95 protein-coding genes and 2 tRNA genes are annotated in these 115,343 nt (G+C 51.7%); 62 read left to right on the top strand and 35 right to left on the bottom strand.

Annotated elements, in window-relative coordinates:
* The first annotated feature begins 13 nt into the window (after window positions 1-13).
* Together G445_RS0105070 and dcm are read left to right on the top strand one after the other, a co-directional pair.
* Window positions 14-1,402, top strand: a complete 1,389-nt coding sequence (locus tag G445_RS0105070; RefSeq protein WP_022866470.1) for a C40 family peptidase — start codon at window positions 14-16, stop codon at window positions 1,400-1,402.
* A gap of 470 nt (window positions 1,403-1,872) precedes the next feature.
* The gene (gene dcm, locus G445_RS0105065; RefSeq protein ID WP_022866469.1) at window positions 1,873-2,829 is read left to right on the top strand and encodes a DNA cytosine methyltransferase; all 957 of its coding nucleotides are present in this window, start codon (window positions 1,873-1,875) and stop codon (window positions 2,827-2,829) included.
* A gap of 217 nt (window positions 2,830-3,046) precedes the next feature.
* Here the strand turns inward: dcm and G445_RS0105060 are convergent, their stop codons facing one another.
* Window positions 3,047-3,547, bottom strand: a complete 501-nt coding sequence (locus G445_RS0105060; RefSeq protein WP_026420961.1) for an inorganic diphosphatase — start codon at window positions 3,545-3,547, stop codon at window positions 3,047-3,049.
* 86 nt (window positions 3,548-3,633) lie between these two features.
* Between G445_RS0105060 and G445_RS0105055 the strand changes: the two genes are divergently transcribed.
* From G445_RS0105055 to lysS, 11 genes are all read left to right on the top strand, one after another.
* Window positions 3,634-4,989: a D-alanyl-D-alanine carboxypeptidase/D-alanyl-D-alanine-endopeptidase gene (locus tag G445_RS0105055; RefSeq protein ID WP_169511064.1), complete on the top strand. Its 1,356-nt coding sequence runs from the start codon at window positions 3,634-3,636 to the stop codon at window positions 4,987-4,989.
* Entirely contained in the window at window positions 4,989-6,092 is a 1,104-nt protein-coding gene (gene tilS, locus G445_RS0105050; RefSeq protein ID WP_022866466.1) for a tRNA lysidine(34) synthetase TilS, read from the top strand. The genes G445_RS0105055 and tilS overlap by 1 nt, the downstream gene beginning before the upstream one ends.
* Before the next feature lie 15 nt (window positions 6,093-6,107).
* On the top strand, window positions 6,108-6,668 hold the full coding sequence (gene hpt, locus G445_RS0105045; RefSeq protein WP_022866465.1) for a hypoxanthine phosphoribosyltransferase: 561 nt from the start codon (window positions 6,108-6,110) through the stop codon (window positions 6,666-6,668).
* A 168-nt stretch (window positions 6,669-6,836) separates the two neighbouring features.
* Entirely contained in the window at window positions 6,837-9,152 is a 2,316-nt protein-coding gene (ftsH, locus tag G445_RS09820) for an ATP-dependent zinc metalloprotease FtsH (protein WP_084676493.1), read from the top strand.
* Window positions 9,153-9,749, top strand: a complete 597-nt coding sequence (folE, locus tag G445_RS0105035; protein WP_022866463.1) for a GTP cyclohydrolase I FolE — start codon at window positions 9,153-9,155, stop codon at window positions 9,747-9,749.
* Complete coding sequence (gene folP, locus G445_RS09815; RefSeq protein WP_022866462.1) at window positions 9,746-10,795, top strand: dihydropteroate synthase; 1,050 nt, start codon at window positions 9,746-9,748, stop codon at window positions 10,793-10,795. Before folE ends, folP begins: the two co-directional genes overlap by 4 nt.
* Window positions 10,795-11,913 (top strand): 2-amino-4-hydroxy-6-hydroxymethyldihydropteridine diphosphokinase, encoded by a 1,119-nt coding sequence (gene folK / locus G445_RS10855; protein WP_022866461.1) that lies wholly within the window; start codon window positions 10,795-10,797, stop codon window positions 11,911-11,913. The genes folP and folK overlap by 1 nt, the downstream gene beginning before the upstream one ends.
* On the top strand, window positions 11,910-12,404 hold the full coding sequence (locus G445_RS10850) for a DUF3180 domain-containing protein (RefSeq protein ID WP_022866460.1): 495 nt from the start codon (window positions 11,910-11,912) through the stop codon (window positions 12,402-12,404). The genes folK and G445_RS10850 overlap by 4 nt, the downstream gene beginning before the upstream one ends.
* Before the next feature lie 174 nt (window positions 12,405-12,578).
* On the top strand, window positions 12,579-13,448 hold the full coding sequence (locus G445_RS0105015; protein WP_022866459.1) for a ketopantoate reductase family protein: 870 nt from the start codon (window positions 12,579-12,581) through the stop codon (window positions 13,446-13,448).
* A 43-nt stretch (window positions 13,449-13,491) separates the two neighbouring features.
* Window positions 13,492-14,247: a hypothetical protein gene (locus G445_RS0105010; RefSeq protein WP_022866458.1), complete on the top strand. Its 756-nt coding sequence runs from the start codon at window positions 13,492-13,494 to the stop codon at window positions 14,245-14,247.
* Between the two features lie 114 nt (window positions 14,248-14,361).
* On the top strand, window positions 14,362-15,888 hold the full coding sequence (gene lysS, locus G445_RS0105005; protein WP_022866457.1) for a lysine--tRNA ligase: 1,527 nt from the start codon (window positions 14,362-14,364) through the stop codon (window positions 15,886-15,888).
* Window positions 15,889-16,181: 293 nt separating this feature from the next.
* Here the strand turns inward: lysS and G445_RS0105000 are convergent, their stop codons facing one another.
* Both G445_RS0105000 and G445_RS09800 read right to left on the bottom strand, forming a co-directional pair.
* A complete protein-coding gene (locus G445_RS0105000) occupies window positions 16,182-17,030 on the bottom strand; it encodes an SMP-30/gluconolactonase/LRE family protein (protein WP_022866456.1) in 849 nt (282 codons plus the stop codon).
* 17 nt (window positions 17,031-17,047) lie between these two features.
* Complete coding sequence (locus G445_RS09800; protein WP_022866455.1) at window positions 17,048-18,085, bottom strand: HhH-GPD family protein; 1,038 nt, start codon at window positions 18,083-18,085, stop codon at window positions 17,048-17,050.
* 249 nt (window positions 18,086-18,334) lie between these two features.
* On the opposite strand from G445_RS09800, the gene G445_RS0104990 reads away from it, so the two are divergent.
* Complete coding sequence (locus G445_RS0104990; protein WP_146002326.1) at window positions 18,335-19,570, top strand: hypothetical protein; 1,236 nt, start codon at window positions 18,335-18,337, stop codon at window positions 19,568-19,570.
* A gap of 267 nt (window positions 19,571-19,837) precedes the next feature.
* On the opposite strand, the gene G445_RS0104985 is transcribed toward G445_RS0104990, so the two are convergent.
* The 3 genes from G445_RS0104985 to G445_RS0104975 all read right to left on the bottom strand — a co-directional run bounded on the left by G445_RS0104985 (window position 19,838) and on the right by G445_RS0104975 (window position 23,671).
* Window positions 19,838-21,346, bottom strand: coding sequence for a DNA repair protein RadA (locus tag G445_RS0104985; RefSeq protein WP_022866453.1), 1,509 nt, complete (start codon window positions 21,344-21,346; stop codon window positions 19,838-19,840).
* Between the two features lie 46 nt (window positions 21,347-21,392).
* Window positions 21,393-22,052, bottom strand: a complete 660-nt coding sequence (locus G445_RS0104980; RefSeq protein ID WP_022866452.1) for a potassium channel family protein — start codon at window positions 22,050-22,052, stop codon at window positions 21,393-21,395.
* 212 nt (window positions 22,053-22,264) lie between these two features.
* On the bottom strand, window positions 22,265-23,671 hold the full coding sequence (locus G445_RS0104975; protein WP_022866451.1) for a TrkH family potassium uptake protein: 1,407 nt from the start codon (window positions 23,669-23,671) through the stop codon (window positions 22,265-22,267).
* A gap of 164 nt (window positions 23,672-23,835) precedes the next feature.
* Here G445_RS0104975 and G445_RS0104970 point away from each other — a divergent pair, with 164 nt between their 5' ends.
* The 3 genes from G445_RS0104970 (at window position 23,836) to G445_RS0104960 (ending at window position 25,125) form a co-directional block, all read left to right on the top strand.
* Entirely contained in the window at window positions 23,836-24,048 is a 213-nt protein-coding gene (locus G445_RS0104970; RefSeq protein WP_051127010.1) for a helix-turn-helix domain-containing protein, read from the top strand.
* A 163-nt stretch (window positions 24,049-24,211) separates the two neighbouring features.
* The gene (locus G445_RS11185) at window positions 24,212-24,310 is read left to right on the top strand and encodes a 30S ribosomal protein bS22 (RefSeq protein WP_005504750.1); all 99 of its coding nucleotides are present in this window, start codon (window positions 24,212-24,214) and stop codon (window positions 24,308-24,310) included.
* A 143-nt stretch (window positions 24,311-24,453) separates the two neighbouring features.
* Window positions 24,454-25,125 (top strand): histidine phosphatase family protein, encoded by a 672-nt coding sequence (locus tag G445_RS0104960; protein ID WP_022866448.1) that lies wholly within the window; start codon window positions 24,454-24,456, stop codon window positions 25,123-25,125.
* Between the two features lie 82 nt (window positions 25,126-25,207).
* Here G445_RS0104960 and G445_RS0104955 read toward each other — a convergent pair whose 3' ends face one another.
* The 3 genes from G445_RS0104955 to G445_RS0104945 form a co-directional block, all read right to left on the bottom strand.
* Window positions 25,208-25,624: a PLD nuclease N-terminal domain-containing protein gene (locus tag G445_RS0104955; protein ID WP_022866447.1), complete on the bottom strand. Its 417-nt coding sequence runs from the start codon at window positions 25,622-25,624 to the stop codon at window positions 25,208-25,210.
* Window positions 25,625-25,675: 51 nt separating this feature from the next.
* Window positions 25,676-26,584: a 1,4-dihydroxy-2-naphthoate polyprenyltransferase gene (locus G445_RS0104950; protein ID WP_022866446.1), complete on the bottom strand. Its 909-nt coding sequence runs from the start codon at window positions 26,582-26,584 to the stop codon at window positions 25,676-25,678.
* Between the two features lie 61 nt (window positions 26,585-26,645).
* Window positions 26,646-28,460 (bottom strand): hypothetical protein, encoded by a 1,815-nt coding sequence (locus G445_RS0104945; RefSeq protein ID WP_022866445.1) that lies wholly within the window; start codon window positions 28,458-28,460, stop codon window positions 26,646-26,648.
* A 165-nt stretch (window positions 28,461-28,625) separates the two neighbouring features.
* Between G445_RS0104945 and ubiE the strand changes: the two genes are divergently transcribed.
* From ubiE to secA, 3 genes are all read left to right on the top strand, one after another.
* Window positions 28,626-29,366, top strand: a complete 741-nt coding sequence (ubiE, locus tag G445_RS0104940; protein WP_022866444.1) for a bifunctional demethylmenaquinone methyltransferase/2-methoxy-6-polyprenyl-1,4-benzoquinol methylase UbiE — start codon at window positions 28,626-28,628, stop codon at window positions 29,364-29,366.
* Window positions 29,363-30,376 carry a polyprenyl synthetase family protein gene (locus G445_RS0104935; RefSeq protein WP_022866443.1) on the top strand — a complete coding sequence of 338 codons (1,014 nt, stop codon included), beginning with the start codon at window positions 29,363-29,365 and terminating at the stop codon, window positions 30,374-30,376. Before ubiE ends, G445_RS0104935 begins: the two co-directional genes overlap by 4 nt.
* Before the next feature lie 143 nt (window positions 30,377-30,519).
* Window positions 30,520-33,354 carry a preprotein translocase subunit SecA gene (secA, locus tag G445_RS0104930; RefSeq protein WP_022866442.1) on the top strand — a complete coding sequence of 945 codons (2,835 nt, stop codon included), beginning with the start codon at window positions 30,520-30,522 and terminating at the stop codon, window positions 33,352-33,354.
* Window positions 33,355-33,726: 372 nt separating this feature from the next.
* Here secA and G445_RS11485 read toward each other — a convergent pair whose 3' ends face one another.
* On the bottom strand, window positions 33,727-34,527 hold the full coding sequence (locus tag G445_RS11485) for an Rv3235 family protein (protein WP_146002327.1): 801 nt from the start codon (window positions 34,525-34,527) through the stop codon (window positions 33,727-33,729).
* Between the two features lie 19 nt (window positions 34,528-34,546).
* The gene (locus G445_RS0104915) at window positions 34,547-35,794 is read right to left on the bottom strand and encodes a LysM peptidoglycan-binding domain-containing protein (RefSeq protein WP_022866439.1); all 1,248 of its coding nucleotides are present in this window, start codon (window positions 35,792-35,794) and stop codon (window positions 34,547-34,549) included.
* Between the two features lie 318 nt (window positions 35,795-36,112).
* Here G445_RS0104915 and G445_RS0104910 point away from each other — a divergent pair, with 318 nt between their 5' ends.
* Both G445_RS0104910 and G445_RS0104905 read left to right on the top strand, forming a co-directional pair.
* Window positions 36,113-36,907 carry a hypothetical protein gene (locus G445_RS0104910; protein WP_022866438.1) on the top strand — a complete coding sequence of 265 codons (795 nt, stop codon included), beginning with the start codon at window positions 36,113-36,115 and terminating at the stop codon, window positions 36,905-36,907.
* A gap of 50 nt (window positions 36,908-36,957) precedes the next feature.
* A complete protein-coding gene (locus G445_RS0104905; RefSeq protein WP_022866437.1) occupies window positions 36,958-37,431 on the top strand; it encodes a DUF6912 family protein in 474 nt (157 codons plus the stop codon).
* Between the two features lie 34 nt (window positions 37,432-37,465).
* On the opposite strand, the gene G445_RS0104900 is transcribed toward G445_RS0104905, so the two are convergent.
* From G445_RS0104900 to G445_RS0104880, 5 genes are all read right to left on the bottom strand, one after another.
* On the bottom strand, window positions 37,466-40,549 hold the full coding sequence (locus G445_RS0104900) for an AAA family ATPase (protein WP_022866436.1): 3,084 nt from the start codon (window positions 40,547-40,549) through the stop codon (window positions 37,466-37,468).
* Window positions 40,549-41,916 (bottom strand): exonuclease SbcCD subunit D, encoded by a 1,368-nt coding sequence (locus G445_RS10845; RefSeq protein WP_022866435.1) that lies wholly within the window; start codon window positions 41,914-41,916, stop codon window positions 40,549-40,551. Before G445_RS10845 ends, G445_RS0104900 begins: the two co-directional genes overlap by 1 nt.
* Window positions 41,917-42,100: 184 nt before the next feature.
* On the bottom strand, window positions 42,101-43,201 hold the full coding sequence (gene rsgA, locus G445_RS0104890; RefSeq protein ID WP_022866434.1) for a ribosome small subunit-dependent GTPase A: 1,101 nt from the start codon (window positions 43,199-43,201) through the stop codon (window positions 42,101-42,103).
* Window positions 43,194-44,759, bottom strand: coding sequence for a 3-phosphoshikimate 1-carboxyvinyltransferase (locus G445_RS11910; RefSeq protein ID WP_022866433.1), 1,566 nt, complete (start codon window positions 44,757-44,759; stop codon window positions 43,194-43,196). Before G445_RS11910 ends, rsgA begins: the two co-directional genes overlap by 8 nt.
* Before the next feature lie 209 nt (window positions 44,760-44,968).
* Window positions 44,969-45,445, bottom strand: coding sequence for a DoxX family membrane protein (locus G445_RS0104880; protein WP_022866432.1), 477 nt, complete (start codon window positions 45,443-45,445; stop codon window positions 44,969-44,971).
* A 437-nt stretch (window positions 45,446-45,882) separates the two neighbouring features.
* Here G445_RS0104880 and G445_RS09785 point away from each other — a divergent pair, with 437 nt between their 5' ends.
* From G445_RS09785 to G445_RS12075, 3 genes are all read left to right on the top strand, one after another.
* Window positions 45,883-46,551: a sigma-70 family RNA polymerase sigma factor gene (locus G445_RS09785; protein WP_022866431.1), complete on the top strand. Its 669-nt coding sequence runs from the start codon at window positions 45,883-45,885 to the stop codon at window positions 46,549-46,551.
* Entirely contained in the window at window positions 46,548-46,865 is a 318-nt protein-coding gene (rsrA, locus tag G445_RS0104870) for a mycothiol system anti-sigma-R factor (RefSeq protein ID WP_022866430.1), read from the top strand. Before G445_RS09785 ends, rsrA begins: the two co-directional genes overlap by 4 nt.
* A gap of 268 nt (window positions 46,866-47,133) precedes the next feature.
* Entirely contained in the window at window positions 47,134-47,208 is a 75-nt protein-coding gene (locus G445_RS12075) for a 50S ribosomal protein bL37 (RefSeq protein ID WP_371926738.1), read from the top strand.
* 97 nt (window positions 47,209-47,305) lie between these two features.
* Here the strand turns inward: G445_RS12075 and G445_RS09780 are convergent, their stop codons facing one another.
* The 4 genes from G445_RS09780 to G445_RS0104850 form a co-directional block, all read right to left on the bottom strand.
* Window positions 47,306-48,130 (bottom strand): glycerophosphodiester phosphodiesterase family protein, encoded by an 825-nt coding sequence (locus G445_RS09780; protein WP_022866429.1) that lies wholly within the window; start codon window positions 48,128-48,130, stop codon window positions 47,306-47,308.
* Between the two features lie 123 nt (window positions 48,131-48,253).
* The gene (locus G445_RS10840) at window positions 48,254-50,224 is read right to left on the bottom strand and encodes a M23 family metallopeptidase (RefSeq protein WP_022866428.1); all 1,971 of its coding nucleotides are present in this window, start codon (window positions 50,222-50,224) and stop codon (window positions 48,254-48,256) included.
* 374 nt (window positions 50,225-50,598) lie between these two features.
* The gene (locus tag G445_RS0104855) at window positions 50,599-51,636 is read right to left on the bottom strand and encodes a hemolysin family protein (protein ID WP_022866427.1); all 1,038 of its coding nucleotides are present in this window, start codon (window positions 51,634-51,636) and stop codon (window positions 50,599-50,601) included.
* Complete coding sequence (locus tag G445_RS0104850) at window positions 51,629-52,930, bottom strand: hemolysin family protein (RefSeq protein ID WP_022866426.1); 1,302 nt, start codon at window positions 52,928-52,930, stop codon at window positions 51,629-51,631. Before G445_RS0104850 ends, G445_RS0104855 begins: the two co-directional genes overlap by 8 nt.
* 149 nt (window positions 52,931-53,079) lie before the next feature.
* Between G445_RS0104850 and G445_RS0104845 the strand changes: the two genes are divergently transcribed.
* Window positions 53,080-53,676, top strand: a complete 597-nt coding sequence (locus tag G445_RS0104845) for a GDSL-type esterase/lipase family protein (protein WP_022866425.1) — start codon at window positions 53,080-53,082, stop codon at window positions 53,674-53,676.
* A gap of 304 nt (window positions 53,677-53,980) precedes the next feature.
* On the opposite strand, the gene G445_RS0104840 is transcribed toward G445_RS0104845, so the two are convergent.
* Together G445_RS0104840 and G445_RS0104835 are read right to left on the bottom strand one after the other, a co-directional pair.
* On the bottom strand, window positions 53,981-54,763 hold the full coding sequence (locus tag G445_RS0104840; protein ID WP_022866424.1) for an L-threonylcarbamoyladenylate synthase: 783 nt from the start codon (window positions 54,761-54,763) through the stop codon (window positions 53,981-53,983).
* Between the two features lie 382 nt (window positions 54,764-55,145).
* Window positions 55,146-55,218 (bottom strand) — tRNA-Arg (locus G445_RS0104835).
* 202 nt (window positions 55,219-55,420) lie between these two features.
* Between G445_RS0104835 and argS the strand changes: the two genes are divergently transcribed.
* Both argS and lysA read left to right on the top strand, forming a co-directional pair.
* The gene (gene argS, locus G445_RS0104830; RefSeq protein ID WP_022866423.1) at window positions 55,421-57,097 is read left to right on the top strand and encodes an arginine--tRNA ligase; all 1,677 of its coding nucleotides are present in this window, start codon (window positions 55,421-55,423) and stop codon (window positions 57,095-57,097) included.
* Window positions 57,098-57,418: 321 nt separating this feature from the next.
* Window positions 57,419-58,816: a diaminopimelate decarboxylase gene (gene lysA, locus G445_RS0104815; protein ID WP_022866420.1), complete on the top strand. Its 1,398-nt coding sequence runs from the start codon at window positions 57,419-57,421 to the stop codon at window positions 58,814-58,816.
* Window positions 58,817-58,831: 15 nt separating this feature from the next.
* On the opposite strand, the gene aroD is transcribed toward lysA, so the two are convergent.
* On the bottom strand, window positions 58,832-59,695 hold the full coding sequence (aroD, locus tag G445_RS10835; RefSeq protein WP_022866419.1) for a type I 3-dehydroquinate dehydratase: 864 nt from the start codon (window positions 59,693-59,695) through the stop codon (window positions 58,832-58,834).
* 414 nt (window positions 59,696-60,109) lie between these two features.
* Here aroD and G445_RS0104805 point away from each other — a divergent pair, with 414 nt between their 5' ends.
* The 21 genes from G445_RS0104805 to G445_RS0104705 all read left to right on the top strand — a co-directional run bounded on the left by G445_RS0104805 (window position 60,110) and on the right by G445_RS0104705 (window position 80,056).
* Window positions 60,110-61,399 carry a homoserine dehydrogenase gene (locus G445_RS0104805; protein WP_022866418.1) on the top strand — a complete coding sequence of 430 codons (1,290 nt, stop codon included), beginning with the start codon at window positions 60,110-60,112 and terminating at the stop codon, window positions 61,397-61,399.
* A 10-nt stretch (window positions 61,400-61,409) separates the two neighbouring features.
* Complete coding sequence (gene thrB / locus G445_RS0104800; RefSeq protein WP_022866417.1) at window positions 61,410-62,303, top strand: homoserine kinase; 894 nt, start codon at window positions 61,410-61,412, stop codon at window positions 62,301-62,303.
* A gap of 403 nt (window positions 62,304-62,706) precedes the next feature.
* A complete protein-coding gene (rho, locus tag G445_RS0104795; protein ID WP_022866416.1) occupies window positions 62,707-64,677 on the top strand; it encodes a transcription termination factor Rho in 1,971 nt (656 codons plus the stop codon).
* Window positions 64,678-65,081: 404 nt separating this feature from the next.
* On the top strand, window positions 65,082-65,294 hold the full coding sequence (gene rpmE, locus G445_RS0104790) for a 50S ribosomal protein L31 (protein WP_026420957.1): 213 nt from the start codon (window positions 65,082-65,084) through the stop codon (window positions 65,292-65,294).
* Window positions 65,295-65,409: 115 nt separating this feature from the next.
* The gene (prfA, locus tag G445_RS0104785; RefSeq protein WP_102165776.1) at window positions 65,410-66,480 is read left to right on the top strand and encodes a peptide chain release factor 1; all 1,071 of its coding nucleotides are present in this window, start codon (window positions 65,410-65,412) and stop codon (window positions 66,478-66,480) included.
* Window positions 66,480-67,418 carry a N5-glutamine methyltransferase family protein gene (locus tag G445_RS0104780; protein WP_022866414.1) on the top strand — a complete coding sequence of 313 codons (939 nt, stop codon included), beginning with the start codon at window positions 66,480-66,482 and terminating at the stop codon, window positions 67,416-67,418. Before prfA ends, G445_RS0104780 begins: the two co-directional genes overlap by 1 nt.
* A gap of 61 nt (window positions 67,419-67,479) precedes the next feature.
* On the top strand, window positions 67,480-68,091 hold the full coding sequence (locus G445_RS0104775; protein ID WP_022866413.1) for an L-threonylcarbamoyladenylate synthase: 612 nt from the start codon (window positions 67,480-67,482) through the stop codon (window positions 68,089-68,091).
* Window positions 68,091-69,413, top strand: a complete 1,323-nt coding sequence (locus G445_RS09765; protein ID WP_022866412.1) for a glycosyltransferase family 4 protein — start codon at window positions 68,091-68,093, stop codon at window positions 69,411-69,413. Before G445_RS0104775 ends, G445_RS09765 begins: the two co-directional genes overlap by 1 nt.
* Window positions 69,410-69,970, top strand: a complete 561-nt coding sequence (locus G445_RS0104765; RefSeq protein ID WP_022866411.1) for a hypothetical protein — start codon at window positions 69,410-69,412, stop codon at window positions 69,968-69,970. Before G445_RS09765 ends, G445_RS0104765 begins: the two co-directional genes overlap by 4 nt.
* A 167-nt stretch (window positions 69,971-70,137) precedes the next feature.
* A complete protein-coding gene (atpB, locus tag G445_RS0104760) occupies window positions 70,138-70,956 on the top strand; it encodes a F0F1 ATP synthase subunit A (protein ID WP_022866410.1) in 819 nt (272 codons plus the stop codon).
* 74 nt (window positions 70,957-71,030) lie between these two features.
* Entirely contained in the window at window positions 71,031-71,234 is a 204-nt protein-coding gene (atpE, locus tag G445_RS0104755; RefSeq protein WP_022866409.1) for an ATP synthase F0 subunit C, read from the top strand.
* A gap of 12 nt (window positions 71,235-71,246) precedes the next feature.
* Window positions 71,247-71,789 (top strand): F0F1 ATP synthase subunit B, encoded by a 543-nt coding sequence (atpF, locus tag G445_RS0104750; RefSeq protein ID WP_022866408.1) that lies wholly within the window; start codon window positions 71,247-71,249, stop codon window positions 71,787-71,789.
* Window positions 71,790-71,791: 2 nt separating this feature from the next.
* Entirely contained in the window at window positions 71,792-72,634 is an 843-nt protein-coding gene (gene atpH, locus G445_RS0104745) for an ATP synthase F1 subunit delta (protein ID WP_022866407.1), read from the top strand.
* Window positions 72,635-72,644: 10 nt separating this feature from the next.
* A complete protein-coding gene (gene atpA / locus G445_RS0104740; RefSeq protein ID WP_022866406.1) occupies window positions 72,645-74,264 on the top strand; it encodes a F0F1 ATP synthase subunit alpha in 1,620 nt (539 codons plus the stop codon).
* Window positions 74,265-74,267: 3 nt separating this feature from the next.
* Window positions 74,268-75,200 (top strand): F0F1 ATP synthase subunit gamma, encoded by a 933-nt coding sequence (locus tag G445_RS0104735; protein ID WP_022866405.1) that lies wholly within the window; start codon window positions 74,268-74,270, stop codon window positions 75,198-75,200.
* 9 nt (window positions 75,201-75,209) lie between these two features.
* Window positions 75,210-76,673 (top strand): F0F1 ATP synthase subunit beta, encoded by a 1,464-nt coding sequence (gene atpD / locus G445_RS0104730; RefSeq protein ID WP_022866404.1) that lies wholly within the window; start codon window positions 75,210-75,212, stop codon window positions 76,671-76,673.
* Complete coding sequence (locus G445_RS0104725; RefSeq protein ID WP_022866403.1) at window positions 76,673-76,939, top strand: F0F1 ATP synthase subunit epsilon; 267 nt, start codon at window positions 76,673-76,675, stop codon at window positions 76,937-76,939. Before atpD ends, G445_RS0104725 begins: the two co-directional genes overlap by 1 nt.
* A 26-nt stretch (window positions 76,940-76,965) precedes the next feature.
* Window positions 76,966-77,373, top strand: coding sequence for a DUF2550 family protein (locus G445_RS0104720; protein WP_022866402.1), 408 nt, complete (start codon window positions 76,966-76,968; stop codon window positions 77,371-77,373).
* Window positions 77,374-77,457: 84 nt separating this feature from the next.
* A complete protein-coding gene (nucS, locus tag G445_RS0104715) occupies window positions 77,458-78,153 on the top strand; it encodes an endonuclease NucS (protein WP_022866401.1) in 696 nt (231 codons plus the stop codon).
* A 109-nt stretch (window positions 78,154-78,262) separates the two neighbouring features.
* Entirely contained in the window at window positions 78,263-79,552 is a 1,290-nt protein-coding gene (locus G445_RS0104710; protein ID WP_169511062.1) for an N-acetylglucosamine-6-phosphate deacetylase, read from the top strand.
* Between the two features lie 219 nt (window positions 79,553-79,771).
* On the top strand, window positions 79,772-80,056 hold the full coding sequence (locus G445_RS0104705; protein WP_022866399.1) for a hypothetical protein: 285 nt from the start codon (window positions 79,772-79,774) through the stop codon (window positions 80,054-80,056).
* A gap of 35 nt (window positions 80,057-80,091) precedes the next feature.
* Here the strand turns inward: G445_RS0104705 and G445_RS10830 are convergent, their stop codons facing one another.
* Window positions 80,092-81,417 carry a hypothetical protein gene (locus G445_RS10830; protein ID WP_022866398.1) on the bottom strand — a complete coding sequence of 442 codons (1,326 nt, stop codon included), beginning with the start codon at window positions 81,415-81,417 and terminating at the stop codon, window positions 80,092-80,094.
* Window positions 81,418-81,665: 248 nt separating this feature from the next.
* On the opposite strand from G445_RS10830, the gene G445_RS0104695 reads away from it, so the two are divergent.
* The 3 genes from G445_RS0104695 to G445_RS09755 all read left to right on the top strand — a co-directional run bounded on the left by G445_RS0104695 (window position 81,666) and on the right by G445_RS09755 (window position 85,204).
* Window positions 81,666-83,063, top strand: coding sequence for a hypothetical protein (locus tag G445_RS0104695; protein ID WP_022866397.1), 1,398 nt, complete (start codon window positions 81,666-81,668; stop codon window positions 83,061-83,063).
* Complete coding sequence (locus G445_RS0104690; protein WP_022866396.1) at window positions 83,056-84,087, top strand: hypothetical protein; 1,032 nt, start codon at window positions 83,056-83,058, stop codon at window positions 84,085-84,087. Before G445_RS0104695 ends, G445_RS0104690 begins: the two co-directional genes overlap by 8 nt.
* 238 nt (window positions 84,088-84,325) lie before the next feature.
* Entirely contained in the window at window positions 84,326-85,204 is an 879-nt protein-coding gene (locus tag G445_RS09755) for a tetratricopeptide repeat protein (protein ID WP_022866395.1), read from the top strand.
* Window positions 85,205-85,424: 220 nt separating this feature from the next.
* Here the strand turns inward: G445_RS09755 and glgB are convergent, their stop codons facing one another.
* The 5 genes from glgB to glgX all read right to left on the bottom strand — a co-directional run bounded on the left by glgB (window position 85,425) and on the right by glgX (window position 95,747).
* Window positions 85,425-87,683 carry a 1,4-alpha-glucan branching protein GlgB gene (glgB, locus tag G445_RS09750; protein WP_022866394.1) on the bottom strand — a complete coding sequence of 753 codons (2,259 nt, stop codon included), beginning with the start codon at window positions 87,681-87,683 and terminating at the stop codon, window positions 85,425-85,427.
* A 94-nt stretch (window positions 87,684-87,777) separates the two neighbouring features.
* A complete protein-coding gene (locus G445_RS0104675) occupies window positions 87,778-89,718 on the bottom strand; it encodes a hypothetical protein (RefSeq protein ID WP_022866393.1) in 1,941 nt (646 codons plus the stop codon).
* Between the two features lie 179 nt (window positions 89,719-89,897).
* The gene (locus tag G445_RS09745; protein ID WP_022866392.1) at window positions 89,898-92,219 is read right to left on the bottom strand and encodes a maltotransferase domain-containing protein; all 2,322 of its coding nucleotides are present in this window, start codon (window positions 92,217-92,219) and stop codon (window positions 89,898-89,900) included.
* 113 nt (window positions 92,220-92,332) lie between these two features.
* The gene (trpS, locus tag G445_RS0104665) at window positions 92,333-93,433 is read right to left on the bottom strand and encodes a tryptophan--tRNA ligase (protein WP_022866391.1); all 1,101 of its coding nucleotides are present in this window, start codon (window positions 93,431-93,433) and stop codon (window positions 92,333-92,335) included.
* An 85-nt stretch (window positions 93,434-93,518) separates the two neighbouring features.
* The gene (gene glgX / locus G445_RS09740; protein WP_306718308.1) at window positions 93,519-95,747 is read right to left on the bottom strand and encodes a glycogen debranching protein GlgX; all 2,229 of its coding nucleotides are present in this window, start codon (window positions 95,745-95,747) and stop codon (window positions 93,519-93,521) included.
* Window positions 95,748-96,035: 288 nt separating this feature from the next.
* Between glgX and nudC the strand changes: the two genes are divergently transcribed.
* Complete coding sequence (gene nudC / locus G445_RS10825; RefSeq protein ID WP_022866389.1) at window positions 96,036-97,082, top strand: NAD(+) diphosphatase; 1,047 nt, start codon at window positions 96,036-96,038, stop codon at window positions 97,080-97,082.
* Between the two features lie 267 nt (window positions 97,083-97,349).
* On the opposite strand, the gene G445_RS0104650 is transcribed toward nudC, so the two are convergent.
* A complete protein-coding gene (locus G445_RS0104650) occupies window positions 97,350-97,592 on the bottom strand; it encodes a mycoredoxin (protein WP_022866388.1) in 243 nt (80 codons plus the stop codon).
* Between the two features lie 191 nt (window positions 97,593-97,783).
* Between G445_RS0104650 and G445_RS09730 the strand changes: the two genes are divergently transcribed.
* Window positions 97,784-99,874 carry an ATP-dependent DNA helicase UvrD2 gene (locus G445_RS09730; protein ID WP_084676489.1) on the top strand — a complete coding sequence of 697 codons (2,091 nt, stop codon included), beginning with the start codon at window positions 97,784-97,786 and terminating at the stop codon, window positions 99,872-99,874.
* Between the two features lie 137 nt (window positions 99,875-100,011).
* On the opposite strand, the gene G445_RS0104640 is transcribed toward G445_RS09730, so the two are convergent.
* Complete coding sequence (locus G445_RS0104640; RefSeq protein WP_022866386.1) at window positions 100,012-100,971, bottom strand: hypothetical protein; 960 nt, start codon at window positions 100,969-100,971, stop codon at window positions 100,012-100,014.
* A gap of 376 nt (window positions 100,972-101,347) precedes the next feature.
* Window positions 101,348-102,892, bottom strand: coding sequence for a zinc-dependent metalloprotease (locus G445_RS0104635; RefSeq protein WP_022866385.1), 1,545 nt, complete (start codon window positions 102,890-102,892; stop codon window positions 101,348-101,350).
* Window positions 102,893-103,033: 141 nt separating this feature from the next.
* Here G445_RS0104635 and G445_RS0104630 point away from each other — a divergent pair, with 141 nt between their 5' ends.
* Window positions 103,034-104,236: a YlbL family protein gene (locus G445_RS0104630; RefSeq protein ID WP_156825552.1), complete on the top strand. Its 1,203-nt coding sequence runs from the start codon at window positions 103,034-103,036 to the stop codon at window positions 104,234-104,236.
* Between the two features lie 340 nt (window positions 104,237-104,576).
* Window positions 104,577-107,642 (top strand): UPF0182 family membrane protein, encoded by a 3,066-nt coding sequence (locus tag G445_RS09725; protein ID WP_306718306.1) that lies wholly within the window; start codon window positions 104,577-104,579, stop codon window positions 107,640-107,642.
* 352 nt (window positions 107,643-107,994) lie between these two features.
* Here G445_RS09725 and G445_RS0104620 read toward each other — a convergent pair whose 3' ends face one another.
* Window positions 107,995-110,292, bottom strand: a complete 2,298-nt coding sequence (locus G445_RS0104620; RefSeq protein ID WP_022866382.1) for a VaFE repeat-containing surface-anchored protein — start codon at window positions 110,290-110,292, stop codon at window positions 107,995-107,997.
* 213 nt (window positions 110,293-110,505) lie between these two features.
* Between G445_RS0104620 and G445_RS0104615 the strand changes: the two genes are divergently transcribed.
* Window positions 110,506-110,582, top strand: a tRNA-Met gene (locus G445_RS0104615).
* Here the strand turns inward: G445_RS0104615 and G445_RS12070 are convergent.
* Window positions 110,539-110,877 carry a helix-turn-helix domain-containing protein gene (locus G445_RS12070; RefSeq protein WP_407636591.1) on the bottom strand — a complete coding sequence of 113 codons (339 nt, stop codon included), beginning with the start codon at window positions 110,875-110,877 and terminating at the stop codon, window positions 110,539-110,541. The genes G445_RS0104615 and G445_RS12070 overlap by 44 nt on opposite strands.
* Window positions 110,878-110,980: 103 nt before the next feature.
* On the opposite strand from G445_RS12070, the gene G445_RS12065 reads away from it, so the two are divergent.
* A complete protein-coding gene (locus G445_RS12065) occupies window positions 110,981-111,235 on the top strand; it encodes a helix-turn-helix domain-containing protein (protein ID WP_407636590.1) in 255 nt (84 codons plus the stop codon).
* Between the two features lie 532 nt (window positions 111,236-111,767).
* The gene (locus G445_RS0104605; RefSeq protein WP_156825551.1) at window positions 111,768-112,376 is read left to right on the top strand and encodes a hypothetical protein; all 609 of its coding nucleotides are present in this window, start codon (window positions 111,768-111,770) and stop codon (window positions 112,374-112,376) included.
* Here G445_RS0104605 and G445_RS0104600 read toward each other — a convergent pair.
* The gene (locus G445_RS0104600; RefSeq protein ID WP_022866380.1) at window positions 112,351-113,019 is read right to left on the bottom strand and encodes a DUF6037 family protein; all 669 of its coding nucleotides are present in this window, start codon (window positions 113,017-113,019) and stop codon (window positions 112,351-112,353) included. The two genes, G445_RS0104605 and G445_RS0104600, sit on opposite strands and share 26 nt — an antisense overlap.
* 118 nt (window positions 113,020-113,137) lie before the next feature.
* Between G445_RS0104600 and G445_RS0104595 the strand changes: the two genes are divergently transcribed.
* The 3 genes from G445_RS0104595 to G445_RS09720 all read left to right on the top strand — a co-directional run.
* A complete protein-coding gene (locus tag G445_RS0104595; RefSeq protein WP_156825550.1) occupies window positions 113,138-113,749 on the top strand; it encodes a hypothetical protein in 612 nt (203 codons plus the stop codon).
* 4 nt (window positions 113,750-113,753) lie between these two features.
* Window positions 113,754-114,356 (top strand): hypothetical protein, encoded by a 603-nt coding sequence (locus tag G445_RS0104590; RefSeq protein ID WP_156825549.1) that lies wholly within the window; start codon window positions 113,754-113,756, stop codon window positions 114,354-114,356.
* A gap of 61 nt (window positions 114,357-114,417) precedes the next feature.
* On the top strand, window positions 114,418-115,343 hold a 926-nt coding region (locus tag G445_RS09720), incomplete at its 3' end, for a helix-turn-helix domain-containing protein (protein ID WP_040430608.1).

The raw sequence follows: 115,343 nt of genomic DNA, 5'->3' as shown, positions 1-115,343 counted from the left end.
GAAGGTGAAGGTTATGAATATCAGCAAAGGAAAAATCGTGAAGGTAAGCCCCCGGAAAGCCGTGGCGCTACTCGCGGCTACCTCGCTAGGATTCTCCGTTATCCCGTCAACATTTGCCGATGACGTCAGCGATGAAGAGATTAGGGTGGCGAAAAATGCAGAAAATGCAACGGCGCAAAGCATTGCCGGCTTAGAGGCACAACTTGCCGGACTTTCAGCACAAGCCGAAATGGCTAGAACGAACGTCGTTCAAAAAGAAGCGGCAGCTCTTGCTACACAAGAAAAACTTGAAGAAGCAATTGGTTTAGCGGAAGATGCACAAATTGCGGCAAATAACGCTCGCGGTAATGCACAGGCCACCCAGAAGGAATTGGGTCGAATTTCATCGGCAATGTATCGCGATTCTTCCACACGTTTTTCGACGGCATCCGCTTTCTTCGGCGCAACGTCCCTTCGTGATGCACAAGATCGCCACCGCGCTTTCCGCACGGCAGGGCAGGTAACCGATCAAAAACTTCAAAAATACGAGGCCACGCGCGATATTGCTAATAATTTGCAAAAAGAAGCGGATAAAAAGGCAGAAGAACAAGGCAAAGTCGCTGCCCGGGCCGAAAGATTAGCAGTATCTGCTCAAAAAGCAGCAGAAGGATTAAACGCAAAACTTGCAGAGATTTCCACTCAGCGCGAAGCTCTTTTTGTGCAATTAGCGGCTCAAAAAGGAACAACAGCAGAGCTTGAACGCATGCAGCAGGAACAAAAAGAAGCAGTTGCGCGCGCTGCCGCTGAAGCCGAACGCAAACGTATTGAAGAAGAAGCTGCTGCTAATGCCACGGCGACTGCAGAACGTGAACGCCAAGAAAATGAAGAAAACGCCAAGGCGGAAAAGCGACGCGCAGCTATTGAAGCGCAACGCCAAGTTGCCGCCCAACGCGAACGCGAGCGCGCCCAGCAGCAGGAACAGCAAAGGAGACAAGAACAATCTCGCCCAGCTCGTCCAGCACGTGGCTGGGAGCCCGACGACGCATCGTCCTCAAACTCCAATGCCTCAGTAATTCCAGCACCCAGTGGAATCGGTGGAGATATCGTTCGCTATGCTCGCCAATTCGCCGGAACGCCTTATGTGTGGGGCGGAACGACGCCCAGAGGTTGGGATTGCTCAGGTTTCACCAGCTATATTTACCGCAAGTTTGGAGTAAACCTTCCGCGTACATCCGGTGCTCAACGTGGCGCTGGCCGTGAAATACCCGCATCCCAAGCTCGCCCAGGCGATTTGCTGTGGTGGCCTGGCCACGTTGGTATCTACACCGGAAATGGAATGCATATCGCCGCACGTAATCCAGCGAAGGGAACCGGCGAAGCCCCCATCTGGGGTAACCCACGCTACATCCGCGTCATTGGATAACATCCGCCCCGGTGGATATTTTCGGGGATAGTTCCGCCTCTGCCGATGTTTTACTCCGTGATTTCGCGTCCGGCTCTCGATTTAGTGCATAAATTGTGCGTCAATGAGTGTTCGATTTTCTTTGATGTGGGTAATTCTGGGTTGCCTACCAGTGGCGCACCTCTTCGTCATTCATTATCTGCGTTGACGTGAGTAATTCTGGGCCGGCTATCAGTGGTGTACCCCTTTGTCATTCATTATTTCCACAACGGATTTTGAGCACCGCAAAACGGAGCGCTTTGCGCATCCCCGAAGATTTTTCCATTGCACACTTTGAATATGAACACGGGTTGCCTCCATGGAGTGTGACACGGGGTGCGTGAGGCTACGCGCACCAGCGCTTTAGTTTAGGATAGAACGACCAGCGCCAGTTTAAGATAGAACGGTCGGCATCATATGCAAGGTTACTGTCGGAAGTTTGGAGGTGGGTTATGTTCACAATGGCATCGTTTTTCGCCGGCGTAGGTGGTATTGATTTAGGTTTCCACGCCACAGGTAAGGTGGACCTCGTCTACGCAAACGAATTCGATCCCTACCCCATCCAAACTTTTGAAAAAAATTTCCCGATTTCCGTCGACCCTCGCGATATTGAACAAGTACCAGCCACAGATGTTCCAGATGTCGATATTATTGCGGGCGGGTTCCCGTGCCAAGCATTCTCTATTGCGGGCTATCGCCAGGGTTTTCGCGACGAAAAAGGACGCGGAACTCTCTTCTTTGAACTCATGCGAATCGTTCACGAGAAAAAACCGCGCGTCATATTTCTGGAAAATGTGAAAAATCTTGTTGCGCACGACGGAGGGAACACGTTCCGCGTTATTCTCGATGCTTTGCAAACCGAGGGATACCACTACAGGTACAAGGTATTAAATGCGATGGAATACGGAAATATTCCCCAAAACAGGGAACGCATCTATATTGTGGGCTTTAAAAATGTGGAGGACTTTAATAAGTTTGATTTCCCGCAACCCGTTCCGCTCACCACAAAACTTGAAGATATTATAGATTTTGAGCATCCCGTTGACGAACGTTTTTACTACCGGGACGGAAAATATAAAGGCGATATTTTTGAGCAACTCACGCAAGCTATGGACGATCCCGATACGGTGTATCAGTGGCGTCGGCGTTATGTGCGCAAAAATATGTCCGGTGTTGTACCAACTCTCACCGCAAATATGGGGGAGGGTGGGCATAATGTTCCCCTCGTGCGCACGGCGGCCGGCATAAGAAAACTCACGCCCCACGAATGCTTTAATGCGCAGGGTTTTCCGGAAAGTTTCACACTCCCCGACATGGCAACCTCGCGCTTATATAAGCAGGCAGGAAATTCCGTGTGCGTAACCGTTATCGAAAGAATTGCGCACAACATCGTGGAAGCTATGCAGTAAGGCCCCTTAGCGTACGCTTATTCGTCCGTTTTCTATTTATTCGCTTCTTTTATCCGGTTTTAAAGGAGTAAGCGTAAAAACGTGGCTTTTTGGGCGTGTTGTTTGTTATGTTGAGCGCCTAGCTCTTCTTAGCCATAGATGGCGAGCTGTGTTGTGTTTGTTAACGAATATTCGTTAGCAAACACAACACAGGTTAAACGTGAGACTACCGGCAGTTCTAGGCAGTGTGGCCGTAGTTTTGGTCAATGGCGCGCTGGTAGGAGCGTCGAATTTCCTCCTCGGCGGCTTCGCGACCAACCCAGTGGGCGCCCTCAACAGACTTGCCCGGCTCCAAGTCCTTATACACCTCAAAGAAATGCTGGATTTCGAGACGATGGAACTCGCTCACATCCTCAATTTCGGTACGCCAGCTGGCACGCTGGTCGGCTGCGGGAACACAGAGGACTTTATCGTCGCCACCTTTTTCGTCGCGCATACGGAACATTCCCAACGCACGGCAACGAATCACGCAACCGGGGAACGTCGGCTCTTCCAGTAATACCAGGGCATCCAAAGGATCCCCATCCTCACCGAGAGTATCATCAATAAAACCATAATCATCGGGGTAACGTGTTGAGGTGAACAGCATACGATCCAAACGAATCCGGCCTGTTTCATGGTCAAGTTCGTACTTATTTCGGTTCCCCTTAGGGATTTCGATGGTGACATCAAATTCCATCATGAGAAGTGTGCTCCTTATTTGCGCGCTTGTGACGTTTCGATATGCTCACACACAGCCACTGCCTTCCGTGCGATAATTGGGGCGTGAAAGGAAAAATACGCGTAGGATTATCCATTCTTCTTACCCTCGGAAGTGGCTATGTATTTGCTGACGCTTTAAATCTTACCCCGGGACCTCTTACTTTTTCGACTTCCGTGCGTATTGCGCCCTATCCAAAAGTAGAAAAACCCGTTCCGGCGAAAGAAATTAGCACAAAACACACCCCGGCACCCGAAGAAAAAGTCAAAGAACTTGCCACGCAGTTCGCGAGCGATCAGCGGGTAAAAGGAAAACTAGCGTTCGTCGTCCGAGATGCTACTACCAATAAAATCCTCTACGACAAAGACGGAGCTACACCGCTCACCCCTGCATCGAACACTAAAGTCCTCACGGCGGTAGCTGCGCTTCACACACTCGGCCCCCACACAACACTTCCTACACGTACTATGCTCAGTGGCTCCGCCCTCTACCTCGTGGGAGGCGGCGATATTTTCCTCGGGGTGGATTCCAAAGAGGCCGTGCGCCCCGTACGCGAACGCGCCAATATCAACGATTTAGCGCGCCAAACCGCCAAGTCCCTCAAGGAAAACGGCACCACAACAATTACGTTAAAACTCGACAACACCCTTTTCGAAGGGACACCACTTAACCCGAACGTAGCCACCAAAAACCGCAACTATATGGCGCCAATATCAGCAATCGCATATCGTGGCGGAAAAGCGGAACATTGGGGCTACGAAAAAGACCCTGCGGGCGTAGCCACAAATATTTTCATCACCGCACTGCGCAACGAAGGCATCACCGTGAACCCCGCACCGGGTGAAAAAACTCCGGCAAATGCCAAAGAAATCGGCCGTGTCGAATCCGCACCCATTCAAGAAATTGTTGACCTCGTGCTCACCGAATCAGATAACTCCGGGGCAGAAACCCTCGGGCATCTTATTGCCGTGAAAACAGGAAACCCCCCGAACTTTGATGGAGGGGCGAAAGCCACGTTACAGGTACTCACTAAACTCGGCTATCCGATGGTTGGCGTTAAGCTCTTCGACAATTCGGGCCTGAGCGAACACAACCGCATCACACCCAACCTCCTTCTTGCCATCACCAGCGACGTCGTCACCCACAAACACCCAGAACTTGAGTCCATCGGTGCGGGGTACGCCGTTTCCGGCGTAAACGGCACACTCGATTTGCGCATCGCTGGCCCGGAGGCGGGTGGAAGGGTTCGCGGAAAAACCGGGACCTTGGACGAGGCCGTGTCTTTATCCGGGGTGGTGAACACCAAATCTGGGCACCTCATCGAATTCGCCATTATCCTTGATGAACTCAAAGCCGATGACGCCCAAAAACTTGCCCGCAACGCCGAAGATGACTTCTTAAAGAAACTCGCCACACTGTAATGTATCTTCACCCCGCTCTTGCCCAGGGGCGCTCTGCCTTGCGCGCCCTGATTGCACGCGCCAAACTTCCCCCCGGAACCCCGCTTATCGTTGCGGTTTCTGGCGGTTCCGATTCTATGGCGTTAGCACATATTGCCCGTTTTGTTGCGAACAAAGACGGGTATCGTATAGTGTGCGTGACGGTCGATCACGGGGTGCGAGAAGGTTCTGCAAACGAGGCGGCCCTTGTTGCGCGATGGCTTCGCGACGAGGGCATAGAGGATGTTCGCACTATTCGCGTCCAAATTGATAAGGACGGCGGGCCGGAAGCTGGAGCACGCAACGCACGTTACAGCACACTGGAAAGTGTCGCGATAGAAACGGGTGGCGTTGTGCTCTTGGGGCACACTCAAGACGATCAAGCCGAGACGCTTCTCTTGGGATTGTCGCGCGGGAGTGGGCCACGTTCCCTTGCCGGTATGGCTCCGCTTGCGCAGTTGCCGACGTCCACACGAGGCACCTTAGCATTACGCCCCCTTCTTCATATACGACGACGAGATTTGCGCGCCGCCTTACGTAGCGAGAACGTAGCGTGGGTCGATGACCCGACGAATGAGCCGGACGGCGAATGGCGCGCTAAGGACGGAAAACCTCTTACACGTAACGCGATACGCCATACGGCGTTGCCGGCTCTGCGAGAAGCTGTGGGGGATGGCGTGACGCGCGCGCTCGCGGACACCGCTGATCTTCTCCGTCGCGATAATGATGCGCTTGACATGATAGCGGGTCAAGAATTAGAGCGAATGAAAAATGAGGGAAGTTACGTCGAAACAACCGATACGGAAAAAGTAGCCCGCGTGGGCGAAACGGTTATCGTCGTGCAAAGAGAATCGTTGCTGCGTTTGCATCCTGCGCTCAGCACGCGAATTTTGCGGTTATGTGCGTTAAAGTGTGGGGCGCGTGCCGGCGAGTTGAGCAGAACACATATCGACAGCATGGAAAAAATTACACGAGGTCAGCATGGGCATCGCTATGCGGATATTCCCGGCGCTCAATGCGAGAGGCGGGGTAAACTGATTGTTCTCAGCGGGGTAAAAAAATCCCCTGAGAACGCCACACATTGAACCTTGGGGGGATTCATGGATTTGCAAGATATGGGCGATAAGATTTCTCAAGTTTTGGTTACCGGAGATGAGATTGACGCAAAACTAGAGGAAATGGCACAACAGATCGACAAAGAATACAAAGAATGTGAGGACAGCCTGCTGGTTGTGGGCGTGCTCAAAGGAGCCGTTATGGTGGTTGCGGATCTTGTGCGCAAACTCCATACCTCTATCGATATGGATTGGATGGCGGTATCCTCCTACGGGGCGGGAACAAAGTCCTCCGGCGTGGTGCGTATTCTTAAAGATTTGGATACGGACGTTACCGGACGCAATATTCTCATTGTGGAGGATATTATCGATTCCGGGCTTACCTTGAAATGGTTGAAAGAAAACCTGATAACTCGCGGGGCTAAAAGCGTAAAGATTGCCACAATTCTTCGCAAACCGGAGGCACTTAAGGTAGATATTGAAGTTGACTTCCTTGGCTTTGACATTCCCAATGAATTTGTTGTTGGCTATGGACTAGACTACGCAGAGAAGTATCGCCATCTGCCCTTCGTGGGTATTTTGGCACCCCACGTGTACGGAGGATAAGTGGAAGAACGCACGGAAAGCGCGCATACACATAGCGGGCGCAGGGCTCAACCTAGCGAGGCGGAGAACCAGCCCACTAACGCGAATGCGACTCATAGCGCCGGAGAACCTCAGGAAACTCACAATCGCGAAGCTGTAGCGCATGTGGCACAAGGTCATATCGATTCTATGAGTGCCCCGCAAGAAACACAGCTTGAAGGTTCGACGAACGCGGCGCAAGAAACGCAGGTATACAAAGGTTTGACGAACGTGGCGCAAGAAACAGAGCCGTCGCAACCTCAACCGCAAGAGCAACCTCAACCGCAAGCGCAACCCCAGCCTCAACCCGTGCAAGATTCCACAAACCCCAGCAAGAAGGACAGCGATTACGATCGCGCCCGCAAAGCCCGCCGAGCACGCCCGCCACGTGAAGTCGTGGAATCGTCGTCGAAAAACGATAAAGATAAGAAAAAAGACGACAAGAAGAACGGGGAAGAAACCAAAACTCGCAAGAAAAAATGGGGACTTGCGGGAATTCTTACCGCTTTCGTCATCGGGTTAATAACGTGGAATTTTGTGTCCTCTATGCAGTGGACACAGATTCGTACCTCCGAGGGGATGGATCTCCTTCGAGGGAGCAGTATTGAGCGTGTTGAGGTAACGAACGGAATTAACCGCGTTCAACTCTGGCTCACAAAACCGACAACAACCACTCTGGACAACGGCACAAAGAAAGACACCGGAAAACAGGTGGAATTCCAGTTTGTGGACGCACAAGGTAAAGACGTGATGACGCGCGTCCAAAATGCCGACATCAAGAAGGGCTACAACTCGGTTGTTCCCACGCAAAGCCTGCTCATGTCTCTCGTGACGAGCATGCTCCCCATCCTCATTATTTTAGGGTTCTTCTATTGGGCAATGCGCATGCAAATGGGTAACCGTTTCGGCGCGAAAGATCAAAGTGCCCAGGAAGAAAAACCGAATGTTACCTTCGCTGATGTTGCCGGTGAAGATGAAGCCGTTGAAGAAGTGCGCGAAATCGTTGACTTCCTGAAAAACCCGGATCGCTACGCCGCACTGGGCGCACGTATTCCTCGTGGCGTTTTGCTGTACGGTCCGCCAGGAACGGGTAAAACTCTGTTGGCAAAAGCCGTTGCGGGCGAAGCCGACGTCCCCTTCTTCTCCATTTCTGCCTCCGAATTCATTGAAATGTTCGTGGGTGTGGGTGCCTCTCGCGTGCGCGATTTGTTCAAGCAGGCAAAGAAAAAAGCGCCAGCAATTATTTTTATCGACGAAATTGATGCTATCGGGCGTGGCCGTTCACAAGGCCCGTATGGAAACGACGAACGCGACCAAACACTCAACCAGCTTCTCGTTGAAATGGATGGTTTTGAAACCGATGAAGCCGTTGTTTTAATGGCGGCAACGAACAGACCGGATGTGTTGGACGATGCGCTACTGCGCCCGGGGCGTTTTGACCGCCAGGTGAGCGTAGATGCCCCCGATATTAAGGGACGCGAAGCGATTTTGCGAGTTCACGCCGAAGGCAAGCCACTCGGCCCGGATGTTGATTTGGCGGGCGTTGCCAAGCGTACCCCCGGCTTCACGGGCGCCGATTTGGCGAATATTTTGAACGAGGCTGCTTTGCTTGCGGCGCGCCACGGAAACAGCGTGATTAGCAACGACGATCTGGATGAGGCGTCTGATCGTGTGATGGCAGGCCCCCAACGCAAATCGCGTGTTATGAGCCCCGAAGATCGACGAATGACGGCATACCATGAAGGCGGACATGCGTTGGCTGCCGCGGCTCTTCACCACTCTGATCCGGTCACGAAAGTAACGATTCTTCCTCGCGGGCGCGCGCTCGGCTACACCATGGTGATGCCAACAGAAGATCGCTACTCCGTTACCCGCAACCAGCTTCTCGACCAGCTCACCTATGCTTTGGGCGGGCGCGCCGCGGAAGAAATTGTTTTTGGAGACCCCTCAACAGGAGCGTCCAACGATATTCAAAAAGCCACCGCGACAGCACGGAAAATGGTCACCGAATACGGAATGTCCGAACATGTGGGAGCCGTTCGCCTCGTTGCCGACGAAGGAAAAGAACACATGATGGGCGGATCCCAACACTCGGATTCCCTGACGGCAACCGTGGACGAGAACGTACGCAAACTGCTCGACGACGCATTAACGGAAGCCTGGTGGATTATTACGAATAACCGCGACGTTCTTGACCGCCTCGCACAACGTTTGCTCGAAAAAGAAACGGTGTTGGAGGACGAAATCGCAGAAATTTTCGCTGATGTTGTGAAAACACCACAACGCGAACTGTGGCTTTCTGCGCCCAACCGCCCGATTTCTTCGCGCCCCCCGATTCCCCTGATGGATGCAGAAGGAAACGAGGGCACGGATCCAAACGGCAGTGGGAGGGCGCAGGCAGAACGGAACTCGGGTACGGGAACAGAACGAAACACCGGCGTAACACGCACAGAAACGGGAGAATAAATGTCGACTTCTTTCGTAGAACAACCACAATTTGATGAAGAACGCGTGCGTAACGCAATCCGCGAACTCCTCATCGGAATTGGCGAAAATCCCGACCGTGAAGGCCTACAAGAAACACCCGCGCGCATTGCCCGATCCTATCAGGAGATTTTTAGTGGATTAGGCACCGATCCGAGCGAGGTTCTCTCCACAACCTTCGCAGAGAATTTCCACGAAATGATTATTGTGCGCGATATTCCCTTCACCTCCATGTGCGAACACCACCTATTACCCTTCTGGGGGCACGCCCACGTTGCCTACATTCCCGGAAAAGATGGGAAAGTTACGGGGCTTTCGAAGCTCGCCCGCCTCGTGGAAGGCTACTCTCGTCGTCCCCAAATCCAAGAACGGTTAACAACCCAAATAGCTGAAGCTCTCATTGGCGCCTTGGAAGCATCCGGTGCCCTCGTCGTCATAGAAGCAGAACATATGTGTATGAATATGCGCGGGGTGCGCAAACCCGGTTCCTACACCGTTACCTCTGCGGTACGCGGAGCCCTGCGCAACGCAACAACTCGCGCGGAAGCAATGAGCCTTATACAAGGATGTCGTTCATGAAAAAGGAATCACCAACACAATTCGAACTGAACACCTCACCGTTTGCTCGCACACGGGTTATGGGCATTGTTAACGTCACCCCCGATTCTTTCTCCGACGGCGGGAAATGGGCAAGTGCTGACGCCGCCATTAAACGTGGCCATGAACTCATGGCGCAGGGCGCGGACATCCTCGATATTGGGGGAGAATCCACCAGGCCCGGCGCGCAAATTCTTACCGCGGATGAAGAATGGGCGCGGATTGAAACCGTCGTCGCGGAACTTTCCGCATCCTACCCGGTGTCCGTGGACACGTACCACGCGAAAACCGCGATACGCGCCGTGGAAGCAGGTGCCTTCATTATTAACGACGTGACCGGCGGGCAAGGCGACCCGAAAATGTTTGACGCCATTGTCAGCACCCAAACGAACTATATTCTTCAGCACGGGCGCGGAAACGCGCAGTCCATGAACAGCTTGGCGAACTACACCAACGTTGGGGACGAGGTCGCCTCCGAATTACGCGCAAGTTTAAGGAAAGCCTTCGACGCCGGAATGCGCGAGGATCAAATTATTATCGACCCCGGTTTCGGTTTCGCAAAAATGGGTGAAGATGATTGGAATCTCGCGGTCAATATGGATGCCGTGATGGGGATAGGTTTACCCGTACTTGTGGGGGTTTCGCGCAAACGTTTCCTGGAACGTGTGGGCACCTTGAAGGGTGGGGAGTGCGGATTAACGCCGTTAGATCGCGACGACGCAACAGCTGCCTTCACCTCGCATTTTGCTCGCATGGGCGTGTGGGCGGTTCGCGTTCATGAAGTGGCTGCATCTCGCGTGGCTGTGGACGTTGAAGAACAACTGATGCTTCACTGGCAGATGCTCAACGGCATTCGCCCCGGCGCGATTCGGCACGAAGGCGGGTGCTGTAGTGGTTCGGTTTCGCACACGGATTCCTATGAGGTTTCGGGTTGTTGCGGTGGAACCGGTTCGCATGGCGTTTCTGTTTCTCGAAGCGGGGGCGCCTTAGGCGGATGCGGTGGTTCATGCGGTTGTGGGGGCCACTAATGTTGTTGCCTTCGACCTTCGTAGATGCCTGCCATACCTTAGGGATACAGTGCGATTCCGTGCGGATTACGGGCGTGAAGGTTGTTGCGAATCATGGTGTTTTTGATTTTGAACGTGAAGAACGCAAGCCTTTTATTGTCGATACCGAAGTAGTAGTTGATACCGCGCGCGCAAGGGAAGCGGACGATGTTTCCTCCACAATGTCCTACGCGGATCTTGCCGACGATGCAACCGAGGTTATCGGCGGGAACGCCGTGAATCTTCTGGAAACACTTGCGGGGGATATTGCTGCGCGCGCTATAAAGCGTGGCGCTTTGGCGGTGAGTGTAACCGTTCATAAGCCTGAAGCGCCGGTAGAGGCAGATTTTACAGATGCGAGTGTGACGGTTAGGCGCTTGGCGCCGATTGCCCAGTCCGGAAAAATACGTCATTATGTTCTGGGGATAGGGGCGAATCTTGGAGATGCTGAGGGTACTTTCCGCAATGCCGTCGATGCGATAGGTGCCTTGCCCGTTCACATAACAGGTATTGCTCAGCCGGTAATCACACAGCCACTTTTAGCTCCGGGTCAGGCGCCACAACCACCATATCTTAATAGTGTTGTGGCTCTGGATAGCGCGCTATCTCCGCTAGAATTATTGGCTGAATTGCAACGAATTGAAGTGCGTTATGGGCGTGTGCGTATCGAACGGTGGGGGGCGCGAGCCTTAGATATTGATATGGTGGGCGCATACGATTATGTGCGTACCGCGCCGGGTGCTGACGCTGTTAAAGGTGCTAGCAGTGTCAATGGTGTTAACGGCGTTAATGGCGCTAACAGTGTCAATAATGAGCCCGGTAATTTTTCAAGCACTACGGCCGGCACGCCAACCTTCCGGGAAAACCTACGGGAGATAATCAGCTCCCACCCCGCGCTTACACTTCCGCATCCGCGCGCTCACGAACGACTGTTTGTTCTTGAACCCTGGGCAAGTATCGAGCCCTGGGCGTGGTTAAGTAAGGCAAGCGCCGAACCGAGTGCAAACATCAATAACATAGGTAGTGGTAGCGAAAATCCTGCCCCAACCCCGATTCTCGCACTCATTCAAGACTTGCGTAGTAAAGGGGAAACCCTATGAATAACGCAATGAAACAAACATATGCTTCCGTCGCCGTGTGGCTTGCAACAGGTCTTGTCCTTGGTGAACTTCTTCGCCGTTTTCTCTACAGCAACCCCATACATATTCCCGTCTTTACGGGACTGCCCGTTTTTGCCCTTGCACTTGCACTTGTGTGGATGGGATGGCGCGTTCGTGCCCTGAAAACAGGGAAGGACCGCTCCCTCTCTCGCCTCGCGGCCGCCCGCGTTTTCTTTATGGCAGTCGCTTCTTCCCGTGCTGGCGCGTTGATTACAGGCGTGAGTTTCGTCGTCGCGCTATCGTATTTTCTCGGAATATCTACTTCATTTATTCGCGGAGAAACCCTCAGCTGGGGTGTGTTGTGTCTGTCCTCAATCGCGTTACTGGGTGCGGGGTTACTTGCGGAACGTTGGTGTCGCATAGATGGGGACGACGAGGATGGCAAGACGTCATCCCAACCCGGCGGTTTCGGGAAGCTCCCGGCAGTGTAGTGGGAAGCTCGCCACAGTATAGCTACAGGCGCCCTGCAATGCACCACCTCGCATTGTAAAATGAGTTGAAATATTTTTTGAACCCATCACGCTAGTGGCTAAAACTAACGAAAAATGACGTGAAACACGTCCCGTCTGCGAGACAGATGGCCATGTTCATATTAGGCTACACTTATGCTCAATATTTATGGCCCTGGAGGTATTGGTGGCCTCATTGCTGGTGTTTTGGCGAAGAACGGACAAAAGGTCGCTGTTGTCGCCACCAATCAAACAGCAAAAATCATCAACGAGCAAGGTATAACTATTGATTCTAAGAAGTTTGGCAAGTTCACCGTCGAAGTGCCAGCTCTTACAAGTCCGCAACGCGGTTCCGAAATTCTCGTGACAACAAAGTCCTACGCACTGCCAGCAATTGAAAAATCGATTCGCAGTGCGCGCCCCAAGGAGCTGTGCGCGCTCTTCAATGGTTTTGACCATGCCCGCCACATTCATTCACTCAACGAAGCGGAATCTTGGTCCGGCGCAGCGTACGGGATTTCGGAGCGGGTCAGCCCTGGAGTTATCCACCACACCTCGAATTTCTTTAAGGTGGAACTCCCAGATATGGCGATGGATGGGGACATTTCCCGCGTTCTTCTCAATGGCGGAATTGATGTGTTCTTCCGCGGTACGGAACAACAGGTGTTGTGGCGCAAGTTGCGTAACCAGTGTGCAATGGCATTATTGACTACGGCAACCGGCCGTCCTATTGGGCGCGCCCTTGATCAATCCCCGAAACTCGCGCAAGCCTTGTGTAAAGAACTGGCACATATCGCGACACTCGAAAACGTTCCCACACGTCCGGCCGAAATTTATTCCTTCTTGACGAAGCTACCACCGGATTCTACGTCCTCGCTTGCACGCGATGCTCATGAGGGCAATCGAACAGAGCTTCACGCATTGGGAAGTGCCGTCTTGGAAGAAGCGTGCCGTTTAGGAGTTCCGACTCCTGCGCTTTCTGCCGCGGTGGCTGCTGCTGAAGAAAATATTCGAGGGCGTCGCTAATCCGTGCATTATTTCGGATTGCGTAGCTGAGAAGGCAACGAAAATGTCACGTGTAGCGAATTCTCACCGCTTGCGAATAGGCGTTATTACTTCTGGCGTTTCCGGAATTTCTCTTGCCGCTGCGCTTCGAGCCTGCCAACACACCATCATGGGTGTTTCCTTCCTTGATACCCCAATGTGTGTGGGTGGCGTTCGTGAGGGCGCTGAAACATGTGCGGATAGCGAGGCGCTAACTATGGCCGATCGCCTTGACGCCATGCTCCCCAATGTTTCACTCAAAGAACCAACGCAACTCATTGAAGAAAGCGATGTTGTTCTGCTGTGTGTATCGGCTGCGTGGGAACTTCGAGATTTTCTTGAGCACAGCGAGGAGAAGAGTCTTTGGAGACGCGGCCAGCTTGTTATCCATACCGCGCCCGACGCTGGCGCGAGCCTGTGCGATACGGCTGCTGATCGGGGCGCCTTTGTTATCGCCATGCATCCGGCCATTGAATTTACGGGAACAAGCCTTGATATTGAACGTTTGCACGGCGCATACTGGGCTCTTGACGCAGCGCCTTTGGTATTACCAATCGGTGAGGCTATCGTCATGGATCTTGGGGGCGAAGCGCGCATTGTAGAGGATTCTGTTCGTGGCGATTACACCAAAGCCATCCGGGTAGCAACCACAACCACACACACGCTCGCGCGCGAAATACGTACGCTACTACGAAACGCCCATATTGACGACGATTCCTACGCATGGAATCTTATGGAGCATTCTCTACGCGAGGGCTTGCGCGGTAGCGAGGAACTGTAGCTACACGCAACGCAACCACTATCGTCGTACAACCCCGAGATAAAGAAAATGTTATTTTCGCTGTAAAAATGCCGAAAAGGGGAATGTGCGCCATTTCCGGGCTATCCTTGAAGAATGACAGAAAATCTTGGAGTGCTGGGGGACGACGCCCCCGAACAAATTCGTATCCGTCTCGATAAGCGTGAACGTTACTTGGCCGAAGGGAAAGAACCCTACCCGGCGGAAGTTCCCGTCAAGGACACCATTAAAGATGTGCGTGCAAAATACGAAGGCATTGAACCCGGTGTCGAACTGGAAGATCGTGTTGCTGTTGCAGGGCGCGTCATGCTGTACCGCACGGGCGGAAAAATTGCATTCGCAACGCTCCAAGCTGGTGACGGTACGCGCCTCCAGGTGATTTTCTCGCTCGCGAATGTGGGCGAGGAGGCCTTCAAGGCGTACAAGACGGACGTCGATTTGGGCGATTTCATTTTCGTCGAGGGGCATATGGGTGCCTCCAAGCGCGGGGAGCTCTCTGTTTTTGCTCACAGCTGGAAGATGGCGTCGAAGGCGCTTCGCCCGTTGCCGAAGATTTACACGAATGAAGCTGGCGAAGAAATCGCGTTGAGCGAGGAAAGCCGTGTGCGCCTGCGTCACCTTGATTTGATTACGCGCCCGCGCGCTCGCGAAATGGTGAAGATTCGTAGCTCTGTGATGCGTTCGATTCGTCGTAATTTCGAGAACCGCAACTATACGGAGATTGAAACGCCGATTTTGCAGCCACTTCACGGTGGCGCGGCAGCTCGTCCATTCACCACCCACATTAATGCGTACGACGAAGATCTTTACCTGCGCATCGCCACGGAACTGTATTTGAAGCGTGCGGTTGTGGGCGGAATTGACCGCGTTTTCGAGATTGGGCGCAACTTCCGTAATGAGGGCGCGGATTCCACGCATTCTCCCGAGTTTACGGCGCTTGAAGCATACCAGTCCTATGCAACGTATGAAACAATGGCCGACTTGACACAAAATCTTGTTCAGCAGGCCGCACTTGATACTTTTGGTACGACGACGGTAACGCTTGCGGACGGCACCGAATATGATCTCGGTGGCGAGTGGCAACGTTTGGATCTTTACACCACGGTGTCTGAAGCTGTTGGGGAAACCGTGACTGTCGATACGCCACGTGAACGTTTGGAGGAGTTGGCTGAGGCTCACGATATTTCTATTGCCCCCTATTGGGTGAATGGAAAGATTGTTGAGGAGCTATTTGAGGAATTGGCTGGCGATAAACTCTATCAGCCGACGTTTGTGTTTGATTTCCCGGAGGATACGTCCCCGCTCACTCGCCCGCATCGCACGAAGCCTGGGCTGACGGAGAAGTGGGATTTGTATGTGCGGGGCATGGAATTGGGTACAGCATATTCAGAGTTGGCCGATCCGGTTATTCAGCGCGAACGTTTGACGCAGCAGTCTCTCGATGCCGCCAAGGGCGATCCTGAAGCTATGGAACTTGATGAGGACTTCATTGAGGCTATGGAACAGGGCTTCCCGCCAACAGGTGGTATGGGTATGGGTATTGACCGTTTGATTACAGCACTTACCGGGCTCGGTATTCGCGAAACGATTACATTCCCGTTCATTAAGCCGGGAGCTCACTAGAGCGAGGCGCTTTGGCGCGTGGAGGCTACGAACGTGGGAAAGCCCCGGTGCTCGCTAGAGTGAGACGCTTTGCGTAGTTTTTGTTGGGGTGCGGATTCCTTTGTGGGATCCGCACCTTTTTGCTGCAGGCGGGGCAAGGTCAGGTTAACCGGAGGGTTCAAAAACAACCTGCACCCTGAAATGCGAAGAGTCCCTATAAATGCGAAGAGCCGGTTAGCCGGAGAGCAAAGTGAGGTACAGTTCCGTTAAAGTGTAACGAAAATATACGACGGATGCGGCCGGAAAACTTTTAGCTAGCCTTGGAATGTGCGGGTTGCTTGGCCGGCAACCGGACTACGCATCCACCACACGGCACCGGCACCTTTCGAATCGTCGTTCTCGCGCGAAACGGTGACGAAAACATCTTTACCGTCAACGCCACCCAGGGTCACCGCCGTCGTACCAGTGACAGGCAACTGATACTGTTCCACAACTTTTCCAGACGGGTCATATACGCGAATTTGCCCGGCGCGGTTCATGGCAACCCACACGTTTCCTTCGCTATCAACGGTGAGGCCGTCGGGGCTAGGCCCGCCACTTTTCGCAAAAACGCGACGATTGTGGAGCGCGCCCGTTTCGTCGACGTCGAAAACATCGGTTCCGCGCGTCGTCGTATCGTTGTAATACGCTAGGCTCGCATCGGGCGTGAAATCCAAACCGTTGGAGGTTGTTACGTTGTTGAGCGCCTCTACCGCCTCAAGATTCGGGGAAATTCGCCATACTTTCGCTGTTCCCAGAGTGTCCTCGTTGCGTACATAGGGCATACAACCCGCATAAACATAACCCCAGGGATCCACCGCGCCCTCATTCATGCGGTAAATATCATTTTCCCAGAGAGTTAGGGCTTCGCCAGGCGTTCCGTGAGGGGTATCGCAGAGCGCCAGTCCCTTTTCTGTTGCGACGATGTACCCGCCATCAGCACGCGGACGCACAAAAGCCGCGATTTTCGACCCTGTTGCGAGGCGGTTCACCTTGCCACTTTCGTCCATGGTGAGAAGATCTCCCGCAAGCATATCGACAAAACGCAGACCGCCCCAACTTTCGTGCCAGACGGGGCCTTCGGCGTGGAATGCAACAACATCAGTGATTTGTTCAAAAGCCATGCCTCTATCCTAACTGGCTAGTGGGGGAGGGCGTATAATTCGCCATTTCGCTGGGCAAGGCCGTCCTGGAGGAGGCTGCGGAGTGCGGGTGCGAAGCGTGATTCGGGCAGGGCGGTTGCCGTGAGTAGCTCGTTGTACGGAATGCCGTGCGCGGTTGTTGTTGTGGTGTGGGTTTTTACTTGCTTGTGATTGATTGGCGCCTTGTTGCTGTGCGCGGTTGGGTTTTTGCCACTTGCCGCGTTTGATTCAGACATTCCGTGTGGTTGTGTCTCTATTATGCGCGAGAGTGGGGGAGTTTCTTCCGGGGCACGGTGCTCGCTTCTCAATATCGCCATGATTTTTCCGCGCGCTTCCCTGTGGGTGCCCGTGAATTTTTGTGTGCGTCGTGGCGCAGCATTGCGTGGTTTTCCCGCAGCGAACCATCGGCATTGCGCCCGGAGTGGGCATGATTCGCAGGCTGGCGTGCGCGGCGAGCATACAAGCGCCCCAAGTTCCATAATCGCGGCGTTCCATTGCGCCGCGTATTCGTCGTCCCTAGGAATGATTTTTTCGGCACGCGCGATTTCGTCTTTTTTCATGTGCGGGGGCGGCAGCTCTTCTCCGTGGAGGCGTGCGAGGACTCGTCGAATATTTGTGTCGAGCACAGTGCTGCGCTTGCGGTAGGCGAAAGCGATAATCGCGTCTGCGGTGTAGGGGCCGATTCCGGGGAGCGCCAAGAGCTCTTCCCGGTTGCGCGGAAGGGTGTTTCCGTATTCTTGTGCGACGACGGTGGCGCATTCTTGTAGGCGCAGCGCGCGTCTCGGATACCCGAGCCTTCCCCAGGCGAGGAGAACTTCTGCTGGTGAGGCGGCGGCGAGGTCGCGGGGTGTGGGCCAGCGTTTCATCCATTCGTCCCATGCGGGTAGTACGCGCACGACCGGTGTTTGTTGGCTCATGACTTCGCAAACGAGAATCGCCCAGGCGCTGGTGCCCGGTTCGCGCCAGGGGAGCGGGCGTCCATGGCGGGCAAACCACACAATGAGGCTGCCAACAATGGAATCGTTCGGGATACACACGTAAGTAAGTGTGCACCATATCCTCTGTGTTTCCAAAACTTTGAATGTTTTCAAGATGGGTTTTTATCTCATTGGGGTATTTTCGCCAGGGTGGTCTATCCATCTATGTTCATGAGAGTTTTTGCGTTCCTCGCGGGCATGTTTATTTTTGCGACGTTATCAAACGGGATGATTTTTGCGGTGCCTGAACGTATATTGAAGGCGGGTTGTTCTTAACGTGAGTGGGTTCGGTTTGGTAGCGTGGTGTGCGTGAAAGATTTTCGAGATGAACGCGAGGAGCGTCAGGAGCGTATTGCGCGTCGTAGACGTGCAAGGGAGGCTCGTAAAGAACGAAGCGCTACGAAGTCGCGTAATCTTTCCCAGGAAGCTCGCCAGGATAAAAAAGCCGTGAAGGGAGTTCCGGGAGTTAAGGAATCTCAGGGGAGCAAAAATCCACGAAAAATACGTGGCCGCGGTAAATCCGATGTTCAGAACAATTCTGGTGCGCATTTTACCGATACGACAACGAATTCCTCACCGAAACGTGGACGTAAAAGGCCGACGGTATCTTCCCAGGAGCAGGATTCTCGTTTAGAGGTGTTAGAGGCTTCTCGCCGTGAGCGTGCCTCTCGTTTTTCTGAACGACAAAAGAAATATAGGCGTCCTCGGGCAGATGAGAATATTTCAGGATCGCAACGCAGGCAGAGGGGGGTCTCGGATACGAATTCGTCTAAGACCTCTCGGCGAAATAAAACGCAGGTTAGAGATGAAGATTCGCGCCGTCGTATTTCGGGGAAAGCGAAGCAATCTGGGCAGTTTGAACATTTACCGCGAACAGAGCGCGTCAAGAGGCAGAGGGGTGAAAAGAATCGTGCCTTGCGCGATAAAAATTCGTATGGTGGCGAACGTATTCGTTTAACCGCGCAAGAGCGAGCTCGGTTGCGTGAAGAAGAAGAGAAAAAACGTGCGCGGCAGGCGGAGCTGAATAAGCGGTATCTTAAGATTCTGTTAGCGCTTATTGTGATTGTTGCGCTTATTTTGGTTGGGCATTACGTGTTGTCGAGGCTTTCGGAGCAGGCTAAAGAGCGTTCCGAAAAGGAAGAGACATATTTTGATGTGAAGGAATGTTCGCAGAAGTATATTCATCCAGAGATTATTGTGAAGAGCAAACGTGCCCAGGGGCATCCTGTGAACTTTGATGTGACCTTGAAGAATATTTCGGGGACTAATCCATGCAGTATAGATGTTGGGAAGAAAAACCTGCGTTTGAAAGTAAAAACAGGTGACGACGTCGTTTTTGAGAGTGCGAAATGCGATGCTATTCCCGACAGCAAGGTTCTTCTTATTGACCGCGATATGACAGCGAAGGTCCCGGTTACGTGGGGTGGGTATCTTACCGGATGCGGTACGACGGGAGATGCAGCTAAATCTGGAACTTATGTTGCCGAACTTGAGTTCGTAGATAACCCGAGCGTGAAGGCAACGGAATCATTCCATCTGTATTAGTTCTGTATTAGTTTTGTATTCAGTGGCGCCTCCTTGCTGGGAGTGGTGTTTGTTCGTTGCTGATTCGTTGCTGGGCGTGGCTCTGAGCGCCACCCACTGTTGAAACAAAGATGTCTTTTTGTTCTAAAGCTAAACCGAGCCGTGATTGGGATTGCAACAATCATGGCGACGCGCGAGGAATTCACCCCGGAATTGCTGCGGTGTTGGCGCGGTGTTTGCCGGGTGCGACGTTTGTTTCGTTGTACGGTGTTTGTTGGCTATGTAGTTTTAGGGTTGCAGCGATAGTGGCAGGACGGCTTGCGTGGCTTCTTTAATATCGGAGCAGGTGCGTATTTTGAGGCCTTCGGGTGGTTGTATTTTTTCGTGGCTCTGGGGGATGAGCGCGAGTGTGAATCCCAATCGTGTGGCTTCAGCTAAACGTTGCTGTAGCCCAGTAACAGGACGGAGTTCTCCGGTGAGTGCGACTTCTCCTATGGCAATAACTCCGGGCGCTACCGGCAAATCAACGTAGGCACTTGCCAACGCTAAAGCAATCGCGATATCCGCGCTTGGTTCGTTAGCTTGAGCGCCACCCACTGTTGAAACAAAGATGTCTTTTTGTTCTAAAGCTAAACCGAGCCGTGATTGAAGGATGGCAACAATCATGGCGACGCGCGAGGAATTCACCCCGGAATTGGTGCGTTGTGGACGTCCGGAGGATTGCACAACCAAGCCTTGTAATTCCACAGGAATCGGGCGCCTTCCATCAAGAGACATGGATGCGCAGGTTCCAGGGACGCTTCTGTTGCGTGCGGAAAGGAAAAGACCCGAAGGGTCGGGCAAACCGATAATTCCGTGATCAACCAGTTCAAAACAGCCGACTTCATCTGTTGCACCGTAACGATTCTTGACGGCCCGAACCATGCGCAAACGTGAATGTTTATCCCCTTCGAATTGGCAGACAACATCCACTAAATGTTCCAAAACCCGCGGCCCGGCAATAGATCCATCTTTGGTGACGTGCCCGACGAGCAGCACCGGAAGCCCGCGTGTTTTCGCCACGTGGACGAGGGCGGATGTAACAGCTTTTACCTGGGCACTACCGCCGGCAACACCATCAATTCGTGAGTCCGATATGGTTTGAACAGAATCAACAATAACTAGCGAAGGATTCTGGGCTTCAATATGCCCAAGAACCCTGGCAAGATCACTTTCAGATGCAAGGAAAAGATTCGGATTCATTGCTCCAATGCGTTCCGCACGAAGCCGAACCTGGGAGGCAGATTCCTCCCCGGAAATATAGAGAACGTTACCGGCAGATGGTACGACGGAGTTGCTCCTTCCGTTTCCGGTGACGCTACGTTGGGAGGAGCGATTTTCACCCCTAGGAGCATTGTTCTTGCCCTCAGAGTATGCCCGATTATCCGTAGAGCTTCTTTCGGAGGCTTCACGAAGAGCATCTGCCGTTTTCGCCGCAACATCCAGCAAAAGCGTAGATTTTCCAACACCTGGCTCACCAGCCAACAAAATCACCGCGCCCGGAACAAGCCCGCCACCCAAAACTCGATCCAGTTCATCCACCCCGGTTGGAGTTTTTGTAGACGCGGTTGCTGGAACATCTGTAATAGGTAATGCAGGGCTACGTGGCGTTAATGCCGAGGTGCCCGAGCTTGCCCCAACAGTGTTAACCTCATCAACAGTTCCCCATCCGCCACACTGCGAACAGCGCCCAACCCATTTAGTTGTAGCCCAGCCACATTCCTGACACGTGTATGTTGTTACCGGTGTTTTTGCCATAGCTCTAGCCTAATCCACACCTCCAGCATTAAAAATCGCGCGAACTTTACCGATTAGCAAACTCCTCTAAAAGTTGCGAATCGCCAGAAACAATAATCGTATCTTCCGCACCAATGAGGGAATCATCCGTCGCATATTCAAAAGGTTGCCCGGGCGCTTTCACCCCAATAATACGTACACCAAAGCGCTCACGAATTCGCGATTTCGCAACCGTAAATCCTTGAATTTCGCGCGGTGGCCTCATTTTCACAATGGAGAATCCATCCTCCATCTCGATGTAATCCAACATTCGCCCCGAAACCATATGCGCCACACGCGTCCCGGCGTCGAATTCCGGATAAATCACGTGATGGGCGCCGATTCGCCTCAAAATTCGTCCGTGTGCGCGAGATATGGCCTTCGCCCAAATTTGCGGAGTCCCCAAATCAACAAGATTCGCCGTCACCAACATGCTGGCTTCCAAGGAATTCCCCACACCAACCACCGCGACCTCAAAATCGCTGGCGCCAACCTGCTCCAACGTCTCCATATCCGTGGCATCCCCTTCAACAACCCGCAGGAGATGACTCCATTTTTGCGCGGTATCCGGGTTGCGCTCAATCACCAACACGTCGCGGCCTAAATCATCGAGCGTGGTGGCGATTGCCGTCGAAAAACGCCCCAGGCCAATCACAAGTACAGCCTGTTCCTCAACATTGTGCGCCATAGGAATCCTTTCTGCGTATTGACCAAACGTCCGCGTTAGCCACGAGTGGGGTTTTCTACCCAAGCCTTCACCCAGTCCCCACAACCGGTATCACTTGTAACCTTAGCGGATATGCAAGGCACTATGAACTCAAGTGCGCGATTATCCATCAATTCAACCTCGCCTAGCAACGGGCGCGTCTACGCGACCCAAGCAACGGTTTCGATTCCTTCCTAACCGATAAGCGGGCGTTCTTCAGGAAGGCGAATTGTGCGACGCCGGCTACGCAAGGCCAGCGCGGCCGCGAGCGTCATAATTCCCGTGCGTCCAAAGAACATGAGCAAAATAAGGACAAGTTTCGCACCAAACGGCAGAGCGGAAGTAATCCCCGTGCTTAACCCGCAGGTCGCGAAGGCGCTAATCACCTCGACAAGAATTTGCGAGAAACTAAAATTCGTCATTTGGAGCAGGGCGACGCAACCGGTTCCTACCATCACCGTTCCCGCAAAGGTCGCGGAAATTGCCAGCCGCAATACTTCGGGTGGGAGGCGTTTGCCGAAAACTTCGGTGTCGCGGTCGCCTCGTGCTTCTGCGCGAATGGCGAGAAGGAGGATCGCGAATGTTGTCACTTTAATTCCGCCCGCGGCCGATGCGCTACCGCCCCCGATGAACATGAGCGTCGAGATGAGGAGCCAGGAGGTTTCCCCCATTTGCCCCACATCGAGTGTTGCCAGTCCGGTTGAGCGCGTGACTGTTGAGAGGGAAAGCGAAGCGTTAATTTTACCGGCTGTGGAGAGTTGCCCGAGGGTGTTGGGGTTATTCCATTCGATGGCCGCGAAGGCGACTGCGCCCAAGATAAGAAGGGAAATGTAGGTGACGAGCACGATTTTTGTTGTAATGGACCATTTGCGTGGGCGGGTTCTGTGCCGCCACATATCAAGGACGACGGGAAAGCCAATCGCGCCTGCAATCGTGCCGAAAATGACGGGAATCGTGAGGCCCCAGTTACCGACGTAGGGCAAAACTCCTTCGCGCATGGCTACGAAACCGCCGTTGTTGAAAATGGAGACCGCCATGAAGTAGGAATGGCTCAGGCTTGCAAGGAGGGGCTCGCCTTTGTTGAGGAAGAAGGGAAGGAGTGAAATGAGGAGAATACTGTGCGCTGTGAGGGAAACAATGAGGACGGCACGCACAATCGCCCCAACATCGCCCAGACTGGATTGGTTTTCTTCTGCGGTGAGCATTCGTTGAGTGAGCCCAACATGTCGCGAGACGGCACGGCCCAGAATTGCCGCGAGGGTCATGACTCCGAGGCCACCAATAATAAGCCCTGCGCTAATGAAAAATTGTCCGACGGGCGACCAGTATGTTGCCGTGTCGACGGTTGTTAACCCCGTAACGCATACGGAGGAGGTTGCGGTAAAAAAAGCGTCGATAAATTTTGCGCGTTTGCCTGAGGCTGTTGATATAGGAAGAGAGAGGAGGGCGGTAAGGACAAAAATAATGACGGCGAAGATGAGGAGGGCAAGCTGCGCTGGACGGTCGCGAGCAATTTTATTGAGCATCTCGCGAATACGCACAGAAAAACTAGCGAAACCGCGTTGTTGCGTTCCGCTACTTACCTGTGGTTTTTCCGCCATACGGTTCCTTTGTTGGTGATGTATTGTTCCCTTAAAATATTATCCATTTTTTATGAAAACGGTGTGACGAGGGAGAAAATAGGCTACAATTGGGACATGTTGGGATTCCTGTTGTCCCATGTTGTAGTAGTTACCTTATTCCTCAGGGTGTTGAAATGAGCCACATGTCCTTACCTTCACAGCCACAGTTCTATACTGTTGCTGAAGTTGCGCAGATTGCCCGCGTTTCAAAAATGACGGTTTATCGCATGGTTCATGCCGGCGATTTGCCTGCTGTTCGTGTCGGTAGTTCATATCGCGTTCCTGCACCTGCCGTTCAGGAACTTCTTGGTGGTTCATCTGCTTCTGAACAAGTCCGTCGCGTTATCGGGGAATAACGTTTCGTCAACACAGCATATACCTCACCGCTATGAGGGGTGATATTTCTCCCCTCAATTTTTACGCCAGTTTTGTGAAAGTTCTGTATTTTCGAGAGCTTTTCACTGTAAGATGTGGTGGTATTGCTCTGAGCAAGTCCTATTTTCTATCGTGGAGGTACCGATGGGTTCCGTTATTAAGAAGCGTCGCAAGCGTATGTCGAAGAAGAAGCACCGCAAACTTCTTCGCAAGACGCGCCATCAGCGTCGCAACAAGAAGTAATTCTTGTATTAACTCAAGGGCCGGTTTTTGCCGGTCCTTTTGTTGTGTCCGTAAGTTGTTACGGTACGTAGTGCTCACAGTGTTGTGTAACGTATGTAGGACGACGACGAAAATAAGGACGGCAAAGACGGTAAGATACAGGCATGATTGATATAACCGTCGTTCACCTTGTACGCCACGGAGAAGTGGACAATCCCACCGGGCAGCTTTATGGTCGCCAGAGAGGATTTCATCTTACGCAACTTGGGCACGATATGGCCGGCGAAGTAGCCCGATTCTTTGAGGGACGCGATGTGCGCAACGTTTACTCTTCGCCCCTCGAACGCGCCGTAGAAACCGCAACACCAACCGCGCTACAGGCAGGCCTGGATATTATTGAAAACCCGGAACTCATTGAGGCAGGAAATAAATTCGAAGGCATTAATGTCAATAAAAACCGCTGGATTCTTGCCCACCCCAAATTCTGGAGCTGGTACATTAACCCCTTCAAGCCCTCCTGGGGCGAACCCTACACAGAGATCGTTGCCCGCATGAGTAACGCTGTGCGCCGGGCTCTCCACGAATCACGCGGGGGAGAAGCAGTTCTTGTTTCCCACCAGCTACCCATCTGGACGCTACGGTCATTCCTTGAAGGTAAAAGCCTTGCACACGACCCGCGCAAACGCCAATGTGCGTTGTGTTCCGTTACGTCGCTAACCTTCCAAGGTAACGGTCTTGTTGCGGTGGATTACGCCGAACCGGCTTGCGAACTTCTCGCTCTCGCCCGTGACGTCACCCCAGGAAACTCCAGCGCGGCAACGCATACGGGAGAATAAAATATAGGAAGAATGCGGGAGCGCCACTAGGAAACCGGCTCTTTGGTTAGGAAAGACCCCGTGGTTAGAAATCGGTTCCTTGCTAGGAAACCGGCCCTTTATCGTCGGGGTCAGAGAAGTTTTTCTCGGAATCGGATTCGCCCGAGTCTTTCTTTTTTTCCTGCTCACGTTCCCATTCACGGAAACGGTTATACGAATCAATTTTCTTCAAAAATTCGATGTCGTCGTCGGGAGCAACGGGTTCTTTTTTCTTTTTCGACGGAGAATAGCGCGAAAATGGATTCCCGCCGAGACTAATTTCTTTTGCAGGGAATTTGATGGGGAAAGTGAATATTATCCACAGTAGTGAACCAACAGTGGGGAGAAATATCGTTAGCGCGAGCCATGCAGGTTTCTTTAAACGACCGGGGAAACGAGTAGTATCGTGTGTTCGTGTCACGTCGATAATCCCGTAAATCCATATGGCGAGTGCGGTGAGTATTAACAAAATCCTCGGCATCTTTCCTCAATTCACGCGGGTATAAACCACGTTGTGTTTGTATTCTCGTTATTATACCAAGTTCGCGCTAACCCAGAAGGTGGCAAGCAACGCTAAACCCATGGTGAGTTCGGTCAAACCCGAGAGTTTTACCAGCTTGTTGATGCTTCCGCCGTGTGCTGCGGGCTGGCCGATACCTAGAATACGCGCAATGTTTATCGCCACGAAAACGAGTGACGGAAGGAAAAATACCGCGCACCAGGTGTGAATGTTGGGGGTGAAGCACAGCCCGAAACACATGCTCATGGCAAAAATGAGTGTAATGCTGTAGGCGATGCGTGCCCGATTATCGCCCATGCGCACAGCGAGGGTTTTCTTGCCCGCATATGTGTCTGTGGGAATATCGCGAATGTTATTCAACATAAGAATGCAACATGCAACGAGCCCCATAATGCACGAAGAGAGCCATCCAAGAAGAGGAACACCGCCGGCCTGAACAAAAATCGTCCCTCCACAGGCCACCAGCCCGAAGAACACGAACACAAAGACTTCTCCGAGCCCCATATATCCGTAGGGGCGTTTCCCGCCCGTATAGAACCATCCGGCTGCAATCGCTGCCACACCCACGAGTATGAGCCACCACTGCCCGCTAAAGGCAATAATGATTAGCCCGAGTGCCGCAGTTAAACCGTAAAAGCCGATCGCCACGGCAAGAACTGTGTACGGATGTGCCAAATCGCCACCCGTCAAACGCGCCGGACCGATTCGATTTTTATCGGTGCCACGGATGCCGTCCGAATAATCGTTGGAATAATTAACGGCAAGTTGGATAGTGAGCCCTGCTAGTACGCACAAAATCGACAGAAAAACATCGAAAGTATCTAGCCATAGGGTAACGCCAACCCCCGCGAAAATAGGGGAAATGGAGGCGGGTAGCGTTTGAAGTCGCGCTCCGTGTATCCATGTTGAAAAGCTTGCCATGGGTAGCATTCTACCAACCCACGGCAAGCTCTTTCTCGACGATAACTATGTGGTAAGGAACCTAATGTGTTGTTTTCTCCGGGTTTTCCGCTTCGGCCCTGGCCGAAGCGGTTGCGGAGTTTTCGGGTGTCGTTTCTTGTGTGTCCGGGATATCTTGTGTGTCCGTCGTTTCTTGTGTATCCGCCGCTTCTTGCACGTTCGGTGTTTCTTGTGTGTTGCCTGCCACTGCCGTCGTAGCTACAGCGATATTTTCCTCGCCCTTCCCTTCAAGGTGCGAAGAGGTTTCGGGGGTGTCTCCGTCGGCCACGGTTTCTACAATATCGCTGGTGTTTGCATTACTGGTGTCACCGTCGAGATGGGTGGCGTAGTCGGCCGCGTCGCCCTTTCCTTCAAGGTGCGAAGAGGTTTCGGTGTCGTCGTCGATATAATCAGTGGGATTTTCTGCGATATCTGTTGAGGGATCGCCGGGGTGAACAGCAACTCCGTCGGGGGCGCCGGGAATATTCAGACGCCCAGGAATGCTGGATTCGTGGGGCAAAAGGAACCCGGAAGTTTCAGAAACCGGTGGTTTGGTGCGGAAAATACGGGAGAGGCCTTCAACAATAAGCCCGAGAACCACACCTGCAAAGATTACATACCAGGAAATACCGAAAGAGAACATTTGCTTGATATTTCGGTCGGAAGTCGTGATGGAAGCCCTGCCAATAACATTGAGGATTGCCAGGACGGATGTGAAGGCGAAAGGCATAGGAATCCAAGCAAAAGGCCCATATTCGAGAAGTGGATCGCGAGTACGACCCCAACGGTAGGCAGCGCCCAACAACAGGGCGAAGAGTAAAATAAACCCGCACACTACCTCCCACGAAGGCATTATAGGCAGGATGAGTGCCGTTTGGTGGGCGGAAGGCCTCATTGTTGAGGCGACATTTATGAAGCCAACACCCATCAAAAGTCCTTGAAGGGCGGCGACACCTATAGTGAAAATGAACGGGATAAAACTAATGAATGAAGCGCCCGGTATCTGTATTAGATAATCGATAGCCGGAGGTAGGCTGGCGAGTCCACAAACAAGTGCTCCCGCAAGATATACGGCAAAAGCGATACGTACCGCGTGGGCAAAGGTGGGGATGAAGGAGGCGCTGGTGAGAGCGAAACGTGTTGAGGGCGAGTTTTTCAGGGTCGAAAGCCTGCCGAAGGCTGAACAGAACAGTCCGACGGGTAGGGCAAGAAGCGCCGTTAACCAGATGCTTGGCTGGGCAACAAACGTTGTTGTACCGAGCGACGGTACAGGAGACTCCAAAAAAACTTTTGTGGAGAATGCCAGAAGTGCGGCTAATGCGCTCAACGTGAGGGCTGAAATCCATGCAGGTATCCATACGAGTAGCGTGGAATTGCGTTTTCCTCGCCCAACAAACATGTGGCAAAGGTAAAGTGTGAGGCCGACTATAACAGTGATTGTTAGCGCGGGAACAAAAAGATCAATGTGTATCGGCGCACGTGGAGCAAGCTGTGGAGCCGAGGGAAGAGTAATAGTAATATTCCAGGTTCCTCCCAAACCTAAAGCAGTGACGAGCAACGCGGAAGGTATGGCTGGGAGGGTGGGTTGCGTGCCCGCTAGCGTTGCGTTAAGGAAAAGGTTGCCTTGTGCAAGAACTGTAAACAGCGAAACAAGGAATCCGATAAGAACGGCGACGACGGGCGAAAGCAAGGAAACAAACCACGTTTGGCGTGAGAAAGTGCGACGAATAGCCGAGAGAAGTTCGGGGGATTTTAGTTTCGACTCGTGTGGTTTAGAAACCTGCGGTGTTGCAACATTATCGTTATCCCAGGTGCTAAAAAGGTCCGATGTGTTTTTCGGAGTTTCCTGCTCGGGCATTTAAAATCCTTCCTATATGCGTGATATCCCTCAGCATACGCTGAAAATTTTTGGGCGATGCCGGGTTCATCATATTAGCTCTTCTAGTTTACGCGGGGAAAGAAAAGTTTTGAGCTTTTCCGTATCGGAGGTGTGAAAAGTGTCGTTTTATGTGAAGATAGTCCCATGAACAAAAGCCTTCCTCGTGAATCACATCTCAATGAACAGGGATTTGTCGATAAGGAGGCCGGAAAAATATCTGGTATGTTCGATAAAATCGCGCCACGTTACGATCTCGCTAACGATGTCCTCAGTTTTGGGCAGGTTCGGCTGTGGCGTAAAGCGGTTCTTGTGGCGCTCGATATTCAGCCCGGGCAGCGAATTCTTGATATAGCCTGCGGTACAGGTACATCCACCGCCGAATATGAAGGTTTTGGCGCGAGAGTGGTGGGGATAGATTTTTCGTCGGGAATGTTGGAAAAAGCACGTAAAACCTACCCACACATTACGTTCCAACAGGCGGACACAACCGCTCTTCCTTTCGACGACGAAAGTTTCGATACGGTCACGTGTTCTTACGGTTTGCGTAATGTTGAGGAGCCGCAGAAGGCTTTAAATGAAATGAGGCGCGTATTGCGTCCAGGGGGGCGCGTGGTGATAGCGGAATTTTCGCATCCGGAAAGTCGCGTATTTGGTACGGTTTATGATAGCTATTTGCGTCACATTTTACCTCGGGTTGCCGGTGTTGTTGCGAAAAGTGTTTCCGAATATGCGTATTTGATGGAATCCATCGGGGCTTGGCCCGATCAGCTTGGGGTCGCGCAGATGTTGCATCACGCGGGACTGAATGGGGTGGAGTACCGAAATCTCACTGGCGGAATAGTTGCTATTCACCGTGCTTTTGCGCCTACCATGGACATATCATGACTTTAACAACAGATAAAATACGCACACGGGTTGCCGAGCGCATGAAGGGCGTGGAAAAAATCCTCGCAAAAGAAACGAACCTGGGGCCAATCAGGGCTCGCCCGGTGACGAGTCATCTCATGCGTGCCGGAGGGAAAAGGCTTCGCCCCGCGTTAACGTTGGTGTGTTCCTATTTAGGGCCGGAACCGGAGTCTGATCGTGTGGAAAGTTTGGCCACCGCCATGGAACTTACCCATGTTGCATCCCTATATCACGACGATGTGATGGACGGTTCAGATTTGCGGCGAGGTGTGGAATCTGCGCACATGGTGTTCGGAACGTCGGCCGCAATTTTAGGTGGCGATATTTTGTTTGCGCGCGCAACGAAACGTATTATGGCGGCCGGGCGCTACACCCAAAAATTCTATTCGGAAACCTTTACCCGCCTGTGCGTTGGGCAGCTCATGGAAACTCTCGGGCCAGAGGGTGAAGAAGATGTGCGCGCCTACTACATTAACGTGTTGAGTGATAAAACAGGTTCGCTTATTGCCGATTCGGCAACTCAAGGTGTTCTTGGTTCTGCCGGGCCTGAGCGCGAAGAAGAATTCCTTCCCGTGGCTGAGAAAGTCCGGGCTTTCGGCGAAAAAATGGGTGTTGCTTTCCAACTTGCAGATGACTATATCGACGTTATGTCAGATGATGCGACGAGCGGGAAAGATCCCGGCGCAGATATTAAAGCGGGCGTTATCACCATGCCGATTATTTTGCTTCAAGAATGGAGTGCGTCCGGGCAGCTCGATAGTGCGGGGGACAGCATACTTGACCGCTGGAATCGTGTAACCGATTTGGATAGTGAAGCCCGCCATCAGCTCGTGGCGGATATTCGCAGGCACGATGTGATGGGTGAAGCAAAAAATATTGCCACAACATGGGCGATGGACGCGATTAATCATTTAGAGCCGTTAGGGGACACGCCGGTTCGTGAGCTTCTTGTGGAGTATTCGGTGAAATCTGTGGAGCGTAGCCACTAGTTTCGGATTTCGTCGTCGTAAATAATTACGTTGCGAGACGAGACGTAACGAAGAACGCACGCGCTGGGAGTGAACGGGGCTCATGAAGCGTGAAGAAACGCGTACAATGGTATAAGTTATGTCCGCAAAAAGGAGTTTTACGCGTGGTACGTATTCTTGACCGCATTCTTCGAGCAGGAGAAGGGCGCACATTGAAGCGCCTGAAGCGCATTAGTCAACAAGTTAACGCTCTTGAGCCAGATATTCAGTCGATGTCCGATGAGGAACTTCGCGGGCAAACTGAGGTTTTTAAGAAGAGACTCGCCGAGGGCGAAACCCTGGATCGGTTGTTGCCCGAGGCTTTCGCAACCGTTCGCGAAGCAGCTGTGCGCACTATTGGACAGCGTCCGTATGATGTTCAGATTATGGGTGGTGCGGCGCTTCACCTGGGCATGATTGCGGAAATGAAAACTGGTGAAGGTAAAACTCTTGTTGCGACGATGCCGTCCTATCTCAACGCGTTGAGTGGTGAAGGTGTGCATGTGGTGACGGTGAATGACTATTTGGCGTCGTACCAGTCTGAACTTATGGGACGTGTGTATCGTTTCCTCGGGATGACAACCGGTTGTATTGTGACCGGGCAGGATCCTGATGAACGTCGTAAACAATACAACGCGGATATTACATACGGAACGAATAACGAATTTGGTTTCGATTACCTGCGCGATAATATGGCGTGGGATACCGATGAGTTGGTTCAGCGCGGGCACAATTTTGCGATTGTCGACGAAGTTGATTCCATTCTTATTGATGAGGCGCGTACACCGTTAATTATTTCGGGTCCTGCCGAAGGGGATGCGAATAAGTGGTATCAGGAATTTGCGCGTTTGGTGTTGAAGATGCGCAAGGATACCGATTATGAGGTCGATGAGAAAAAGCGCACCGTCGGCATTTTAGAGCCGGGTATCGATAAAGTTGAGGATACGCTTGGCATTGATAACCTTTATGAGTCTCTGAATACGCCACTGATTGGCTATTTGAACAACGCTATTAAGGCGAAGGAACTTTTTGAGCGCGACCGCGATTATGTTGTGTTGCACGGTGAAGTTCTTATTGTTGACGAACATACCGGGCGTGTTTTGCCTGGACGTCGCTATAACGAGGGTATGCATCAGGCAATCGAAGCCAAGGAAGGCGTGGAGATTAAGGCGGAGAATCAGACTCTTGCCACAATTACGCTCCAGAACTATTTCCGCATGTATAAAAAGCTGTCCGGCATGACGGGTACGGCGGAAACAGAAGCTGAAGAATTTGCTTCAACCTACAAACTTGGTGTGGTGCCGATTCCGACGAATAAGCCCATGATTCGCGTGGATCGAACGGATTTGATTTATTCGACTCGCGCCGCAAAACTGCAGGCGGTTGTTGCGGATATTGTTGAACGCCACGAAAAAGGCCAGCCAATCCTTGTTGGTACGGCATCGGTGGAAGCTTCGGAAGAACTTTCTGATTTGCTTGACCAGGTTGGGGTTCCGCACCAGGTGTTGAATGCTAAGCAGCACGAGCGAGAAGCGCGTGTTGTTGCGGAAGCTGGGCGTAAAGGTGCCGTGACAGTTGCAACAAATATGGCTGGGCGTGGTACGGATATTATGCTCGGTGGCAATCCGGAGCATCGCGCAGTGGACCTCCTGAAGAGCAAGGGCATGGATCCGGAAGAGACTCCGGAAGAATACGAACTTGCATGGCCCGAAGCGTTGAAGCGAGAACAGGCCGCGGTTGCCGAAGAACATGATGAGGTGACGGCGCTCGGTGGTTTGTATGTGCTGGGTTCCGAACGTCACGAATCGCGTCGTATTGATAACCAGTTGCGCGGACGTAGTGGACGCCAGGGCGATCCGGGCGAATCGCGTTTCTATCTTTCCCTTGAAGATGATTTGTTGCGTTTGTGGGGTCAGGGAATTACCGGGCGCATGATTAATGCGGCAATTGTCGATGATGACACCCCGTTAGAGCATAGGGGAATGGCGAAAAACGTCACTCGTGCGCAAACCTCAAACGAGGCACGTAATGCGGAAATGCGTAAAAACGTGTTGAAGTACGATGACGTGATGAACGATCAGCGTACCGTGGTGTACGACGAACGCCGGAGCATTTTGCGTGGTGACGATATTGAGAACCTTATTAGCGGTTTCCTTGATTTCGTTATCGACGATGTTGTAACGGCTCATACTCAGGGCAGTGAAGAAGATTGGAATCTTGAAGCCCTGTGGAATGATCTTAAGAGTTACTACAAGCCTGGCTTCAGCGCCCAAGAGCTCATTGAGGACGCGGGTGGGTTGCATAAGCTTTCCCAGGAAAGAGTGAAGAGTGAACTAAACCAGGATATTCACGCACTTTATGAGGAACGTGAAGACGAGGTTGGTTCAGCATCAATGCGTGAGCTTGAACGTCAGATTTTGTTGTCTGTACTGGATCGTAAGTGGCGCGAGCATTTGTACGAAATGGATTACCTTAAAGAGGGTATCGGTTTGCGTGCTATGGCTCAAAAGGATCCCCTTGTTGAATACAAGGACGAGGGATACCGCATGTTCCAGGCAATGAACGACAATATCATGGGTGAAACCGTTCAATACTTGTTCAATTTCGAGTTGCCATCTGAACGTGAAGCGCGCCTTCAAGAAGAAGCCGCAAAACTAGCTTCACCTGCGAAGAACATGGAAGCTGCCTTTGCGGCCGCTAACGATCTTCACGACAATAGTAACGCTGCGGCTTCTGGTGAACGCGTTAGCGCACAAAGCCTAGGCCTTGAAAAAAGAACTCGTCAGCAAAACGTGTCCTATTCGGCGCCCTCAATGGACGGCAGTGGTGAGGCAACTCAAACCGGCGCCGGGAGTTCTTTCCAGTCCGGCGGCGGGGCATCTCCGGCAACTGCTCACCGCTCTGAAGGCGGAAATCGTGCACAACGCAGAGCCGCTAAGAAAAAGAAGCGCAGGAAATAACGCGGTAGGTGACGCAATTGCCGACGCAATAGGCACGCAGCAGGCGACACAAGTGCTGACGCAATAGGCGACGCAGTAAGTAATTGAGCGGAGGGAGTGGCTTATACGGTTCGTGTAAGCTACTCCCTCCGCTTAACACATGCGATGTGACGTGTATGTTGTTCGGTGCCGTGGTGGTGTGATGTGGATGCTGCTGCGCATCCTACGTGTTCAGCTTCCCTTTGCCGGTATGAGAACAAAGGGATTCTTGTGTTTCCTCATCCTACGTTCCCGCATTGAGTACAAACGGGTGTGATCCAAGCTGTGCATCACTATCCTGGTTGTTCGCGTTCTTCTCAGTTATATGTGATTTTTCAATACAATTGTGGGTTTTTAGCCGAGTTCCAATGCGACAACTTCCCAACGATTCCTATTGAACTCAATACGAAATGCGGCTGCGCGAATCCGTATCCCGTCCTCAATGACGGCAATAATTTCTCGCACTCTCAAAAGTGGCGCAAAAACAGACATTCTGAGGATCTTGGGGCAACGACGCTGTAAAATTTTTCCCTCCAATCTCATTCCCAGTCCGCAACGACGAACAAACATTTGATAAACTTCCGGCGCCATCCAGTTTTTCAGATGGTTCACCGGCCTTTGCCCAAGAAGTGCTTCAATTGCGAAGAGAACAACCCCTCCGCTGAAACGTTCGGGCTGAGGAGCATCTCCCGGTAGGGGATCATTCAAATTTTCTTTGCACTCCCTCCACACATTTCGAAAGGGTGTGGCTTTCAAAGCGACCCGATCCCACGGTTTCCGGGGGCTTGTCACGGGGTAATTTTCGTGGGTGGTGCAGGGCTGCGTTTCTTCTCGTGGTTTTGCTTCTCTTCGTGGTTGCTTCGTTCCTCTTCGTTGCGGTTTCGTTTCTCTTCGCGCTTGTTTCTCCCCTTTTGCATTTCGCGTCCCAGGGCTTCCTGTTTTTCCTCGCGGTTCTCTTTTTATTCGTGCCGGCGGGGTTCTTTCTCCAGATGTTTTCTCGTCGAAAACATTGCTTAACGACATGCGTATTTTGTCCGCAGGAGGTGGCAGATGGGAGATAACAAATGCTGTGCTTGTTGCTGTACTTGTTGCTGTACTTGCTTGCGGTATCGTTACCAGCTTTTCTGATTTTTTGTTGGCGGGAACTGTTGACATGATGGACCCCGATTTTACGTTAAGTTTTAGGTTGAATAAGGTACATCGGGAGCTTTAGCAGTTGTCCCGGATAGATAACGTTGGGTTCGGGAATCTTATTTTCGGCAACAATGGCATGAATTCCCGCAACTATATCTGCATTCCTCGCCTCTTCTCCAAGAACTCCACGGCATATTTTCCACAATGAATCGCCAGGAAAAACTGTGTACGTTCTCGTTTTTTCATCGTTTCCAGGGGTGCCGTGCCCGTGGTGGAAAGGCTTGTTGGTGCCCGATGAAAAATCTCTGTTGCCGTCAAGAAATTGGCGATATTGTTCGTCGAGAAAAGGAAAAACTGTATTAAGGATGGGAGAAATAAAACGGTGTCCTAATATTCTCGAAAAAGTAGTGAATGGCGCCTGAGCTAGAGAACGTGGTGGTGGGGTTTTGCTCTCTAGATTTGCTCGGGATGACGAACTATGTGGAAGTTGTGTGGCGCGCAAATTCTCCTGTTGCGCAGATAAAAGTTTTTCCCGCATTGCCGGCGCGTTATCACGTGGCGAGGTTAAGTTGTTGGGCGATACGGCCACGTGTTTCTTGTCTGGCATCTGAGGATTGAGGGGGAGTGCCTGGATGTTTGCCGAGGATTGTGTCTTATTCGGAGGCAGTTTATTTGTTGATTGAGGTTTGTTCGACGATATTGGAGGCGCGGGTTGCTTGTCGGCAGAAGTGATATTCTTCTTCCCCATATCTGCAGTGGTGTCTTGTGGTGGTGCCGGTTGTTTAGTGTCATGTGGCTCAGAAGGTGTTGACTCTCTTGACTCTTGGGAGGTGTTATCCGAAGGCGAAGAAGAATCAGGTTGTGTTTCCTTGTTCTCGTGGGCTTTCTTGTTCAGTGACCCTCCTATGCCTAAATCGATATCCTCAACTTCCGTTGAAGTTGTTGGTGGCGGTAATTCATCTGCCCATGCGTGTCCCATGGGTGGGAATGTTAGTGCAGATGCGACGAAAAGCGCTGCGAGCGAACGTCGCGTTTTTGCCGTGCCTGCAACGGACGCTAGCCGAACGATAAGGCTCAAGCGTCCGCTGTGTGCGCTATGCAAAGCGTAGTAACTAAGAGATAATCGCGCACCGGAAACGCAGAATACTCCAAGGCAGACAACGAGGCCGATGGCGAAAAACAATCCATATCCGCTAGTCTCAAGGCAGATGTGAAATGCGTTAATGCATAGATAGGCACTCGTCAATGATGCGCCTAAAGCTATGAAAGATTTGCTGAGATATCCCATGACAGATATCCTTTCCGTTCTCATCTGTGCCGGATATCTTCGGCCTTATAAGCTATCTTAAACAGTTAATTAAGTAGGCCAACTGGATATATCCGACTTTACTGCGACGAGAGCTGCTTTGTCTCGTCGTCAATGAAGAATAAAAAGAAAACAACGACAGGGCGAAACTCTTTCCCCAAGAGGTGTTCCGCTGTGGATAGAAACGTGGATAAGCGGCATGTAATCGAGGGTTTTCCACAACTGTGGATAACTATTTATGGGGGCTTCTTTTTTCATTCATAATATTGTGATGATTTTCGACGAAAGGAGGAGGCTCGCGTGAAAAAGGAGGAGGCTCTCGTGAAGGAGAAAGGCGTTACATCGCTGAAATCGGATACGGGGCGAACGGGACAAGAAGCGGTACGTTATCGTGGGCGGCGTGCTCTGGTTGAAGATGTTGGTAACGACGGTGGACAAATTGCGGGCCAGAAAAGCGTGCGTGTGGGAGCAACCAAGGGTGGAAAATCGAGGACGGCGCGCTTGTACGATAAAAATGCCCGCTGGGACGTGGCAGATGTGAAGGCTGACAAGGGTAATGCGCGAGGAGGTAAACGCCAGGGCGGGGAAGCTCGTGGAAAACTGTTAATCATTGCGGTGTTGTCGCTTTTGGGAGCATGTGTTTGTTGGTTTGTTGCGTCGCAGTATCTTGGATTACAGCGAGCGCAAGAACGTGCCGGAAAAAATTCTGTTCGTATGGTTATTCCTGTTGATATGCCACTTTCTCATGTGGGGGTAGGAGACTCGCTAGAGCTGTGGACGGGGGAAGGGTATGTGGCTACGGGACGTGGAGATGGAGGTCGTGTAGCTTCGGGGAAAGGAGACGGAGGTTGCACAATGGTGGAGCAAGGGTATGTAGCAGAGGGGCAAGGCCGTGTGAAGGCTGGGGAAGGGCGTGTAACGAAAACCGCGCGAACAAAAATTTCCGATATTTTTGGTATTCGTTCTTTTCCTTGCGGGGTGGAACGTTATTGTGTGGAATGTTTTGTTCCTCGCGGGGCGGCAAGTCGTGTTGCGCATCTGATGACGATTCGTGCCACATTATTTTCGTTTGAGAAAGGTGTGCTTGTGGAGTGATTGCCTCGTTTCTTTGCCTTTGCGCTGGAAGCCTTAGATAGAATAAGGCTATGAGGATATACATTCCGGCAACGCCGTTCGATTTAGGTCAAAACAAGGTAACTGCGCGAGTTGTACATGCAGTTACGAAAGAACTCTTGAAAGTTATGCCGGATGAGGAAGCAGAGATTATCGAGGCGGTTGCATTTAATGCCGCAACGGACGCTTCCGTGGACTTAATTCCGCGCTTAATGGAAGAAGAGCCTGATATTCATCCTCGTCGCGTGGTTATTTCTGCTGATGTTCCCGATGCGTGGTTGGAGATGGGTTCTGGATTGCCCACGGCTTTGCGTTTAACACGCGATGTGGAATGGGTGCGAGTTGCATGTTTCCACGTCGATGGGTGGGAAGCGGAAGAAGATGTGAAAAAAGCGCCTGCCGATGATGAAGCGTTCGAAAGGCTAACGGAAGAAGATTTGCTCTGGTTTGACATTACTGAGCGTGCAGGTTGTGCAGAGGAGTTGCGGGCGACGTATCGCGTTTAGCGGGGCGTGTTTAGCGCGAAAACTTCCGTTGTGTTTAGTTTTCATAGCTTGCTCGGAGCGTAGATGTTCCGTCGGGAAGGCGGCGGATGGAGATTTTTTCGGAGATGGCTTCTTTCATATCAGCCACGTGTGAGATAACCCCGACGCTTCGTTTGTGTTCTGTGAGTCCGTGAAGCACATCCATTACATTATGTAATTTATCGGACGATAAACTTCCGAATCCTTCGTCTATAAGGAGCGTTTCTAGGTGTATTCCACCGTTTTCTGCGCGCACAACGTCTGCTAGTGCAAGAGCTAAAGCCAGTGCGACGAAGAATGTTTCCCCACCTGAGAGGCTCGCGGTTTCGCGCAGGCTTTCTTTGCCTTCTCTCCATTCGCGAACTTTTAACCCCAAACCGATTTTTGTTTGCCGTGAGCCTTTGTCTTTATCGTTTGTGCGCATTAGCTGATAAACGCCGTTACTTATGGTGAGCAGGCGTTCGTTGGCGACGTCAATAATGCGTTCAAAACGTTGTTGAAGAACATAGGTTTCGAGCGGAATATTGGTTTTGGATTCGACTCCCGCAGTTGCGAGGGCAGCAAGGCGAAGCGACGGGCCTGCTTCCCGAACGCTATCCAACCAGGCTTTTTCTGCTGTCTCCACCTGGGTGTGATGCTTACGAGCCTGAGCTAAAAGCGTTTCCTGCCGTGTTGCCACAGCCCTCGCTTTTCGAACTTCTTCTTGGGCTTCGCGCACGGCTTGTTCGTTTTCTTTAAGCCGGGGTTGTTCTTCACCTGTTAGCTGCGCAATGGCTGGTTCGGCTAAATCACGTTCCACTTCATGCCACATGCGCGTGAATTCCGCGCATTCTTTTTCCAAAATGGACTCGGTTTCTTTACTGACATGGGAATCTTGTATGTCCTTAGCCGATGCAAAAATGGGTTCTTTTTTGATCGCGACATTGAGTTTTTCTTGTGCCTGACCAGCTAGTTGCCCTGCCTCAAGAAGCTGGGTGGCGGCTTCGATCCAGGAGTCGAGAATGCCGAGGTTATCCTCGTGGAATTTCTGGCGTTCTTCAAGTGAATCAAAACCGCCACATTCTTGAGATAAGCGTTGCTCTTCTGCCTGAATATTGAGCGCCAATTGTTGTTGAGTGGCCCCACGGCGCGACTGTTCTTCGCGCAAGGTTTGATGGGCAGTTGCACATTCTTCGTGTTCCTTATACAGATTCTCAAGTAATTTTTCGCATTCGCGTAGTTCTTCTTCTTGGGTTTGCGCCTGCTCCGAAAGTTTCGTATATCGTGCAAGCTCCGTAGAAATTTGTTCCTCGGAGTATCCCTTAATCGAGTTTTTCTTTTCTTCCCAGCGAGTTCGCGCTTGCGTATATGCCCCCGTTATTTTTTCAACCTGTACGCGCACGGCACTGAGTTTCTTCTCTGCATCTTCAACTTCGTTGCGTGTCACGTGCGTTTCGGTTGCCCGGGCGGGTTGGGGGTGTTCGACGGATCCGCACACCGGGCAGGGAAGAGAATCTTCCAAAGTTTCAGCAATTTCCGCTGATATTGAAGCAAGCCATTGCTGTGTGAGAAGTTGATGATTTTGTTGTGAAGAGGTCAGTTTTTTCTTTGCTGTATCGTATTCTTGACGTGCCTGGTTGAATGATTTTTCAAGCGCATCAGCTGTTCGATAATCTTCTAAGCGTTGTTCCCATTCGTTGAGCCCTGCTGTTATGCGAGGAATCTCTAGGAGTATAGGTTCGAGTTTTTTCTTGACATGTTCAGCTTCGCATATTTTCTCGTGAAGCTGTTTTTCTTCCGTCTTTGCAACCTCCAGTTTTTTCGCAACATTTTCGGCATGTTGTAGCGCTACACGATGGTCATTTTTCAAAACCTGTAACGCATGTTCCGCATTGCGGAGTTCTTCAAGTTTCCCGCTTTCTTTTCGTAGTGTATCGGATAGTTGATGGGCTGTGCTCAGGTGTTGGGAGGCGAGAGAGTCAGCTGAAATCGTTGGGAGGAAACGTATAGAGCTGTACGTTTTATCTGCTAGCGTGGCATTATCTTGGCAGAGTTTTTCGTAGCCTTCTTTGGCGAGGTTGAGGTTATCACGGGTTTTTGTAAATTGTTCGACAAGGGGCATTAACGGCAATGTTAATGTGTGCAAGCGTAACTGTTCCCGCTTTTTGTCGATTTCGGGTTGTTGTTTTTCTAGTTCAGCGCGAGTTTCCCGTAGTTTGCTCCGTTGTGCAAGAAGATTCGTTAATTCTTGTGCATGCTTGAATTTTTCTTCCTTCTGCCGTGCATGTGTTTCGGCGCCGTCGGCTACGAGCTGTGCGCGGTGATGTTCTTCAACGAGTTTTTCGACGTGGTGTGCAATGGTGTCGTTTAGTTCGTCAATGTTTTCCGGTAGGGTGAGGTTTTTCGCTTTTTCGCTAAGTTCTTCTTGTTCTTCGGGTGCAAGGTTGAGATCGGATGCAAGAGCGTAAGTAAATTTTTCGATAGCTGTCTTTTTCGCCTCTATATCTGCCCGTGATTGCTTTGCCAGCTCCTGTAGTTGGCTGGTGAGCTTCCCGTATAAGCCCGTGTTAAATATTTTTGAGAGTAACGCTGTACGATCTTGTGTGTTTAATGCGAGAAATTCTGAGAATTTGCCCTGCGGAAGGATAACGGTTTGGAGAAACTGTTCTGCGTTGAGCCCGATAAGTTTAATAATAGCGGGCCCGACATCGCGGGGGAGAGACGCTAAGGGTTCGCCTTTATCGCTTCCGGTTTTTACGGAGTCATCCGAAATTTTCATGAGTTTCGCTGTTGCACGCGAAGGGTTGGCGTTTCCTTCCTTAATATATTCGGGTTCTCGTCGCACACGGTAGGTTCCAGATTCAACGGTGAAAATTAAGTCAACAAAACTGGGTTTTTTCGGGTTCGCAAAGGTGGAGCGTAGGCGTTCTACGCTGGAATCTTTTCCGCCTGCAATTTTGCCGTAGAGTGCGTAACATATGGCGTCAATAATGGTGGATTTTCCTGAACCTGTAGGGCCTTCCAAGAGGTAGATGCTGGATGATGACATTCGATCAAAATCAATGTTTTCTTCACCAGCAAACGGCCCGATACCCCTGAATGTTAGACGTCTTAACCGCATTATTCTTCACCAGCTTTCACATTGTCCCATACGCATGAGAGTAGTTCTTTTTCTTCTGGGGTAAGGTTCCTCCCGCCGGTTTCTTTCATGAAATCCATAATTATGTCCAGAGGATTGTAGATACTGGGATTGATGCTTGCCATATGAGCCTGGGTGCTAGAGCGGTAGTGGATGTCCAGCGCGTGTGGGAAAGCCTGGTGAATGAGCGGAATGAGGTGTGGCGGGCGTGAAGAATCGGTGACGATAATTCGCGCGAAGGCATCCCTATATGCTTGGTTTTTCGCATCGAGAATGGACTCTAAAGTTCCTTCAATTGTTCGGATTGGGCGCCACACGGGAGCGGGGATAAGCGTGGTGTCCGTGAGTTGCGAACCGTCAAACGTGAGAAGGGCCGAGGATTTCTGCACGGTTTCGGTGAAGGAAAATGCGATAGGGGAGCCCGAGTAACGCATAGGCGGATCGCCCTTAACGCCAACCTTTTGCGGTGAATGTAAGTGCCCGAGGGCAATATAGCTTAATGGCCCGACGCCCTCAGTATCGCCGAGGCGAAAAAGCGAACTTGGTACGTTATCAATACCTCCAACACTAATATCCCGTTCCGATTCGCTAGATTGCGCCCCGGTAACAAAAGCATGAGCCATGACAATCCGCGCCACGTTTTCGCCTGAAAACTCGCCCTCCTCGCAATCCTTTTTAATGAGCTCTAACGCCGCTTTCATCACTGAGGGGTGGTTTCCTTGGATGCGGGGTTGCGTGTTGTTTTCTGCCATCACCGAGGGAGGGTTTTCGGCGACGATTCCGGTGCATTCTGGGGTGCTCGCTTTGTTGTTTTCAGGCGTTCTGTTGTGTTCGGGCGCTTTGTGCGCTATCGGTGAGTTGTGGCGTTTTGAGGCGCCCTCTTCCTCGTTGGGGAGCATAATCGCATGTTGTTCTAGAGCATGAGCGAGAGCATTTTTCTCCATGTACGGATCGAGATAGGGGATAGGATACACAAGCGCTCCGAGTGTTCCGTTTTTTGTGTAGACGGGAACAGGAATCCCGCAATCAACAGATTTTGTTCGAATATGTAAAGAATCTTTGAATAAATCCGCACCAAAACCGAGCCTTTGTGCCGAATCATGATTACCGGAAATCGCAATAACAGTTGTGAGTTCAGTTAAGCGCCGCAAAGCCGTCGAAAAAAGTTCCACGATACTTCCCGACGGGGTGCTTGTATCATAAACATCCCCTGAAATGAGGAGTGCATCGACCTCATGCGCACGCACAGTATCCACAACGTGATCAATCCACAGTTGAAAAGCCGGGGTGAGATCTGCTTGATGCAGGCTACGTCCCAGATGCCAATCGGATGTATGTAAAATCTTCATACTCATAGCCTAAAGAGCACCTCCCGCATTATTTTTTGCCCGAACTTTTTCTTACTATTTTCCGCTATTTTTCCCGTTCTTCCAGTTATTTTCCCCGCCTTTTCCGTTCGTCTAGTTTCCCGCTTTCCCGCTCTTACAAGCTACGCTCTTTTGAGCTTCGGCGGGTTTTCGGGGGACAAGCCCGCTACTTTTCCCACTCTTCCAAGCTACGCTCATTAAGCAAGCGCCGGAAAGACGCTGCGCGCTCGCGGAGGCGCGAAATTCCCTGCACCTGGGGCGAATCCAGCTCGCATTCCAGTTCGCCTTCTTCATGTGTGCATCCGCGCGGACACTCCTCGGTAATCTCTTCCAGTTCCGAAAAACCGTGCAATATCCCTTGCGCATCTACGTGTGCCAGCCCGAAACTGCGCACACCAGGGGTGTCAATCAACCTCCCGCCCCCCGGCAAAGTGAAGGATACGGCCGAAACTGAGGTGTGGCGCCCCTTTCCCGTCGTCGCGTTAACGCTTCCTGTGAGCCTGTCCGCTTCGGGAACAAGGTGATTAAGAAGAGTGGATTTTCCCACCCCCGAATGTCCGATGAGCACGGTGGTTTTCCCGGAAAGCTCGGCTTCTAATTCGAGACGTTGCTCCTCGGTTTTTTCGACGACGGTGGCGCAGCCGTGCGTCAGGGCGGAAACGTCTGCACCCTTGTTAGCGCCCCTGGTTGCGTTCTCATCTGCGCCCTCACCTTCAAAAGCAAGCGTGAACATGCGAATTCCCAGGGGCTCGTAGTGAGCACGCAAAGCATCGTCGCTCCCCAAATCGTGTTTTGTCATCACAATAATGGGGCGCATCCCAGCATCGCTCGCCGCCACTAAACAGCGGTCAATCATCCCGGTTTTCGGCTCGGGCTGCGCAAGAGCAACCACGATAGCCATAATGTCAGCGTTCGCCACAATTGTTCGCTCTCGTCCGTCGCCCTCCTCTGTGGAGCGCGTGAGTTGCGAGGAACGCTCCTCAATAAGCACAATTCGCGCCAGCGTGTCTTTTGCCCCCGAAATATCGCCGGTTACCCGCACACGGTCGCCAACAACGATAGCGCCACGCCCGAGTTCGCGCGCCTTAACCGCCATAACCTCAGTGCCGGACTCCATCACCACCGTATAGCGCCCGCGATCAACAGCTTTGACGGTTCCGAGCGGGCGCGAAGAATAATCCGGCCGAATTTTTGTGCGTGGTCGCGACCCCCTCCCTGGCCTCACTTTCACGCGGGGATCATCGGTTCCAGTGTCGCGTTTACCCACCGAGAAGTTCTTTCCACATATCTGCGAAGCGTGGCATAGTTTTCGACGTTGTTTCAATATTTTCGACGACGATATTCTCGAATCGTAACCCAAGAATTGCCGCGAATGTTGCCATACGATGATCCTCGTAGCTTGCTAGTTGGGCGCTAGATTGCGTGGAATTCCAGGCGTGAAGGGCTTGGCTCGGGTCGAGAATAATGATGTCGTCGCCTTCTTCATACGCGGTGATGCCAAGTTTGTTCAACTCGGTTGTAATGGCCGCTAAACGGTTTGTTTCGTGCCCTCGAAGTTGCCCGATATTTCGCAGGCGGCTACTACCTTCAGCAAGGGCGCAGACGGCCGCTAATGTTGGGGTGAGTTCTCCAACGTCTGCGAGATCGCGATCCAGTGGGCGTATTTTTTCCGGGCCGGTGAGGCTTAGTGTTCCAACACCGGGACCGGTTTTTTCAAAGGAAATAGTGGCGCCCATGGATTCAAAAATAGGCGCGGCTTGCGCTCCCGGTTGGGTTGTGTGTTCTGGCCAGTTTGGAATCGAAACGGTTCCGCCTGTTACCATTGCTGCCGCCAAGAAAGGCGATGCGTTCGATAAATCTGGTTCCACAACGACGCTTCCCAGATGTGGCACACCGTGGTGAACACGCCACTGCACGGCTGGTTCTTCTGTGGCGGGGTTTGCCGCAGAAGGAACGCGAGAATCTTGCTGGGAACACCTTGCGTGTTCCTCGCCTTGAGTTTTCCCAACGCAAACAGTTGTCCCACCGTGAACATTTTTCGCTGTTGCGGTACCCTTGCTGTCGTTTAAAGGTGACATATCTGTGCCGGTTAGTGGCTGTGTTCCTTCGGACGTCATTGAGGTGTTGGTTATAAGTTTCCCATCTCGACTAAATTCTTCCACGGTAATTCCAGCTCGGCGCAACACGTCAACCGTCATTTTAAGATGTGGTGTGGAAGGAATTTTTTCGCCGACAGAACGCAGGTGAAGTCCGCGTTCAAAGCGGGGTGCCGCCAAAAGGAGAGCGGAAATGAACTGTGATGAAGCCGAGGAATCAATATTTAATTCTCCGCCTTCAACCCGCCCAACGCCGTAAACGGTAACGGGTAGCACGGTTGTGCCGTCCGCAAGCGTTACCGCCTCCACTTCTACGCCAAGTTCGCGCAATGCCGTAACCACTGGCCCCATAGGACGTACACGCGCGGCTTCGTCGCCATCAATATGTACGGTTCCGTCAATAAGAGCTGCAAGTGGTGGAACGAAACGCATCACGGTGCCCGCTAAACCCGCCTCGATGCTTGCGCTACGCATAACTCTTGGGGTGATGGTTAAAACATCGTGGGACTCGTCGCTACCCTGGCTCCATTCGACACCGATTCCCAGGGCGCGCAGGGCGTCCGCCATAAGATACGTATCGCGAGCTCTCAGTGGAGCGTGAATAACGCTGGGCTTATCGCCCATAGCGGCGATAATCATGTATCGCGCCATAAGAGATTTGGAACCCGGAACGAAAACTGTTCCATTGACGGGGGTGGGGTGGTGCGGGGAAGGCCAAAGTGAAGTCATAAATTATTCCTGGTCTCCTTTGAGTACTGTTGAATACTGTTAAATATTGTCCCGTTTCGTGTGAAATATTTGGGTAATCGACGAGTTTCGCTAGTTAGTGAATTTCGCTAGTTATTAATCTTCGCTAGTGCTTGATTTTCGCTAGTTAGCAAGCTTCGTTAGTGCCTGATTTTCGGTAGTTAGCGAGTTTCGTTAGCGCTTGAGCTTCGCTAGTTAGTATCATGTCCAGCTTCCTTCGCTTCCTGACGGTGATTTTTCCACGCATGGTAGCGGTATCCGAGCGAAGGACGTCCTTTATTGTCTGCCACAGCAAGAAGGGCTCCGCCTGCCAGGGCAAGCGAAGTAACAAGGCCTTCGCGTGCCTGTGGAGCATCTTCATCGGCAACAGCCCACACGGGATTCTTACCCAAGGCAATCGGCAGTTGGGTTGTTGCTAACACAGCCCCCGATAATTTCTGGAATTTTCCGACGCTCAACAAAACACCAGCAACTACCTGGACTACCCCGGTTGCGCGAATAATCATATCTTTCTTTTTATCGGAAATATCTTCGTCGATGGCGCTAATGAAAACACCAACGTTGTCAACCTGTTCACGGTTTTTGGCAGGGTGACGCAACGCGGAAAAGCCCTGAAGAATAAATGGCGCAGCCAATGCGGGGCGCGCAATCATACGAATAAGTCCCATGGATTAATTTTGCCCTATGAGAGCGAAAAATGTGAGTTCTATCCGGTAACTATTCCCACCGGCGTAAAGATATCACCAGCTAACGAGGACATGTGGAAACTTTTGTGGATAGCACGGGAACTATCACCACAACGTAACGACGACGAAAAGCGCGTATCGTCGTCGAGAAAAAAGAACAACAGACGCCGGGCACGACGGGCAATGCAACACATGCGCGAACGGGACACGCAACGCAACGGTGTCGAAATTTGGAGTTAAGAAAACCCATGCGAACGGGACGCGCGATACGCGCCACATGTCGGAATAAAATTGTCCACAACTCGTTAAACATTATGAAAGCAACGGAATTTCCGCAGTTTTCGCACATAATTCACCATCGACATAATACGTCGTCGGAAAAAGAAATGCCCCTACGGCACGGAACAGGTAATCTATACATGATGACCACAGACATTCAACGATCCGCACCGGAAGAAACGCAAGCTCAGCGAGCCACGCGTTTTGAAAAGGACGCAATTCCCTTCCTCGACCAACTTTATGGCGCTGCCATGAGGCTCACCCGCAATCCTGCCGATGCTGAAGATTTGGTTCAGGACACCTACGCTAAGGCGTTTTCGGCTTTTCACCAGTACAAACCGGGAACGAATTTAAAGGCGTGGCTCTACCGAATTCTCAACAACACGTTTATTTCGAATTATCGGAAAGCGCAACGTCAACCGCAACAGACGCATGCCTCGGAAATTGAGGACTGGCAAGAATACAGGGCGGCGTCGCATCACTCCACGGGGATGATGAGCGCGGAAGCTGAGGCGTTGGAAAACTTACCTCAATCCGAGATTCGTGATGCGATGAGCAAGCTTCCGGAAGATCGTCGCATGGTGGTGTACTTGGCCGATATTGAGGGGTTTGCGTACCAGGAAATCGCGGACATTATGGAAACGCCGATTGGCACCGTGATGTCCCGCCTCCACCGCGGGCGCAAGCAGCTTCGAGAACTTTTAGCGGATTATGCGCGTGAGCTTGGCTATGGGAAAAAAGCTCGTGGTGCGAAAAAATCTGCCCCTCAGGGGGCGGCAACGGCGGGCGTGGCGAAGGAGAAAAAGTGAGCGAAGAAATGCGTAGGTGGTTGGAGTCCACGCTTGAAGAGTCTGGTAATTCTTTGGATTCGCCCGATGTATCGCCATGTTGTTGTGACGATATTGTCGACCAGCTTTTCGAGTATGTGGACCGCCAGCTTTCCGAGGTTCAAGAGTCGCGTTTGAATGCGCATGTTTCGGGGTGTCCTGAATGTGCGGAGCGTACCGAGGCGGAATCGCATGTCCGTGAGATTTTGCGCAGATGTTGCCAAGAACAGGCGCCAAGTACGTTGCGGGCGCGTATTGTGAGCCAGATTGAGGTTTATCGTCGCACGACGAGTTAATTTTGTGTACGACGACGGTGCGCGGCGATTCGCCCGCGAAACACGTTAGCTTTCTTGCGCGATGGGGAAGAGGTGTGGACGGCGAGATGTGGGCAGAGTGAAGCGTGGTTATCCACCCAATGCGTGTTTGAGTGAGGAAGTTTGGTTTCGCATGAAGCGACTGAAACAAGACGTTCATTACATTTTCGCCAGAAAACTGTGTGTGCGGAGGTTTTTCGGTAGAATATCCGCGTGCCTATTTTTCGGGCGTTGAACTAGAGGAGTAAAAATGAGCAAGCGTGGACGTATGCGCCGTGATCGCCGTAAGAAAAAGGCGAATCATGGTAAGCGCCCGAATACCTAAAGATTCGGGGAGGGGATCGGCGTTGCCGGTCCCCTTTCTTTTGTTCAGGTTGTTTTTGAATTGCCTGTCGCTAGGAGAGATGGCAGGAGAAACATAATCAATAATCGATCTCCACACCCGAATCCAAAAAGTGGGTGCGCATTTTTATCGGAATGTCCGTAATGATTCCGTCCACACCGATATCAATGAGGCCTTGCGCCTCACGTTCACTATTAATCGTCCACACATGCACGGCAAGCCCCTGCGCGTGGGCAAAACGCACTAATTCCGGAGTTGCAACTTTCACCGTCGTATAAATATATTCACCCAACTTTCCCGGCACGGCGATACGCATATCCACAGGAATTTGAAGAGCCTGAAAACCACGATCGGGATGAGGAAAACGGGGGCTTAGGTCAGTTTTTCGTCGTGGAAATTTTGAACGAAGAACAAGGCGAGCAACCTCGCTCGTTCCCAAAGAAAAAGCCGCGCCGGGAACAAGCGCCCGCATCTGATCAATACGTTTCTGCTTAAAACTTGCCAAACACACGCGCTTCTCGCAGGAGGTGTGCCGAATCGCCCGCGCCAAAGGTTCCACTGCCTCGTCGCTTTTCGCATCTAAATTAAACACCACATCGGGAAATGCATCTAGAACATCTTCCAGGCGAGGAAGAGTTCCATCGCTGTCCTGAAAGCGTTGCAGTTCTTTCCAGGTCAACGTATTTATCGCTAAGAGTTCCGTGCCGCCCTCGCCACGAATAACAGGATCGTGGTGGATTACAGGGATGCCGTCACGGGTTGCATGAACATCGGATTCGATGAAACGGAATCCTTGCGCGACCGTATGTTGAAAAGCCTCGATCGAATTTTCGGTAAATTCCGCGGCCCCTCCACGATGAGCAATAATCACCGGTTGCGAACCAATATTGTAAACCCTAGCCATATCCACCTCGCCTATCGCCAGCAACTACTGTGGTGAATAACCAGGGTTGCACGTGTGATTCCTGCAACTGCCTTGCTTGTGTTAGCCACGTCTTTCACTCCTCAGCATCACAAGCACCGTTCCTTAATTGTGGATACCGAGTTCGTTCAGTTGCAGAGCGTTATGTGATGTAAGGAAGCCGAGTGGCTCAACCGGTTCATTCTGCGCATTATGAACCTCAAAATGAAGATGTGGTCCCGTCGAATTTCCGTTTGAACCAACAGCCCCAATCACATCCCCGGCCTTCACCTTATCCCCAGGTTTTACGAAAACGCCGTCGTCGTACATGTGAATGTAATACGTGTAGAACGTTTCTCCGCGAACCGTGTGCTTAATAATAATGAGATTGTTCGAGTAACCCTCAGTACCGGCACCCGCATGTTGAACTTCACCGTCTGCCACCGCGTGGATAGGCGTACCCATAGGCGCCGCCATATCTTGCCCGGTATGGATGGCGCGTTTCCCGAAAATAGGATGGATTCGATAACCGAACGGCGAAGTGTAGCGATAAACACCCTGCTGTAGGGGCCACACAATTACATCTTCGGTCGGAATCGCAAAGGCGCCACGATTCCCGGACGCCCCGGAAGTCTGTTGGCTTTGCGGAACCGGGTTTTGTTGCGCATCATGTGCTTTCGCGACTGCCTCGACGGAATTATTCGCCGTTAACTGTTTCGGCAAGCCCGTGGTTGAGGTTTCCGTAGGCACCAAAGAGGGAGTCAAATTTTCCGCAGCGTTACCCGTCATCGTTGTCAACACGGGAACCGCAAGCCCAAGACCCACAACCGTCGCGGCGACGCCGATATTATGTGGCGTAAACAAAAAACGATGTTTTTGGACAACCGACGCATTTTCTCGGACGGTGTGAATCTGTACGTCTAGAAGTTTCTTTTCATCTTTATGTTCGACGACGTCCTTCACAACGCGTTTCCCAATACAAATTTTTTGCGTAATCGGTTCGCTACTCATTGCGACACGCAACGGCGAATCCGGACTAGCAACGCTAGAGGCTGGGCGGGCAACTGCTTTAATATCGGGGGTGGATGCAGCACGGGAAACCGGCTTTATATCCATTTCTGAGGTTGCGCGCGAGACCGGTTTCGTATTCGTTTCTGAAGCTACGTTTGAAACTGCTTTTATATCCGTATTGGAAATAGCACGTGAAACCGGTTTTATATCGGTGTTTGAAGTAGCGCGTGAAACCGCTTGCGTATCCGTTTCTGAGGTTGCGTTTGAAACCGGTTTTATGTCCGTTTCTGAGGCTACACGTGAAACTGGTTTTGTATCCGTACTGGAAGCAACACGTGAAGCGACTTGCGAATCAACGACCTCGATTGCGCGCACCGGAGTTTTTTCGGCCTCGCGTTGTACTGCGTTCTTAACGATTTCGTTGTTGTTACGGATGTTACGTGTAGTGAGAGGTGCGTCAGTCTGGTGCGAAGGTGTATCTTTTACCGCCCGTAGTGTCGCTTTTTGAGAGTTGTCATCTTGCGCATAGCGTGGAGATGTTTGTTGGGGAGTCTTGCCACCCACATCTTGACGCGCCCGACGTCCGACATTTTTCGCAGAAGCAAAAATTTTGCCCGCAGTGTCGTTTGGTGTAGGAGGTTGAGGAGCTATTTTCTCGGTTTTTTCTGCGCGTTTTGCTACGCGTGTTTTTTCGACGAGTTCCGTAACAAGTGCGCTATTTTCTTCGACACGCTTGGCTCGCGAACCACGGGAGACAGCTTGACGAGAAATTGTTTCTTTATGTTGCGTTGCAGGATGTTGCGTTGCGCGAACTCCGGTATTTTTGCGACGCCCGCGCTCAGTATTTTTCGATAATGAAATCGTTGGAGTATTCGCGCTGGTTTCTACGGGTTTATTAAGTTCTTGTAGAGCACGACGCGATCTTTTGGGCTGGGTTACGCTAATCGTTTCTTTTGGTTCTTCAACGAGAGCCCGTGAAGCTCTGCGGGCAGGACGAAGGGATGCGGTGGTGGCACTTTCGCCAACCCGTGGTTGCGAAAGTGCAAGCCTACGAGACTTATACACTTCACCCTTATGCTTTCCCACATTTCTCCGTTCTGCGCGTGTTCTCCATCTCGGAGTCTTTTCAACACGTTCTAACTCTATCTAAACTAGTTGGACTTCGTGTGTTATGCAACCGTTATATTTGCGACACATGAAGGCCTCATCTCCCCCGCACAGAGTGCCGCAACCCTTGATTTTCCAACAAAAAACGGATTATTTTCAGCGCGGAAAATCGTATTTCTTCACGTCTCGGGTAGGGCACTTCACTATAGGTCTTTTTAGCACATAGTGAGTTCTAGTAGCAATTTTTCAGCAATCATCCAGGGTTGTCGCAAGGTGGCCGGCGCATCACGCAAACTGAACTTCCACATCACGCAACCTGGCCCCCGCCACGGCTAGAATTTCCCGCCCAACAGCTAAAGTTTCCTACGTTGCATAGTGTCTCGCACGTCCCCAACCAGATCTTCAATAACGTCTTCGAGGAAAATAATGCCTTGAGTGCCACCAGCCCCGTCGACAACCCGCGCCATATGGGTTCCGGTTCTCTGCATTAAACGTAAAGCGTCTTCAACTTCTTCTTCTCCGTGCACATTTTCTATGCGTCGAATCCGCCAATACGGAATGGCGCTCCGGCGAGCACTTTCCTCAACTCCCAAAATATCCTTCACGTGAACATAGCCGAGAATATTCTCGCCATTCACAATAACGAAACGAGAAAAGCCGTGCTCTGCAACCCCGCGTTCAATATCTTCAGGAGTCGCTGTCGCATCATACGTCACCACGTCAGACATTTTCACCATCGTGTCGGACACCTGGTGCTCGGAAAACTCCAGAGCCCCCGAAATAAGCCCCTGCGTATCCGTGAGCACCCCGGCCGCCTCGCTCGCCTCCACAATACTGGCAACCTCTTGAGCCGTAAACGCGGAGACAACCTCATCCTTCGGCTTCATGCCAAATAACCGCACAATATGGATGCTCAGCCAGTTGAGGCAGAACGTGAGGGGATGGAAAATTTTCGCGAAAAGAAGCAGGCTCGGAACGAACAACACGCCCACGCGCTCAGGATGCGTGACAGACAGATTTTTCGGCACCATTTCACCGAAAATCACGTGAAGAGCCGTCACCAACAGCAGTGCCACAACAAAGGCAACCGTATGCGCAACCGCATACCCCAACCCAAGCGCAGTGAAGGGGATAAGGAGAAGCCCCGCAATCACGGGCTCCGCCAGCGCACCGAGCGCCACCGAACAGAGCGTCACCCCGAGCTGGCACGCCGCCAACATTTCATTCAAATTTCGGGTAGCTTTCAACACTTTCGCGGCGCGCTTGCTAGTTTCCGCCAAAGGTTCCAGGCGCGAGGCCCGCGAGGCCGTCAACGCAAATTCGCAGGCCACAAAATAACCGTTCCCTGCAAGCAACAACACGGTGATGAGGAGGGCGAGAGCGTTATTCATTGATACGCACCTCCACGCGATCCACCCGCATCCCGTCCATGGAACGAACCGTGAGCGTGGCATCATCCGTATCCACCGCGTCCCCAACTTCAGGAATCCGGTCAAGTTCCGTCATAATAAAACCGCCCACGGTTTCGTAAGGTCCCTCCTCGGGGATACGCACACCACAGGCGCGGAATGCCTCGTCGGGGCGCAACCGCCCAGAAATAATCCACCCACCATCTGGAGTACGGCGAACGTTCACATTACGTCGGTCGTGTTCGTCGCTAATATTTCCCACAATTTCTTCCACGGTATCTTCAAGGGTGACGATTCCCGAGGTTCCGCCATATTCGTCGACGACGACGGCCATCTGCAGTCCCGTATCGCGTAGCTCCACAAGAAGTTCAGGCATTTCCATTGTTTCTGGGACGACGGGGGCATCGAACATGATGGAGGAGGACGTGATGCTTACATCCGCGCGACGTTCAAAGGGAATCGCCACGGCTTTGCGCAGGTGGACGAAACCTCGAATATCGTCCAGACCTTCTTTGCCAACCACAGGGAAGCGCGAGTAACCGGTTCGTTTCGATTTTTCGATAACATCTGCTGCTGTTGCGGTATCGGGAAGGTAGGCGACTCGCCCGCGATCCGTCATCACGTCAACTGCGGTGAGGTTTCCAACGCCGATGGAGGCGGTGAGGAGTTCCGCCGTGGATTCTTCCAGGGTTCCGGCCTGGGCGGATTGGCGCACGAGGGCACCTAGTTCGGGGGCGCTACGGGCTCCGGATATTTCGTCGGCGGGTTCTATCCCGATTTTGCGAAGGAACCAGTTTGCTGTGCCGTTAAAGGACACAATAATGGGTTTGAACAAAATGGAGAAAACGTGGAGCGATCCGCCAACCATGCTGGCGGTTTTAAGCGGATCGGACAGCGCCATATTTTTGGGAACGAGCTCGCCGAAAAGCATGGAAAAAAGGTTCATGAGGATAAAGGCAAGTGTTGCCGCAACCGCAACGGCCGCTGTTTTTGCCATACCGGCCGAGCCGAGCCAGCGCGAAAAAATGTCAGTTAACGGTCTTTGGGCAACATAGCCGAGGAGAATCGTCGTAACTGTAATACCTACCTGGCATGCCGAGAGGAAAAGCGAGAGGTGGTGGAGACGTTTCGATACGTTGGCTACGCGGGGGTCTTCTTCTGCGCGGGCTTCAAGCGCTGCGGGGTCGAGAGCGACGAGGGAAAATTCCGCTGCCACAAAAATTGCTGTGCCGATAGTTAGTAGTACGGCTGATATGAGCAGGATTGCGTCTAGCATATGGCTTCCAAAGTAGTCATGATGTCCCCATTATAGGGTTTTTTCTGGGGTGTGTACTGTGAGGCGTTACGCCATTGGGGCACATATATTGAGTTTCTCACGAAAAGTTAAATCACACGGTAAAATAAGGAAAGTTAAAGGAGGTTAACGTGTCGGATATGCGAGTCATTTTTATTGGCGACGAATTAGTTGCGGGACTTGGAGATGCGCGTGCCTTGGGGTGGACGGGGCGCGTTATGGCTCGAACCTTCACAAATCCTCCGATTACGCCGATAACGCTTGCTGTTCCGGGCGAAAATACCGCGCAACTTTCCCAGCGTTGGGAACAAGAAGTGCGGTTGCGTATTGATAGAAAAGCTGATTGCAGGCTTGTTATCGGTTTGGGTAGCCGGGATGCGCAAGGCGGGCAGTCCATGGCTCGCACTCGTCTCCATCTTGCGAATCTTCTCGACGGAGCAGAGCGGATGAAAGTAAAGACTTTTGTTGTTGGTCCGCCTCCCCGTTTGGATATTCCGCGTGATGTGCAGTTGCGCCAGTCGGAGTCTTATAAGGATGTGTGCCACAGGCGCGGGCTGATTTATGTTGATACATTCACGCCACTCGTGGATCATGAACAGTGGAATACCGATATGGAAGTGAGCGGTGGCTATACGCCCCGGCAAGCCGGCTACGGTTTAATGGCTTGGCTGGTTCTGCACAACGGCTGGAATCAGTGGCTCGGAATTCGCCCCGCGGGCGCTGAGTAATCCGGAGTGACCAAACCGCGATAGCGAAAATGATGATTCGCCCCGCGGGTGCGGAATAGTCTGAATGTAAAGTTGGAGTTAATCGCCCGTTGCGGGATTAGCCCTGCCGGTGCAGAGTAATTTCTTCCATACAACGCGGTTAATCTGTGTTACCTTATATCACGCTTTTGAACAAATGCTACATGCTACACCACAGCATTCCGCCTCAGTCACAGCATAAATGAAGGTGGCGCCCAATATAGGTGCCACCTCACAGATATTATCGTCGTACACCGTGGCTAGCGCCGGCGGTTAACGCGAGATTTTAGTAGTAGAATCCTTGGCGGAAATCCCAGCTGAGGAAGGAATCGGACAGAATCTCGAGAATTTCCGGAAGATACACGCCCTTGCGGATAAGAACCGGACACGGGGTGACCATGCGCTGACCCTTTTGCTCGGGAATAAGAGTGCCGTCTTCGGTGACGAATGAGACCATAACGCCCTGCTCCCAGCGGGTTTCCTCAGAAGCATTGGGCTGAATGGAGGTGACGTAATCGTCGGCCTCAATCACGAGATCGGCTTCCGAATCGATCTTTTCACCAATTCCGGCGACCTTTCCGCGATTACCGCGCCCGGAAGGATTTGCGGAGGAGGCAAACATGAGCTTCTTTTCTTTTTCCCACAGCTCCTTGGAAATCTGCTCGGCAGCTTTACCGTATTTCACGACGAAGCATGAGGTGCCACGGGCGTCGCGCACAAGTTGTTTAGCATCGCCCTCTTCGGGAATGTACTTGAGTCCGGATTCTTTCCAGGGGAGAATGCATCCCATGAGGATATCGCGATCCCAGTGCTTCTGGTAGTAATCGCGGATCTCGTCGTTCATTTCCGCGAGTTCGTCGAGTTCTTCCATGGAACCAATGAGGACAACGGCGGGCTTATTGCGCTTGCGATCCTTCACGGCAAATTTACGTTCAAGGCCTTCAGAATCAGCTGTTGCAATAATATAGCCAACTTTTGTGGGGACGACGCAAATTTTGCCACCTTCAAGGAGGAGATCCACGGCTTTCGTGTTCAGTTCCCCATCCCAATGCACGCGTTCTTTAGCCACAAGCGCTCCTTTTCATGTAGTCAGAATGTGGGCGTATGCCCATAAAATTGTGTAACCACCATATTGCACGACGGCTGTAGTGCCGTGTCACCACGATGTTAATATGTGGCGCTTGTTCTATGGCGAAGTTTATGGAGTCTAGGCTAACAATAAGTCCATATTGTGAAACGTTCATCTTAGTATGTGGAAAGTTTGCTCGGGTGTTTCTGGGGTGGCTGGGTTGAACTGCGGAAAACGGCAGGTTGTTTCTGTGTTTATGTGCGTTTCTGGCGCGACTGGTTTAACCTGCGTGAACCTGTGTGAAGCTCATGTGGAGTGCGTCAAAAGGGTGTTTCCGGCATGGCCGGGTTGAAGGATAGGGTGGGCGTGTACCAAAATTTTGTGCCCCGAACAGGATTCGAACCTGCGGCCTTTCGCTCCGGAGGCGAACGCTCTATCCCCTGAGCTATCGGGGCGCACCCACATACTTTACCACGCAGTCGGTATTTAAGCGGAATCGTGCAAACTGGAAAGTGCTTTTCTCCCGTTAAAGGCGAGGGGGTTGTAAAAATGAAGAATGGTAAACCTGTTGTCGTACATAGAAAAAATCACGGCATGCGGTAGGCAACACAACACAAACGATACATCTGGCGCGTCGAAACACGTAAACTGGAAGGCGTGACTCCAGAAGAATTAAGTGAACTTGTGGCCTCCATTATTGGTGAGGTGAAAAAATCCGGCGAAATTGCTCTTGAGGGCGATATTCCTCCCGTGAAAATTGAGCGTCCTCGCAACCGTGAACATGGCGACTGGGCGTGCAACGTTGCCATGCAACTCGCGAAACGTGCCGGCATGAAACCGCGCGAACTAGCCGAAATTATCGCTACACGCCTCCAAACCAAGCCAAGCGTTGCCAAAGTTGAGGTCGCTGGCCCCGGCTTCATTAACATCACACTTGCCGCCGGAGCCGCGGGCGAACTCGCCCAAACCATTCTCGAATCCGGCCGGGCCTACGGCACCAACTCAAGCGGTGCCGGTACAACAGTGAATCTCGAGTACGTATCGGCGAACCCGACAGGTCCCATCCACATTGGGGGAGCACGCTGGGCCGCCGTGGGCGATACTCTCGCGCGCGTTTTGGTGGCGAACGGCTCAACCGTCGTGCGCGAATACTATTTCAACGATCACGGAAATCAAATCAACAATTTTTCTGCCTCGCTCCTGGCGGCGGCTCATGGACGCGAGATTCCCGAGGACGGTTACGGCGGAACCTATATTTCAGACATTGCCCACACCGTGATTTCGCAGTGCGAACAGGCGGGGGAGCCCGATCCGCGCACGCTACCGGACGATGAGGCTCAGGAAGTTTTCCGCGCGCGCGGCGTGGAATTAATGTTTGCGGAAATTAAGGAGTCGCTCCACAATTTCCGTGCCGATTTTGATGTCTTTTTCCACGAGGAATCTTTGCATGCCTCAGGAGCGGTGAGCGTAGCCGTTGAAAAACTCCGTGAGCGTGGTGAAGTTTTCGATAAGGATGGTGCTGTCTGGTTGCGCACCACGGATTATGGGGACGATAAGGACCGTGTCGTCGTGAAATCTGATGGTGAAACCGCGTATTTTGCCGGCGATCTTGCCTACTATTTGGATAAGCGCGCGCGTGGTGCGGATCAGTGCGTGTACATGCTGGGCGCGGATCATCACGGCTATATCGGGCGCATGTATGCCATGGCGCGTGCCTTTGGGGACACTGCCGGGGTTGGCGAAAATATGGAGATTATGATTGGCCAGCTCGTGAACCTCATGAAGGGCGGGCAACCTGTGCGTATGTCCAAGCGTGCCGGCACCGTGGTAACGCTGGAAGATTTCGTGGACGCCGTGGGTGTGGACGCCGCGCGCTATTCGCTTGTGCGTGCTTCCGTCGATACGAGCCTGGATTTGGATCTGGATCTCCTGGCTTCCCACACCAACGAAAACCCCGTGTATTACGTGCAGTATGCTCATGCGCGTACCGTGAATGTGGCGCGCAATGCGAACGAACACGCAGTGAAGCGTGAGGACGCCTTTACCCCTGAACTCTTGGAGCAGGCGGATTCGGATTTGTTGGGTCAGTTGGCGCGTTTCCCCGAGGTTGTGCGTTTGGCGGGTGCCGGGCGCGAGCCACATAGGGTTGCGCGCTACTTAGAGGAGCTCGCCGGCGCCTACCACACCTGGTACGGCAAGGCTCGCGTGACGCCTCGCGCGGACGAAGAGGTAACGGATCTTCATCGCACGCGCCTGTGGGTGAACGACGCAACCCGCCAAGTCCTCGCTAACGGTTTAGAGATGCTCGGTGTGAGCGCGCCCGAGAAAATGTAGGTAGGCGGCTACGTGCTGTGTGCTCAAGGCGCCTCGTGTGTTTTTCGCGGAGGTACGCGGCCTCGCGCCTACGTGCTTGGTTACGTTGTGTGTGCGGTGCGTCATTATGTTGCCTGTTTGGTGGTTTGCATGGTGCGTTGGCACTCGCGAACTCAATGCGCAACGTGATTTCGTGAAGTGAACATCTTTTCTGAGCTACGTTTTTTGCTTTAAAATAAGGCGCAGCGTGTTGTCAAAAATGCGGTAAACCCTCGCGGATTCTAGAATTCCAGGCGAACCGCTTGCAAAACCGACCGACGTACCGACGTGCAAGGAGAAACAATGAGCCATTCTCACAACGACATTCAGCCCGCATTTCCCGCACCCGAACCGGACGGTAGCATGGCAGGCCCGTGGTCGCACACTGTCCGTCGCGCAAATGGCGAATTAAGGGTAGGTGGGGTGAAAGTTTCGCAGCTCGTCGCCGCCTACGGGACTCCGCTCTACGTGATTGACGAAGAAGATTTCCGCACCCGCGCACGTCGCTGGGTTGCTGCCATGAATACCTCCTTCGCGGACCTTGCGGGCGCTCGCGTTTTCTATGCGTGCAAGGCGTTGATGAGCGTGGGTATTGCTCGTTGGGTGTTGGAAGATGGGCTTGCGTTGGATACCTGCTCTGAAGGCGAATTTGTCACGGCTCTTGCGGCGGGAGCGAAAGGCCACGATATTGGGCTTCACGGCAACAATAAGTCTGAACGCGAAATCATGATGGCGCTGGAACACAATATTTCCCACATGGTTGTGGATTCGATGGCGGAATTGCGTCTTGTTGAACGCATTGCGGAAAATCTGGGGAAGCGCGCAAATATTGTGTTGCGCGTGACGGCAGGCGTTCATGCCGGTGGCCACGAATTTATTTCCACAGCCCACGAAGATCAAAAATTTGGTTTATCTATTCAAGCTGGCCAGGCGTGGGAGGCTGCGCAAGCAACCGTCGCATCCCCACATCTTGAACTTGTTGGCCTCCACTCCCATATTGGTTCGCAGATTTTGAGCGTGGATGCGTTTTCTGTTGCCGCGCAGGCGGTTCTCGATTTGCGCGCGTGTATCCACAACGAGTTGGCTTGCACTGTTCCGGAGCTCGACTTGGGTGGCGGTTACGGTATTCGTTACACAGGTGCCGATGCGACGCCACCCGAACCGGAAGCCTACGCTGAACTGCTTGCCACCGTCGTACGCGCACATGGTGAAAAAACAGGAATTGCGCATCCTCTGGTCTCCATTGAACCTGGGCGAAGCATTGTTGGCCCAGCCGGTTTGACTCTTTACACCGTTGGTACGACGAAAAACGTTCAACTCGACGATACGCATTCGCGTCGCTACGTTTCTGTTGACGGAGGCATGTCCGATAATATTCGTCCCGCACTATACGATGCGCAATATACGGTTGCGGTTGCGAACCGCGAGGCTCGTGGTGAGGGTACGCTTTCCCGTGTTGTGGGTAAGCACTGCGAATCCGGCGATATTGTTGTTCACAATGTCGAGTTGCCTGCGGACGTTACGGCTGGCGATATTCTTGCAACTCCGGCGACGGGTGCTTATGGGCGAGTGATGGCGTCCAACTACAATATGTTGTCACGCCCGGGTGTTGTTGCTGTTCACGACGGTTCTTCGCGCGTGTTGATTCGTCGCGAAACTGTGGCGGATCAACTGGCGCTCGACGCCGATTACCAAGCCTAAAACGAGTCTAAGCGTTTAGAGCTTTTCGGTGAGTGTTAATATGTCGCGCATTTCTTTAGCGTCGACTTGCCCGGGCGCAGATACCTGCCCCGCGCTCCCGAAGGTTGCGACGCTTCCAAAGGCGGTGGGCATTAAGCGCGACATCATTCCTACATGCCCCATAGCCATGGTGATGATGGGGATGTCCATGTATTTCGCTGCCGTTGCCGTGGCGCTCAAGAGTGTGCATACGTCTGTGTATCCGTGTGGAAAAACAGCGATTTTTGCAATATCTGCCCCGCCTTCTTCCATGGTTGCCAGGCGATTGAGAATCTCTAGTTCCTGAGGTGTATGGTCAAAATTGTGGTGGGAAGCAATAGTTGTGATGCCAGCTTCCTTAGCCCACTGGCGCGCTTTATCCCACACATCCGGGTAGGAGAAAAATTCGACGTCAATGGCGTCAATATGTCCGCATGTTATGAGCGCATGAAGAAGGTTTTCGTAAGCGGAATCCGTTAGGCTTGTTTGCCCGCCTTCCAGCGATGTCCTACACGTGGCAAGAATCGGGATAGAGGTGAGGCGACGAATACGCCCAGCAGCTTTTATAATGCTATGATGCGCGTTTGTTGTCGTTGTGTCTGTTCTTGGATGCGTTTTCTCAAGGGCATCGCTCGCCACCTCTGCGCCTTCGGCCTCAGCCACTTCAACACTATTGCTCGAGCCACTCAAGCCTCGAACGTCGCCCCAAAAATCAATACGCCACTCAATAATATCCGCACCCGCGGTTTCAGCACCGCGAACAAGACCCCCAATATCTTCGGCATGTACAGGCATAATGGGCACAATAATTTTTTTCGGCTCGCAACCAAGTTCAACATGTCCTATGAATTTAGTTCCCATAAGAATCTCACTTCCCAACAACCCGGTATAAACAGCCAATTTTAGTGACGCGCGTGTTCACATTGTGCGATTCTTGGACGCACATATCTGTAAAAAACCGCATAATACACACAGAACTAAGTGTAACCGGTGGCGGGCACTACTGCGCCGATGCCCCGAATTCGCTAATATATCCCCGTATCTGAACATTCGGGCGCAGTCTGCTAATCTGGCGGGAGTGGTTCGTTTTCGCAATGGACGCGGTTCGTTATCGTGATGCGCGTGGCTCGTTTATTGCAACATCACGTGCTTATCCGTCGAGATGAGTGAATGTCTTGTTGTGATATGCGTGCTTTTCCGTCGCGAATAGCGCAACGTCAGCCCTAGCCTAATGCGTCTGACGATACCCCGTATCCGAAAAATCAAGGAGTCAAGGTGCAGGAAGTCAAAATAGCCCTTTTGGGCGCAGGAACAGTTGGTGCGCAGGTAGCGCGGTTGCTCACCGTCCATCAAGATGAACTTAATGTTCGCGCGGGTGCAAAACTCACGCTTATCGGTGTGGCTGTGCGCAATATCAACTCTCAACGCGACTGGGACATTCCTTCCGAGCTCCTGACAACAGACGCCTATTCCATTATCCGCCAGGCAGATGTAGTGATTGAACTGATGGGCGGAATCCACCCCGCGCGCGAATACATCCTTGAAGCCTTCAAGAACGGCGCGAGTGTCGTCACCGGAAACAAGGCACTGCTTGCCGAATACGGCCCCGAACTTCACGACGCCGCAGATGAAGCGCAAGTCGATTTATATTATGAAGCTGCGGTTGGTGGCGCAGTTCCCGTCGTCTACGGTTTGCGAGAATCGCTGTCCGGTGACCGCATCACACACGTGTTGGGTATCGTTAACGGAACCACAAATTATATTCTCGACGAAATGACGACGAAGGGCTTGAGTTACGAGGTCGCCTTAAAGAAAGCGCAGGAACTCGGGTTCGCTGAAGCAGACCCGACGGCAGACGTGGATGGTTTCGACGCCGCCGCAAAATGTGCCCTCCTTGCCTCCCTCGCTTTCCATACTCGCGTGAGCTTGAGCGATGTTCCCACAGAAGGTATTCGCGGTATCACCCCCGGAATTATTGCTTCCGCAAAAGCGAATAACTACACGGTGAAATTGGTGGCGAGTGCAAAACGTCGTGAGGATGGAATCGAGTTATTCGTCGGCCCTGCACTTATCCCTAATGCGCATCCGCTCGCAAATATTCGTGGCGCCTACAACGCGATTGTGGTCGAGGGCGAAGCTGCGGATCGGCTCATGTTCTATGGGCCCGGCGCGGGCGGGGCACCCACAGCCTCTGCGGTTCTCTCCGACCTTGTTGCCGCCGCAAATCACAAAGCAAACGGCGGTTTTGCCCCGCGTGAACTCGTGTACGGAGACACCCCGATTTTGGACGGCAGTAAGGCAACATCTCGTTACCAGTTGAAGATGGTTGTGCAAGATTCCGTTGGTGTACTGCATGCAATTATGGGAGTGTTCGCAAAAAATAACGTGTCCATTAGCGATGTCTCCCAGGAAAATGAGAACGACGGCAAAGAAAACACCTGCTATCTCACGGTGACAACACACGAGGCAGTGTATGCCGACCTGCAAAACACTATTGATGAGTTGAATAACGCTTCGCAGGCAGTGACACGGTTTACCAGCATTCTTCGCGTCGAAAACGCCTAAAGGAGAAAATATGCGTCTAGTACATTCCGAGGCACGGGTTCGCGTGCCGGCAACCTCGGGCAATCTCGGCCCCGGCTTCGACTGCATGGGAATGGCACATAATATTTGGGACGAAGTATCTGTTCGTCTCACAACCTCAGCAACCAAAGTGAGGATTATTGGGGAAGGTGCACAAACGCTTCCGAAGGGCGAAACCCACTTAATCGTTAAGGCTTTGAAGCGAGCACTCGAAGTTGCGGGCTTGCCCGAAGCAGGTTTTGACCTAACCTGCCACAATTCGATTGCGCAGGGGCGCGGTTTGGGTTCCTCTGCCGCCGCTGTTGTTGCGGGGCTGTTGCTGGTGCGCGGGCTTGTTGACCAACCCGAACTTATTGACGACGAATTCCTCCTCAGCCTCGCCACAGAATTTGAAGGCCACCCGGATAATGCTGCGCCAGCGATTTTCGGGGGAGCCGTGGTGACGTGGAAGGAAGGGAAGAAAGCGCGTGCCGCCCGTATCCCTACCCGGGTGAAAACCACACTCCTTGTACCCAACACGCAATTATTGACCTCCAAGGCGCGCTCCGTACTGCCTGAAAAAGTTCCCCACGTGGATGCGGCTTTTAACGCCTCGCGCTCAGCCATGCTTGTGCTCGCGTTGGAACATTACCCAGAGCTACTCATGCGCGCGACCGAAGAGCGCCTTCACCAGGATTATCGCGCAGATTCTATGCCGGAATCAGCGCGAGCTATGCGTGATTTACGAAGCGTTGGTTGGCCGGCGGTGATTTCCGGCGCGGGACCTTCCGTCCTCGTTTTCGACGAATTAGATCAAGAAACGACGACGTTAATGGAACGTCGCGGATTTGCCGTCTATAAGGACGGTATGGCACGGCGCGGAGCGTATCTGGTGACGGACGAATAAAACTCCTCGGTATCGTCCATACGGAAATTCTTTAATCCTAAAGACTCGCTGTTACGGAAATTTGTTGTTGCGAAAATATGTTCGTAGGCAGACCCGCGATACGAAAACCTGGTGGTATTGAGAACCGTCGATACGAAATTTGATGCCACGGATGTAGGAATATCACTGAAAAATCGGTGATGGAACCTACATTCGTGGCTACTTTTAGTTTTTCCTAGATTCTGCTAGAGTTATGTACGATCGATGAACATGCCGGTTGTTTCTTTTCGTGAGAACGTGAGCGTTGATATGTGTCAACCCCGGGAAAAGAAGCCTACACAAAGTTTTTTCTCGTGTGTAGATAATCAATTTGTATTATGTAGGGACATATCTCTACCCCCTATTTTCCCGAGGAAGGAACCTCGTGACGCAAGTCCAAACAACAGGTCCTATTTCTATTATGCGCGTTTCAGAATTACGTGCACTTGCCGAAGAACTCGGCCTTAAGATGGATCCAAAAGCTAAAAAAACAGAACTTCTTAAAGCTATCCGCGCAGTACGCCCCGCACGCCGTGGCCGTCCTCGTAAAGAAGACGGTTCTGAAGAAACAGAATCACAAGAAGCCCACAACGAAACACCAAAAGAATCAACCAACCGCAACGCTAAAGCTCCGAAATCTGCCGATGATGTCAAGGTTGAGGAAAAGCCAACTCCGGAAACTGATGCCCACGCAGTAGCACAGGAAGATAACGCGGGTGAAGGGCGCGTCAGCCGTCGTCGTACACGAACACGCAACCGCAATATTCGCCGTATTCGTGAAGAATCCGCTGAAACGGAATCAACAGAAGAAATTACGCTTCCCGCACCTAAAATTGAACTTCCCGCACCAAAACGCGGGGCAGATGCCTCTCGCACAGCAAAAACCGACATGAGCGACGAAGATAAAATGGCGGCGCTCGACGCGATTGGTGACGCGGCAGAACGGAAAGCCGAAGCGGAAGAAGAAAGTGGCGAAGGAACACGTCGAGTTCGGAAGAATCGCCACAACGATGAGGAACGCCGCACGCGCAATATTCGTCGCAATCGGAAGAACGATGCGGAAGAAACACCAAACGTTGACGAAACAGAAACCGCTGAAGAAGAAAACGCTGGTGAAGAATCCGCGCAAGAGAACAAGCGTAAGCAGGAAGAAGTCCTCCTTCAAGTAGCGGGTATCGTCGATATTGTGGGCAAGCAGGCGTTCTTGCGCACGGCTGGATATTTGCCCGGCCCCAACGATGCGCTTATTTCTCAGGCAATTATGCGCCAATACGGTTTGCGCAGGGGAGATGCGGTTATGGGCGCGATTCGCCAACAGGGCGAAGAAGGGCAGCAACGCAACCACCGCAACAATAACCGTAACCGTAACTTCCGCAGGGGACGTTTCAACAACAATAATCAATCGAAGGCAGGAAACTACCTCGTGCAGGTGGATTCCATTAACTCCTTGAGTGCTGAGGAAGCCGCTAAGCGTCCGGAATTCAACAAGCTCACGCCCGTGTATCCCGACGAAATGTTGCGTTTGGAAACCGTGAAGAACGGCTTGTCTACGCGCGTTATTGATTTGGTTGCGCCGATCGGTAAGGGGCAGCGCGGGCTTATTGTTTCACCGCCTAAGGCCGGTAAAACAATGATTATGCAGCAGATTGCGAAGGCGATTGCGGCCAATGATCCGAACGTTCACATTATGGTTGTGCTTGTCGATGAGCGTCCGGAAGAAGTGACGGATATGAGGCGCCTTGTGAAGGGCGAAGTTATTGCTTCTACCTTCGATCGTCCCGCAAGCGATCACACCACGGTTTCTGAGCTGGCAATTGAGCGCGCGAAGCGCCTTGTGGAGCTCGGGCAAGATGTTGTGGTTCTGCTTGATTCCTTGACGCGCCTTTCGCGTGCCTATAATCTTGCGGCACCTGCCTCCGGGCGTATCCTTTCCGGTGGTGTGGATGCTGCTGCGCTCTACCCGCCCAAGAAGTTCTTCGGGGCTGCGCGCAATATTGAAAACGGTGGTTCGTTGACGATTATTGCGTCCGCGCTGGTAGAAACCGGATCCAAGATGGATGAGGTTATTTTCGAAGAATTCAAGGGTACGGGCAATATGGAATTGCGGCTTTCGCGCCAGCTGGCTGATCGCCGTCTCTTCCCGGCAGTGGATATTAACGCCTCCGGTACGCGTCGCGAAGACATGCTCTACAAGCCAGAAGAGCTCAAGGTTATTTGGCAGCTTCGCCGGGCGCTGGGCACTCTCGGCGTGGATGAAGCCGCTGATTTCGTGCTCAAGCGTATGCGTAATACCGAAAATAATGCAGAGTTTTTGGTGTCTATCATGCGCTCTATCCAGGCAGGTAACCAAAGCTAGGGCTGGTAGGGTTTCTTAAGCGTTTGCGGAACTGCCGCTACTTAGAGGCTCGTAAAGTATTTGCGGAGCTACCACTGTTTCACATAGAAATAATGTGTTGCAGTAGCAGCTCCGCAGTTTATTTTACGAATTGTGTTAGAGCGCCCCTATTTCGTTGTTGAGAGTTGGAGTATCCGTTCGTGTGGGTGTGATGGCATCCCTTAGCTGGGTGTGGGTTGCGGTGTACGGGTGTCCGCGCTTATGTGGGTGTGATGCGTACCCAAACCCTTGAAGAGAGGGGCTGGAGTGTGCAATAATTTTCTGTCGGCTTGCGGTTCACCGCTGTTCTGCCAGGTGTTTTCTTCAGGATAAGGAAACAATAGGGGCAGTGGACCCGGGAGCATCAAACGATCCTAGGAGAAAAAATGAAAAAGGGTATCCATCCCGAATACCATCAGGTGGAAGTAACATGCACCTGCGGTAATGCATTCACCACCGGTTCAACCTACGAAGGTGACCACATCCGCGTCGAAGTTTGCAACGCATGCCATCCCTTCTACACCGGTAAGCAGAAGATTCTTGACACTGGTGGACGTGTGGCTCGCTTTGAAGCTCGCTACGGCAAGCGCAACAAGTAGTAACACACATTTCTGGTGGATACCCCGGAGAGCGAGGCTTTCCGGGGTATTATTCTCCTAGACGTTCAATTGAAAGGCAATCGTGGCAGATAATCGCGTTGATATCGCAGAACATATGCTCACAGAATTTGAGCAAATCGAAAAAGACATGGTTTCCCCGGAAGTACTGTCCTCCCCGGATAAATTGCGCTCACTCGGGCGCCGATATGCTGAACTTGGCCGGGTTGTGCGTGTGTACCGCGAATTCCTTGCGGCGCAAACCGATCTTCGTGAAGCTCAGGAAATCGTGGATATGGGCGGGGAAGATGCGGAACTTTTCGCCCCGGAAATGCCCGGACTGCGCGCACGTTTTGAAGAAATTTCCGAGCAACTCACCGAAGTTCTTATCCCGCGCGACGAAGATGACGCCCGCGATGTCATTATGGAAATTAAAGGCGGGGCCGGCGGTGAAGAATCCGCCCTCTTTGCCGGAGATCTTGCCCGAATGTATGAACGCTACGCTACATCGAAGGGATGGACGTGGGAAGTTCTGAACTCTAACCAAACCGAACTCGGCGGATATAAGGATCTGGAAGTCGCAATCCGTTCACGCGCAACCCTGGAAGATCCTTCCGACGGCGTGTGGGCGCACCTCAAATATGAGGGCGGAGTTCACCGCGTGCAGCGCGTCCCCGTCACCGAATCCCAGGGGCGTATTCAAACCTCAACCGCTGGCGTCCTCGTGTTCGCAGAAGTTGACGATCCGGGCGAAGTGGAAATCGGCCCGAATGATTTGCGTATTGATGTGTATCGTTCCTCCGGTCCCGGCGGCCAGTCCGTGAACACTACGGATTCCGCGGTTCGTATTACGCATTTGCCGACGGGCATCGTCGTCTCTATGCAGGACGAAAAATCCCAGATCCAGAACCGTGAAAGTGCGATGCGCGTGTTGCGTGCGCGTTTGCGCCAGTTACAGCTCGACCAGCAGGCCGCAGAAAACGCGGAATTGCGCCATTCTCAGGTGCGTACCCTGGATCGAAGCGAACGCATCCGCACCTACAATTTCCCCGAAAATCGTATTTCTGACCACCGTACCGGCTACAAATCCTACAATTTGGATGCGGTTCTTGATGGCGACCTGGAAGCCGTGATTGATTCCGCGCGGCTCATGGACGAAAAAGCCCGCATGGAGAAAGCCGAACAGTAATGGCAACGTGGGCGGTCCTTCTCAACGACGCCACCTACGTGCTGGCAGAAGCCGGAGTACCCAGCCCCAGGGTTGACGCCAAAGAACTCGCAGAGTTTTTGTGTGGACACAAGCCAAATCCGCGTTCTTTAGCAGATGAATGTACGACGGCTGACTACCTGAGTTTGGTTGGCAAGCGATGCGGGCGCGAACCGCTCCAACATATTACGGGACGGATGTATTTTCGTTACCTAGAGTTGGCATGCACGCCGGATGTGTTTATTGTGCGCCCGGAAACCGAGTTGGTTGCGGGCGTCGCTATTGATACGGCACGCGAACTGATGAGGCAGCGTTTACGTTCGACAGATAATGAACGCGGGCAAGGCGGGGGAGTGCGCGCAATAGGTAAAGAACAATACAGTGCTGTATTACGAACTACCGAACAGGGTAGCCCTAGCTTAACAGTTGTTGATTTATGTACCGGAAGCGGGGCTATTGCTCTATCCGTTGCAACAGAAGTTCCCGGAACCCGCGTATATGCTGCGGAAATCTCACCTCAGGCATTCCGGGTTGCCGAACGCAATAATGAGCGTTATGGGAACCGCGTCCACATCATTAACGAGGACGCCCTGCATGCTTTCCCCGAGTTAGAGGGAGCGGTGGATATCGTCGTCACAAATCCGCCCTATGTTCCGCCGGGAACAAAGCATTCGCCGGAGGTACAACGTGACCCTCAACTGGCGCTGTGGGGCGGGGGAGAGGATGGTTTGGATCTTCCTCGGCAACTTGTGTGCAGAGCCGCCCAGCTTCTACATCCTGGCGGGATGCTCATTATGGAGCATGCGGAAACGCAGGGTGAAGCACTGCGGAATTTTATGAATACTCACGGTTTTTGCGACGCAGTAACGCACGAGGATTACACGCGACGCCCGCGTTGGACACAGGCGCGGAAAATATAGCGGTAAAGCCAAGGAGTCACGAGGGAAGATCTAGCAAGCCAGAAGAAAAGAGTTATAGATAATGGATGAGTTAGAACAGAATATATGCCGTGCTGTTTACGCGGTGAAAGAGGGGAATCTCGTCGTGTTGCCCACGGACACCGTGTACGGGGTCGGGGCAGACCCGTTTTCCGTGGCGGCTGTCTCTAAACTGCTGACCGCAAAAGGCCGCGGGCGCGATAAACCAAGCCCTGTACTCGTCTACTCCCTTGAACAAGCACGAAGCCTCGCCTCGTCCCTGACCGAAGAAGCCGTCAAAATGGCTGAAGATTTATGGCCGGGAGCGCTCACCCTCGTCGTCCCTGCACAAGAAACTATCGGCTGGGATTTAGGGGAAACACACGGAACAGTGGCGCTAAGAATGCCCAATCACCCAACCGCTCTTGAACTCCTTAACCGAACGGGCCCGATGGCTGTCACCTCGGCAAACCTCACCGGCAATCCTCCCGCAAGAACAGCGCAAGATGCCCGTGAACAACTCGGAGAAAAAGTCGCTGTTTATATTGATGCGGGGCTAGCGCCCGGTGGCGTGCCCTCCACAATCGTGTCCTTCCCGGCGCCCGGAGAATGCCACATTATCCGCCAGGGGGCGATTCGCGCCGAAATAATCGCCAAGTATGGGAAAATTGTCTAGTGCGCGTATATATACTGGTTCTCCTACTGAGCGCGGCCTTCACATATTTCCTTGTGCCGGCCGTTCTACGATTCGCTCTGCGCATCGGTGCGATGACCCAGGTACGTGAACGCGACGTTCACACCGTCCCTATCCCGCGCCTCGGAGGGGTGGCGATGTTCCTCGGTTTCACGGCAAGTCTCCTCATTGCCAGCAATATCCCCTATCTTCATAGAGTTTTAGGCAACAATTCGCAGGTGTGGGCAATTTGGTGGGGTGCCGCCCTTATGTGTCTTGTGGGATTTATTGACGATATATGGGAACTTGATTGGTACACGAAACTTGCAGGCGAGGTGCTCGCGGCTGGCGTAATGGCATGGAAAGGCGTCCAATTCATTACCCTTCCCTTTATGGGGCTTACCGTCGGTTCGGCGCGTTTCAACATTGCGTGCACGGTTCTTGTGGTGATCGTTATCGTTAATGCCGTGAATTTTATGGACGGCTTGGATGGCTTGGCGTCCGGGATTGTTGCGATTGCTTCAATTGCCTTCTTCATTTATTCCTATATTTTGACGCGAAATGCCACGCCGGGGGATTACACTTCGGTTGCATGCGCGGTTAGCGCGGCATCCGCGGGAATGTGTATCGGATTTTTACCACATAATTTCCACCCCGCACGTATTTTTATGGGAGACTCAGGGGCGTTAATGTTGGGAATGGTTATTGCCGGCGCCGGTATTCAGGTGACCGGCCAAATCGACCCGGCCGCAACCTCCCTGGGCTACAAACTTCCCGCCTATCTTCCCCTTCTTCTCTCGGTGGGAATCATTGCGTTGCCCATCGTTGATTTCTTGTGGGCAACGTTCCGTCGCCTACGTCGCGGGCAGTCCCCCTTCCATGCCGACGCCGGGCACCTGCACCACAGGCTTTTAAGGCTCGGGCATTCTCACGTGGGTACCGTGTTGATTTTGCACATGTGGGCTGCAGTGTTTTCGTTCTCGTGTATTTTGTTGGTTGTGTGGCCGGCGAAAAAAGTTGTGTGGGTTGCGCTCGGTTCAGCCGCTATCGCCTCCGTGGTAACGTTCCGCATGTTTGGTGCAGGTAGAAGAAAAGCGCGGGTGACACAGGGGGAACGTATACCTTCCAAAGACGCCACAGATAACGTTGAGGTCACCCTATCTTCCACTCGCGTTGACCCTATCGCACCACATAGCAACAGTGAACTCGCCACCCAAGGTCGCCTTAGCGCCACCACCAATTCTCTTTACGACGACGTGTCCCCGAAGAGCGTCGGTTCACCTCCCATTTCTTTTCACGACGACGAAAAACGAGGACAATCGTGACTCACACAGAAGCGAACCCGCAGGATTTTGGGGGAGAGGACGGAACACCGTCGTCGAAAAACTCTATGGAACCAAACAGCTTACGTTACGGGCGGGGCGACGAGATAACGAAGAATAATTTTATGGAACGGAACTTACCCGGTAGCGAGGACGCCGTGAGGGCGCCCTCCAAAATAATGACGGACACCATGCTCATTCGGAAAGCTGGGTGGTGGAGTTGCGTGGGGACACTGGTGTGTTGCGTGGCGAGTGTTGTGGGTGCCTTGATGTTTTGTTCAGAATTTGTGTTGCCTTTTGCTTACGGTTGCGTGATGGTTCTGGTTCTTAACTGTGTGACGATTCTTACTGCTTCGTGGAAGCTGACGGGGAGCGCGGGTGCCCTAGTGCCGTATGTGCTAAAAATGATTCTCGTCGGAGTGATGTGTGTTACAGCGCGGTGGCATTTTCATTTATTTATGAAACCCGTTTTGGGGATCTTTGTCCTATGTTTTCTCATTTCTTTGGTAGTTCAAACGTTTATTTTAATGCTCGGGTGCGTTGAGGACCTAGAAATGTGAAAATTGGAGATTTTACGGTTTTCACATTTTTTGTCAGGCAACGTATACTAAGAAGCAATATCGTCCGTTTTATAAACGTCACGAATAATTATGAGCATGTTCCATTATTATTAATGTAACAACAATGGTGTAGCTCCCGTATGGCAATTAAAGGAGAGGGTGAACGCATGACGGTTAGTTCGCTAATAGCCTTAGGTGTCCAGGGAATTTCTATGGGCAATGATTCGTTTGAGGCTCCGGGTTTGAATGAGTTTTTCCCTAATCCAATTTTCTTTGCGGGAACACCTTTTGAAATGAATCGCGTGATGCTGATTCGTTTGATTTCAGCAACGGTTCTTCTTATTTTGTGCATACTTTATGCAAAGAGAGCAAAGCTCGTTCCCGGGCGCGCCCAGGCAACCATGGAAGCACTCCTTGATTTCTCCCGTATACAAATTGGTGAAGAAATTATGGGCGGAAAGGCTCGGCGCTACCAGCCCTTTATCGCTACCATCTTCCTGGGTGTGCTGTTCATGAACATTACGGGTATTATTCCCGGTTTGCAATTGGCTGCAACTTCCGTTGTGGGTATGCCTATTGTTTACGCGATATTTGGTTATATTACCTTTATCGTCGCGGGAATTATGGAACGCGGTTGTGGACGTTTCTTCAAAGAACAGCTGTTCCCACCGGGAGTTCCGAAAGCACTCTATATTTTGCTTACACCTATTGAATTTATTTCAAATTTTGTTGTTCGTCCCGTCACTCTCGTTATGCGTTTGCTTGCCAACATGCTTGCAGGGCATATGCTCCTCGTCGTGTGCTTCGTAGGAACGCACTTCCTGCTCTTCTCAATGTCGGGGGCGTCCGGAATTGCTTTCGGGACGCTCACCTTTATGGGTGGCATAATGGCGGTCCTCTTTGAAGCATTCGTTGCATGTATCCAGGCATATATTTTCGCGATGCTTTCCGCCGTATATATCCAGCTTTCAATTTCATCACATTAGAATTTTCAAGTTTTATAGTTTTTCTAGCACCGCTAGAAGTTTGAATAACAATCCAAGAAGAAAAGGATGATCTCATGCCCGTTCTCGCAACAATCGGTTATGGCCTTGCGGCCCTCGGCCCCAGTATTGCTATTGGTCTTATCGGTGGACAGAATCAGAATGCAACGGCACGTCAGCCAGAAATCCGCGGTTATCTCCGTGTGAACATGTTCCTCTCTATCGCCTTTGCCGAAGCCTTGGGTCTGCTTGGCTTCGTTGCAGGGTTCCTCTTCGCTTAAGCTGAGTAGCCCATGATTCTTGCTGAAGAACACAGTAATATTCTTCTTCCAGCACCAGCGGATCTTATTTGGGGAACCGTTGCCTTTGTTATTGTCGCCATTGCGATTTTCAAATTCGCATGGCCGTCATTTTCAAAGATGTTGGACGAACGACGCGAGAAAATCGAAGATGGTCTCGCGGCGGCTGATCGAGCCCTAGAGCAGGTCGCTGCCGAGCGTAAAACCATGGCGAATGAACGAGAAGACGCACTTCGTGAAGCGGCGAAAATTCGTACAACCGCCCAGGAAAACGCTAAAGACATCATCGCTCGCGCACAGCAGGAAGCCACGGAAGAAAGTCGCCGAATCACTGAAGCGGCCCAAGCTCAGATTAAAGCGGACACAGAAGCTGCCGCACGCCATCTTCGTGCAGATGTTGGGGCTGTTGCCTCCACACTCGCCGGAAAAATTGTTGGCGAGCAGGTCAAGCTAGATCCGTCCGTCAATAAGAGTGTCGTGGATTCCTTCCTCGATCAGCTAGAGGCTAACGCCTTCGCTCAAGGAAGTCGGAACTAGGTATGAGGTCAACGAGCAAACAGTCAGCTGCAACTCTTGTTGTCGCATGGAATGATACCCTCAGTTCTCGCGAAGCAATGGATTTCATTTTCGCACGAGAACTGTTTATGGCTTCGCGTGCTCTCCACCAGGTACCGGCAGTAGCGTCGGCTCTTGCAGATTCAACACGCGATACAGAAAGTCGCGTGAAGCTGGTTGATGATCTTTTTGGTGGAAAAATTTCAGACGATGTCCACAACATTCTGCATAGCGCGGCAAGCCTCCCATGGTCGGCTGATGAGGATCTCGTTGAAACCGTCGAAAATCTCGGAATTCGTTCCGTACTTTACTATTCTGGTCAAGATGGACGCCTTAATGCAGTAGAAGATGAGCTCCACCAGGTTCGTCGTGTCCTCACGGCGCAAACCGCACTGCGAGTCACACTCTCAACCTTTGAAGATTACTCGGTAGAAGCACGCCAAGAACTAGCTCGAAACGTCTTCTCCAGTATCTCAGAAGAAGCACAGATTCTCCTCGCACAGGCCGTGCAAACCGCAGATGTTCGTCCCGTGACGGACTCTCTTGTTCGCATGATCGTTCTCGCCGCGAAGACATCAAATACCTTCGCGGCGGCCGTGTGGAGTGCAACAGAGCTTACTGAAGAACAAAAAACACGGTTAGCTTCCGCACTGTCCGCACTTTATAAGAAGAAAATCGTCATATATACGACGGTGGATCCCACTATTGTCGGTGGGCTGAAAGTGCAATGCGGATCAGAAGTTATTGACGCAAGTTTGCTGTCACGAATCAACAACGTACGCGAAAAAATCGTAGGTGGCGCGGCTCAAGTGTCGCCCATCAGGTAAGGAATAAGGAATGGCTGATTTGACTATCAAGCCCGAGGATATCCGGGCAGCGCTCGATAACTTCGTGCGCAGCTATACCCCCGATACGTCGGAAAGTGAGCAGGTAGGCCACGTCACCATGACGGCCGACGGTATTGCTCGCGTATCCGGACTCCCTGGGGCTATGGCAAACGAACTGTTGGTGTTCGAAGATGGCACCCGCGGTCTGGCAATGAATTTGGAAGAACGCGAAATCGGTGTCGTCGTTCTTGGTGATTTCTCCACAATTGAAGAAGGCCAGGAAGTACGCAGAACAGGTGAAGTTCTTTCCGTTCCCGTTGGAGATGGATACTTGGGGCGCGTCGTTGACCCCCTCGGTAATCCTATTGACGGACTCGGAAAAATTGAAAACCTTGACGGAACACGAGCCCTTGAACTTCAGGCTCCTGGCGTGATGATGCGTAAGTCCGTCCACGAACCTTTGGAAACAGGCTTGAAAGCCGTTGACTCCATGACCCCCATTGGTCGCGGTCAGCGCCAGCTGATTATTGGTGACCGCCAGACCGGTAAAACCGCTCTCGCCATCGACACCATTCTTAACCAGCGCGAAAACTGGGAAAGCGGAGATCCTACCAAGCAGGTACGTTGCATTTACGTCGCTATCGGGCAAAAAGGCTCCACAATTGCCGGTGTTCGCGGAACCCTCGCACGCCACGGCGCCCTAGAATACACGACGATTGTGGCATCCCCGGCATCCGACCCGGCAGGTTTCAAGTATCTAGCACCCTACACCGGCTCCGCTATTGGCCAGCATTGGATGTATGCAGGAAAGCACGTTCTCATTGTTTTCGACGATCTTTCCAAGCAGGCTGAAGCATACCGTGCAGTTTCCCTTCTTCTTCGCCGTCCGCCGGGACGTGAAGCTTACCCCGGTGATGTCTTCTACCTCCACTCACGCCTCCTTGAACGTTGTGCGAAGCTTTCCGATGACCTCGGTGGCGGTTCCATGACAGGCCTGCCCATCGTCGAAACAAAAGCTAATGACGTTTCCGCATATATTCCCACCAACGTTATTTCCATTACGGACGGCCAGATCTTCCTCCAGTCGGATTTGTTCAACGCGAACCAGCGTCCGGCTGTTGACGTCGGTATTTCCGTTTCCCGTGTAGGTGGTGACGCCCAGATTAAGGCGATGAAGAAAGTTGCTGGTACGCTCAAGATTACTTTGGCGCAGTACCGCGCCCAGGCGGCATTCGCAATGTTCGCTTCCGATCTTGATCCAGCAACACGCCAGCAGCTCGTTCGCGGTGAACGTTTGATGGAACTGTTGAAACAGGGTCAGTACGAGCCCTACGCCATTGAAAACCAGGTTGTTTCCGTGTGGGCAGGATCAAAGGGCTATCTTGACGACATCCCCGTCGATAAAGTCCACGATTGGGAAGCACGCATGCTCGACTACGTTCGCCACAACGCAAAGATCCTGCAAACCATTAAGGAAACCGGAAATCTCACCTCCGAGATGGAAGAGGAACTTGCTGAGCTTATCAACGGCTTCAACGTTTCCTACCGCACCGCCGAACATATTGGGACGGAAGAAGATGTTGTTGTCGAACACGAACGTGAAACCATTACCCGTCCGGTAAAGGATTAACTTATGGCCGGCGAACAGAGGATTTACAAGAGCAAAATTAGGGCAACATCCACCCTTCAAAAGGTGTTTCGCGCCATGGAGCTCATTGCCGCCTCACGTATTGGCCAGGCACGGCGAGCGGCACAGGGGCTTGATCCCTATGCACGTGCCGTTACGCGTGCCCTCGGCTTGGTCGGACGCCACAACTTCGATACGGAAAATCCACTTCTCAATGAACGCACGGATACGAATCGTATAGCGCTCCTCGTCGTAACATCAGATCGAGGAATGGCGGGTGCGTATTCGGCTAACGTGTTGCGTGAAGCAGAAAACACGATGGCAACACTGCGCGAAGAAGGCAAAGAACCCGTATTGTACGTGGCCGGCAGGCGAGGCGTGCAATATTTCGGATTCCGAGGTATTAAGGTAGAACAGTCCTGGACTGGTTTTTCCGATAAACCCGATCCGGATCAGTCCGACGATATTGCGCGCACATTACTGGATGCGTTCTCCGCACCTGCCGATCAGGGCGGGGTAGCAGAAGTTCACGTCGTCTTTACACGTTTCGAATCAATGGTGAACCAAGCTGTTCAGGTACGCCACATGTTGCCGTTGACAATCGTCGATTATGGACAGGGCGACCTGGAAGATACCGGTTCCGAATATTCGGGTGGAAATATCGAAAACGTCGAACCCCTCTACGAATACGAACCGTCACCACGGGCAATCTTCGGAAAACTCATTCCGATGTATGTACGTAAGCGTATTAGCACGATCCTTCTGATGGCTGCGGCATCCGAATTGGCATCACGCCAGCAGGCAATGCACGCAGCAACAGATAACGCCAGTGAACTCATTGAAAAGTACACGCGTTTGGCTAATAACGCCCGCCAGGCAGAAATTACAACAGAGATTACCGAAATCGTCTCGGGTGCTGACGCGCTCAGCAATGGATAAGGAAAAACTATGACTGCACAGAATGAGGATCTGACCAAGGGTTTGGCCACCAACGGCCGAATTGTTCAGGTCATTGGCGCCGTCGTCGATGTGGAGTTCCCATCCGACGCTTTGCCAGATATTAATAACGCGCTGATCACCTACGCTACTCTCCCCACCGGCGACGGAGGAATCGTCGAGAACGAACTCGTGCTCGAAGTTGCACAGCACCTGGGTGAAAACGTTGTTCGTACTATCGCCATGAAGCCGACGGACGGTCTCGTGCGTGGCGCGGAAGTTAAGGACACGGGTGAACCGATTTCCGTTCCCGTTGGAGACGTCACAAAAGGGCACGTATTCAACGTTATTGGTGAACCGCTCAACCTTAAAGAAGGCGAAAAACTTGAGGTCAAGGAGCGCTGGCCGATTCACCGCAAGGCACCGAATTTCGATCAGCTCGAATCTGAAACCAAGATGTTCCAGACGGGTCTGAAGGTTATTGATCTTCTCACCCCCTATGTTCAGGGTGGAAAGATTGGTTTGTTCGGTGGTGCCGGCGTGGGTAAAACAGTATTGATTCAGGAAATGATTCAGCGCGTTGCCCTTGACCACGACGGCGTGTCCGTCTTTGCCGGTGTTGGTGAACGTACCCGTGAAGGTAACGATCTTATTCACGAAATGGAAGAAGCGGGCGTGTTGGATAAAACGGCGCTTGTTTTCGGCCAGATGGATGAACCGCCGGGAGTGCGTTTGCGTATTGCCCTCTCCGGCCTGACAATGGCGGAATACTTCCGTGATGTTGCCAATCAGGATGTGCTCCTCTTTATTGACAACATCTTCCGTTTCACCCAGGCAGGTTCCGAGGTTTCCACACTTCTTGGACGTATGCCCTCCGCCGTGGGTTACCAGCCCACACTGGCAGACGAAATGGGTGCCCTTCAGGAACGTATTACATCCACACGTGGCCACTCCATTACCTCCCTTCAGGCAATTTACGTGCCAGCGGACGATTACACGGATCCGGCTCCCGCCACCACCTTCGCCCACTTGGATGCAACAACACAGCTTTCGCGTGAAATCGCTTCCATGGGTATCTACCCGGCGGTGGATCCGCTCACATCCAACTCGCGTATTTTGGACCCGCAGGTTGTGGGTAAAACCCATTACGAGGTCGCAACCCGCGTCAAGGCAATTCTCCAGAAGAACAAGGAACTTCAGGACATCATCTCCATTCTTGGTGTGGATGAACTTTCTGAAGAAGATAAGCTCACGGTTGCTCGCGCTCGCCGTATTCAGCAGTTCCTCTCGCAGAATATGTACACGGCTGTGAAGTTCACCGGTGTTGAAGGTTCAACGGTTCCCGTCGACGAAACAGTGGAAGCCTTCCGCCGTATTTGCGACGGCGAATACGATCATGTTCCTGAACAGGCCTTCTTCAATATTGGTGGTATCGAGGATCTGGAACGCAAGTTTGCTGAACTTAGGGCGAAATAATGCTTGATGTTGAAATCGTGTCACAAAAAGAACTGTGCTGGCGCGGAGACGCAACTCAGGTGATTGTCCCAGGGCAAGGTGGCTCCCTCGGTATTATGACGAACCATACGCCGTTCCTTACACTGTTGGAAAAAGGACAGGTTATTGTTAACGACGCTCAGGGCGTTCAGCGCATTTTTGAGATTGAAGGAGACGCATTCGCAAGCCTTTCAGCCAATCAGATCATTATCGTCGCCGATACTGTGGAATACGATTCCAAAGCATAGTTGACGAAAGCTGATAAGGAGCACGAATGGTATACACGGTGTTTTCTCTGCTCGGAGTAATAGCTGTGATACTGTTCGTGCTCCTTATCTATTTTTTGTGGAGAGTGCGCCATCTGCTCTCCATGATGGGTTCCTCGCAATGCGCCGCACGTACAGGTAACGGTGCGTGGCACACAGGAATTTTGTTCTTTTGCCAAGAAAATCTGGAGTGGTACGCAATCCGTAGCCTCTCCATGAAACCAAAATTTTCTATAAGCCGGCGTACCTTGGACACAACTGTTGTGAATGAAACCGAGGACGCCGTTATTATTAAGGTTTTGGCCAAAAATAGGGACATTATGCTCGCAATGTCCCACCCCGTATATACGACGATGGTCGCCTGGGCGGATTCTGCGCCGCCCATGGGCGAGATCGCGCTCTTTGAGCTTGAGTAGGGGTGTCCCCTATAAGGCGTGAAGGTTTTCACGCCTTTTTTCTTGCCCTAGGTTTTCTGTGGGTCTGCGCTTAGAATGACGACTATGCGCCTCATATTTACACACTGTTCCGTTGATTACTCCGGCCGACTCGATGCACATCTCGAAGTGGCCGACCGCCTCATTATGATAAAAGCTGACGGTAGCGTGCTCGTCCACGCAGACACCGGCTCCTACAAACCCCTCAACTGGATGATGGCGCCAAACGTTATGAGTGAGCGCGAACCCAGCCAAGACGAACTCGATGCGGGAATCACTAGCGTCTGGGAAGTGCGCAACACCAAAACTGACGACAAACTCGTGATATGTATTTACGAGATTTACGACGATATTGCGCGCGACCTCGGAATTGAACCGGGACTTGTGAAAGACGGGGTAGAAGCCCATCTTCAAAAACTTCTTGCAGAGCAGGTTGACCGTGTGGAAAAAGGGGCGCAACTTGTTCGTCGTGAATATCCAACGGCGATTGGGCCGGTGGACCTCATGGTTCAAGATTCGCGTGGCGGGTTTATTGCCGTCGAAATTAAGCGGCGCGGTGAAATTGACGGGGTGGAGCAACTCACGCGATACATGGAGCTCCTGGGGCGCGACCCACTGCTACAACCCATTCGTGGAGTTTTTGCGGCGCAGGAGATTAAACCGCAGGCGCGCACATTAGCCGAAGATCGCGGTTTGGAATGTTTAATTTTAGATTACGACGATATGCGTGGCCTCGATAACGTCGAGGATCGGTTGTTTTAGGCGTTGCACGCAGGGGGGGTGTGGCGCTGAAAGTCGCGTGTTTCGGGATATTGCGTGTCCCCACTTATTAAAAATGAGTTAGGCGTCACAGTGCGGTATGGTTATGGTTATGGCTATGGTTATTGAGCGCGGTCAAATTGTTGTTTCTTCGGGGATTATTGATGATGGGGTGTGTGCCTGGGAAGGCGACGAAATTATTTTCGTCGGCGAGGTCGAGCACTTTAAAGCACTAGTGGCTAAAGGTTCCGTAACCTGTGAAGAGAACCGGACCGTGGCGGCAGTATATCGTCGTAACAATAAAGAAAAAACCAGCGCGGGCGGGGCTACGGTACCAGATAACGTAACGCTACCGGCACCTACACGGAACATTATTATGCCCGGGCTCGTCGACGAACACGTTCACGGAGGAGGGGGAGTTTCTTTCCCCGATGCCACGACGCTTGGGGACATTGAACGCGGGGCGCACGAACATTTCCGCAACGGAACTACTTCCATAGGCGCGGCAATGACGACGATGAGCGTGCGACGTATGGAAATTACTGCCGGGTTACTTGCGGATGCGGCAGATAAGGGCGTCATTTCTCAAATTATGATTGAGGGCCCATTTTTGTCCCACCAGCGAGCGGGCGCGCAAAATCCTGCACATATTATTGAGCCCAGCGTGCAGGTAGCAGATCGAATCATTAATGCGACCCGTGGATACGCCTATGGGATGGCTTTTGCTCCTGAAATAGAGGGAGCGGACGCGGTTGTTTCGCACATTATTGGGCGTGGGCTTATTCCAACGTGGGGGCATACACATTGCATGGCACAAGACGCGCACGGTCTTAACGATTACGCGGTGGGATTATTGCGGGAGCGGGGTAGTGCGCGGGTGCCGGTCGTGAATCACCTTTTTAATGCGATGCGCGAACTTCGGCACCGTAGTCCCGGGCCGATTGGGGAATTTTTGGCAGCAGCGGCTCGCGATGAAGCGATGGTCGAATTTATTGCCGACGGAAAACACGTGTCCATGGGGTTAGTACGCAATATTATTGATATTTTGGGGCCGGACCGAGTGTGTCTTATTAGCGACGCTATTGCGGCCGCGGGAATGCCGGACGGCACCTACGAGCTGGGCGGGCTTCAAACGAATGTGGTAGAGGGGATTGCGCGATTGCGGGGCGGAAATCTTGCGGGTGGCACATGGTTTTTGCTCGATATTGTGCGAGCACTCTATGAATCCGGGGTGAGGCTGGTTGATTGTGTGCAGATGGCGACTATGAATCCGGCGCGCGTGATGGGGTTGGAGAACGTAGGAGAGTTGGCTGTGGGCAAACGTGCGGATGTGTTGGTGTGTGGGTCTGAGGGGCTAGATCTTCTCAAAGTGTATCGAGCGGGTAGGGAAGTTCCGCGGTAACATGCGCCGAACTGACGGCGAAGTTCACGGTAACTTGACGGCGAAGTTCCGCGCTAAAATGAGCCACGAGCTGTTCATGCCCAGTGGTAAGTTGCGGTAGGTAAGCCGGGAAGTTCCGCGGTAGTTATTCCCGTCGTGTTTCGGGGTGGTTTTCGATTCGCACCTGTGGCATTCGACGCCAAATGAGCAGATCTCCAATAAAAGCGTTACAGTAGCTACATGCGTCGCTTGAAAAAATATCAACGTCCCGTCAAGCCGCTCAATGTGCGTGCTGCCATGGGTGGTTTCACCTATGAAGAGGGCAAAAACGGCGCTACCTACAAAGTTCATCGGGGTAACCGAGCGCAAAAAGAATACGTCTGCCCGGGATGCCAGGGAATTATTCCCGTTGGCGCTAAAAATGTTGTGGCATGGACGGAAGATACTATTTGGGGTGCTCAATACGGCGTGGATTCACGCAGGCATTGGCACCCCAGTTGTTGGCAACATCGTGGGCGACGTTAAAGAATGCGAATATTTAACATGCGCTCACCATTGTTTTAGTGAGCTTCGCCTTCCTGTACGCCTTCCTCACTAGCCTTGTTTAATTCTGCTTTATCTTCGCCACTCTCAACAATTTCTTGCAGAGCAAGAGGGACGTTCGATGAAGAAAGAAGGCCACGCATATCCTCAATATATGTAGACAGAAGGGCGTGTTGTTCCTTCAATCCAGCAACTTCCGCATTGGCACTTTCACGCATAGCCGAGGCTTCTTCACGTGCATCCGTGCGCATACGTTCAGCTTCACTACGTGCAACGTTCAAAATATGCGTGGCTTCAGCGCGGGCTTCCTCAATGCGTTGAGTTGCTTCCTGGGTGGAGGACGTATTCAAATCATTTGCCTTCTGAGTTGCCTCCTGAGCACTCTGTTCAGCCTGAGCTGCACGAGCTTCTGCTTCATGAACGAAAGCATTGAGTTTTTCGCGAGTCTCTTTATCAATACGAGAACGCTCGGCAGCCTCATCGGCCTGCTTGTCTGCCATTTCCCGCTCTGTATCGGTACGTAGCTTGGTGACGTAACTTTCCGTTTCTACTCGTAAAGCCTGCGTTTCCTCATCGGCTTGGCGCCGCACATTTTGTGCGTACTCCTCCGCTTCACTACGCATCGCCTCAACCTCGCGCTTCGTTGATTCGCGTAAAGTAAAGGTTTCATCCTGAGCTTCTTTACGTAAAGTAGCAACTTCCTCAGTTGCTTCAGCTCGCATCCGCGCGATTTCATCCTCTGTGCTGGTGCGTGCCTGCGTCAATTCTTTCGTGAGGATAGCGCGAGCATTTTCTTCATCATGCTTGAGCTGGGTGCGAATTTCTGCTTCCTCATGACGAACAACCGCACGAATATGCTCGGCTTCACGAGTTGCAGTTTCTACAAGATTCTGCGCTGTTCGTTGAGAATTTTCGGTGAGCTCATTGGCCTCGGAAGTTGCGCGCTCACGAGTATCCTCGGCATCTTTTCGCGCATTATCGAGGGTTTCCTGAGCTTCAGTGGTGGCGCTATCGGTAAGATGTGTGGCTGAGAGTTTGGCGCGTTCAACAAGTTTTTTGGCGTCGGCATTGGCTCGTTTTATAACATCCATCGCCTGTGTTTCAGCTGAGCGCATCAATGATTCGAGCCGTGTTCCCAAACCGGAATAGGACGGCCGTTGCTGTTCTTGAATTTTCTTCTGCGCTTCAGCCAATTGCCCTGAGACTTGAAGAAATTGACTATCAAGGTCGGCAAGTCGTGAGCGCGCTCTGCCCAGAGCGTCGTCTAACTGGTGAATATATTCGTCAACCTGGGCTTTGTCATACCCTCGTCGAACAGTAGGAAATAGCTCAAATTCTGTCATGGCGCACCTTTCTCAATCTTCAATCTAAGGGTACTGGAAGTTTACGTTAGTCGGGAGAGAAACACATGTTGTCTTGAAAAAGCGGAAGAAGAACACATTAATGTCTTAAAAATAACTGAATTTTTCTTGCGCCTTCAGCATTAGTGGCGGGAAAAACTATGACCGTTCCACATAGCTTCGGTATTATAAGATGAGGTATGTATTTTGCGCCCATGTATGCGTGTTGGGCGTCACGTTAAGAGGTTAAGATGAAAAAATTCGGGGGAACAGCTCTTATTGCCGTCGGCTTTATTGCCCTGGTGATTGGGTTGCTACTCGGCACGGTGTTTAAATCGTCGTTGAGCGCATCCGGTTCCACAACAGCTAACGGCAAGGGTGTTGTTATCACGCAACCGGGCGCGTTAGAAATGGGTGGAACGCATGTGCGTATTTCCGTCACCGCGCCGTCTAGTGAGAAAATTATCGTCGCAACGGGGTATGGGGACGATGTCACCAACTACGCGAAGGGTTTGCGCACCCAGGTTATTACCGGGAAAAAGGATGATGAACTGGTCACTAAGATTCAGGATGGCGAAGCGAAACCTCAACATCTTGACACCTCGGATATGTGGTTTAACGTCGAGAAAGATGCCGGCAAAATTGATTTTTCCTATGACGTGAAAAGTTCAGGAAATGAATCTATTATTGCGACGACGGAGTCCGGCGCAATTCCCACGGTGAAACTCACGTGGACATCGACATCTACTCGCACCATGCCGGTGCTGGTGGGCGTCCTTGGTTTAATATTGACAGCCATCGGTTTCTATATGAATCGACGTCAGAATCATGAAACAAATCACGTTATGGCGAAACTCAAGGATCGTGAGGCAGGGGCCCGCACCAAGGCTCGTCGCGCGGCGCGAGCTGCTGAAGAAACAAGCGTTCTTCCCAAGGTGAAAGATCCGGTTGATGTATCGCGTGAAGAACAAAAAGAATTGACGCTAAACACCCTGGGTGCCGGTATTTTACCGGTCAGTCCGCGTGCCGAAGAATTACGTGAACGTCCTCTCCAAGATAAGGATCGTATTGTTTTGGAAAATCCTGAAAGCGAGGAGGAAACTTCCGACGCACAGGAGGAAACCAACGAACCTGCTGATTCCCCTACGGAACCAGAAGTGGCATCCACACAAGATGAGGATGAGCGTGGCGATAGTGATGAGGTTACTATCGGGGAGCACAGCGTAACTGATAATGTCCGTGGCGATAGTGATGAGGCTGCCACCGGAGAGCACAGTGTAACTAACAATGTCCGTGGCGATTTTAATCAGGTCGTTACCGGGGAGCACAGAGTAACTGGTGATGGCGCGCCGGAAGATACCGCGAAAGGCAAAGCGAAGGGATTGAATTGGCATCCTGTTCGTTCAGAAACTGCAACTAAGGGTGGAGCCAGGGCTGCAGATACGCAACCCATTCGTCGTGAATCTATTATGACTCCGGAAATAATAGCTCCCAACGAACCCGGAAGCTCACCCATTATTCAAGCCTCCATGAACCAATCCAAGGTGAACGTGAATACCGAGGAGACGAGTAACTGGGATATGTGGGGCGAAGCGGGTATAGCCAAGAAAGAGACGGAACACGATAGTGAGGAAGAAAAGAATGCGTAAGCACACACGAATTTACGGCGCCATTGCGGCAGTGAGCATTCTTTTCGCTGGTTGTGGGGCAACCTCCTCACTCAGTGCAAAAGAAGCAAAGGTGGAAGATCGTCCCGCGATTGCGACCACGAAATTTAAGGAAACCGTTATCCCCACAATTTTCAAGAAATTGCAACAGAGCGATAAAGAATTAAAGAAGGAAGGTTTCGACGGGCGTGTTTCTGGTCCCATCGCACGTGAACGCGATGCGCATTACCGTTTGAAGCATCTTCTTGGCAACGCATACAAGATGCCGGAAATCTCCCAGGCAACTGATTCATTAGCTATTTCCGGGCAAAAATTCCCGCGAAACGCTATTGCGATTGTGAATTGGGCGTCTAATAAGACGACTCAGGGAATTGATATTTTCGTGCAGAATCAGGCGCGGGATAACTGGTCCGTGTGGGCGGCCATGGATATTTTGCCAGGCGCTAAGTTGCCGAAAATTCCTGCCGGGGAAAAAGGTGCGCAAAGCATAGTTGCCGAGGATAAGGCGGGGCTCATTGCTTCACCTAAAGAAATTCGGGACGGCTATATTAATGCGCTCAATGGCGCGGATACCGGCGGTAAAGTTTATACGGCGGGGAATTCTCCAACGGAGCCTGATACTGTTCGTAAAGAATTAGCTACTACCTTCGAGGGATATAAGGCAGGAGTTCAGGGTGTTGGGACGGCCGCGCAGAGTTTTGCCCCTGTCGATAACGGAATTCAGGCTCTTCGCACCGAAGATGGTGGCGCGCTTGTTATTTTCCAGGTGAATCACGGAATTAAGCTGAGCGTAACAGCAAATGGCGGAAAAATGACGGTGAAAGATCCACGAATCGCTGCGTTAGCAACTAATGCGACGAATGCGGAGGTCGGGGTTAATAAAAACATGGATATTAACGGTACTTTCACCATCGCTCTCTATGTTCCCGCGGATAAGGCGAAGGAAAAGAATATTTCGGCGGTCTCTGCCAGCGCTTATGTGATTACCGATGTGAAAAATGGGTAACCAGGCTGGTTCGTGATGAATATGTTGCGAGGCTTGTTCGTGGCGGATATGCCGTGAGGTTGCTTTTAGGTAAGGCTTGTTCGTGGCGGGTGCGCCGTGAATATGGTTATGTTTCGCGGCGAGTGTTCCGTAAATGTCCTGCTACGGTTTGGGCTGGGTTTCCGTCGTAACAACAACCACGATGTTTCCCGCACGGATTCATCATCAGATTAATATGGATCAATGTTGAAGGAAGAATATGTCACTGTATGGTGCCGTTGATTTAGGTGCGCGTAAAGCAGCGCAGGAACAGGAAAAGGCTGCCGCAATTCCGGGAAAATATGTGCGGACATTAAATGTTCAAGGACTGCAAGAAGTTGCAGGGCTTTCGGAACAGGTTCCCGTTATTGTTCTATTTACAGGGGACGGTTTAGCGGGAGAAGTTGGCGCGCTTCTTGAAAACGAAAGTAAGAACCGCGACGGACGCTTCCAGGTTGCCGTGGTGAATGCTCAAACAGAAGTGCAGCTTGTGCAGGCTTTTGGTGTTCAGGCTGTCCCAACGGCCCTTGCCGTGATTAAAGGCCAACCCGTTCCTCTTTTCCAAGGCGTCCCCGATACAAAGGCAATATCTCAGGTTATTGATCAGCTTCTTGAGGCAGCTAAAGGCGCGGGTGTTGCCGGGCGTATTAGCGGAAACGAAGAGGAAGCCGGGGCTCCTTTGCGTAATGAGCATGAAGTGGCTGCGCTGAAGGCGATGGACGCCGGAGATATGAAGCTCGCCCATGCCGAATTCACAAAACTTCTCGACGAAGAACCGGGTAACGAAGCCGGCATTGTTGGGTTGGCCCAGATTTCTCTTCTTGAGCGTGTGGAGGGAACGTCGCCCGAGGAGGTCCTTGCAAAGGCTGATAGTGCCGGGATTCAGGACGTCGATGCGCAACTTCTTGCTGCGGATACGGAAGTTGCCGGGGGACGCCCAGATTTAGCTTTCCAGCGCCTTATTCATGTGATTAGTGTGAGTGGCGGGGAGGAAAAAGAAAAGGCCCGCGTGCATCTTCTTGAGTTGTTTAACGCTGTGGGTGCATCGACTGATCTTGTGAAAGACGCACGTAAGAAGTTGGCTATGGCGCTGTTCTAAACGTCTGTTTTTCGTTAGCTCTATGCCATTTCATGCTTTGCTCAGGCGCGTTATATCGGGCGCGTTATATCGGGCGCATTACATCAGGCATATATTTCTCACTGATAATGCCTGAAAGATGCCCGTAAGAAGTTGGCTACGGCATTGTTCTCGCAGGTTTGACACGAGCGGGGGGTGTGAAAACTACGTAGTTTTCACACCCCCCGCCAGGTGAAGAAAGTTACTTTTCGGTACCTTCTGCCTTTTCAGCAACAGCCGTAGCCTCGGCAGCGCCTTCCTCGCAAGCGCAATCCTCAGCTACCTCAGGCATAGTGTGGGTTGGCTTAAGGTAAACAACGCCGAGCGGTGGAAGTTGAACAGGTGCCGAATATGGACGTCCGTTCCATTCCTGCTCGTCGGCAACAACCTTGCCAAGATTACCGACACCACTTCCGCCATATTCCACAGCGTCAGAGTTGAGAATTTCTTCCCACACGCCACCTTCAGGTAAACCAATACGGTAATCGTTGTGAGGAACTCCGGAGAAGTTACAGGCAACCGCAATCACGTCCTTACCGTCCTTGCTACGGCGCAGGAACGTAATAACATTGCCGTTCGCATCCGAACCATCAATCCATTCGAATCCGTGAGGCGTGAAATCGTCGCTGTAAAGAGCTGGATTTTCTTTATAAATTTCATTCAAACGCTTTACAAGGCTCATAATGCCATCGTGGCCCGGTTGTTCGGTGAGCCACCAATCAAGCGAAGAATTATCGTTCCATTCACGAATCTGCCCGAATTCCTGCCCCATGAACAACAGTTGCTTACCGGGATGTGCCCACATGTAGGAGAACAACAGACGCATATTAGCGCGCTTAGCCCAATCGTCGCCCGGCATCTTCCCGTATAGAGAGCCCTTGCCGTGCACAACCTCGTCGTGCGAAATGGGGAGCATAAAGTTCTCTGAATACGCATAGACCATGGAGAACGTGATTTCCCCATGATGCCAACTACGGTTGACGGGTTCTTCCTTAAAGTAGCTGAGCGTATCGTTCATCCACCCCATGTTCCACTTGAGTCCGAAACCAAGCCCGCCACCGTCTGTCATGCCGGTAACGCCAGGCCAGGATGTGGATTCCTCCGCGATCATGAGGGCACCCGGATTGCGACGATACACGGTTGCATTGGTTTCCTGCAAGAACTGGATGGCCTCAAGATTCTCACGTCCACCATACACATTCGGTTCCCACTGCCCATCGTCACGCGAGTAATCAAGGTACAGCATGGAGGCAACAGCGTCGGCACGAATGCCGTCGAAATGGAACTCTTCCAACCAATACAGAGCATTGGCGACGAGGAAGTTGCGTACCTCCCGGCGACCGAAGTTGAACACCAACGTTCCCCAATCCGGGTGGGCGCCACGCTTCGGGTTGGGATCTTCGTAGAGCGGTTCTCCATCAAAGTTGGCGAGAGCCCATTCGTCGGTGGCAAAGTGCGCGGGAACCCAATCGGTAAGAACACCAATACCTGCCTGGTGGAGGCGATCAATGAGGTAACGCAACTGGTCCGGGGTTCCGTAACGTGATGTTGGCGCGAAATACCCCGTTACCTGATAGCCCCATGAGGGAGTGAAGGGGTGCTCTGCAACGGGCATAAACTCGACGTGGGTGAAACCGCAATACTTGACGTGCCCAATAAGCTGATCAGCAATCTCACTGTAGCTCAATCCCTGACGCCAGGAGCCAAGATGAACCTCGTAAATAGAAATGGGGCCATCCATCGGGTTGACGCGGTTCTTCATCCATTCCTCATCCTGCCACTCGTAGGAGGATTCCGTCACAATAGAGGCCGTGGATGGAGCCGTTTCAGAATAGCGAGCCATAGGATCAGCTTTCTGATGCCAGGACAAATCCTTGTACTGGATTTCAAACTTATAGCGGCTACCTGCGCGTGCCTGCGGAATGAAAATTTCCCACAAACCAGATTCGCCAAGGCTACGCATAGAGTGAAGTGTTCCGTCCCAGCCGTTAAAATCACCGACGACGCGGACAGCTTTCGCGTTGGGTGCCCACACGGAGAAGGAGGTTCCTTCTACATCACCAAGAACGGAGGGGAAACGGCGGACATGTGCGCCTAGTGCTTCCCACAATTGTTCGTGGCGACCTTCGCTAATGAGATAGATATCGGTTTCCCCGAGGGTTGGCATGAAGCGGTAGGGATCATCGCTTCGATCCTCAACTCCGCCATAAACAGCAATGACGCGGTAATCCGGTATTTCCGCCGTTGGAAGTACCGCGCGCCAAATGCCGTTAAATTCATGTTCGGCCTGGTAACGCCCATCTAAGGTTTCAATGAAAACTTCGTCGGCCAAACGACGAATAACGCGAATAGTAACAGTTTCGCCATTACTATGTGGTCCTAAAATGTCGTGAGGAGCGTAATGCCACCCGTTCGATACCGCATCTAAAAGTGTTGTATCGACCTGAACGTAATTATTCATCAGTAGTGCCTCTCTGCACTGAACGGCATGCCGGTTACCTGTACGATTCACACAAGACACCGTCAGTGAAATCCGAACTTTTAATTGCTTGAAGCTATTCTAGCAAGAATAAAGCTCCAGCGAGAGGAATAAAAAGCCAATCTGGACGCATTTTTGCCTCGTAAGTAATTTCGTAGAGGACTTTGTCTATGATTAGGGCACGATACAGGGAAAGAAACTGCTGCGGAATCGCGCCATATCCCCGGTAAAAAGCCGATATTGCGGCGCTACGCCAGGAATGAGCGCTACGCTCATCAAGCCCTTCACGTATAGCGTAACCCGCGGCGTAATCAAAAGACCGAATCATTCCGGCAACGTCCCGCAACGCAAGATCTGGGCGACGTCGCTGGGAGAGCGACCGCAAAGGTTCACCCTCAAAATCAATAACGACCCAATGTGTTGCCCCCGGCTCGGTTCGATAGGTGTTAGCGGGGCAAGAGTTACCGTGCGCCTCGCCCGTATCGCTATTTTCGTATGGTGAAGGATTTTCGACGACGGTTGCGCGCCTGGCCTGTGCCTCACCTTTATGTGTGGTTGCGTCGTGTGTGGCGATAGTAGCGCTAGGCGTGTTTTCTTCAGAGAAGCGCCCTGGTTCTTGCGCCGAAACACTCAGGGAAGGGACGCGCAGTACCTGCCCAAGATGGAAATCCCCATGAATACGCTGTAGTTGTGGCCACTCGGAGTGTTCTGCCTCGTCGAAAATACGGGAAATGCGTGACGAAAACGGGACGAGCTCGGGGCACACAGCAAGGGCGTCGCGGGCCCGCTCATCCCAGATTTCCCGCATTATTCGCTTTTCCTGGGCACTTGCGCAAACTGTGGGGCACTCGCGGGCAAGAATATCCAGATATTTTTTCGTTAAACGCCCCAGGGCAACGCACTGTTCACGTGTTATGTCGTTAAGACGAGCGGGAGGCGCTATGCTTCGCGTATGGCCTTCCGCCCCTTTTCCACATTCAGCATTCACCCCGCTTACTGCTTCTACTGCGTCTACAGCTTCTACCGCATCTCTGAGATGCGAGGTAATAAACCTCCAGCCGTCAATAGCGCCCTCACAAAATTCCGAGGCATACAATACGTCCGCGCTCGCGTGAGGACTGTCTGTGTCCGCGGTGCCCACATGATACTTGCCCGTATGTACGCAAGAAGATTCCGCGCTCGCGGTATATTGTCCCGTTGCGTTCTCGCCCACCAGGCTCGCATACCCGTAGGGTTCGGGGATGACCTCGCTACCGGCTAACACATTGGAAAGCTCACAGTCAGGGTTACAGCCTTCAAGGTATCTGCGGAAAAGTTTAATAATGACGGGTTTCGCCCTCGTCGTATAAATAATGGAGGTGTTGGACTGTTCGCCACCATATACCTTCGCATCCAGAACCTCGCCACCACAATTGGCGAAGGCCTCTTTCGCCCTTTTATTTTTATCGACGACGCAGGAGTCCTGTCCCGTGTCCCGTCCGGTGTTTTGCTCGGTGCCCTGTCCCGTGTCCTGTGCTGTGTTCTGCCCGGCGCCATGTCCTGTGTTCTGCCCGGCGCCACGCCCGTTCACGCACGTTTGCTCCGGGGTAGATGCAAGATTATCTTTGCCGAACATTTCGTCAAGTGAGGACTTTTCGCCGCTGCTTCCAGCCAGAGGATGCGTTTCGATACACGGTTGTTGAGCGTGAAGAAAATCCGAATCCCACACGGGGGAGGGAATATTCTTCCACACCAAGCCATGTAATCCCGTAGCCAACTCAAAAATGATGCGCTGGCCGAAAGGATGGTAAACAGCGTCATGGACGCGAGTTTCGGCGCCAGCCGCGTCGTCGAAAATACATGGGACGTTGTAGGTGACGTTTCCCGATTCGATGAGGACCCATGCGAAACGTAAAGTGAAGCCGTCCGAACATATTTCTCGGAGCGAAAGAATGCGAAAATCGGCACCCGGTTCAGGGCCCCACGTGTGAGTGGTGAGCCACGAACCGAGTGCCGAATGAAGGTCGTTTATGTTCATAAACCCTTATTTTACAGGGATAGGTGATTGCGCGAATTACGTGCGAATCGCGTTGGTTACGTGTGAACCGCGCAGGTTACTTATTAACCACGCAAATTACACATGAACCGCCACGCACCCCTCGTATGAGCAGCCGTTGGAGTTACAGCAAAACGGCTACTCATACCTTTAAGGAACAGTTACGGCTTACGAACCGCGAAGATGTGGGCGACATTGCGGTACGGATCAAGGCGAACAAAGGGATGTGCATCCCAGGTGTACGTTCCGTAACCGAGCTGATCGACCACCTCAATGTTGGTGGGAGCAACCCCATCCTCCGTAAACGCGGTCAAATCGAGATCCACGATGCCCTCCTGGGTGTTGTGTGGATCAAGATTAACCACGACAATCACGTGATCCCACTTGCCGTCCGGGGTCTCCTCCGGGCGAGCCGTGCGGGTGAAGCACAAAATGTTCGGGTTCGAGGTGGGGTTAATACGAATATCGCGCAGACGACGCAAAGCCGTGTGTTTCTTACGAATCTCGTTCAGCTGGCCAAGGAGCAACTGAATTCCGTAGGGATCGCGGGTGTAATCGCGGGGGCGGTATTCGTACTTTTCGTTGTTATTCTGCTCTTCGAACTTGCCGCGCGGAATATCTTCCACAAATTCGTAACCGGAATAAATGCCGTAGGTGGGGGCACCAGTTCCCGCTAGAATCGCGCGCATACGCCACGCATTCGGGCCACCGTGCTGCATAAACGGAGTGAGAATATCGTGTGTTGTTGGCCAGAAGGTCGGGCGCAACACGCTATCGGATTCGCGGGCAACTTCCCACAGATAATCCTCAATTTCCTTCTTCTCGTTACGCCATGCGTAGTAGCAGTAGGACTGGTGGAAACCAATGGCGCCCAGGCCACGCATCATAGGCGGAGCCGTGAATGCTTCGGACAGGAAAATAACATCGGGATGCTTTTCGCGGAAGTATGCGAGAATACGCTGCCAGAAAGTGAGTGGCTTCGTATGCGGGTTATCTACGCGGAAGAGGGTGACGCCATGAGACACCCAATATTCGAGAATTCGCTTAATCTCTTCGTAAATACCTTCCGGATCATGGTCGAAGTTCAGCGGGTAAATATCCTGGTATTTCTTCGGCGGGTTTTCTGCGAAAGCAATCGTGCCGTCGGCGCGGTGGCTGAACCAATCCGGGTGTTCCTTCAACCACGGATGGTCCGGGGAGCATTGGAGTGCCACATCCATCGCAACCTCAAGCCCAAGTTCCTTGGCGCGGGCAACAAATGCATCGAAATCATCAATTGTTCCCAAATCGGGGTGGATGGCATCGTGGCCACCTTCAGCCGCGCCGATTGCGTAAGGGGAGCCAGGTTCGCCCGGAAGCGCCGTCAACGAGTTATTCTTCCCCTTGCGGTCCGTTAAACCAATCGGGTGAATCGGCGTCAAATAGACAATGTCAAAGCCCATATTCGCAATACGTGGCAAATCTTCCGATGCGCTACGCAAGGTACCGGAATTCCAGTTGCCGTCGTCATCCTTCCATGCGCCCACGGAACGCGGGAACATTTCATACCAGGAACCTGCCAGGGCAAGTTCGCGATCCACCGCCAGCGGGAAACGTGAGGATTCGGTCAGGAAATCACGCAGGGGATAACGGCTGATAATATCCATAATCGGTTCGGACGTTGCTGACGCGAAACGAACGGAGGCCGGAATTGTCTTTCTGCGAATAACCGCCAGGGCGTCGTTCAGCAGCGGGCGATCCTTACTTCCGCGCGGAAGCAACTTGCTCACGCGACGCAACAGGTGGTCCGCCTCAAGGAACACAAGATCCACGTCCTGATCGAGCGGGAGCTTCATTTCCGCATTATGCTTCCATGTGGCAAAGGTGTCCGACCATGCACGCACGAAATACGAATAGTTTCCTGTGGTTTGCGGGGTGAGCCACGCTTCGTAACGCCCGAGGCCCGGGTGAACGAGAACCATGGGGGACGCCTGCACTTCTTTACCATCCGGATCCACAAGCACCGCTTCGCAGGCGAAAAGATCGTGACCCTCGCGCCACACCGTTGCCCGAACCGGGAATGCTTCCTTTTCCGTGCCCTTCGCGGCCCAGGAACCGTTTTGAACGTTTGGCGTAATATCCATAATCGGAATACGCCCGATATTTGAAAGGTTCGCAGGAACGGGTGAGGCTGGAGCCTCGGGGAAAGCTGTCATAAACCCGGGTGCCGGATCAAGAGCGGCCGGCTTCTTCTTCGCTGTTTTTGCGTGTGCCTTCTTGACTGTTTTTGCGGGTTCTTTCTTTGGAGCTACGGTTTTTGTTGTTTTCGACGACGATGCCGAAGCTTTTTTTGTAGCTACCGGTGCTTTCTCCGCTGCCGGTGTTTTCTTCGCCTGAGCTGGCTTTACTTTCGCTGTCTCCTTTTTCGCGGTGGCTGTGGTTGACGTTTTTTTCACGGTTGTTGCTTTTTTATCGGTGGTTGCGGCAACTGGTTCGCTGTTCATAGAAAGTCCTTTCTTCGTCCCAACTTCGCTGACAGTGGATGGACGGTGGCGTATGATTCTTCGCCGGGTGCCATGAGGTGGCACGTATGTTACCTAGTTTAGGTTATTTTTTGTTAATAGACCATGTGCATGGCTTCAAGCACTTCACGCAGGGTCTGGTCTGCACGCTCATTTGCGCGTTCAATACCCTTGCGGATAATGCCGTCAATGTAACCCATATCTTGAACAAGTTCCGCACGCTTTTCGCGAATAGGTGCGAACATTTCATTAATGGACTCGGTAACCATTTTCTTCAGGGTGCCACTCCCGCCGTTACCGATCTCTTCGGCAACAGCACGCGGATCGCGTCCCTGCGCGAGGGCAGCTAAAAGAACAAGATTGGACACCTCCGGACGATTTTCCGGATCATATGTAATGAAACGTTCTGAGTCCGTGACGGCCTTTTTCACGCGCTTGGCGGTTTCGTCGGCGCTCATTCCAATATCAATGGTGTTGCCACGAGACTTGCTCATTTTTGCCCCGTCAAGCCCCAAAATGGACACTGCCTCGGACAGCAAAGCCTGCGGGCGTGGGAAAACAGGGGTTTTGTGCCCTTCAGGACGCCCGTAACGCTTATCGAAACGATCCGCAATAACACGCGCCTGCTCCAGGTGAGGAAGCTGATCTTTACCAACGGGAACCAGGTTTGCCTTGCAGAACAAAATATCTGCCGCCTGGTGAACGGGGTAGGTCAGGAGCAAACCGGATAGCGGGCGCCCCTCGGTTGCCTCGTGTTCCGCCTTCACCGTCGGGTTACGACGCAACTCAGAATCTGTAACAAGAGAAAGGAAGGGCAACATGAGTTCATTCAACCCCGTAATGGCGGAATGAGGGAAGATTACGGATTCTTCAGGATCGAGCCCGACAGCCAAATAATCTGTTGCCAAGCTACGCACGCGCTCACGAACGGGGCCGGTACCATCACGATCTGCAATAACTTGGAAATCGGCAATAACAAGCCATGTTTCCACACCTTTTTTCTGCAAATCCACGCGGTTCTTCAGGCTCCCAAAATAGTGCCCAAGATGAAGATTTCCCGTGGGACGATCGCCCGTGAGCACACGGAATTCACTGGGGTCAACCGCAATTTTTTCCTCAATTTTGCGACTCACCTCAAGTGCATGGGCAAGGGAAGCATCAGATGTTGATTGTTCGAGAGATTCCTCGACGTTCATATTTCTCCTCTAGCTACTAGCCATTGGGTTTGTGGAACGCTTATGCGCCACAACAATTTATCGATATGGCTTTATTGTAGGGCTTTTACGGCTCAGGATTGGCGAAGAATAAACGTATGGACATCGGGTCAACCACTGTTGAAGCACCGGGCTCGTAAACTCGCGTAGAATCAATAATCGGCCTGCGCCACGTCGAATCCCAGGTTAAAGCGTAAGGAGTTCCGCGACTTTCCGGCAAACGCACCGGCACATACTGATCCGAACCATTAATAATCACCAGCGCATCAGCATCTTGTTCCGCACCGGAACGCAACACCTGAACACAGCGGTTCATAGGATCAAACCATCGATAATCCGGCATCGGATTCCCGTCGTTGCCGTACCACATCAAATCAGGAAGCTGATCTTTTGAATCATCAACTGTTTCCGTGTAGAAACTAGAGGGACGCAAAACGCGGTGATCTTGACGCAGGCGAATAAGGAACGCAGTTGTTTCTGCCAAATCTTGCTGCCACGGCTCCACATCCCAATCCAACCAGGAAATCTCCGAATCCTGACAGTAGGAATTATTATTACCAAATTTCGTATCTCCCATTTCATCCCCGCCATAAATCATGGGGACGCCGGAAGAAAGAAGAAGAGTACCTAAAAGATTACGCATCGTCCGGGTGCGACGTTCCAGCAGGGAACCTGCCATAGCCCCACCTTCGTCGCCCTCGACACCGTGGTTCCAGGAACGGTTATTATCGGTGCCGTCGCGGTTATCCTCCTTATTTGCTTCGTTGTGCTTCCCGTTGTAGCTCACAAGATCGCGCAGGGAGAAACCGTCGTGTGCGGTCACAAAATTAATGGAGGCAAGTGGTCCGCGCCCGCCACTCGCACGGCCATGCGAGAACAAATCCGCACTTCCCGCAATACAGGTGGCAAGATCGCGCAAATCGGTGCCGGGTTGCCCATTTGCAATCGCGCCCTGATCAGCAACCCAGAATTGACGGATTGAATCACGGAAACGATCGTTCCAATCAGCGGTGGGGTGCGGGAAATTACCCGTTTGCCAACCGTTTGGCCCCATATCCCACGGTTCGTTAATGAGTTTCACGTTGGAGAGCACGGGATCTGTTGCCATCGCCATGAAGAGCGGATGGTTGGGATCGAATTGATCGCCCTTGCGCGCCAATGTGGAGGATAAATCGAAACGGAAACCGTCCACGCCAATATCCGTAACCCAGTAACGCATAGAATCCAAGGTCATTTTCAGAACGGCCTGCCTGCGGAAATCGAAGGAATTTCCACAACCCGTCGTGTCGTAAAAACCGCCAGCATAATTCGGTTGCTGCATATAGTACGATGTTTGCCCAAAACCGCGCCAGGAAATCGTCGGCCCGTCAACCCCGCCCTCGCACGAATGGTTGTACACAACGTCAAGAATCACTTCAAGCCCGGCCTCGTGCAGGCGCGCCACCATGTCTTTGACCTCCTGGATAACGGCGAGAGGTCCATTCATTTGCGCAATTTGCGTGGCGTAGCTTGGTTCTGGGGCGAAATAGTTGAGCGTGGAATATCCCCAATAGTTGGAAAGATCGCGTTGGGTGAGGAAGGGTTCGCTCATTTTTGCGTGAATCGGGAGGAGCTCAATGGTTGTCACTCCCAGGGAACGCAGGTAATCGGTTGACACAGGGTGAGCTAAACCGGAGTAGGTTCCACGTAAAGGTTCTGGAATAAGTTCAAGTTGTTGGGTAAAGCCTTTAACGTGGGTTTCGTAAATAACTGTTTTTTCCCACGGCGTGAAGAGTTGTTTTGTTGCCGGGGGTGTTTGTGGTACGATGACGCCACGGCACATGTACTTCAGCGAATCAAGATTTTCACGAACCGGAGGGTTCTGGGTGGGGGAGAGTGCTTCATTAACATGATGCGCATATAATTCCGGGGTTAATTCCGGGGAGCCTGTGACGGCGCGAGCGTAGGGGTCGAGAAGGAATTTCGCGGGATTGAAACGCATTCCTTGATCGGGATCCCACAAGCCGTGGACGCGATATCCGTATTCTTGTCCGGCGCGTACACCCGGGATGAAAGCGGACCACGTTCCGTTATGGGGGTGAAGTTTGAAGCGACGTTCTTGAAGAGAAGGTCCAGATTTATCGATAAGGCAAAGTTCCACAGCTGTTGCGTGTGGTGCGAGCACGGCAAAATCGGCTCCGCCTTCAACGAGGTGCGCGCCCAGGCGTAAAGGCCGCGACACTGCTTCCTGTGTACGTTCTGGCGCGCGCGCAACATAACGAGCGGAGGTATTGGGGAATCTGGACAGAGTACTCACACTTATAATTGTTGCAGAGAAAGCATCTAGAAGGAAATTATCAGCGAAAGTCGCGGGGTGAGTTTTGTTATGTTGTGACTTTCTGCCTAATAAAACGTGTATAATTCAGATTTTGAGGTGCTTAATGCTGTTACGGAATGTTTCTGAGGGCATTGTGAGCACGTCGTTATTTTTTATCTCGTATGAGCCTCATTCCTTTAGTCAAGTATTCGCATAGTGTTATTTTCTTCGCGTCAGGTGCGGATTACAACACAGTAATAGGGCGGAAAAACATAGTAATATTGGCAAATGATCGGAAACAGCCTTTTTTCACTGCTTGCCAACGTGGATATTCGTCGTCGTGAAGAACTACGCACAGATGCCGAGGCTCTCGGAAAAATCTGCGTCAGCCCGCAGGCGCGGTATCTCTTCGTTAGTGATTACACGGTTGCTGTTGACGAAAAATCCCCGGTTTTTTCCCCGCGTTTTTTCACTTATAGCGAGGTTGAGCAAAACGGTATTTTCCGAGAAACCCTTGGGAACGCAAACTATTTAGGTAGCGTTGACGACCTTCATTATTTTTCTTGTGATACGACGACGATAGTTCGCAACCTGCGCGAAAAGGCACTGCTGGCTGGCATTGAGGCGAAAAAGCTGGGCGATGGCGGGTGTCGCCCGAAAACTCGGGATCGCGTTTTGCATCCCGACACGGAAATCTGGGGTGGCCTTGCGTGGGGGTCGATCCGTAATTTGGCTCCCGAATGGACACCAGCAGAGGCTGGCTTGGCGGTTGAAGCGGTTGCCTTGAACAATATGTGGCGAAGCGCCCGGTTCTGCGCGGAATGTGGGGCAAAAATAGAGGTCCAAAACTCCGGATGGAATGGGGCGTGCCAGCGTGGCCATCTGCTTTTCCCGCGAACAGATCTTGCCGTCATTATGGCGATTACGGACGACGACGACCGCCTTCTTCTTGCTCATAATGGGAACTGGGAGCAGGGTCGATATTCGGTGGTTGCCGGTTTTGTTGAGGCCGGGGAGACGCCTGAAGCAGCGGTTCGTCGTGAAGTTTTTGAGGAAACGCAGATTCGCGTAGGCGAGGTGACGTATGCGGGGAGCCAGCCGTGGCCTTTCCCGAAGTCGCTGATGTTGGGGTATCGGGGGCGTGTGGCGCAAGGCGCTTCCACCCGTGTGATACCCGATGGTGTGGAGATTACCGAAGCGGCATTTTTCTCGCGCGAAGAGTTTATGGTGGCGCTGGAAGAGCGACGTGTGATGGTTCCGGGGCGTAGCTCGATTGCATATATGTTAATTAGCGATTGGGCCGGCGAGGATTTAACCCGGTTTATTAGTTGGTAGGCCGTGCTAACCTGCAGATAATATATCCCAAAATCCTGGAGCTATATCAAAAGCTTAATATTGATTTTTAGCCTGGATAAAGACATTTGCGTCGAGGAGGAACATTTACGCAACTCCTAGTTTTTTAGCGAATGTCATGAAAGATTTATGCTTGTTCAAGCCCGTCAAAGCATAAGCGTCTCGATAACTCGTACCGCCCTCAAATGTGTCAATTAAGACGGCCTGGGCGAAATTTTTACTGAGCCGATGTGGAGAATCTTGGAAAGTTTAGAGCGTTGCAAGCTTTTCCTGAATCTGCTTGAGCTTGGGGTTCGTCATCGAGGTTCCGTCGGAATAGACGAGGGTGGGAACAACCTGGTTTCCACCGTTGATCTGCGCGACTTTCGCCGCAGCTTCGGGAACTTCTTCAATATTTACTTCGTCCCAGGCAATTCCGGCACGTTTCATCTGATCTTTGAGCGCACGGCAGTAACCGCACCACGGAGTTGTGTACATCGTAATTTGTGACATACATGTATTTTACCCGGATGCCGAGGAGCGATTGGGTGATGAGCTCGGGGCGAACAACACCGCCACATGTAACCGCAAATGCACTTTATCCACAGCGATAGGTGGGCGCGTTGCGGATGCGCTAAAGTTTTGTGTGGAATGAGGTGGTGCAGGTTTCGCTGAACCCTGGCGCAGAACACAAGGAGGCGTGCGTGAGGCATCATAAAGAAAACGTCGCACATAATACAGCGCGCGTAAAACACGACGGGGAAGCCGTCGAACATACGGAAACATATGCGCGCACGCCGGAAAAAATTTTGGAGCTTTTGGACGAGGACCAACGCAAAGTTGCCACCAGTTTAACCGGAGCCGTGTGCGTGCGAGCCGGCGCGGGAACGGGGAAAACGCGGGCAATAACGCATCGAATTGCCTACGGAGTGCACACCCGAACATACAACCCGCACAATCTTTTGGCGGTTACTTTCACGACGAAAGCAGCTTCTGAGATGCGCGCGCGTCTGCGTAGCTTAGGTATTTCCGGGGTGTCGGCTCAAACGTTCCACTCGGCAGCATTACGTCAACTGCGCTATTTTTGGCCGACGGCGATTGGCGGAAACATACCAATGATCCGTGACAGTAAAATTCCGCTCGTCTCCCAGGCATGCGGGGCTCTCAACCTGCCCACAGATAAACTAAATGTTCGTGATTTTACGGCTGAAATAGAGTGGGCAAAAGTTTCACTTATTGGATCTGACACGTATCCTGATATTGCCCGGCGTATGGGGCGTGAGCATATTGCGGGATTCAGTTACGACGAGATAGCACAACTCATGGACGCCTATGAGGACGTCAAACTTGAACAGAATGTTCTTGATTTCGACGATATTCTGCTGGTGCTGTGCGGGATACTTTATGAACGCAAAGATATTGCGGAAAGTGTGCGCGCCCAATATCGCCATTTTGTTGTGGACGAGTTCCAAGACGTTTCGCCCCTGCAACACCAGTTACTTCAGCTGTGGTTGGGTGGCCGTAAAGATATTTGCGTGGTAGGGGATGTCTCTCAAACGATTTATTCCTTCGCGGGAGCGTCGTCGTCGTACCTTGCGAATTTCGTTGAAGAATATCCGGGTGCGAAAATAATCGAATTAACACGAGATTATCGTTCCACTCCCGAAATTGTGGATATTGCGAACAAAGTTATAGAGGACGACGGTTCCAAAGGCGCGGTTCACCTTGTTTCAATGCGTTCTTCCGGGCCGGAACTCTCCTATATCCAGGCCGCAACTGAAGATGAGGAAGCCGAAATAATCACGAATCATGTTCGCGACATGAAGAACAAAGGTGTCCCGCTGTCCTCCATAGCTATTTTGTATCGCACGAACGCCCAATCGGCGCGCTACGAAAAAGCCTTACATGATGCCGGAATAACGTATCAGGTGCAGGGCGCAGAGAGCTTCTTTTCACGCAAAGAAGTGCGCGAAGCCATGGCAACGATTCGTGCCGCTTCGCGCAGTGGGGTGCAAGAACCCCTCGGTTCGGCCGTGAGAACAATTCTTCGCTCATTGGGTTGGCGTGAAAAAGCGCCGGAAAATGCGGGAGCCGTGAGAGAACAATGGGAAGCGCGCACAGCGATACTGGAGCTCGCACGCGATCTGGAAAAACAAGGCATGAATATTGCGGCATTTTCGGCAGAATTGCAGGAACGTGCCGACACTAAAAATCCGCCCACCATGGACGGTGTTATCCTGTCTACCTTGCACGCAGCAAAAGGGCTGGAATGGGATACGGTTTTTCTTGCGGGACTTCATGAAGGTTTGATGCCAATTTCTTTAGCTAAAGGTGAGGAAGGAATCGCTGAGGAGCGCCGCTTATTCTATGTTGGGATAACTCGTGCCCAGACGCGATTATTTTTCTCCTATGCCACTACGGGGCACAACGGAACACAGCGAAAAATATCTCGGTTCCTTGAACCATATTGGAATCAATCACCCAAGTCCACGCGAAAAAAAGCACAGACCCTGGTACGGCAACGTTGCAAAGATGAGGAAACACGCGACTTTGCGGAACGATTTCCCGAACATGTAGCGCTTCTTGAAGAGCTTATTGAATGGCGTTTGTTGCGCTCGCGGGAAGAAAAGGTTCCCGCCTATCGGATATTGCCTCAGGTGAGTGTGAGAGAAATTGCGGTTATACGTCCCTCAAACTATGAAGGTTTGCTTAAGGTGCGCGGATTGGGGGAAAAGCGTATCGCAAAATACGGGCGTGAAATCCTTGAGATTGTGCGACATTTTGAGAATACATAGCATGGTGAGTGGCAGTTGTGTGCACAGTAGATGTTACGACGACGGGCGTTCGGGATACTTTCGGAAATAGGGGGCGCGCGTGGTTTGGGAGTAGGGGTGTGCTTGGTTTAAGAACAGTGGCGTGCTTGGCAAGTCCTTTATTTCGCGCGATCAAGGCGTTCGGGATATTTTTCGGGAAGAACAGCGCAGGAACACGAGGGATGTTGAGGAACATCAACAAGAAATGGGGCTTGAGGTGGTGGAGGAATCACCCATTGTTTTCCCAGGAGTGCCGGCTTTTTTCCGCACATAATCCCAAAAATTTCACCCGTAGCCAACCCCGCTGCCGTTAAAATGCCGGGGCGTGATGGATTGTAATGGCGGAAAGAATATGTTTGTAAGGCAAGGTCAACCCATGCGGGATTCTTGTCCACACGGTGATGAAACAAACAACTTGCGCACGCTGAGCCCATTCCCCGAACAACCGTCGGCCCAACACGAATGTCAAGATCTTCAACATACGCAAGGGTGTAAACGGGGAGGATACGTAAAATATCTGCGCAACGTAACGGGTCGGGTTCCTGAAGTGAGGTGACGAACGCTATGTCGGCATTCTTCGCGCTACCTGTAAAAACCTTGCTCCCATAACCACGCATATGAAGTGCTCCACGAAAAGCCGATATCCGGTGAGAGCTACGCGAGGACGCTAACAGATGATGATCTTTTAGGCCGACGGAGCCTTTATCGTTGGCAACAAACGCATGAATGCGAGAACTAAGATGAAGGGCGACTTCGACAGCCAGGGGATCCAAACGTTCGAGCCATAATTTTCGAGTGGAGGGTGAAAAATCGCCAGGAAGAACGGGATTGGGTGAGTCCGTGAGCATACCGGCTCGTCTCAACATGTTGAGAATTTCATCTGCCCGTTCGCGAGAAATAGAGTATCGGGAGGCCGAAGAATGGAATTCCTGAAGGGTCATCTCGGTGGACATGTGGGAGGTCAGGCGCTGTTCCGCGGGAGTTAAATCATCGCAGTGGATGGCAATTCGCGAATCGACACCGATTTGGATACGGGAGGGTGTTAACCACAGAACACGTAAAGGGTCACATAATCTCATGGGATGAGGATATGGAAAAGGTGATAACGACTCCAGTTAGTTTTCACAGCTGTGGAAAAGTGTGAAAAGAAAATGCAGGCATATGTGATACTGAAAAGTTGACCTTAGTGTCGTTTCCGAGCATTGAGGCTTTCGCGGGTGCCGTACGTGCGCTTGGCTGGGCACCCGCAAAGATGTGGGTGTAGCTAAGCGCAACACTAGCCGACGGAAATATTCGATTTGGGTATAGGTGTAGCTGTAGGCGAAATTGGGTATCGCCCTGATGTGTGTTTGCGCGGGCCTACCTGCGAGTGTGTTTGTTTGAGAAGCGGTAATTGAGCTATTGCGCGCACCCGCAATAGCGTTCGCACGCAATAATGCTGATATTGCGGGTTGCCTAGTTGCCCGGATCCTGTTCGCCATTTTCGGTGTGGTTGCTTTCGCCGTTGTTGCTTTCGCCGTTATCGCTGTTGCTGTGGTCGCTTCCGTTATGGTTGCCAAAATCTTTTCCGGATGTTCCGTTTAAGCCGGCGTTGAGGACTTCTTCAAGGAAGGAATCGAGTTCTGCCTCAATATCTGTGAGTTCCTTTTGAGTTTCGAAGAATTTCTCCGGGTTTTCCAAATCTTCGGGTTGAGGCAAAATATCTGGGTGGTTCCACAATTTTTCACGCTCATTGATGCCGAGTTTATCGGTTGCCATCATCCAAAACGCGGTTGCTTCGCTAATTCGACGTGGGGAAACATCCGTACCAATAAGTGCGCCGAAAACTCGGTTCATGGGAGAATCAGTGGCTTCGCGTCGAACAAAAGCTTCCTCCAGTATTGTGGCATGAGGAAGTTGTGAGGCAACGGCGTTACGTGTCACGCAGGACACCCAACCTTCAGCAAGAGACAGCAGATGTTCGACGTGAGCCAGAGATTTTTGCTGGGCTTCCGTAGTGTCGAAAATGAACAGATCTCCCAAATCAATCGCTGGTACTTCCATGCCCATGCCCGTGCCTATGTTGTCCATATCCAAGGAATGGGGATCGAAACCCATTTCTTGAGCACGCTCTTGAATGGCGTCCACATTAATTGTTAACTCGCCCGCATAAGCCGCAACCGCATCAAGAATTGAGGTGCGCAACCAGGGAACACTCGAATACAAACGAGCCGCCGCAATTTCACGGACCGCAACATACAGTTGCAATTCCTGAAGATCGCTCTGGATGCTATCCGAAAATTCGTCAATATTTGCGGGAACCAGCGCCGTAGTTTCACCCTCGACCAAGGGAATGCCGGTGTCCGTCGAACCAAAAGCAACCGTCGCTAAATCTCCCAAACCCTTACCGAATTGAACTGCGAGAAGGGAGGAAATCATGAGGACAATAAAATTACTATCGAATAACTGTGAGCCACCGAAAAGATTGTCTTTCATATCCTCGGGAATATCCTCAAGTTGTGCGGTGAGGGTTTCCTCGAAAGCGCGCGCAATATTTTCGCCAACAGGTCCGGTTAATTTCTTGAAGGTAGGAAGCGAATGTGCAACCCAATCTAGGCGACTCCATACCTGAAGTGTTCCATTAATAGGACCAAAATTCGTGACCGGATCGACCCATAAATTCGCTACATTCATTGCCTGCTTTGCATGGGAACACTGTTCGGAGGTAGGTTTCCCATCCCCGGCATTATGCAAAACGGTGTGGCGCGCTACCTCGTCGCCCATTTTCCAGTTGATAGGGCCTTTCCCGCCGTTACCGGTAAGTGATGAAATGAAGCTACCGATGAGTTGCATTCCGTTCGAGTCCAAAAACATGGGGGGAAGATTACCAGAGTGGGCGTTTTCAGAGTTACCCTTATTCGTTTCGTCTAAAGAACGAATCACTTCATCGGCGACGTTATCGCCCATGATTGAGCGCAACATGTTTTCCCATTCTTCGCGTGACTTATCCTGATCACTCATTTACGCCTCCCTTGCTTACTTCGCCTATTTTACGTGGTTGTGGCGATATATGCTGTATATCCCCATGCTCCTCGCTTCCAGATGAATTTTTGTGGCAAAATTCTATCTACACATGTGGGGAATTCGTGTAATTATAGATAGGTGAGTGAAAAATCTTTCCAATTTGAGGAAAACAATAGCGTAGCAGATGCTGATAGTGATGGCGCATTTGCTAGGAAAATGGAAGTGAAAAGCCCCCGTAAAACAAAAAAAGGTGCGAAAAACGGGAGTCTTTTCTACTTTCTAGTGGCGACTTGCCTTGCCCTCATAATGCCGGGCGCATATCTTATACAAGAACCCGGTCCGATGCTGAACCTATCGGGGGAAATTAATGGCAAAAATATTGTGACGATTGACGGCGCTCGGGATCACATGAGTTCCGCCAAATTTTATATGACGACCGTAAGCACAATGGGTGACCCAGATTTTGGCGCTACGGGCGGGGCGGCGTTACTGGCGCTTTTTTCGCCGAATAATCAATTGGTTCCCGTGAGGGCAATGTATCCCAAAGAAGTTTCGACGAAACAAATTGATGAAGAGAATCGACAAATGATGCAGTCCTCGCAAGATAGCGCGGCCGATTACGCTATTTATAAGGCGGGATATCGCATTGAAGGCGACGTAGTTGTGTACGCGATTGATAAAAATGGTCCTGGGTACAACAGGTTAATGCCCGAAGATATTGTGCGCACGATAACGTTTAATGGGGAAACCCACAAGATTCCCAATTTCGGGGAGATGACGTCACTTTTGGATAAAATACCCCCGAAGTCGACGATTGTGTTGGGTGTGGATCGTGGCAAGAACCGTGAAAATGTTGATGTCACGACGCAAGCCTGGGCGACGGATCCCACCGGGTATGTTCGGAAAGGCTCACGTATTGGGGTGAGCGTTGGTGTGAAAAACCTGAAGTCTTACGTGAAAGTGAAGTATGCGGTGGAAGGAATCGGGGGACCATCTGCCGGGTTAATGTTTACGCTCGCAATTTATGACCGTTTGACTGAGGGAAATCTTGGGAAAGCCGAAGCCTTTGCGGGTACCGGAACGATTAATGGTTCTGGAGAAGTTGGCCCTATTGGAGGAATTCGGTACAAAATGGTCTCTGCCCATAAGAAGGGGATCAAAAACTTCCTTGCCCCGGTGTTAAATTGTGATGAAGTAACTGCATATCCGCAACCGGGTATGAACGTGTGGGCGGTGCGTACTTTTGATGAAGCACGCCAGGTTGTTGACGCAATCGGTAAGGGGGAGACCCCTAAGGTTCCTCAATGTTCAGAGATTGAAATTTCCCCTCAACGTGGCTAGGTCTTTTCTGTCCAAAGAGCAGTCCTGAAACTTGTCCTAAAAGGTTGCGACATCATAACCACAACTGCAGTGTCCCAAAACACGAAACACAACCTCGGAAAATCAACAAAAAACCAGCCTTCACAACACAAAAACCAAAACTTGTGGAAGTCAGGGGGCTACGTGGAAGAGCTGGGGGGATGTGTTGAGATGGGCACAGGGATAAAAGTGACTAGCTTAGCGCGGAATGTATAGGAAAAGCTCGTAATTTCGGTTATTGTTATGTGTGTATATGGCGTTTGCCCTCCAGGGCACGTCGCAACGATATGGTTTAGCCATTGGTCGAGAGTCAGGATTTTTCTTGAGCACAACAACCGAAAAGAAATGGTTCCCGTTTAAGGGAGGGCGTCAGCTTACAGCTTTCTGGTGGACCTTGGGGATTCTTCTTCTCCTTTTAGGTGCACTGTATGTAGGTTCCGGTGTTTACACGGAAATAAAATGGTATTCACAGTTGGGCGTTGCCCGAGTGTTTTGGATTCAATGGGGGTGGGCTTTTGCCTTAGGGGTAATTGGTGCTCTCCTTGTTGCAATATGCTTCTGGTTTAATTTCCGTTACGCACGTAGCAAGGACTACGGTAGCCCAGCCAGTGTTGAGTCCTATAGGAATTTTGTAGAACGTTTCCGCTGGACACGCAACGTTTTTGTCCCCGGGTTGGTGGGGCTGATTATGGGTGTGGGTCTGTCCTCCGACTGGCAAACATATCTTACTTGGTTCTATCGCACACCCTTTGGAGATAAAGACCCACAGTTCGGTATGGATATTAGTTTCTATATCTTCACCTATCCTCTTCTTCAGTCGCTGTGGACATTTGCTGTTACCCTCCTAGTAGTTTCAGCAATCGGAGCTGTGCTTGGACACTATATATATGGCGGAGTTATTCTCGACAAGGGCAAGGTTAAGCTTCAAAAACGTGCAAAAATCCATGTTGCTGTTCTGGGACTTCTCGCGTTTGCAATTGTGGCGGCCTACTTCTGGCTTGAGCGTTACCAGTTGTTGCTGAACACGAATTCTCGCTTCTCTGGGGCCTCCTACACTGATATCAACGCCAATCTTCCAGGGTTGACGATTCTTGCGATTACCTTCCTGATTATCGCCGTTATTTTCGTTTACTCCATGGTGAAAAATTCTTGGCGATTGGTTACGGCTGGCGTTATCGTCGCCATTATTGCGGGAATAACTCTTGGTTGGGCTTGGCCCACAATCGTGCAACAGTTCCGCGTTACCCCAAACACAATCGAACTGGAATCTCCGTTCATTAATCGCAATATTGAAGCGACGAAGAAGGCCTACGGTTTAAATAAGGTTGAAACGATTAGCTACAATGCACGCACGGAAGCGCAGGCAGGGCAGTTGCGTGATGACGCGAAGTCAACAGCACAAATTCGTTTGCTTGACCCGAGCATTGTTTCCCCAACCTTTAACCAGATGCAACAAAACCGTCAGTACTATGGTTTTGCCCAGCAACTTTCAGTTGACCGTTACAACCTCGATAACACCGATCGCGACACAGTTATTGCCGTTCGTGAATTGAACTTGAACGGCCTTGGCGATAACCAGAGAAGCTGGGTTAATGACCACACGGTTTACACTCACGGTTTCGGAGTTGTTGCCGCATACGGTAACACGACAGGTACTTCGGGTGCCCCGGAATTCTTGCAGTCCGGTATTCCTTCACAGGGACGACTTGGCGAATATGAACCCCGTGTCTATTTCGGGCAGAATTCGCCTGATTATTCCATTGTTGGTGCGCCTAAGGGGAGCGAGCCCTGGGAAATTGATTACCCCTCAGATAAAGCTGAAGGTTCCCAGGTTCTCAACACCTATCAGGGTAACGGTGGCCCGAAGATTGGTAACTTCTTCGATAAACTTATGTTCGCCATTCGTTTTAGCTCTACCGATATTTTCTTCTCCAATCGTGTAACAAAGGATTCACAGATTCTTTTCAACCGTGATCCTCATGATCGTGTTGCGCGTGTTGCTCCTTACCTCACTTTGGATTCCAAGGCTTATCCTGCCGTCGTCGATATGGATGGCGATAAGAAAACGCCTAAGAGGCTTGTGTGGATTATTGATGGCTATACAACATCAGAAAATTATCCCTACTCTGCTCGCGAATCTTTGGCGAGGGCCACGAACGACGCTCTGACCGATAAAGAAGTGAAGGAACGCCGTGCCGGTAAGGAAGTGAACTACATTCGTAACTCCGTGAAGGCCGTTGTGGATGCTTACGATGGAAGCGTCAACCTTTACGCATGGGACGATAAGGATCCGATTCTTAGGGCATGGGACAAGATTTTCCCGAATGTATTGAAACCTGTGAACAAAATGTCCGGCGATTTAATGGCGCATATCCGTTACCCGGAAGATATGTTCAAGATTCAACGTACTCTCATGGCTCGCTACCACGTCAGCGATCCGGGTTCCTTCTACACCGCTGGTGATTTCTGGAACGTTCCTAACGAACCAGCTGTCGATTCTGCTTCAACTAAGCGACTCGAAGCTGGGACTTCCTCCGAACTCCAGCCCCCTTACTATCTGACATTGCAAATGCCCGGTCAAGAAAGTGCAGAATTCTCCCTTTCCACAGGATATATTCCGGGTGGCCGCACGGATCGAAACATTATGACAGGTTTCATGGCTGTCGATTCCAATGCCGGTAATGAGGCAGGAAAGGTTCGAGATGGTTACGGAAAGATTCGTCTCCTTGAACTTCCCCGAGATTTGACGGTTCCAGGTCCAGGCCAGGCACAGAACAACTTCCTATCTAACCAAGAAGTTTCACGTAGACTGAATCTCTTGCGTCAAGGTGGTACGACGGTTCGCATGGGTAACCTCCTCACATTGCCTGTTGGTGGCGGTATGCTCTATGTCCAACCCGTCTATGTTCAGGCATCTCAAGGCACAACATATCCGTTAATGCAGTATGTTTTGACGGCGTTCGGTGATGGAAATATTGGTTTTGCGCCAACACTTGAGGAAGCCCTCAACCAGACCTTCGGCGGTGATTCAGGTGCGAAGGCAGGAGATGCCAACATTGAATCCCTCAAGAAGGACGTGTCTCACGATAAGGCACAAGCCGACGAGTCAGATGGTAAGACCGATAAAGCAAAGCCAAAATCTGATGATAATAAGGCCTCTGCACCGGCCGAAGCCTCTGCTCCCACACCGGCAGCTCCTGCCGCACCTGCTGGCGGAGCCCAAGAGCGCTTAAATAACGCGCTTTCTACGATGCGCGCTGCGGTAACGGATGCCGATAAGGCACGTCAATCCGGCGACTGGGCAGCCTATGGTGAAGCTGAAAAGAGAATTCGCTCAGCTCTCGACCAGGCAGTTGCTGCTCAAAAGGAACTCGAAGGAAATAAGTAAGCTAGCACGTAACCTACTAGCTTAATCCTTCACCTTTCCATGGGTGGTGCATCCCAACAGGGATGCACCACCCATTGTTGTGTAGAGATTAGCTACTGTTAACTACTTGTGTGATTATGGCTGTTGGCTACTTTTGTGCTTAGGCCCGGTTAGGGTCTAGTAGATCCCGTTAGGCCCGGTTAGGGTCTAGTAGATCCCGTTAGGCCCGGTTAGGGTCTAGTAGATCCCGTTAAGCCCGGTTAGGGTTCGTTAGACTCGTTAGACCCGGCTAAGTCCGGCTCAATCCGCCTAAATCCCAAAGCAACACATTTTGTCTATGAACCACACGTTTTGTCTATGAGCCCCGGATTATTTATGCTGAATCCTGCCGTCGTAAACGAAGCATTCCGATGCCCGACCCGATTAACGAAAACATTGCGATAACGCTGGCACTAATTCCTACACCGGTTTTTACGAGATTAGGTGGAGGTGTTGGTGAAGGCGTAACGCTCACCGTTTGATCAGTGTCCGTTAAATCGTGATGGAAGGAAATAATTCCGTGCTCATCGGCAACATTTTCAAAAACAACAATCTTGCGATTCTCTAAACCAGTTGCGTCGAAAGGAATCACAATATTCGCGCATTCGTCGGCGGATTTCGGAGTGAATTGAGTTGTTACCGTGACGGGTTTGCCGTTATTCATTAACGGTTTACCGTCGTCGAGCATGAGCTGTGTCGAAATAGTGTAGGTTTTTCCAGGCTTCAAGGACTTTTTCGTATCGCACACACGATCCGTAATAGACTGCTTCGGTTCAGGTAGCATGGTTTTTTCTCCCGTGCTTGTATTCGTCGCCGTTGTTTTTAACTCTGGGGGAGAAGCCTTTACCGTGTATTGTTCCTTGACATCCGTAACCTTGGATTCGAAGGGTTCAACACGGTCGTCGCCCTTAAATGACGTTACGAAAACATAGGTTCCGAGAACTGGCGAGCCGTCCTTGTTGTAGGCGATTTTAAATGTGGAATCGCCAATCGAGGGATGGAAACCGTTGGTTGCGGGAACCTTCACGCTCCCCACAACTGTGGCTTTCGCCCGGTTTTCTTCGCTCACGGTTAAACCTTCAGGGAAAAACAGCAAACTTTGCGTTATATGCTGCTCATCGGCAGCAAAACGTCCATCGCCAGTGAATTTCCCGTGATCTGAAGGCAACCCGTGAATCCATATATCGTCAACAAGGTAGGTTCCACTCTTCGTTTCGCGAATGGATAGCGAGGAATCCACGTCCGCGCGGTGCTTAAAGGACGTTGTTTCCTCAGGAATCCCAAAGTAATCCGCCCATTTTCCTGCAACACGGTCGCGATTTTCCCCTTCTTTCAACATGTTTTTCTCCACGCTCCACACGACAGTAACGAAACCAGGCTTTTTCGTCGTGAAATCAGCACTGAGTTTTCCCGGTCCGTGCGCAACGTGAGTAACTGTGCCGATAACTTCTGCCTCCTTGGGAACGGAACTCGCCTTAGCAGGGGGAAGCTCGCCAACATAGTACGCTGTTGCCCGGTAGGCTACAGGAATATAGGTGTCTGTTCCGTAAAACTTTGCCCATATGCCGTTGCCATAGTTCGGATCCGCATATGCCTCGAAACTATCCGTAAAAGAACCCGTCTCGGTGATTTTCTGAACGTGGGAGACACCTGAAGGCTGAAAATCGTATTGGACTCTCCACCCGGGTGATTCGACATTCGTGAAATATGAATGAGGTTGATGGGGGTATTGGATAGTGTTCTGTATTTTTCCATCAGGATGAACAAGATACAGAAGTTCCTCGGCGCTTTTCTCGTATCCTTGAATGATTTTCACGTCCCCGTTACCCGTAGCGCGCCAATGAAGCATTACCGCATTGGGTTGAGAAACGCCTGCCCATTCCGTCGTCCCGGTTTCAAGGAAAATTGCTGGGCCTTCAATTTTTGCCGTTATTTTCCTTCCTGCAATCCATTGGCCTGAAGCGTTCTTCAACCCAATATTTTCGACGGTGCCCTCGTACTGTTTATTCCCGGTCGGTTGAATGGTTTCGTAGGAATGTGCGGTGGAAGATCGCGCCTCTTGGGCTAGCTCCCGGGCACGCGCGTCAATATCTGCTCGATTTTGTTTTACGTGTTTGATGAGCCATGGAATGAGCGTTGTTGCCTCATGCCCTTGTTCCATGTTGACGTGAACGAGGTAGGCAAGAGCCGCTAAAGTAACGCTATTTCGTTCCAGTTGGTGGGCGTCCAGCGCTGTTGCGAGTTGCGCGGTGGTGAGTTGCAATCCAGCATCCCCGCTGACGTTAACAGTTTCTTTAAGGGAGGAAACTTGTACGACGGCGCCACCTCCCGGTGCATCATTATCTAATTCCACACACCAGGCGGGAAGTGATGAGTTAACGCCCGCTCCTTTCGGGGGAGCGAGAGCTGCCAGCCTTACCGGAGTTCCGCCCTGGGGAGTTGTTACAGTGACGCCTGATCCGGGGAAGAAGAGTGCGGATTCATCGTGCCGATTTGTTGGAATACTTAGCGCGTGTGAGGGTTGCGTGTAGAGTATCGCCAACATGAGAGTGAAAAGAATCGCTAAGGGACTTAACCCTGGAGGGGTGCGCCTCTTGTTGTAGCGTTTGTGAAAGATTGGCGTATGTGCCATGTGTGTACCTTTCCGTTAATGTGTGTTCCTCCTATTTCACGGAAAGTTCGACGACGATGTTTTCGCTATCCACAGGTTTTGCCAAAAAGAGATATGTCCACAGGGTTAGGTTATGAGAGGCGGGGAAGTTATTCACAGTTTCAACATGTTATGCACGGATTTTTCAAAAAATTTGACATGTCGAAAAAGGATGTGTATTATTTATCGAGTCGCCGCGGGGTGGAGCAGTTCGGTAGCTCGCCGGGCTCATAACCCGGAGGTCGTTGGTTCAAATCCAGCCCCCGCCACCAATCGAGAATCCGTAACCACGTTCTGGTTGCGGATTTTTTCTTGCTCTAATTCCACTGTTTCTTCCGGTAAAAGTTCGGATAGAGGAACGTTGAGGAACGCTGCGGTTTTTACAAGGTCGGATGCTGACCACGCCGTCGTTCCTCGCACTTTCCGAGAGACAGTCGTGTGTGACAACCCTAACCATGTAGCTAAGTCGGTTAGGGTGAAGTTATGGCGATATAGCCATAGATGCACACGTTCCCCAATAATCTGATCCGGTGTCAGTGTAGCCGTATATTTTTCTATTACGCTCATAAAAGCCATAATACACACATGTTGCATGAAATGCACGACGGTTCACAATGTAGACACCTTGCGCATCTAATCTACGTTCAGATAGTATGTATATGTGCATGAAATGCACGCTTGCATAGAAAGGACGCTAATGGAGTTGGAAACGTTGCTTACCACGTCGCAGGTGGCTGAGGCTTTTTCTGTTGCCCCTTCTACCATTACTAGGTGGTGTAGGAGGGGGAAGATTAGGTATATCACCCATCCTGGTGGTCAGTATCGTATTCCAGTATCTGAGGTTGAACGTTTTTTAACACCGTCTATTACATCTGTCAATAACCAGGTTCCGGTGTTGCCGGGTCAGACTGAGTTGTGTATTTGAGGGGGTGTTCACATGTCCGTTTCAAAAGTCATACAAGTATGTGGCGAGCGTGGCTATAAGGGTCACGCCATGTGTGAACGCTCCTTTGGGTACACGGCTTATCCCCTTGGTTTCGCGCGTCCTTGCATAGCTATCACCATGCCGGGTATAATTGTTATTGGTGCTAGAAACACCAACAAACAGCGGTTTACCGCTCCCGGCATGGGCGGTTTTCTTTATGCTACGGCAAAACATGGTCTTTGCCGGGAGTACGCCGAGAATACAAGACCCGTTAGGGGAATATCGGCTGCCCGACTGTTTGCGGGTTTTCTAGCTCCCGGTGTTGCTATGCCGGTAAAGCATGTCAACACTGGTGTTGACAACGGCTCTAGAAAAGCCCAACAAACAGTATTGGATATTGTCATGTTTCTAGTTTCCTGTGACAGGGTTTTATCTCTCTGCATCTCCCATAATTCTGCTTATCCGTGTGCGGGATGGAAAGCCCGTACACGCGCGTATGCCCGTCCTTGTGTGGCACGAGGGGGTGGGTATCGTGGCTGAGCTGGTAAAGACTGAGAATGCTGATGTGGTGCGTGACATGCTACGGTTTGCGTCCACATTTGCGTCGTTGCGTTTCCCGTGTGATAGTGAGGTTCGTGCCTTGACTGAGCGTGAGCGTAGCGAGGTGCGTGTTCTTCGTTCGATTCTTGAAGATGTTGCTAGCCGGTTAGCTGGTGGTGAAGATCCTTACGAGTGGTTTAGTAAGGGAACGTCTATGCCTGTGGGTGAGATACGTCCAAACACGTTCCAGTATGCGTGCAAAGGGTTGTATCACCTTGCAGATACAGATGAAGCATTGTTCTTCTTTGGTAGTGCGTTGTTCAAATTACTTCGTCTTGCGTTGATGTGGCGTGATGAAGATGTCGTGTGGGCTGATTACGGTGTTGCCACATATGTGTTGGGCGCGATTGGTTTGATAGATCAGCGTATGGCTATACCCGGGGCGGTTGAAGAGCTTTCCAAGGCAGGAGAGCATCTTCATGTGTTGTATGACCTGGAAGAGTTTCGACTGTTTGATGAAAGGGGTGAGTATCTTGAAGAATCACAACGCGATAATAGGCGTAGAGTCAACCGTTTCACGAGCTACCGTTTCCACAACTAATTGTGTTACCGGAAATTGTGTTAATCCAATCGTTCCACTCTTTATCGGAAAAGTCTTTAGGGTTATCACTCCAATGGGACGAGTATCCGTATGTGCGGGCGAACATGTAGGCGTGTTCACCGATAAGGAGACGTGTCTTTTCCAGGTTATTGGCACTCGGATGCCCTGTGTGTCGCATGTAGAGAAAATAGATTTTATTCCTTTCTTCAACGATACGTTTATGTATGTTGGGTGGCAATTGATGAGGCAACGGTCGGCTAACAACCCCCGGTTGTGTAAGGTGCTTGAATGCTCCCATTATCCATTCTTTTGTACTCCATCGATTATCGGGGCGTGGGTTGGGATTAATGTTCAATGCGTTTTTCAACCCGTCTTCGTTGAATTCTCTAGCGTTGCCTGGGTAAAGCCACTTTTTTCTGCTACACAATATGTCAATGGTTTGACTCCATGGGCGTTTAGCGTTTTGCTCAATAATGTAGAGTTCGGCGCATTTTTGACCAGGCGTGAGGGGTTGAAGCTGGGTGAAAATGAATTGGAATCTGTGGTTTCCGTCGTTAATACTCCAACTAAACCTGTCGATTTTGTGGATTTTAACAAAATCGGTCAGAATAACCCAGTCCTCCTGGGTTCCAAGATCTGGCATGAGTTTTCCTCCAAGTGCTTGTTGGGGGGACACGCTGATGCGTGTTGGTTAGGGAAACACTGCCATGTTTCCCTAACCGTATTCTTTATCTTCATTATGGCACGAGGGGGTGGGTATCGTGGCTGAGATGATAGAAACTGAGAACATTGATGTGGTGCTCGATAAGTTATGTTTGGTATCCACGTATGCGTCGTTGCGTTTCCCGTTTGATAGTGAAGTTCGTGCCTTGACTGAGTATGAGCGTAGCGAGGTGCGTGTTCTTCGTTCGATTCTTGAAGATGTTGCTGCCCGGTTAGCTGGTGGTGAGGATCCTTACGAGTGGTTTAGTAAGGGAACGTCTATGCCTGTTGGTGAGATACGTCCAAACACGTTCCAGTATGTGTGTCAGGGGTTCGCCTTTTGGCGTGATGATGGTGTGCGTGAGGTGTTTGAGAATTTTGGTAAAAGCGTGAGGAGTGCATGTGGTGATGCAATGTATTGGCGGGGTCGGAAGGTGTGGGCTGATTACGCTGTTGTCATGATCGTGTTGGGTGTTATTGGTTTGATTGATCAGCGTATGGCTATACCCGAGGTGGTTGAAGAGCTTTCCTATGTGGGTAAGCATCACTGCATGTTGTATGACATAGAAGAGTGCCGCATGTTTGATGAAAGGGGTGAATATTATGCCCCATCGGATCGTTGTTATGGACACCGTAAAACCGACTTTAGGACCTACCGTTTCCACAACTAACCATGTGGATATAGATTCGTGGGTTGAAGGTGACCTTGTGTTGTATCCTGCGGGTGTTATTCCTTTGGTCATGTTTAACCGTCCCTGTCATGTGCTGGGCAACCCTGTTGAAGGGGTTGGAATACGTGTTGTATTCGATGTGCCTTTTGCAGATGATACGGCTGGGGAATACGCGAATTGCTTGCGGTATCGTCTTCGGGCGTATTGGGATGATTATGGGCAGTGTTTTGCTTTGGATGCCTCCCCGGATTGCCCGCCTTATGGTATTGAGTCTTTCGAGTATATTCTTTCCGATGTTGATAAGTCGGGTTTTGCTGATATTGATGTGTCTGGGAATTGTTCCAGAATTCCCGAAAAGGATATAGCGCATGTTTTAGGTGCGCTTGCGACATATAAAGATGAGAGACATGTTCTTGAACGTCCGGTGATGTTGTACATGTATTTCCATTCATATCCCAAAGAATTAACTCAAACGTTATCGTTCCCTTCTCCTTGCTATATGACTCGTGAGATGGCGCAAAACTCCTCGTTGTGGAGGCTTCGGGATATTGAGGCTGACACGAAACGATTTCCGCTACATCAGGTAGGTGCGCCATGGTATTACTAAACAGAATCCATATCCGTCAAGGCGTGCTAGGTAGTGTATGTTGTGCGCGAGGGGGTGTGGTATGAGTTTCCGTGCTGTCACGTGGGCGTTTGACCACGTAGAAGGTGTTACCGCTTCTGAAAAGCTTGTTCTCCTCGCATTGGCTGAGTTTGCTAATGATGAGGATGTTACATGGCGCTCGATCCAAACCGTTGCCAAGCGCGCTATTTCCAGCCCTTACACCACCCGTAAGCATTTAGCGACTTTAGAATCGTATGGTTTCATTTCTCGTGAGCCTAGATATGCGTGGTGTGATAGTGAGGATGTTCCGTGTGCAACTCGTCCTGCTCATAAGCATCGGTGTGGCACGCTCTACAAGCTCCACCTTGATCGGACAACCCCACTTCGAGAAGAAGTGTCTACCACCGTTAAGGCTGTGGATAACTCGGAGTTATCCACAGAAAAGTTATCCACAGGTAATAAGGGTTTCGAGAATGAAAAACCCTCAAATGTCGAGAAATCGGCGGAAAATCAAGGAAAAGTCCACAGGTGGCAAAAAGCAACATGTGGAGATGGTACAAAGTCCACAGGTGGCAATTCCGCCGCCTCACAGGTGGCAATAGTGCCCACCATATGTACATATAACCCCCATATAAACCTCCATCCATACCACCCCAACCCCTCCGTAACGTTTTCGGGTGTGGATAACCTACTTGGTGTGGATGGTGAAATTCTTGCACGTGAGGATGATCTTCACGGCTCGGGGTCTCGTGTGGGCGTGGGTGTGGGTGAGCCTCCGGCTCGTTCCCACACCGCGCCTGAGCTTCCTGGGGCTTGCGATATGCACGCCTTACCGGACATGCCGGGTGAGCCTAGCAATCTTGGTGAGGTGTGGGAACAGAGCACTCCTGGTAAACCTTGTGAGCCTGGCGAGTCTGGGGAGATTCTTCCTGGTTCTCCAACGCAGGGAGCGTGTGCGGATAGCGTTTCGGGGGAGGGTATGCCGGT

Source organism: Actinotignum urinale DSM 15805 (assembly GCF_000420445.1).
Lineage (GTDB): Bacteria > Actinomycetota > Actinomycetes > Actinomycetales > Actinomycetaceae > Actinotignum > Actinotignum urinale.
This window is presented reverse-complemented; position numbering and strand designations above follow the sequence as displayed.

Excerpts from the sequence above, each read along its gene's own strand:
- G445_RS0105060 (WP_026420961.1), bottom strand. The coding sequence starts at position 3,547 with ATGGAATTTGATGTCACCATCGAAATCCCTAAGGGGAACCGAAATAAG.
- G445_RS0105015 (WP_022866459.1), top strand. The coding sequence starts at position 12,579 with ATGCTCAATATTTATGGCCCTGGAGGTATTGGTGGCCTCATTGCTGGT.
- G445_RS0104600 (WP_022866380.1), bottom strand. The coding sequence starts at position 113,019 with ATGCCAGATCTTGGAACCCAGGAGGACTGGGTTATTCTGACCGATTTT.
- aroD (WP_022866419.1), bottom strand. The coding sequence starts at position 59,695 with ATGGGAACTAAATTCATAGGACATGTTGAACTTGGTTGCGAGCCGAAA.
- G445_RS0104725 (WP_022866403.1), top strand. The coding sequence starts at position 76,673 with ATGCTTGATGTTGAAATCGTGTCACAAAAAGAACTGTGCTGGCGCGGA.
- atpB (WP_022866410.1), top strand. The coding sequence starts at position 70,138 with ATGACGGTTAGTTCGCTAATAGCCTTAGGTGTCCAGGGAATTTCTATG.
- G445_RS0104900 (WP_022866436.1), bottom strand. The coding sequence starts at position 40,549 with ATGCGGTTAAGACGTCTAACATTCAGGGGTATCGGGCCGTTTGCTGGT.
- nucS (WP_022866401.1), top strand. The coding sequence starts at position 77,458 with ATGCGCCTCATATTTACACACTGTTCCGTTGATTACTCCGGCCGACTC.
- lysA (WP_022866420.1), top strand. The coding sequence starts at position 57,419 with ATGAGCCATTCTCACAACGACATTCAGCCCGCATTTCCCGCACCCGAA.
- rpmE (WP_026420957.1), top strand. The coding sequence starts at position 65,082 with ATGAAAAAGGGTATCCATCCCGAATACCATCAGGTGGAAGTAACATGC.
- G445_RS11185 (WP_005504750.1), top strand. The coding sequence starts at position 24,212 with ATGGGTTCCGTTATTAAGAAGCGTCGCAAGCGTATGTCGAAGAAGAAG.
- G445_RS0104880 (WP_022866432.1), bottom strand. The coding sequence starts at position 45,445 with ATGGGACTTATTCGTATGATTGCGCGCCCCGCATTGGCTGCGCCATTT.
- G445_RS0105010 (WP_022866458.1), top strand. The coding sequence starts at position 13,492 with ATGTCACGTGTAGCGAATTCTCACCGCTTGCGAATAGGCGTTATTACT.
- G445_RS10830 (WP_022866398.1), bottom strand. The coding sequence starts at position 81,417 with ATGACAGAATTTGAGCTATTTCCTACTGTTCGACGAGGGTATGACAAA.
- G445_RS0104720 (WP_022866402.1), top strand. The coding sequence starts at position 76,966 with ATGGTATACACGGTGTTTTCTCTGCTCGGAGTAATAGCTGTGATACTG.
- G445_RS0104675 (WP_022866393.1), bottom strand. The coding sequence starts at position 89,718 with ATGAACATAAACGACCTTCATTCGGCACTCGGTTCGTGGCTCACCACT.
- G445_RS10850 (WP_022866460.1), top strand. The coding sequence starts at position 11,910 with ATGAATAACGCAATGAAACAAACATATGCTTCCGTCGCCGTGTGGCTT.
- G445_RS0104855 (WP_022866427.1), bottom strand. The coding sequence starts at position 51,636 with ATGAATAACGCTCTCGCCCTCCTCATCACCGTGTTGTTGCTTGCAGGG.
- G445_RS0104735 (WP_022866405.1), top strand. The coding sequence starts at position 74,268 with ATGGCCGGCGAACAGAGGATTTACAAGAGCAAAATTAGGGCAACATCC.
- G445_RS0104695 (WP_022866397.1), top strand. The coding sequence starts at position 81,666 with ATGAAAAAATTCGGGGGAACAGCTCTTATTGCCGTCGGCTTTATTGCC.
- trpS (WP_022866391.1), bottom strand. The coding sequence starts at position 93,433 with ATGAACGTCGAGGAATCTCTCGAACAATCAACATCTGATGCTTCCCTT.
- G445_RS0104970 (WP_051127010.1), top strand. The coding sequence starts at position 23,836 with ATGTCCTTACCTTCACAGCCACAGTTCTATACTGTTGCTGAAGTTGCG.
- G445_RS0104775 (WP_022866413.1), top strand. The coding sequence starts at position 67,480 with ATGGATGAGTTAGAACAGAATATATGCCGTGCTGTTTACGCGGTGAAA.
- atpE (WP_022866409.1), top strand. The coding sequence starts at position 71,031 with ATGCCCGTTCTCGCAACAATCGGTTATGGCCTTGCGGCCCTCGGCCCC.
- G445_RS0104690 (WP_022866396.1), top strand. The coding sequence starts at position 83,056 with ATGCGTAAGCACACACGAATTTACGGCGCCATTGCGGCAGTGAGCATT.
- G445_RS10845 (WP_022866435.1), bottom strand. The coding sequence starts at position 41,916 with ATGAAGATTTTACATACATCCGATTGGCATCTGGGACGTAGCCTGCAT.
- dcm (WP_022866469.1), top strand. The coding sequence starts at position 1,873 with ATGTTCACAATGGCATCGTTTTTCGCCGGCGTAGGTGGTATTGATTTA.
- G445_RS0104635 (WP_022866385.1), bottom strand. The coding sequence starts at position 102,892 with ATGAGTGATCAGGATAAGTCACGCGAAGAATGGGAAAACATGTTGCGC.
- G445_RS09755 (WP_022866395.1), top strand. The coding sequence starts at position 84,326 with ATGTCACTGTATGGTGCCGTTGATTTAGGTGCGCGTAAAGCAGCGCAG.
- hpt (WP_022866465.1), top strand. The coding sequence starts at position 6,108 with ATGGATTTGCAAGATATGGGCGATAAGATTTCTCAAGTTTTGGTTACC.
- G445_RS0105000 (WP_022866456.1), bottom strand. The coding sequence starts at position 17,030 with ATGGCTTTTGAACAAATCACTGATGTTGTTGCATTCCACGCCGAAGGC.
- G445_RS0104960 (WP_022866448.1), top strand. The coding sequence starts at position 24,454 with ATGATTGATATAACCGTCGTTCACCTTGTACGCCACGGAGAAGTGGAC.
- tilS (WP_022866466.1), top strand. The coding sequence starts at position 4,989 with ATGTATCTTCACCCCGCTCTTGCCCAGGGGCGCTCTGCCTTGCGCGCC.
- atpA (WP_022866406.1), top strand. The coding sequence starts at position 72,645 with ATGGCTGATTTGACTATCAAGCCCGAGGATATCCGGGCAGCGCTCGAT.
- G445_RS09745 (WP_022866392.1), bottom strand. The coding sequence starts at position 92,219 with ATGAACAGCGAACCAGTTGCCGCAACCACCGATAAAAAAGCAACAACC.
- G445_RS0104980 (WP_022866452.1), bottom strand. The coding sequence starts at position 22,052 with ATGGCGCACAATGTTGAGGAACAGGCTGTACTTGTGATTGGCCTGGGG.
- glgB (WP_022866394.1), bottom strand. The coding sequence starts at position 87,683 with ATGAATAATTACGTTCAGGTCGATACAACACTTTTAGATGCGGTATCG.
- atpH (WP_022866407.1), top strand. The coding sequence starts at position 71,792 with ATGAGGTCAACGAGCAAACAGTCAGCTGCAACTCTTGTTGTCGCATGG.
- thrB (WP_022866417.1), top strand. The coding sequence starts at position 61,410 with ATGCGTCTAGTACATTCCGAGGCACGGGTTCGCGTGCCGGCAACCTCG.
- G445_RS0104705 (WP_022866399.1), top strand. The coding sequence starts at position 79,772 with ATGCGTCGCTTGAAAAAATATCAACGTCCCGTCAAGCCGCTCAATGTG.
- G445_RS0104985 (WP_022866453.1), bottom strand. The coding sequence starts at position 21,346 with ATGGCAAAAACACCGGTAACAACATACACGTGTCAGGAATGTGGCTGG.
- G445_RS0104975 (WP_022866451.1), bottom strand. The coding sequence starts at position 23,671 with ATGGCGGAAAAACCACAGGTAAGTAGCGGAACGCAACAACGCGGTTTC.
- G445_RS0104945 (WP_022866445.1), bottom strand. The coding sequence starts at position 28,460 with ATGCCCGAGCAGGAAACTCCGAAAAACACATCGGACCTTTTTAGCACC.
- folP (WP_022866462.1), top strand. The coding sequence starts at position 9,746 with ATGAAAAAGGAATCACCAACACAATTCGAACTGAACACCTCACCGTTT.
- G445_RS09785 (WP_022866431.1), top strand. The coding sequence starts at position 45,883 with ATGATGACCACAGACATTCAACGATCCGCACCGGAAGAAACGCAAGCT.
- G445_RS11485 (WP_146002327.1), bottom strand. The coding sequence starts at position 34,527 with ATGTCAACAGTTCCCGCCAACAAAAAATCAGAAAAGCTGGTAACGATA.
- prfA (WP_102165776.1), top strand. The coding sequence starts at position 65,410 with ATGCTCACAGAATTTGAGCAAATCGAAAAAGACATGGTTTCCCCGGAA.
- G445_RS0104620 (WP_022866382.1), bottom strand. The coding sequence starts at position 110,292 with ATGGCACATACGCCAATCTTTCACAAACGCTACAACAAGAGGCGCACC.
- G445_RS12070 (WP_407636591.1), bottom strand. The coding sequence starts at position 110,877 with ATGAGCGTAATAGAAAAATATACGGCTACACTGACACCGGATCAGATT.
- lysS (WP_022866457.1), top strand. The coding sequence starts at position 14,362 with ATGACAGAAAATCTTGGAGTGCTGGGGGACGACGCCCCCGAACAAATT.
- G445_RS0104640 (WP_022866386.1), bottom strand. The coding sequence starts at position 100,971 with ATGAGATTATGTGACCCTTTACGTGTTCTGTGGTTAACACCCTCCCGT.
- G445_RS0104850 (WP_022866426.1), bottom strand. The coding sequence starts at position 52,930 with ATGCTAGACGCAATCCTGCTCATATCAGCCGTACTACTAACTATCGGC.
- G445_RS0104915 (WP_022866439.1), bottom strand. The coding sequence starts at position 35,794 with ATGGGATATCTCAGCAAATCTTTCATAGCTTTAGGCGCATCATTGACG.
- atpF (WP_022866408.1), top strand. The coding sequence starts at position 71,247 with ATGATTCTTGCTGAAGAACACAGTAATATTCTTCTTCCAGCACCAGCG.
- G445_RS0104710 (WP_169511062.1), top strand. The coding sequence starts at position 78,263 with ATGGCTATGGTTATTGAGCGCGGTCAAATTGTTGTTTCTTCGGGGATT.
- G445_RS0104935 (WP_022866443.1), top strand. The coding sequence starts at position 29,363 with ATGACTTTAACAACAGATAAAATACGCACACGGGTTGCCGAGCGCATG.
- ftsH (WP_084676493.1), top strand. The coding sequence starts at position 6,837 with ATGAGTGCCCCGCAAGAAACACAGCTTGAAGGTTCGACGAACGCGGCG.
- folE (WP_022866463.1), top strand. The coding sequence starts at position 9,153 with ATGTCGACTTCTTTCGTAGAACAACCACAATTTGATGAAGAACGCGTG.
- folK (WP_022866461.1), top strand. The coding sequence starts at position 10,795 with ATGTTGTTGCCTTCGACCTTCGTAGATGCCTGCCATACCTTAGGGATA.
- G445_RS0104955 (WP_022866447.1), bottom strand. The coding sequence starts at position 25,624 with ATGCCGAGGATTTTGTTAATACTCACCGCACTCGCCATATGGATTTAC.
- G445_RS09780 (WP_022866429.1), bottom strand. The coding sequence starts at position 48,130 with ATGGCTAGGGTTTACAATATTGGTTCGCAACCGGTGATTATTGCTCAT.
- nudC (WP_022866389.1), top strand. The coding sequence starts at position 96,036 with ATGATCGGAAACAGCCTTTTTTCACTGCTTGCCAACGTGGATATTCGT.
- G445_RS0104905 (WP_022866437.1), top strand. The coding sequence starts at position 36,958 with ATGAGGATATACATTCCGGCAACGCCGTTCGATTTAGGTCAAAACAAG.
- G445_RS11910 (WP_022866433.1), bottom strand. The coding sequence starts at position 44,759 with ATGACTTCACTTTGGCCTTCCCCGCACCACCCCACCCCCGTCAATGGA.
- atpD (WP_022866404.1), top strand. The coding sequence starts at position 75,210 with ATGACTGCACAGAATGAGGATCTGACCAAGGGTTTGGCCACCAACGGC.
- ubiE (WP_022866444.1), top strand. The coding sequence starts at position 28,626 with ATGAACAAAAGCCTTCCTCGTGAATCACATCTCAATGAACAGGGATTT.
- G445_RS0105070 (WP_022866470.1), top strand. The coding sequence starts at position 14 with ATGAATATCAGCAAAGGAAAAATCGTGAAGGTAAGCCCCCGGAAAGCC.
- G445_RS0104950 (WP_022866446.1), bottom strand. The coding sequence starts at position 26,584 with ATGGCAAGCTTTTCAACATGGATACACGGAGCGCGACTTCAAACGCTA.
- G445_RS0104650 (WP_022866388.1), bottom strand. The coding sequence starts at position 97,592 with ATGTCACAAATTACGATGTACACAACTCCGTGGTGCGGTTACTGCCGT.
- G445_RS12065 (WP_407636590.1), top strand. The coding sequence starts at position 110,981 with ATGCACGCTTGCATAGAAAGGACGCTAATGGAGTTGGAAACGTTGCTT.
- G445_RS0104780 (WP_022866414.1), top strand. The coding sequence starts at position 66,480 with ATGGCAACGTGGGCGGTCCTTCTCAACGACGCCACCTACGTGCTGGCA.